The following is a 112630-nucleotide window of genomic DNA, read 5'->3' as shown; positions in this document are numbered from 1 at the left end:
CCCGCAACATTAACACGAACGGTATCGGCATCGCTTAAGGCGATTTTCGCGGTAATCGCGGCATCCAGCAATTCGCGCTGAACGCGATTGTCGCTACGATCGGCAATTCCCGCCTGCTCACGAATATAGTCCGCCAGCAGATGGTCAAAGTCGTCGCCGCCGAGCGCAGAATCACCGCCCGTCGCCAGCACTTCAAACACCCCGCGGCTCAGGCGTAAAATAGAGATATCGAAGGTACCGCCGCCGAGATCGTAAACAGCAATAACGCCTTCTTTGCCTGAGTCCAGACCGTAGGCAATCGCCGCCGCCGTCGGTTCGTTGAGCAGGCGCAGTACATGCAGGCCTGCCAGCCGCGCGGCGTCTTTCGTCCCCTGACGTTGGGCATCATCGAAATAGGCGGGAACGGTAATCACCACGCCATCCAGCTCGCCGGAGAGCGATTCGCTAGCCCGCGCGGCCAGCGCTTTGAGAATATCAGCCGATACGCGTACCGGATTGAGCAATCCAGCCGCCGTGTCAATCATCGGCAGCCCATTAACGCTTGCCTTAAACCGGTAAGGCAGATGCGGATAGCGCGCCTGGATATCCGCCAGCGAGCGTCCCATCATGCGTTTCACAGAGCTGATAGTGTTGGCCGTATCCTGCGCGGCATTGTCGCGCGCAGCGTAACCGACCGTATGGCCCTGCTGCTGATAGTGAACCACTGAAGGCAACAGGTGGCGCCCTTCGTGGTCAGGCAGAGTTTCCGCCTGGCCGCTGCGAACCGTCGCAACCAGAGAGTTGGTAGTGCCTAAGTCGATGCCCGCCGCCAGACGACGCTGATGCGGCGCGGCGCTCAGACCAGGCTCACTAATTTGTAATAAGGCCATGTTAGATTCCAGTTAAAAATCGAGCAGCTTTTCTTCGAGTTGTTCTGCGCTGCTTCGCAGTTTATCGAGAAACCGCAGTTTGCGCACCGTATCCGCCGCCGCGTCCCACGCGGCGTTGTCCAACTGTTCCACCATTTGCTGAAGACGAGCATCAAACATCTTTTGTACGCGTTTGATGAAGCTTTCCAGCCGCACGTCGTCTTTTGATTGCTCGATATCGTCCAGCTCTTCGCGAAGCGTGAGTTGTTCCATCAGAAACGCGGTGTCGCGTACCGTATGCTGCTCACTGGCCAGATCGAACCCGTGTAAGGAAAGCAGATACTCCGCGCGCGTCAAAGGATGACGCAGCGTTTGCCAGGCCTGGTTGATCGTGGCGGATTGCTGGACGGCGGCAAGCTGCTGCGCCTGAGTGCCGTTGGCAAATTTGTCAGGGTGATACTGGCGTTGCAGATCCTGAAAACGAAGGCTCAGCGCCTGGGTGTCAATCTGATAACGGGCTGGTAAGCCAAAGAGGGTGAAGTAATCCATAACATTCTCAGGGATAGCCTGTCAGAACAAACCCCACACGCAGGCGACCACGGTGGGGTTATACCTTCTTACTTCGCGCCGCAGATGCGTTGTCTGCGCGGGTTCCCCCAGTCACTTACTTAAATAAGCGCCTGGGGATTCACTCGCTTGCCGCTTTTCTGCAGCACGAATGCTCGGTATAACAGCGGAACACGGTTACACGTGGAAGCTTTCGCCGCAACCACACTCATCTTTCACATTCGGGTTGGAGAATTTAAACCCTTCGTTCAGACCTTCTTTTACGAAGTCCAGCTGTGTACCGTCCAGAAATTGCAGGCTCTTGCCGTCAACCACTACCTTAACGCCTTTGTCTTCAAACACGGTGTCTTCCGCCGTTGGCTCGTCAACAAATTCCAGTACATAAGCCATACCTGAGCAGCCGGAGGTTCTCACGCCCAGACGCAGACCAAACCCTTTACCACGGTTGGCCAGGAAGGTATTAACTCGCGCTGCTGCACTGTCGCTAAGTGTAATCGACATAACAAAACCTCAATGTTAACGTTCTATTTTATTTCGCTTCGCGTTTGCTTTTGTAATCCGCAATAGCGGCTTTAATCGCGTCTTCCGCCAGAATAGAGCAGTGAATTTTCACCGGCGGCAGCTCCAGTTCGTCTGCAATGTCGGTGTTTTTAATCGCCTGCGCTTCGTCCAGGGATTTCCCTTTCACCCACTCCGTTACCAGAGAACTGGAGGCGATAGCGGAACCGCAGCCGTAAGTCTTGAAGCGCGCGTCTTCAATGATACCTTCATCGTTAACTTTAATCTGCAACTTCATGACGTCGCCGCAAGCCGGAGCGCCAACCATGCCGCTTCCCACGTTATCGTCGTTGTTGTCAAACGACCCTACGTTACGCGGGTTCTCATAGTGATCGATTACTTTTTCGCTGTAAGCCATTATAAATTCTCCTGATTCCGATACCGATTAATGATGTGCCCATTCGATGCTGTTCAGATCCACACCCTGCTTGTACATTTCCCACAGTGGAGAAAGGTCACGCAGACGGCCAATGGATTTACGAACCAGATCAATGGTGTAGTCGATCTCTTCTTCAGTGGTAAAACGACCTAAAGAGAAACGGATAGAGCTATGCGCCAGCTCGTCATTCATGCCCAACGCGCGCAGCACGTAGGACGGTTCCAGACTGGCGGAGGTACAGGCGGAACCGGAAGAAACCGCCAGGTCTTTCAGCGCCATAATCAGCGACTCGCCTTCAACGTAGTTAAAGCTCACGTTGAGAATGTTTGGCGCGCCCTGCTCAAGGTCGCCGTTCAGGTAAACTTCTTCAATATCTTTGATGCCGTTCCATAGACGGTTACGCAGACCGCGCAGACGGGCCATTTCGGTCTCCATCTCTTCTTTCGCGATACGGTAAGCTTCGCCCATGCCGACGATCTGGTGGACAGGCAGAGTACCAGAGCGCATACCGCGCTCGTGCCCGCCGCCATGCATCTGCGCTTCAATGCGAATACGCGGCTTACGACGCACATACAGCGCGCCAATGCCTTTCGGACCATAAATTTTATGACCAGAGAAGGACATCAGATCCACTTTCAGTTGGCTCAGGTCGATAGGCAGTTTGCCCACGCTCTGGGTGGCGTCAACGTGGTAGATGATACCGCGCGCGCGGCACATTTCGCCGATGGTCGCGATATCCTGCACCACGCCGATTTCGTTGTTCACGTGCATGATGGAAACCAGAATGGTGTCGTCACGCATCGCTGCTTCGAGCTCGTTGAGATCGATGATGCCGTTGCGCTGGGGCGCAAGGTAGGTCACTTCAAACCCTTCGCGCTCAAGCTGACGGCAGGTGTCCAGCACCGCTTTGTGCTCGGTCTTGCTGGTGATGATGTGCTTGCCTTTTTTCTGATAAAAGTTGGCAGCGCCTTTGATCGCCAGGTTATCAGACTCCGTCGCCCCTGAGGTAAAGACGATTTCACGCGGGTCGGCACCGACCAGCTCAGCAATCTGGTTGCGGGCGATATCGACGGCTTCTTCAGCCTGCCAGCCGAAACGGTGTGAACGAGACGCCGGGTTCCCAAAGGTTCCGTCCAGGGTCAGAAACTGCATCATTTTCTCGGCAACACGCGGGTCCACCGGCGTGGTTGCGGAGTAGTCGAGATAAATCGGTAATTTCATTGCTCTTAAACTCCGTACATCACTCAATGCAAGGAATCAGGCAACCGGCTGGATGTACGACCGTGTTGACGGGACGTCCGCGTCCCGGCCTGATTCTGAATTCTTTTTTACGCTTCATCCTTCAGACGACCGCGGCATTCACCGCATGAGGCCGCCAGAAGAGATGGCGTAATATTTTAATTAAGCGCGTAATTTAACGTCGATAGCGTCCTGCGCACGACCACTGGCGCGCGGCGCGTCATGCGTGTGCTGGCGACCAGACACATCCAGAACTTCCTGGTTATTCACCAGCTCGCCTAAGGTAATATTGTTGAGAAAACCGGTCAGGCGATCGCTTAAATCACGCCACAGCGCATGGGTCAGGCATTTATCGCCGCCCTGGCAGCCGCCTTTGCCCTGGCAACGGGTCGCGTCAACGGATTCATCAACCGCGCTGATCACTTCGCCGACCGCGATACTGCCAGCATCTTTACCCAGCAGATAACCGCCGCCCGGCCCGCGTACGCTGGAAACCAGACCGTTTTTACGTAAACGGGAAAATAGCTGTTCCAGATAAGAAAGGGAAATCCCCTGACGTTCAGAAATATCAGCCAACGGTACCGGGCCCGCTTCGGAGTTGAGCGCAACGTCTAACATTGCGGTCACGGCATAACGCCCTTTAGATGTCAGTCTCATGTCTTACTTAACCTCAAACTCGCCCCTGCCCGGGGTTTTTTATTGTAAAATGGGGGTATTGCATAGCAGGGACAAGTCTGACATTCCCGAGTAATTTGGTCAACTATTTACTTGAGTAAATTAGTCAGGTATTTAGCGTTCCGTGCGGTATTGACGCGGTTACTTGCCTTTATTCTGCTGCTCAATAGACGCCAGAATCCCACGCAGAATATTCAACTCCTGGCTTTCCGGGCGGGCGCGGGTAAACAGACGGCGCAATTTATTCATCACCTGCCCCGGATGGTTTTCGCGAATAAAGCCAGTGGAGAGCAACGTCTGCTCCAGATGGCCGTAGAAACGTTCAAGATCGTCCACCAGCGGATACGGCGTCTCTTCATGATCTGCCGCGTCGCCGTTTTCCTGCGTTGCCAGCCAGGCCATACGGACTTCATACGCGATGACCTGTACCGCCATCGCCAGATTCAACGAGCTATACTCCGGGTTAGCGGCAATCGCGACGTGATAATGGCATTTTTGCAATTCATCGTTAGTCAGCCCGACACGCTCACGACCAAAAACCAGCGCAACCGGCGTATTTGCCGCTTCCGCCACGCTTTTTAAGCCGCACTCGCGCGGATCAAGCATCGGCCACGGCAGAGTGCGGGAGCGGGCGCTGGTGCCGACCACCAGGCTACAGCCAGCCAACGCTTCATCCAGCGTATCGACGATCTGCGCATTACCGATCACATCGCTGGCGCCTGCCGCCAGGGCGATGGCCTGGGAGTCCGGTTTCACCAACGGGTTTACCAGCCACAGGTTGGTTAAGCCCATGGTTTTCATAGCGCGAGCCACAGAGCCCATATTGCCGGTGTGGGAGGTTTCCACCAGCACAATTCGAATGTTTTGCAGCATTGTCTTTCTTCAGCTAAAGATTATTCTGACATCTTACCATAAAACCAAGACAGATTCCGATCTCGCTGCTATACTCTGCGCCGTTTTCCCGTTCTTTAACATCCAGTGAGAGAGACCGATGCATCCGATGCTGACCATCGCCGTGCGCGCAGCGCGCAAGGCGGGTAATGTAATTGCCAAAAACTATGAAACTCCGGACGCTGTAGAAGCGAGCCAAAAAGGCAGTAACGATTTTGTGACCAATGTAGATAAGGCCGCTGAAGCGGTAATTATCGACACCATTCGCAAATCTTACCCGCAACACACTATTATCACCGAAGAAAGCGGTGAGCACGTTGGCACAGATCAGGATGTTCAATGGGTTATCGATCCGCTGGATGGCACCACCAACTTCATCAAACGTCTGCCACACTTCTCTGTTTCCATTGCTGTACGCATTAAAGGCCGTACTGAAGTGGCTGTCGTTTACGATCCGATGCGTAACGAACTGTTCACCGCCACCCGCGGTCAGGGTGCGCAGCTGAACGGCTACCGTCTGCGCGGCAGTACCGCGCGCGATCTGGACGGCACTATCCTCGCTACCGGCTTCCCGTTCAAAGCCAAACAATACGCGACCACCTACATTAATATTATCGGCAAGCTGTTCACCGAATGCGCCGATTTCCGCCGCACCGGTTCCGCCGCGCTGGATCTGGCCTATGTGGCTGCAGGTCGTGTCGATGGTTTCTTTGAAATTGGCCTTCGTCCGTGGGATTTCGCCGCGGGCGAACTGCTGGTTCGTGAAGCGGGCGGTATCGTCAGCGATTTCACCGGCGGCCATAACTACATGATGACCGGTAATATCGTGGCGGGGAATCCGCGCGTCGTTAAAGCCATGCTGGCGAATATGCGCGACGAACTGAGCGATGCGCTGAAGCGCTAAGTCTCTTCGGCGGATGGGGCCACTCATCCGCCGTGCCTTTTCAGGCGTTTTTCCTAAACACAACCTGATTGCTTTACTTGCCTGCATGTTTTTGTACGATCGCTCCCTGCTCCGCTATTGGCATAAAGCGGCAAGGAAGCGAACATGACCCTTCAACATACCCGACGCATCGTCAAATCCCTTTTTATTCTGTTTATCATTGTGGTCTGTATTTACCTGCTACCCCGCGTAGCGATCAATGCCTTTTATTACCCGGACAATAAAGTCTATGGGCCAACCCCTGCCGAAGCTGAATCCATTACCTTTACCGCCAAAGATGGTACGCATCTGCACGGCTGGTTTATTCCTTCTGCTTTCGGCAGGCCGGAAAACGCCGTCGCGACGGTGATTCATGTCCATGGCAACGCCGGAAATATGTCGGCGCACTGGCCGTTAGTCAGTTGGCTGCCAGAACGCAACGTAAACCTGTTTATGTTTGATTACCGTGGTTTTGGCGAATCGGAGGGCACCCCATCACAAGAGGGGCTACTGGACGATACGAAAAGCGCGATAGATTATGTGCGGCATCGCGACGACATTAACCCCGAGCGCCTGGTACTGCTGGGGCAGAGCCTGGGCGGCAATAATGTACTGGCCGCCGTAGGACACTGCGCAGGCTGCGCTAATATGCGCTACGCCGACCAGGCGGGCATACGTGCGATTATCCTCGACTCAACGTTTTTATCCTATTCCTCCATCGCCAACCAGATGATCCCGGGCAGCGGCTATTTGCTTGATGACCGCTATAGCGCGGATCGTAATATCGCCAGCGTCAGCCCCATTCCGGTATTGATTCTTCATGGCACGGCAGACCATGTTATTCCCTGGCAGGACAGTGAGAAATTGTATGCCCTCGCCCGGGAGCCCAAACAAAAAATCTTCATTCCTGACGGCGATCACATTGATGCTTTTTCCGGACGTTATGCAAACCTTTACCGTGATGCAATGATTAAATTTATTCAGACCGCGCTATCCGCTAAATAGCGCGACGCTGTATATATGCATATTTTATGATTAAGAATATATTTATTATACCGATAGTAAAAACCATTTTTTCCCGTTAGCGAAGGCGGTGGATTAGCGCTAGCGTAACAGTAATATTCAACTGATTTTTATAACAATTTATTTTCATTTGTTTTTCCTGAATATTACTGTGGAGTATGTGATGGCTATCAAAATTACGCCTGACGAGTTTAGTCTGCTTATCCAGCGATTAAACAAAAAATGGCGCGTGTTTGCCCCGTCCGCAGAGTTTCGCGGCGGACGTTTTTCCGACACTGACAACATTATTTATCAACGGATTAGCGGCTGGCGCGATCTCATCTGGCACGAGAAATCGCACATGTCGCCGAATACCATTATTGCCCCTATCACCGAAACGCTCTTTTATTTCGATAAAGACACCATTCAAATTGCCGAGACAGACACTTCCCCGATAATCATCTTTGCCCGCGCCTGCGACATTAACGCCATGTCGCGGCTGGATTATATGTATTTATCAAATGGGAATAATTCCGATTACAGTTATCAACTGCTACGGGAGCATATTCGTTTCGTCCTTATTGAGTGTGAAGAAAGCTTCGAAAATTGTTTCTGCGTCTCAATGGGTACCAATAAAACTGACTGTTATAGCGCCGCCATGCGTTTTAGCGATGAGGGCGCGCTTGTCAGCATCCGCGATCCCTTTATCGAGGCGGCGATACAAGGGCTGGGGCAGGAGGCTGACTATACCCCCTCTTTCGTCAGCGAAAACCGGGAAACCGTCGTCACGCCGGACAGCGTTTGCCACGATCCGCAAAAAATTCGCGACATTCTCACCCGCCATCCGCTATGGGACGCCTACGACAGCCGCTGCATCAGTTGTGGCCGCTGCACTACCGGGTGCCCAACCTGTACCTGCTATAGCGTCTTTGACGTCGCCTATGATGAAAATCAGCAGCGCGGCGAACGCCGCCGCCAGTGGGCAAGCTGCATGGTGCCGGGCTTTAGCGACATGGCCGGCGGTCATGGTTTTCGCGAAAAACCCGGCGAGCGTCTGCGCTACCGCGCCCTGCATAAGGTCAATGACTACAAAGCGCGCAACGGCATTGAACATATGTGCGTCGGCTGCGGCCGCTGCGACGATCGCTGCCCGCAATACATCAAATTTTCTTTGATTATCAACAAAATGACTGCTGCCGTTCGGCAGGCGCTGGCAGAGGAGGCATAACGCATGTCACATTGTTCCTGTCATGATAAACCGCAGCACAGTTTGCTGCCTGCGGCGTACCGCATCCTCAGTATTACTCGCCACACGCCGCTGGAGTGGAATTTCCGCGTGGCCGTCGATTTTCCCGCGCACTGGGGGCAATTTGTTGAGGTGTCGCTGCCGCGCGTCGGCGAAGCGCCCATCTCCGTTTCCGACTACGGCGACGGCTGGATAGATCTGCTGATTCGTAATGTCGGAAAAGTGACCAGCGCCCTCTTTACGCTGAAAGAAGGCGACAACGTGTGGCTACGCGGCTGCTATGGCAATGGCTATCCGGTCGATACGCTGCGCCATAAACCCTTACTGGTTGTCGCAGGCGGCACGGGCGTCGCGCCGGTGAAAGGCTTAATGCGCTATTTCGTTGAGAATCCCCAGGAAATTGGTCAGCTGGATATGATTCTCGGCTATAAAAATCGCGATTGCGTGCTGTACAAAGAAGAAATGGCGACGTGGCACGGCAAACATAATCTGGTGCTCACGCTGGATGAAGGCGAGGCTGATGACCGTTACCAGATTGGTCGGGTGACCGATCGGCTTGCCGACATGACGCTTAGCGATATCGACACCATGCAGGCCATCGTCGTTGGGCCGCCAATAATGATTACCTTTACCGTAAAAATGCTGCTGCAAAAAGGGCTCAAGCCGGAGCAAATCTGGGTGGACTACGAACGCCGGATGGCCTGCTCCGTCGGGAAGTGCGGCCACTGCCGTATGGGCGAAGTGTATGTCTGCACCGACGGCCCGATATTTAACTACGCCGTCGCGCAACGTTTTGCCGATTAAGGAGAACATCATGAGCATTGATATTGATATCATTAAAGCCCGTGCGAAAAACGAATATCGCCTGTCAAAAGTGCGCGGCGAAGCCATGATCAGCGTCCGCATTCCCGGCGGTATTTTGCCCGCGCATTTGCTGACGGTGGCGCGTGACATCGCCGAAACCTGGGGCAACGGACAAATTCACCTCACTACCCGCCAGAAGCTGGCGATGCCGGGTATCCGTTACGAAGATATCGACAACGTGAACGCCGCGCTGGAACCGTTTCTTCGCGAGATTGAAATAGAACTGTGCGACGTCCAGGTTGAGGATACCAAAGCGGGCTATCTCGCTATTGGCGGGCGAAATATTGTCGCCTGTCAGGGGAACCGCATTTGCCAGAAAGCCAACACTGACACGACCGGTCTGTCCCGTCGTCTTGAAAAACTGGTCTATCCCAGCCCTTATCATCTCAAAACGGTCATCGTTGGCTGCCCGAATGATTGCGCGAAGGCGTCAATGGCCGATCTGGGAATTATTGGCGTGGCGAAAATGCGCTTCACTGCCGATCGCTGTATCGGTTGCGGCGCCTGCGTGAAGGCCTGTAGTCACCACGCGGTAGGCTGCCTGGCGCTGAAGAACGGCAAAGCGGTCAAAGAAGAGTCCGCCTGTATCGGCTGCGGCGAGTGCGTGCTGGCCTGCCCGACGCTGGCCTGGCAACGTAAGCCGGATCAGCTCTGGCAAGTCCGTCTGGGCGGACGCACCAGTAAAAAGACGCCGCGCGTCGGCAAGCTCTTCCTCAACTGGGTGACTGAAGATGTGATAAAGCAGGTGATCGTTAACCTGTATGAATTTGAAAAAGAGATGCTCGGCGGAAAACCGATCTATCTACATATGGGCCATCTGATCGACAAAGGCGGCTACCTGCGTTTTAAAGAACGGGTACTGCGCGGCGTTCAGCTCAATCCGGAAGCGATGGTCGCCGAACGCATTTACTGGGCCGAAGACGAATCCGTCGCGCGGATGCATCTCAAACCCGCCGGGCACTAATCAACCACGCCATGGCCGCAGCCCGCCCACAGGCTGCGGCACGCTAAACCACATGACCAGCGCCGCGACAAGCAGTATGACCCCTCCGGCCAGCGCCAGCGTTGACCAGCCTACCTGCCGCCATAACGCCGGCGCTTTGTTTCCACTGAGTTTCACCGCCAGAGCACGAAAAGTGTGTACCAGCAGCGCCAGCGAGGTAATCGTTAGCGAGGTTCCCGCCGCCATCGCCAGTACCGACGCCATTCCCCAGCTAAAAACGCCAATCACTTTACTGAATAACAGCACCATTATCGCGCCGGAACAGGGCCGCATCCCCATAGACAGTACGATCATGAGTCGCGCGCGCCAGTCATCGCCGCTATGCAATTGTTCCTGCGTCGGTAGATGCTGATGTCCGCAGCCGCATTTTTCATGGTGAACATGGCGCGGCGTAAAAGCGATAAAGACAGGTTTACGTAGCAGCGCGCGTAACCTTTTTATGGCCCGCCAGCACAGCAAGATGCCCAGCCCGCCAACTAACGCATAGCTCCCCTTTTCCAGCCAGAAGCCGCTCAGATGGAGCTGCCTGGCCGGAAGTTGCAATACGGTCAGCACGCCCACCACCAACCCGATAGCCACAAGCCCCTGCAATAACGCGGCGGCGAGGGTTAACACGATACTCGATTTCAGCTTCGAAGGATGCGTCGCCAGCCATGTCGCGATCACCACTTTACCGTGTCCCGGCCCCAGCGCATGAAGCACGCCATACATAAAACTCAGCAGAAGCAACGATCCGCCCGCCCGCTCAGGATGCGTCGCCACCGCGTTAAGCAGCGCGCTCAACTGCTGATTTACGTCCCGCTGCCAAAGAGCGCTTTTCAACATCACCTGCGGCCAGGCCTGCCATATCCACAGACCGCCAACCAGCATCAGCAGCAGGAATAACGCCAATGGCCACAGCGAGAGCCAGCGCCGCCCCGGAGCGCGTTGAGAAAAAATTACTGACATTGCAAGGTCACCGTTTGGGCAAACTGTTTACCTAAATCCATATCCTCCGGCGGCGCGTCCTCTTTATCCAGCGACTGGGCGAAACGTAGTGTCTCTTCGCCGGGCGCAGGAGTATAAACCTGAATCTGACACTTTTCGCGCAGCGGTTCCGGCATCGTGATATCGCTGTCCTGGTCATAATGCATATCAACATAATAAGAGGGATCAAACGTTGAAAAGGTATAAGTCTGACCGCTTAACGGCTGCGGTTCAGCCAGCGGCAGCGTAAAGGTCAATACCGCCTGATGCGCGTCACGCGTCATACCGTATTCTGTCGGCCTGTTTTTAAACTTCACTTTCGCGCCATTGCGCCACACTTCTGTAAAGTAGTGCTGCCCAAGTACGTTAGCCATCACTTCCGCCGCCAACTTTTTCCATATTTCTGACCCCGGCGCCGCGTTTCCGGCGTCATACAGCAGATCTGCGGACGTCAGCGCGTCCATTGTCCAGCGCATTTTTAACGCCACAAATTGCTCATTTTCACTGACCACCTGCGTTTGCAGACGGATGAAGCTGTGCGGATGCGCCGCCGCCACGAAAGATAAAACGGCGAGAAATAGTGTTAAGGCGCTGCGTTTCACTGACTTCATCTGTTCCTCGCGATAAAAATTCTGTGACGCTCCTCAGCATTCCAGGCCTAAAAGCACGCTTATCACGTTTTTCACACGCAAACTTTAGCTATCCTTACCAGACAAACTAACGGGAGACCTGACAGATGATGCCGACAATTGCCCCACCATCTGTACTTTCCGCTCCCCAGCGCCGCTGTCAGGTATTGCTGACGCTTTTCCAGCCGGAGCCAATTGCCACGGTGGAAATCTTCAGCGCGCTTAATGGCGTTGATGATGATACTGCCCGTGAGGATATCACTGAGACAAGCCTGGAGATCCAGCGCTATCATCGCCTTGCCATCACAACATGCCAGAACGGTTGCTATCGGATCGAAGGTACAGCACTCGATCAGCGCCTTTGCCTTTTACACTGGCTCAGGCGCGGCCTGCGTTTATGCCCGACCTTCGTCACGCAACAGTTTACCCCGGCCTTAAAAAACGCGCTAAAGCAGCGCGGTATCGCGCGTCCGCTGTATGACGATATTAATCTGCACGCGCTCATCAATCTGTGCGCCCGCCGGTTGCAAAAACCATTTGAACATCGCGACGTGCAGTTCCTGCGTCTCTTTTTACAGTATTGTCTGCTACAACACCATGCCGGCATCACCCCGGAATTCAACCCTGTGCAGCAGATTTGGGCGCAGTCGTGCGCGGAATATCCACTCGCCCAGGAAATTGGTCGTCACTGGCAGCGCCACGTGATGCAGGCCGCACCGCTCAATGAAGCGCTGTTTATGGCGTTACTGTTTTCAATGATTCGCCTCCCCGACCCGATTCGCGACACGCATCAACGGGCGCAGCAACTGCGGCTGGAGGTGGCGCGGCTGGTGCTGCGCTTTCGAGAAAAAGGGAACGTACGCTTCAGCGACGAACAAGGGCTTAACGATCAGTTGTATGTCCATCTCGCCCAGGCGCTGAACCGAAGTTTATTCACGATTGGCATCGATAATACGCTTCCGGAAGAGTTCAACCGTCTTTATCCGCGTCTGGTTCGCACCACACGTGAGGCGCTCGCCGGGTTTGAAGCCGAATATGGTATCCACTTTTCCGAGGAAGAGACGGGGCTGGTGGCAGTGATTTTCGGCGCCTGGCTAATGCAGGATAACGATTTGCATGAAAGACAGATCGTATTGTTAGCGGATAAAAATGATGCGCTGGAGACGCATATTGAGCAGCAACTGCGTGAACTGACCCTGTTGCCGCTGAATATCAGACGGGTATCGCTCCAGGCGTTTCAAAAAGAGGGATGCCCGCGCGGCGTAGCGCTGATTGTTACCCCTTACGCCACGCCGCTACCGCTCTTCTCACCGCCATTAATTCATGCGGATCGCACCCTCACAGCGCACCAACAGCAGCAGATCCGCAAGATCCTGGAATCATGACGCGGCAACCACTTTGGGCCGAAGGAAGATAGCGGGCAATGCCACCAGCGCCATAATCCAGAACACGCCGCCGCCCAGATGTTGATACAGAAAACCGGCAAATACCGTCATAATCGCGATACTGCCGCCCATCGCCACAGCGGAATAGACGGCCTGCAAACGAATCACCTCGCTTCCCTGACGCGCAGCGATATAGCGCATGGCGGCCAGATGGCAAACGGTAAACGTGCCACAGTGCAGGATTTGTATCACAATCAGCCACGGCAGCGCCGTACTCCAGCCCATCAGTCCCCAGCGTACCACGCCGCACACAGCAGAAAGCAACAGCAAGTCGCGGGCGCTAAACCGGCGGAATAGCTTTTTACTCAGGGCAAAAATGATCACTTCCGCCACCACGCCCAACGACCATAAATAGCCGACCGCCGATGCTGAATAGCCAGCCCCCTGCCAGTAGATGGCGCTAAAACCGTAGTAGGCGGCGTGCGCCCCTTGCAGCAAGCAGACGCAGGCGAGAAAACGCCAACTTTGTGCCACCAGCGTACGCCAGGCGGGCCAGCCTGCGCTCTCCTGCTGACGGCTTTCCCCTTGCGGCGGCACGCTGGGACGTAACAACATACCCAGCAACATTGAGGCGACGCCGAGCGTCAATAGCGCCAGAATCGCCTGGTAATCGTATAAACTCACCAGCTTACCGGTCAGCGCCGACCCTATCACGAAGGCGATGGACCCCCATAGCCGCACCCGACCATAGTCCAGGGTAATTTGCTTTTGCCAGGTATTGGCCAGCGCATCGGTCAGCGGCACCAGTGGTGAAAAGAAGAGGTTAAACCCAACCATCACCACCATTAGCCACGCGACATGCGTTCCTGCCCAAAATGCCAGCGCAAATACCAGCGTCAGCAATGCCAGTACGCGCAGCGCGGAGATCAACCGCGAAGGATCGCTTACGCGAGGCGCAATGAGCAGACTGCCGAGAAAACGCGCGACCAGACCCACGCCCAGCAGAAGACCGATGGTTTCCGGCGTTAGCCCAAGACCTTTGAGCCAGACGCTCCAGAAGGGCAGAAAAATACCGTAACTAAAGAAGTAGGTGAAATAACTGAGCGCCAGCCAGCGCGTGGAATGCAATGCCATGATTCCCTCCCGTTTGGAGGCGATAGTCTGGCGGTAAACGGTTGCGCTGGCAAGGGTAACATAAGATTAACAAGCGGAGGGAGAAGTTCAAACGGCAACGCCGCCGGATAATGGCTTTCGGCGACGTCACGTTATGGCGCATAAGTAATGCCCGACAGACGCAGCGCCATCGGGCCATTTACACAACACAAACGCTTACGCGTAAACCGGGAAACGTGCGCAGATATCCAGCACTTTCGCTTTCACGCGTTCAATGGTGGCTTCATCATTGATGTTGTCCAGCACGTCACACATCCAGCCAGCCAGCTCTTTCACTTCCGCTTCTTTGAAGCCGCGACGAGTGACCGCCGGAGAACCGATACGGATACCGGAAGTCACGAACGGGCTCTTAGGATCGTTCGGCACGCTGTTTTTGTTCACGGTGATGTTAGCACGGCCCAGCGCGGCGTCAGCTTCTTTACCGGTCAGGTTTTTATCCACCAGGTCCAGCAGGAACAGGTGGTTCTCAGTGCCGCCAGACACCACTTTGTAGCCGCGGTTCAGGAACACTTCTACCATCGCTTTGGCGTTTTTCGCCACCTGCTGCTGGTAAACTTTGAACTCCGGCTCCATCGCTTCTTTCAGTGCTACCGCTTTACCCGCGATCACGTGCATCAGCGGGCCGCCCTGCGCGCTTGGGAAGACGGCGGAGTTCAGTTTTTTGTACAGCTCTTCGTCGCCGCCTTTCGCCAGGATCAGGCCGCCGCGCGGACCCGCCAGGGTTTTGTGGGTGGTGGTGGTGACAACGTGAGCGTGCGGAACCGGGTTCGGGTAAACGCCTGCGGCAATCAGGCCCGCTACGTGCGCCATGTCGACAAACAGGTATGCGCCGATGCTGTCAGCGATTTCACGCATTTTTGCCCAGTCAACCACGCCGGAGTAGGCAGAGAAGCCACCGATAATCATCTTCGGCTTGTGCTCTTTGGCCAGCTTCGCCATCTCGTCATAGTCAATTTTACCGGACTCATCGATACCGTAAGGTACGATGTTGTACAGTTTACCGGAGAAGTTAACCGGGGAGCCGTGAGTCAGGTGGCCGCCCTGCGCCAGGTTCATACCCAGAACGGTGTCGCCCGGCTGCAGCAGCGCGGTGTAAACAGCGAAGTTAGCCTGAGAACCGGAGTGCGGCTGCACGTTAGCGTAGTCGGCGCCGAACAATTCTTTCGCGCGGTCGATAGCCAGTTGCTCAACGACATCAACGTATTCGCAACCGCCGTAGTAGCGCTTGCCCGGATATCCTTCAGCGTATTTGTTGGTCAGCTGAGACCCCTGCGCCTGCATCACGCGCGGGCTGGTGTAGTTTTCGGAGGCGATCAGTTCGATGTGCTCTTCCTGACGTACTTTTTCCTGCTCCATAGCCTGCCACAATTCGGCATCATAATCGGCAATGTTCATTTCACGCTTTAACATCCGCATCTCCTGACTCAGCTAACAATAAAATTTGTGCCTGAAAAGGCAGTCCGTGGGACTTCGGCCAACAGTATAACCGAATCATTCTTCGATAACAGGTCTTGACAAAGGTTTTTACGCAAACGATTACCTGTGCGTCAGATAAGGGTTTCCTGAACGAGAGCCTGACGAATTTCAACGGATTTCTTTTCAGCTTTGTGATGCAGATTTTTCACGTTGTTACCTCCATAACGTAAAGCAGAGAAGATCCATTTACAATGCAAGGGTATTTTTATAAGATGCATTTGATATACATCATTAGATTTTCACATAAAGGAAGCACGTATGCTTGACGCACAAACCATCGCTACAGTAAAGGCCACCATTCCCCTGCTGGTTGAAACAGGACCGAAACTGACCGCCCACTTCTACGACCGTATGTTTACGCATAATCCGGAGCTCAAAGAAATCTTCAATATGAGCAACCAGCGTAACGGCGATCAGCGCGAAGCCCTGTTTAATGCTATCGCGGCCTACGCCAGCAATATCGAAAATTTACCGGCGTTGCTGCCGGCGGTAGAAAAAATCGCGCAGAAGCACACCAGCTTCCAGATTAAGCCCGAGCAGTACAACATCGTCGGGACGCATCTGCTGGCGACGCTGGACGAAATGTTCAACCCAGGCCAGGAGGTGCTGGACGCGTGGGGCAAAGCCTATGGCGTACTGGCTAACGTCTTTATCTATCGGGAAGCCGAGATTTATCACGAGAACGCCAGCAAAGACGGCGGCTGGGAAGGCACGCGCCCCTTCCGCATCGTTGCGAAAACCCCGCGTAGCGCACTGATCACCAGCTTTGAGTTTGAACCGGTCGACGGCGGTACGGTGGCGGAATACCGTCCCGGGCAGTATCTGGGTGTCTGGCTGAAGCCGGAAGGTTTTGCGCATCAGGAGATCCGCCAATATTCACTGACCCGTAAACCCGATGGCAAAGGGTACCGTATTGCCGTGAAGCGTGAAGACGGCGGCCAGGTATCAAACTGGTTACACCATCACGCCAGCGTGGGCGATGTGGTGCATCTGGCTGCGCCGGCAGGTGACTTCTTTATGAATGTCGCCGCTGATACCCCCGTTTCGCTGATTTCCGCTGGCGTCGGCCAGACGCCGATGTTGGCGATGCTCGATACGCTGGCGAAAGAACAGCATACCGCGCAGGTGAACTGGTTCCACGCGGCGGAAAACGGCGACGTTCATGCATTTGCCGACGAAGTGAGCGAGCTGGGCCGTACACTGCCGCGTTTCACTGCCCATACCTGGTACCGCGAACCGACCGAGGCCGATCGCGCCCAACGCGTCTTCGACAGCGAAGGGCTGATGGATTTAAGCAAACTGGAAGCCGCGATCAGCGATCCGGCAATGCAGTTCTATCTTTGCGGCCCGGTAGGCTTTATGCAGTTTGCCGCAAAACAACTGGTTTCCCTTGGCGTGAATAACGAAAACATTCATTACGAATGTTTCGGCCCGCATAAAGTGCTGTAATTGCAAGAAATCCTCTGAAAAAACGGGCGTTATCGTTAAGGCGAACGCCCGTTTTCCTCCCCGTTCCCCTGCTTATTGCGCTGCTTTTTATGCCTTTCTTTTACAAAAAAGGGGAATAAAAAAAGTCTGTGCAAATCGTGTTATTATTAACGTTTGACTTAGCTCGTTAGGGCATCTTTTTATGCAGCAACCTGTTGTACGCATTGGAGAGTGGCTGGTTACACCTTCTGTTAATCAGATCAGTCGTCAGGGACGCCAGATTACTCTTGAACCACGGCTGATCGATCTTCTGATGTATTTTGCGCATCACCCGGATGAAGTGTTAAGCCGGGATAACATTATTGATCATGTCTGGATGCGCACCATCGTGACCAACCATGTTGTCACCCAAAGCATTTCTGAACTACGCAAATCATTAAGAGATGGCGGAGACAGCAATGCTGAATACATCGTTACCGTACCTAAACGCGGCTATAAGCTGACGGCGCCGGTTATCTGGTGCGAAGAAAATAGCGATGAGATCGATAATTCATCAACGTCGCCGCCGCCGATCGCAGCGACGAATGCAGAACCGACAGAGGGGGTTACTGCCGCTACGCCTGTGCCGCCCGCCTCTTTGCAAACGCCGACTAAAAAGGCGAAAAAGCCGCGTATCGCCGCTTTCTGGACGTGGGTGATGTTCCTGCTCTCGCTGGCGACGCTGGTGGTGTTTATCGTGATGTCGGTGGTAGATCATAATGCCGCGGTAACAAAAACGCGGTTATTACTTAACCCACGAGATATAGATGTTCGTTTTGAAGGCGGCAATTCCTGTAATAACTGGGTCTCGCAGGAGTCCTACGCCATCGGTCTGGGCGGCTTAATCACCGACCTGCTGAACACCTACTCAACCTTTATGGTGCACGATAAAACTAATTACCGGGTCAATGAGCCAAGCAGCTCCGGTAAGACGTTAACCATTCAGTTTGTCAATCAGCGCCACTATCGGGCGCAGCAGTGCTTTATGTCTGTGGTGCTCATTGATAACGCCGATGGTTCAACCATGCTGGATAAGCGTTATTTCGTCACCAATACTAACCAGTTGTCCATCCAGGATGATCTGTTTAATAGCCTGTCTTTCGTTTTAACACAGCCCTGGCCTGATCGTATGCGAGAACAACTGGCCCTGTTCAGAACGCCGCAAAATACCGCGCTGATGCGTTTTTATGAGGCGCGCCAGCTTATTCTGAGCGGCGATGCGCAGGCGCTAGGTAAAGCCAGCGATATTCTGAATGGCATTATTAAGGAAACGCCTGATTTCAACTATGCCTATGAATATAAAGTGCTGGTAGATGTATTACGGCAATCACAACAGCCGTTTGATAAAGAACAAGTGGCTGCGCTGAACGAAGAGTTTAAAAAAATAGATCAAATTCCGGGCGTTGAGAAAACGTCTGTTTATTATAAAATCAAGACCGTCGATCTGTTAGGCAAAGGTGATATCGATGCAGCGTATGAGGAAATCAATAAAAGCATCGAACTTGAAATGTCGTGGTTTAACTATGTCCTGTTGGGGAAAGTTTACGAAATGAAAGGTGAGAATCGTCTGGCCGCTGATGCCTATCTGACCGCCTTTAATTTACGTCCAGGTGAAAACACGCTGTACTGGATCGAGAACGGCGTATTTCAGACATCCGTTCAGAAAATTGTCCCTTATCTGAATAGTTTTCTGGCAGAAGATTAAATTTAACGCTGAACCATGACAAATAAAAGCGAAAAGATATTAAATTTTTCGCTTTTATTTTGTGAAAAACATGTTGCCAAAAATAAATTATGTTAATTTTGGCAACATATTCACTGCAAAGAAATGTAAATATAACTCTTTGTAATTAAACGATGTTTATCCTTTCATGATATTTTTCATGATATTTATATGTTAATTCAAAAAAATCAATCTATCAGTTTTTTCATGTTTGTGTTTATTTCACTTTTTCTTTAGGACTTATCTCAACCCATTCGTTAATCTTGTCGACAGTTGAACGGGCACGCAGCATATATGAAGCATAAGCCCGGTTCTTAAAAATACAGCTCAGGAGAAATGAACATGAGTTCTGTCAAAAAGATCGGGCTATTTGCCTGTACTGGCGTCGTTGCCGGTAATATGATGGGGAGCGGGATTGCATTATTACCCGCCAACCTTGCCAGTATTGGTGGCATTGCCATCTGGGGCTGGGTAATTTCTATTATTGGGGCAATGTCGCTGGCTTATGTTTATGCGAGGCTGGCAACCAAAAACCCTCAACAGGGTGGCCCTATCGCTTATGCTGGAGAAATATCTCCGGCGTTTGGTTTCCAGACCGGCGTTCTTTATTATCACGCAAACTGGATTGGTAACTTAGCCATCGGTATTACCGCTGTTTCTTATCTTTCTACGTTCTTCCCGGCATTAAATAATCCAATACCGGCAGGTATTGCCTGTATTGCTATCGTCTGGCTGTTCACCTTTATTAATATGCTGGGCGGGGCCTGGGTCAGCCGCTTGACAACGATTGGCCTATTCCTGGTGCTGATCCCGGTAGTCTTGACCGCAGTCGCCGGCTGGCATTGGTTCGATATCGCGACCTATCACGCGAACTGGAACACGTCCACGACAACCGACTCTCACGCCATTGTTAAAAGTATTCTGCTCTGCCTGTGGGCGTTCGTTGGCGTTGAGTCTGCCGCCGTCAGCACCGGCATGGTGAAAAACCCGAAACGCACCGTACCGCTGGCAACCATGCTGGGTACCGCGCTGGCAGGCATCATCTACATCGCTGCGACTCAGGTTATCGCCGGGATGTTCCCAGCTTCCGTTATGGCCTCTTCCGGCGCGCCGTTCGCTATCAGTACCTCCACGATTCTGGGTGGCTGGGCTGCGCCGCTGGTTTCCGCCTTTACCGCTTTCGCCTGCCTGACGTCTCTGGGCTCCTGGATGATGCTGGTCGGTCAGGCTGGGGTTCGCGCCGCCAACGACGGCAACTTCCCGAAAATTTACGGTGAAATGGATAAAAACGGTATTCCGAAAAAAGGTCTGCTGTTGGCTGCGGTGAAAATGACGGCGCTGATGATTCTGATCACCATTATGAACTCCAGCGGCGGTAAAGCGTCCGACCTGTTCGGCGAACTGACCGGGATTGCCGTACTGCTTACCATGCTGCCGTACTTCTACTCCTGTGTTGACCTGATTCGCTTCGAAGGGTTCAACATCCGTAACTCGGTAAGCCTGATTTGTTCTGTACTGGGCTGCGCATTTTGCTTCATCGCACTGATGGGCGCCAGCTCCTTCGAACTCTCCGGCACCTTTATCGTCAGTCTGATCATCCTGATGTTCTACGGTCGCAAAATGCACCAGCGCCAGAACAACGACAGCGACAACAATACGGCTGAAGCGCTTTAACCGCTAACTCCTTTTTCTCAAAGCCCCTTTCGTCACCTGCTATAGCGTAGCGGGAGGGGCCCACTTTACCAGGAACAAGACTATGAACGTTATTGCTATCATGAACCACATGGGCGTCTACTTTAAAGAAGAGCCTATTCGTGAACTGCATCGTGCACTGGAAGGTTTAAATTTCCGTATCGTCTATCCAAACGACCGAGAAGACCTGCTGAAGCTGATTGAAAATAACTCCCGCCTTTGCGGCGTCATTTTCGACTGGGATAAATATAACCTTGAGCTTTGCGAAGAGATTAGCAAGCTGAACGAGTATATGCCGCTGTACGCCTTCGCCAACAGCTACTCTACGCTGGACGTCAGCCTCAACGATCTGAGAATGCAGGTTCGCTTCTTTGAATATGCTTTAGGCGCCGCAGCCGATATCGCGGCGAAAATTCGCCAGAATACCGATGAATACATCGACAATATTCTGCCGCCGCTGACAAAAGCACTGTTCAAATATGTGCGCGAAGGGAAATATACTTTCTGTACGCCTGGCCACATGGGCGGGACCGCTTTCCAGAAAAGCCCCGTCGGCAGCATCTTTTATGATTTCTTCGGCCCGAACACGATGAAATCCGATATTTCGATTTCCGTTTCCGAACTGGGTTCGCTGCTGGACCACTCCGGCCCGCATAAAGAAGCAGAAGAGTATATCGCCCGCGTCTTTAACGCCGAACGTAGCTACATGGTGACGAACGGCACCTCTACGGCGAACAAAATCGTCGGTATGTACTCCGCGCCGGCAGGCAGCACGGTACTGATTGACCGTAACTGCCATAAATCGCTGACCCATCTGATGATGATGAGCGACATTACGCCGATTTATTTCCGCCCAACCCGTAACGCCTACGGTATTCTTGGCGGTATTCCGCAAAGCGAGTTCCAGCACGCCACTATCGCTAAACGGGTAAAAGAGACGCCTAACGCAACCTGGCCGGTCCATGCTGTTATTACTAACTCAACCTATGACGGTTTGTTGTATAACACTGACTACATCAAGAAAACTCTGGATGTGAAGTCCATTCATTTTGACTCCGCCTGGGTGCCTTATACCAATTTCTCCCCTATTTATCAGGGTAAATGCGGTATGAGCGGCGACCGTGTAGAAGGCAAAATCATTTATGAAACCCAGTCCACGCATAAACTGCTGGCGGCGTTTTCACAGGCATCCATGATTCATGTTAAAGGCGACATTAACGAAGAAACCTTTAACGAAGCCTACATGATGCATACCACCACTTCTCCGCACTACGGTATCGTAGCGTCTACTGAAACCGCAGCGGCGATGATGAAAGGTAATGCAGGTAAACGCCTGATTAACGGCTCTATTGAACGTGCGATTAAATTCCGTAAAGAAATTAAACGCCTGAAAAGCGAATCCGACGGCTGGTTCTTTGACGTATGGCAGCCGGAACATATCGATGGGGCTGAGTGCTGGCCGCTGCGTTCAGATAGCGCATGGCATGGCTTCAAAAATATCGATAACGAACACATGTACCTCGACCCGATCAAAGTCACTATCCTGACGCCGGGGATGAAGAAAGACGGTACGATGGATGAATTCGGTATTCCGGCAAGTCTGGTCGCCAAATATCTCGATGAACGCGGCATCATCGTAGAAAAAACCGGTCCATACAATCTGCTGTTCCTGTTCAGCATTGGTATCGACAAAACCAAAGCTCTGAGCCTGCTGCGCGCGCTCACTGAATTTAAACGCGCCTTTGACCTGAACCTGCGCGTCAAAAACATTCTGCCGGCACTGTACCGCGAAGCGCCTGAGTTTTATGAAAATATGCGCATCCAGGAACTGGCGCAGAATATTCATAAACTGGTCGAACATCATAATCTGCCGGACTTAATGTACCGTGCGTTTGAAGTGCTGCCAAAAATGGTGATGACGCCGTATACTGCGTTCCAGAAAGAGCTGCATGGCGAAACGGAAGAGGTGTATCTTGAAGAGATGGTTGGACGCGTCAACGCCAACATGATCCTTCCTTACCCTCCGGGAGTGCCGCTGGTGATGCCTGGTGAAATGATCACCGAGGAAAGCCGTCCGGTACTGGAATTCCTGCAAATGCTGTGCGAAATCGGCGCTCACTATCCGGGCTTCGAAACCGATATCCACGGCGCCTATCGTCAGGCAGACGGACGTTACACCGTTAAGGTGCTGAAAGAAAATACGAAATAAGTACCAAAGGGAAGTGGCAAGCCACTTCCCTTTTTTCACGCAGCAAGGAGACGTTATGAAAACACCCTCACAACCGCGCGCGATTTTTTACATCGTGGCGATTCAAATTTGGGAATACTTCAGCTTTTACGGCATGCGTGCCTTACTCATCCTTTATCTTACCCACCAGCTTGGTTTTAATGACAGCCACGCGATCAACCTCTTCAGCGCCTACGCCTCTTTAGTTTACGTTACCCCTATTCTTGGCGGCTGGCTTGCCGACCGCCTGCTTGGCAACCGCGTGGCGGTTATCACCGGCGCCTTATTGATGACGCTGGGTCATGTGGTATTGGGCTTAGAATCTGATTCAACGCTGAGTTTATATGCGGCGCTGGCCATTATTATCTGCGGCTACGGCTTGTTTAAATCCAATATTAGCTGTCTGCTGGGCGAACTTTACGCCCCTGATGACAACCGCCGCGACGGGGGATTCTCGCTGCTCTACGCCGCCGGAAATATAGGATCGATAGCCGCGCCGATCGCCTGTGGTCTGGCGGCGCAGTGGTATGGCTGGCATGTCGGCTTTGCGCTGGCGGGCGTGGGAATGTTCATCGGCCTGCTCATCTTTTTAAGCGGTCATCGCCACTTTCAGCAGACGCGCGGTGTTAATCGCCCCGCGCTGCGGGCGGTTAAATTCACCCTTCCAACCTGGGGTTGGCTGGTATTAATGCTGTGTATCGCGCCGGTATTCTTCACTCTCCTGCTGGAAAATAACTGGTCTGGCTATGTGCTGGCCATTGTCTGCGTCTTCGCGGCGCAACTCATCGCCCGTATTATGGTTAAATTTCCCGAACACCGTCGCGCCTTGTGGCAAATCGTTCTGTTAATGATCACCGGCACTCTCTTCTGGGTTCTGGCGCAGCAGGGCGGAAGTTCGATCAGTTTATTCATCGACCGTTTTGTCAACCGCCACTGGCTAAACATGACCGTCCCCACCGCATTGTTCCAGTCGGTCAATGCGATTGCGGTGATGGCGGCGGGCGTGGTGCTGGCGTGGCTGAGCAGCCCGAAAGAGCGCGCCCGCTCGGTGCTGCGCGTCTGGCTTAAATTTGCCGTGGGGCTGGTATTAATGGGCGGCGGTTTTATGCTGCTGGCGCTAAACGCGCATCAGGCCCGGTTAGACGGGCAGGCATCAATGGGAATGATGATCGCAGGGCTGGCGCTGATGGGCTTTGCGGAGCTGTTTATTGATCCGGTCGCGATGGCGCAAATTACCCGCCTCAACCTGCCTGGCGTCACCGGCGTACTGACCGGTATTTATATGCTGGCGACCGGCGCGGTCGCTAACTGGCTGGCTGGCGTCGTCGCGCAACAAACCACGGAATCGCAAATTAGTGATACGGCGGTAGCCGCCTACGGACACTTTTTCTCGCAAATGGGCGAGTGGACGCTAAGTTGCGTGGCGCTGATCGTCGCCATTGTCGGCCTGAGATGGATTTGCACCCGGACTACGTCGGCGCTACCGCAGGGCGATTAAACGGTGGTTCGCTGCCCACAAGGAGGAGACGGGCAGCGAATCGGCACATCAGATAGCCGCGTCGTCTTCTTCGCCAGTACGGATACGAATAACGCGGGCGACATCAAAGACAAAGATCTTACCGTCGCCGATTTTCCCCGTCTGCGCGGTACGAATGATGGTGTCAACACAGGTATCCACGATGTCGTCAGGCACAACGATTTCAATTTTTACCTTCGGCAGAAAATCCACCATATATTCCGCGCCGCGATACAGCTCGGTGTGGCCTTTTTGACGGCCAAAGCCTTTGACTTCAGTGACCGTCATGCCGGTAATACCCACCTCGGCCAGCGCTTCACGGACATCGTCCAGCTTGAAGGGTTTAATAATCGCATCAATCTTTTTCATGCTATTCCTTGAAAAGGTCGCCTGTGTTTTGATCGGTTAAACGTAACATATTTCGCGCTACTTTACGGCATGAAAACTACTCTTTGAAATCATTCGCATCCAGTTCGTGACGGGAGAGTAGTTTATAGAATTCCGTGCGGTTGCGCCCCGCCATCCTTGCCGCGTGCGTCACGTTACCTTTGGTAATTTGCAGTAACTTGCGCAGATAGTTCAGTTCAAATTGGTTTCGCGCTTCGGCAAAGGTGGGCAGCGCGGTGTTTTCGCCTTCCAGCGCCTGCTCGACCAACGCATCGCTGATCACCGGCGAAGAGGTTAACGCCACACATTGTTCAATGACGTTGACCAGTTGGCGCACGTTGCCCGGCCAGCTTGCCGTCATCAGCCGTTTCATTGCATCAGTAGAAAAGGCGCGAACAAACGGTTTATGCCGCTGTGCCGACTGTCTGAGCAGATGATTAGCCAACAGCGGAATATCCTCGGTACGCTCCGCCAGCGCCGGAATTTTCAGGCTCACGACATTCAGCCGGTAGTACAAATCTTCACGAAATTCGCCCCGCGCCATCGCCTTCGGCAGATCGCGGTGCGTCGCGGAAATAATTCGCACGTCGATATCAATATCGCGATTGCTGCCCAACGGCCTGACTTTGCGCTCTTGTAACACCCGCAGCAGCTTCACCTGTAACGGCGCGGGCATATCGCCAATTTCATCCAAAAATAGCGTGCCGCCTTCCGCCGCCTGGAACAACCCTTCACGATTGCTCACTGCGCCGGTAAAGGCGCCGCGCGCATGACCGAATAATTCGGACTCCAGCAACTGTTCCGGCAACGCGCCGCAGTTGATGGCGACAAACGGCTTGTTATTGCGCGGGCTGGCATTATGAATCGCCTGTGCGAAAATCTCTTTCCCGGTGCCGCTTTGTCCGTTAATCAATACGCTGACATCCGACTGCGCGACCATGCGCGCCTGTTCAAGCAGTCGCAGCATCAGCGGGCTACGGGTAACGATAGCGTTGCGCCAGCTATCGTCCGTCGCGGGAGCGGACTGCTCCAGCGCTTCATCTATCGCTTTATATAACGCGTCTCTGTCGAGAGGCTTCGTCAAAAAGCTGAATACGCCCTTCTGGGTAGCGGCCACCGCATCCGGAATGGAACCATGCGCCGTCAGAATGATAACCGGCATTCCCGGCTGTACTTTCTGAATTTCTGTGAACAGTTGCATACCATCCATTTCATCCATGCGCAGGTCGCTTATTACCAGATCCACTTTTTCCCGATGCAGTACCCGCAGTCCTTCCTGACCGCTCTCTGCGGTCACGACACTGTATCCTTCACTGGTAAGGCGCATACCGAGCAATTTCAGTAATCCGGGATCGTCATCGACCAGCAACAGGTGCGCCGGTTTACGGCTTATCATGGCGTTACCTCATCTTGTGACGGCGACGGCGCCGCGCCATCTTCAGACGTCGCGGGTTTGTCATTGGTATGCGGCGTATCGGCGTTGTAATTCCCTGCCGGTTTTCGTGTCGAAAGCTGGCGCTCAATATCGGTTAAACTCTCCAGCTTACGGGTGGTAAGATCGAGCTGCGTTTGCAAGGCCTGTTGCTGCTGGCGCAGCGCATCCAGCTCACTATCTGACGTTTGCTGGAGTTTGCTATAACGCTGACGTTCGGCAGAAAGCGCTAATTGCAGCGCCTGACCGTCATGCCAGATTTGGTAGACGGGCCGTACCTGAGCCGGTATTTGCCCGCTTAACGCCTCCAGACGGGTCACTATGGCGCGCCGCTCCGGCGGCGTAATTTTTGCATCCGCCAGTAAGATCCCGCGCCTGAAGGCATTCTGCCAGTTATCATCCGTCAACGCGCGCGCCTCTGCGCGCGACTGAACCGGCATCAGACGATCGGCGCAGTCAATCGTGCGTAGCCAGTACAGCGGATTCGTCTCCACCGCCTGCCCGCGTAGCGACCAGATATCCGCGCACGCCGTCGGGAGATAATCCGCCAGTTGATAATGGGGGAGCGTGTCCTGCGCTGCGCTACCGGGCAGTTGCTGTGAAGCATGGGGAACACATGCGGTCAGCGCCAGACACGATATGCCCACCGGTATTCCCCACCGCAAAAGGCATCGTTTAATAGTTTGGACTAAAACGTGTGACATACGCACCAGGCTTAAATTCATATTAGTGTTTGTCAGATGCAGGCAGCGGCAGCGAGATGCGAAAACAGACTTCCTGCGCTTTGTCATCCACCAGTTGGATCTCTCCCTGCATTCGACGAATACAATCTCTGGCGATACTCAGCCCTAACCCACTGCCTTTTACCGCCCCTTTTCGCTGGTGGCTTCCCTGGAAAAAAGGCTCAAAAATCATTTCTCTTTCGGTTTGCGGAATCGACTCGCCGCTATTAACCACATCGATATAAACCGTGGAGCCCTGAGAACGACTACGGATACAAATGTTACCGGATTCAGCGCCATAGTGCACCGCGTTGGAATAGAGATTATCCAGCACGCTCATCAGCAACATGGACTCTGCTATGCAGCGTTCGGCCTCCAGGTCGACATCGGTATGCATCATTTTAGCGCGGGCAGGCAAACTGTGGGCGGAAACCACCATATCCACAAGCGGCGCGATATCGACCGCTTCCAGCTCTGTGGCACTGTCTACCAGTTTCCGGTTGTAATCAAGCAATTGCTCAATCAATTTTTGTAAATTACGACTGCTGTCATCCAGAATATCGACCACCTCTTTTTGCTCCGGCGTCAGCGGCCCAACCACCTGATCGGCCAGCAGCTCTGTCCCCTCGCGCATACTGGCCAGCGGAGTTTTCAGCTCATGGGACAGGTGACGTAGAAACTGATGGCGCTGGGATTCCAGCCACGCCAGACGCTCACTCAGCCAAATAATGCGCTGCCCCACCGATCGTAATTCACGCGGACCGGTAAAGGTGACGGTATTCCCCAAAGAACGGCCTTCGCCCAGGCGATTAATCATCCGTTCAATTCCTTTCACCGGCCCGATAATCATGCGGGTAAAAAGTAGCACCATCGCCAGGCTCACCAGAAATAGCACCAGCGCCTGCCAGCCGAAAAATTGTCCGCGCTCGGCGATTTCTTGTTGTAACTGCTGCCCGCGCGAGTAAACCACAGTACGCGTCGCCTGCACCATTTCCGTATTCGCGTTGGCAAAGGCCTCCAGACGCGCGGCCGCTGCCGCTTCCGGGCCGCTATCTTTACACTGCAATTGCGCCAGCGCGTTTAAATCCTGGCGTAACGCCTGATACAACTTATCATCCGGCAAGACGCCGGCATGGGCGTCCAGCATATCGCTATAGCGCTTACGCTGGCTTTGATACACTTTTGCCAGCGTCGGATCGTCAAGCACGCAATACTGTCGGTAGCTTCGCTCCATCTCCAGCGCGACGTTGGTCATCGCCTCGCTGCGCCGGGCGTCAATAAGCGTGCTGCGGTTAGTCACCGCAGCCTGATCGCTTAACGCGTTAAGGCTTTGCCACGCCTGCCAGGCCAGAACCAGCAACGGCAGCAGGATCAGCAAAAAGGCCAGCATGACCAATTGTCGTAAAGAACGGGGGAAAACAGACCAGCGCTTCAACGTGTCGCTCACATAAAAGAAGAATAAAAAAGATGCTAACCGAGGGAAGCGCCAGATACAACAAAGCCGGGCTAAACCCGGCTTTGTTATGGAATAAGGCGGTGCCTAACTCGACGTTTCGCCCGGAGGTTGATAAAGCTACGCTATTATCAGAAGTTGGACGGCAGGCACCTTGTTGTGCGTCATTCGAAGTTTATGTAGCGCGTCCCTAAGGGGCTGACATAAGAAGGTGAATGAGCCACTGGTTACCATTATGCAGTAATTGTGCCAACATTCAAAAGAATTTGTTAACACAATGATAGATATGGAAAATATCGTTATTCATGCTAAAAATGGCTCTGCCTGTTTTTTGCCCTTTCTGTCGCCAATCAGCAACACCTGCAACACCTAAAAACAAAATCATTTTAAATCAAATGGTTAAATGTCTCTTTTTGGCGACAACCTATCCCCACTCATGTCGGGATTTCCCGACACTTTAATCTTGCGGCATAAGCACTAGTTTATTGCCGGATGGCGGCGTAAACGCCTTATCCGGCCTACCGCTTGACGTTCAAGACGGTAGCTACAACCACGCTTCCCCGTGGGCCTGATAAGCGCCGTCTACAAAAAAGCCCCTCGTGAAGAGGGGCTTAATGGCTATAGGGCTAATTAACCAAGCTGCTTACGCGCATTACGGAAGATACGCATCCACGGGCTATCCTCGCCCCAGTTTTCCGGGTGCCAGGAGTTGGCGACGGTGCGGAATACGCGTTCCGGATGCGGCATCATAATCGTCACCCGACCGTTTTCGGTCGTCACCGCCGTGATGCCATTCGGCGAACCGTTCGGGTTAGCCGGATAGGTTTCAGTCACCTGACCAAAGTTATCAACGTAGCGCAGGGCGACCAGGCCTTTGCTCTCAAGCGCGGCAAGATGCGCATCGTCACGCACCTCAACGCGCCCTTCCCCATGGGAAACCGCAATCGGCATCTGTGAGCCTACCATTCCTTGCAGCAGCAGCGATGGGCTTTGCGTCACTTCCACCAGACTAAAGCGGGCTTCGAAGCGGTCAGAATGGTTACGTACAAAACGCGGCCACAGTTCGCTGCCCGGGATCAGCTCGCGCAGATTCGACATCATCTGGCAACCGTTGCACACGCCCAGCGCCAGCGTCTGCGGACGATGGAAGAAGGTTTCGAATTCGTCGCGCACCCGATGGTTAAACAGAATGGATTTCGCCCAGCCTTCGCCCGCCCCCAGCACGTCGCCGTAGGAAAAGCCGCCGCAAGCCACCAGCGCGTGGAAGTTACCCAGACCGATACGACCGCCCAGCAGGTCGCTCATATGGACGTCAATCGCGTCAAAGCCCGCACGATGGAACGCCGCCGCCATCTCCACGTGAGAGTTCACCCCCTGCTCGCGCAGTACAGCGACTTTCGGTCGTGCGCCTGTCGCAATGTACGGCGCGGCGATATCTTCATTAATATCAAACGACAGCTTCACGTTGAGGCCCGGATCGGCATCATTCGCTTTCGCCTCGTGTTCCTGGTCGGCACATTGCGGATTATCGCGCAGACGCTGCATCTGCCAGGTGGTTTCCGCCCACCAGACACGCAGCGTAGTACGGCTTTCGCTGAATACCGTCTGGTCATTAGCGGTAATCACAAAGCGATCGCCAGCCAGGGCCTGACCAAGGTAGTGGACGCAGTCAGCAAGGCCGTACTGCGCCAACAGCGTTTCGACCGCGTCTCTGTCTTCAGCGCGTACCTGAATCACGCCGCCCAGCTCCTCGTTGAACAGTGCGGCCAGATGGTCATCGCCCAGCGCAGCGATATCGACCTGCACGCCGCAGTGGCCGGCAAAGGCCATCTCGGCCAGCGTCACCAGCAGACCGCCGTCGGAACGGTCGTGCCAGGCCAGTAATTTACGCGCAGCGACCAGCGCCTGCATGGCGTCATAGAAGCCTTTCAGTTGCGCGACGTCACGCACGTCCGCGGGTTTGTCGCCAAGCTGACGATAGACCTGCGCCAGCGCCGTTGCGCCCAGCGCGTTGTGGCCCTTGCCAAGATCGATCAGCAGCAAGGCGTTATCTTCCGTTGACAGCTGCGGCGTAAGGGTGTGACGCACGTCTTCCACGCGGGCAAACGCGGAAATCACCAGCGACAGCGGCGAGGTCATTTCGCACTGTTCGTTGCCTTCCTGCCAGCGGGTTTTCATCGACATCGAATCTTTGCCCACCGGAATCGTCAGGCCAAGCTGCGGACAGAGTTCCTCTCCCACCGCTTTAACCGCGTCATACAAACCGGCATCTTCGCCAGGATGACCGGCTGCCGCCATCCAGTTAGCGGAAAGCTTGATGCGCTTGATATCGCCAATCTGCGTCGCGGCAATGTTAGTCAACGCTTCACCGACGGCCAGACGGGCGGAAGCGGCAAAGTCCAGCAGCGCCACCGGCGCGCGCTCGCCAATCGACATCGCTTCGCCGTAGTAGCTGTCGAGGCTGGCGGTAGTGACCGCGCAGTCAGCCACCGGAACCTGCCACGGGCCAACCATCTGGTCACGCGCCACCATACCGGTGACGGTACGGTCGCCAATAGTGACAAGGAAGGTTTTTTCCGCCACGGTCGGCAGATGCAGAACACGATTTACCGCGTCGGCAATAGTGATATCCGCGCGGTTCAGCACATCGCCTTTCGCCTTCAATGTTTGCACATCGCGGGTCATTTTCGGCGTTTTGCCCAGCAGGACATCCAGCGGCAGGTCGATCGGCTGATTGTCGAAATGGTTATCATGCAACGAGAGATGCTGTTCTTCGGTAGCGTCGCCAATGACCGCATACGGCGCGCGTTCGCGCTTACACAGTTCGTCGAACAGCGGCAACTGGTCAGCCGCGACCGCCAGCACATAGCGCTCCTGGGATTCGTTACACCAGATTTCCAGCGGGCTCATGCCTGGCTCGTCGCTAAGAATGTCGCGCAGTTCGAACTTCCCGCCGCGCCCGCCGTCGCTCACCAGCTCCGGCATCGCATTGGAGAGACCGCCCGCGCCCACATCATGGATAAACAAGATTGGGTTGGCGTCGCCCAACTGCCAGCAGCGGTCGATCACCTCCTGGCAGCGGCGTTCCATTTCCGGGTTATCGCGCTGAACAGAGGCAAAATCGAGATCCGCATCAGACTGGCCGGAAGCCATTGAAGAAGCCGCCCCGCCGCCGAGGCCGATATTCATCGCCGGGCCGCCAAGGACGATCAGCTTCGCGCCCACGACGATCTCGCCTTTCTGCACGTGATCGGCGCGAATATTACCGATCCCGCCCGCCAGCATGATCGGCTTATGGTAGCCGCGCAGCTCTTCGCCGTTGTGGCTGTTCACCTTCTCTTCGTAGGTACGGAAGTAACCGGTCAGCGCCGGGCGACCAAATTCGTTGTTAAACGCCGCGCCGCCCAGCGGACCTTCGGTCATGATATCCAGCGCTGTGACAATACGTTCCGGCTTGCCAAAATCCTCTTCCCACGGCTGTTCAAAGCCCGGAATACGCAGGTTGGAAACAGAGAAGCCCACCAACCCGGCTTTTGGTTTCGCGCCACGCCCGGTGGCGCCTTCATCACGAATTTCGCCGCCGGAACCGGTCGCCGCCCCCGGCCACGGAGAGATGGCGGTTGGGTGGTTATGCGTTTCGACCTTCATCAGAATGTGCGCGGGCTCCTGATGAAAATCGTAACGGCCAGTATTGTGGTCGGCGAAGTAGCGCCCCACCGCAGATCCTTCCATCACCGCGGCATTGTCTTTATAGGCAGAGAGCACATAGTCCGGCGTGGTTTCGAAGGTGTTTTTAATCATTTTAAACAGCGACTTCGGCTGCGGTTTACCGTCGATAATCCAGTCGGCGTTAAAAATCTTGTGGCGGCAGTGCTCGGAGTTCGCCTGGGCGAACATGTACAATTCGATATCGTTCGGGTTGCGCCCCAGTTTGGTAAACGCCTCCTGCAAATAGTCGATTTCATCTTCCGCCAGCGCCAGACCAAGACGCAGGTTGGCGTCAATTAACGCCTGACGGCCTTCTCCCAGCAGATCGACACTGGAAACCGGCGCAGGCTGATGGTGGATAAACAGTTTTTCCGCATCGGTTAAAGAAGAGAACACCGTCTCCATCATACGGTCGTGCAGCTCTGCGGCCACTTGTCGCCACTGTTCCGCCGTCAACGTCGAAGCCTCGATATAGTACGCTACGCCGCGCTCCAGCCGATCAACCTGTTGCAGGCCGCAGTTGTGGGCGATATCCGTTGCTTTTGAAGACCAGGGGGAGATGGTACCAGGACGCGGTGTGACCAACAGGAGTTTACCCGCCGGCGTATGGCTGCTAAGCGCCGGGCCGTATTGCAACAGACGGGTAAGCTGCGCCTGCTCGCTATCATTTAACGGGGCGTTCAGGTCAGCAAAATGGACATACTCAGCGTATATATTGTGGACCTGGAGGTTGGCAGCCTGAAAGCGCGCCAGCAGTTTATTGATACGGAATGCAGACAGTGCAGGCGAACCACGCAGAATTTCCATCATAAGTCTCTCGTCTTCTAAGCTTCGGTGTGCGCAAGGGGGGAAACGGCCGTCATTATAAAGAATCTGACGCGTCGACGAAACCGTTTGCGTAGAAATAAAATCACCGCTTTTTCTTGTCATACGGTGCGGCTATCGTTGCGAATAAGTTGCCAACTGGCGCATTGTTACGCAAAATGCCGCTCATTAATGACTTATCTATTGCAGCAAAACATCTTTTTCAGCCCGAGGCAACGCACGATCCAGAGAATTAACTAATTGAAAAAATTAAAGATTAATTATCTGTTCATCGGCATATTGACGCTGCTGCTGGCAGCAGCCCTTTGGCCCTCAATCCCCTGGTTCGGTAAAACCGAAAACCATATCGCCGCGATTCAAGCCCGGGGGGTACTGCGCGTCAGTACGATCGACTCGCCATTAACCTATTCCGTTATCAACGGTAAAAAATATGGTCTGGACTATGAACTGGCGCAGCAGTTCGCCAACTATCTCGGTGTGAAGCTGAAAGTGACGGTGCGCCAGAATATCAGCCAGTTGTTTGACGATCTGGATAACGGCAATGCCGACCTGCTCGCGGCTGGGCTGGTCTACGACAGCGCACGCGTTAAAAACTATCAGCCTGGCCCCATGTATTATTCAGTTTCGCAACAGCTCGTCTACCGGGTCGGACAATATCGCCCACGTTCGCTGGCGACCGTTAACGAGAATCAGCTTACCATTGCGCCAGGGCACGTCGTGGTCAATGATTTACAGCGTTTAAAAGAGACAAAGTTTCCCGACCTGAGCTGGAAGGTGGATGATAAAAAAGGCTCGACGACGCTGCTGGAAGAGGTCATCAGCGGCAAACTGGATTACACCATTGCCGATTCAGTGGCGATCAGTCTGTTTCAGCGCGTCCATCCCGAACTGGCCGTGGCGCTGGATGTCACGGATGAACAGCCCGTGACCTGGTTTAGCCGACTGGACGACGATAATACGCTCTCCGCCGCGCTGCTCGATTTTTTCAATTCGATCAATGAAGACGGTTCTCTGGCGCGGATCGAAGAGAAATATCTGGGACATGGCGATGATTTCGACTACGTTGATACCCGCTCTTTCCTGCGAGCGGTGGATAACGTCCTGCCGGAGCTGGAACCGTTATTTAAAAAATATGCCAAACAGATAGACTGGCGCCTGCTGGCGGCGATTTCTTATCAGGAATCGCACTGGGACCCACTGGCGACCTCGCCAACCGGCGTGCGCGGCCTGATGATGCTGACTAAAAATACTGCCCAAAGTCTGGGGCTGACCGACCGTACCGATGCGGAGCAAAGCATCAGCGGCGGCGCTCGCTATCTTGAAGATATGATGGCTAAAGTTCCCGAAACCGTTCCGGAAGACGAGCGTATCTGGTTTGCCTTAGCCGCCTACAATATGGGTTATGCGCACATGCTCGATGCCAGATCGCTGACGGTAAAAACCAAAGGCAATCCGGATAGCTGGACCGATGTGAAGCAGCGTTTGCCGCTATTAAGCCAAAAACCGTATTACAGTAAGCTAACCTACGGTTACGCGCGTGGACATGAGGCTTATGCTTATGTGGAAAATATCCGTAAATACCAGATAAGTTTAGTGGGGTATTTGCAGGAAAAAGAAAAGCAGGAAGCGGAAGCCATGAAACTGGCGCAGGATTACCCGGCGGTGTCGCCGGAGGAGCTGAATAAAGCGCCCTTCCCCCTCCTGTCGTTTTTATCGCAGTCATCAGGCTACCTGACGCATTCGCCGTCTTTACTGTTTACGCCGCAGAAGAAAGAAGAAAAATAGCGCGATGGTCTTATCGGATGGCGACGCGCAACGTCTTATCCGGCATTGCGCTATACTGCCGGCCCCGCGCTTTCCGCACGGTCGGCTTTCTTCAGGGCTTTAATTTCCTGACGACGCATACGGAAAAAATCACTGAGCAGCGTCGCGCATTCATCGCGCAGCACCCCTTCAATAATGTCAACCCGGTGATTCATTCCCGGATGGTGCAGCACATCAATTAACGATCCGGCCGCGCCGGTTTTTGCATCGCGCGCGCCAAAGACAACGCGTCCAATGCGGCTATGCACCATAGCGCCTGCGCACATCACACAGGGTTCCAGCGTGACATACAGCGTGGTATCCAGTAACCGGTAATTCTGCAATACCAGACCGCCCTGACGCAGCGCCATTATTTCAGCATGCGCAGTAGGATCGTGGCGGCCAATGGGTCGGTTCCAGCCTTCGCCAATGACGCGATGGTTATGCACCAATACCGCGCCAACCGGAACCTCGCGTTCGTCCCAGGCGCGTTTCGCCAGCGTCAGCGCGTGGCGCATCCAGTATTCGTGATCTAATTCGACATCAGACAAAGAGGTAACTCCGGTAATGAAAGCGGGCGGCATTATACACAGACGCTATGCGTTTCACTATTCGAGCTGCTGCAACTCGCCGTGCGGCGTCACCCGCCAGCGATGCTGGCAAAAATAAAGCAGCGGGTTATCCTGTTTGCTGTCGCTGTAGCCGCTATAAAGACGCAGCGGCGTACCGATTTTACGTTCCAGTTGCGCGACTTTTTCATGGCCCAGACAGCGCACGGTTAATACCCAGCCGCCATACCGTCGCGCCATCTGACTGGCGATGAGGTTAACGCGCGGCAGCCACGGCGTATCAAAATAGACTTGCTCTACCAATGATTGCGGAGAACCGGTAATAAGCCAGATATCCGCGTCAGAGCTCAATAGATAGGTGGTCAGACGCTCCTGTACAACCGGAAACGCCGTGACGTTAGCGCGAAACCAACGGACAAAATTCGCCTGATGCGCCTGCAAACGCGTTTCGCTATGGCCAAAAGTACAGCCCCACAACAACAGACTCATCGGCCAGCGGGCCGCACGCCCTTTTACCAGTAAACCGATACCGATAATGGGCAACAGCGGCAGTACGAGCAGCGCATTTAGCGGCTGACGGCGCAGCAAATAACGCAGAAAACTGCCGAACATATCCTGTTGATGTAACGTTCCATCCAAATCAAAAAAGACGACACGACGCTCGTGGCTGACCAAACCTTACTCCTCTGGATCATTGAACCCCAGCAGCCAGGTAAAAATAAACCCGGCAATTACCGCTATTAAATAGCCTAACAGATAGAACAGGACTTTTCCGGCAACAATTGTTAATGCCAGCGGCAAACCGGAAATACCAAAGGTAATTACCGTCGCCACTTTCCAGTAGCTGATCAACGCCCCGCCTACCGCGCCGCCGAGGCAAGCGCCAATAAATGGCTTACCCAATGGCAGCGTGACGCCAAAAATCAGCGGCTCGCCAATCCCCAGCAGTCCGACCGGAAGCGCGCCTTTAATCACTTTTTTGAGTCGCGCATTGCGGGTTTTCATCAGTACGGCAATGGCCGCGCCTATCTGACCAACGCCCGCCATCGCCAGGATGGGAAACAACGCGTTATAGCCGTGCGCTTGCACCAGCTCCACATGAATAGGCACCAGCCCCTGATGCAGCCCGGTCAGTACCAACGGCAGGAAGGTTCCGGCTAACACCGCGCCCACCAGAAAACCGCCGCTTACGATTGCCCAGGACGCGCCGTGAGCGATAGCGTCTGAAATCCAGCCGCCAAGCGGTTGCAGAGCGACAATCGCTACCGCGCCGGTGATAACAGTCGTCAATAAAGGGTTAAGAATTAACTCCAGCGACCCCGGCAGCAGCTTACGGAACTGGCGCTCAATCCAGCACATTAACGCTACCACCAGCAGGACGGCGATGACGCCGCCCCGTCCCGGCTGAAGCGCCTCGCCAAAGAGCGTAATCTGCGCCAGTTGCGGGCTGGAAAGGATCCCCGCCATCACGCCGCCTAACGCCTGCGATCCGCCAAAGACTTTCGCGGTATTGACGCCAACCAGAATGTTCATGATAGCGAACACCGCGCTACCAAATATCCCCATCAGGCCCAGCAGGTTAGGATAGTGGACAGCAATATCGCCGACGATATCCGGACGTTTAAGAATGTTGATAATGCCGGTAATCAAGCCGGATGCGATAAAGGCGGGGATAAGCGGTATAAAAACATTCGCCAGCTTACGCAACGCATCGCTCATCGGCGCTTTATACTTCGCTTTCGCCTCGGATTTGGTACGCGCCATAGCATCGTCCGGCTTTACACCACCTGCGGCAATCTGCACGCGCATCGCATCAACCACCTGTGCAGCCTTCCCCGGCCCAACGATCAGCTGATGTTGCTCCCCTTGCTTTACGTATCCACTGACGCCAGGCAACGCTTTTAAGCGCGGAATATCCAGTTGGCTGTCGTCCTGTACCTCCACCCTGACTCGCGTCATACAGTTTTCCAGGCGCAGAATATTTTGCTCTCCGCCGATACCACGTAAAATGTCGCTGGCGAACGCTGCCGTCTTATCCATACACACCTCTTTAGTGTTCTAACGCCGCCCTTAAAAAGCCCTGATGAGCAGCGAGTTTTTCCCTGGCGGCTGCAGCATCCAGCCCCGTAAGCGCCATCAAAATGGCGGGCTTAACCTCAAAATCGGTCTGTTTCAGCAACGTTTCCGCCTCTTCACGACCTATCCCGGTCGCTTCAACGACCATCCGACACGCGCGATCGACCAGTTTGACGTTGGTGGCTTTCATATCCACCATCAGGTTTTGATAGACCTTGCCGAACTTCACCATCGCGCCGGTAGAAATCATATTGAGCACCATTTTCTGTGCGGTGCCGGATTTCAGCCGCGTGGAGCCAGTAAGCGCTTCCGGCCCGACAACGGGCGAAATAGCGATATTAGCCTCCCGCGCAATAGGCGAATCTGGATTACAGGAGACGGCAACAGTGGTACAACCGGACTGTCGCGCATAGCGCAGGCCGCCAATCACATAGGGTGTACGACCCGACGCCGCGAGCCCCACGACCAGATCCTGTTCTTGCAGATTTAGCGCGACAAGATCGTCTTCGCCTGCCTGTTGGCTGTCTTCCGCGCCTTCGACCGCCTTCAGCAACGCGCCCGGCCCACCGGCAATCAGCCCGACGACCAGACCGTGCGGAACGCCAAACGTCGGGGGGCATTCTGAGGCATCCAGTACGCCAAGCCGACCACTGGTGCCCGCGCCCATATAGATGATACGTCCGCCAGACTTCAGCGCCGCCGCCGCGGCATCCACCGCACGCGCAACGTCAGGCAGAGTGGCTTTTACTGCTTCCGCTACCAGCGTATCCTGTTCATTAAAACGCTTAACTAATTCAGGGGTAGGCAACGCATCCAGATCCATCGTTTGCGGGTTACGGGTTTCAGACACTAAGGTACCAAGATTCATTTTTGTCCCTCTGGAATTTTTAATTCATAATAAGCGTACATGATGGAATAGAATATTCCCCCAGGCGAGTGAAATTTCGTTTTGTCGTCGCCATCACGTTTCGCAGGAGCTGCCCATGAACTGTTTGATTCGTATTCGCCAGCGTTATCCGGATCTCGCGCAAAGCGACAGGAAACTGGCGGATTATCTGCTCGCGCAACCGGATACGGCGCGGCATCTGAGCTCGCAGCAACTGGCGGCCGAAGCGGGCGTCAGCCAATCCAGCGTAGTCAAATTCGCGCAAAAACTGGGGTTTAAAGGGTTTCCTGCATTGAAACTGGCTATCAGCGAAGCGTTGGCCAGCAATCCTAATCCGCATTCCGTTCCCGTTCATAACCAGATTCGCGGCGACGATCCGATGCGTCTGGTCGGGGAAAAATTAATTAAAGAGAATGTGGCGGCGATGCACGCCACGCTGGACGTTAACAGTGAAGAAAAGCTGTTAGAAAGCGTCACGATGCTGCGCCACGCCCGCCGTATTGTGATCACCGGGATTGGCGCCTCTGGGCTGGTGGCGCAAAATTTTGCCTGGAAGCTACTGAAGATTGGCATTAACGCGGTGGTTGAGCGCGATATGCACGCCCTGCTGGCGACGGTGCAGGCGCTGGCGCCGGAGGATCTGCTGCTGGCGATCTCTTATTCCGGGGAACGGCGCGAGCTGAACCTGGCGGCGGACGAAACATTACGCGCAGGCGCGAAAATCCTGGCCATTACTGGTTTTTCTCCCAACGCCTTGCAGCAGCGCGCCACCCGCTGTCTGTATACGATTGCCGAAGAGCAAGCGACGCGCAGCGCCGCTATCTCCTCGACACATGCGCAAATGATGTTGACCGACTTACTGTTTATGGCGCTGGTACAACAGGATTTAGAGCGGGCGCCGGAGCGTATTCGCCATAGCGAGGCGCTGGTAAAAAAACTGGTTTGAAAATGGCTCTTCCGCCTCATGCAGAAGAGCCATCAAGTTTATTGCGCTTCTTTAGCGTGAATCAATTGCGTCAGGAGTGTGTTAACCGGTACGGCAATATTGTTCTGAGCGCCGATTCGCGCAATCGCACCATTTAAATAGTCGATTTCAGTCAGTCGGCCTTTATGTAAATCCTGATGCATAGAAGGATAGTGGTGGCCGCTCTCACGCGGATCGAACACTTTCTTCACCGTATTCATCACCATTTGCTCAGTCAACGGAATATTCTGGCTGGCAGCAACTAACACAAACTCATCAACTACCGCTTGCGCTAAATCTAAAGCACCAGGCCGCTGACCAAATCCGCCGACATTACAATCCAGTAGCGCGCAATAGGTGTTCATTACGCTATTAAAGGCTGCTTTCTTCCAGATCGATAATAATACGTCAGGGCTTATTTCAGCATTCAATCCCGCGCTATTAAGGGTGGCAATGACCTTAGCCTCTTGAGCCGAATCCTGGCTGGCAATCGGCTGCAGTTCAATCGTTCCGGTACCGGTGGCCATAATATGCCCAGCCCCCTCCAGTTCGCTGGACCATAACGTCACACCCGCATAGATTTTCTGCCGATCGACATATTTCTCCAGCGTTTCGATATTTCCCAGGCCGTTAGATAAAATCATCACGACCTTCGCGGCTGGCAGTAATGGCTTGATACGCTGTAACATGCTATCCAGCTGCATGGCTTTGGTAAACAGAATAACCAGCTCAAACTCCCCCTGGAATTCATCAGCCAACATAGCAGGGATGGGGTGATACTTCTGAGTCGTTTCCGTTTCGACAAACAACCCCTTGCTACGAATAGCATCGACATGCTCCTGCCAGCTATCGATAAGCGTCACGTCGTGCCCGGCCTCCAGCAGCATATAGCCAAAACGACATCCCATAGCGCCTGCACCTGCGATTGCAATTTTCATTTTTATTTCCTTATTATCTGATTAATGAATTTTGGCTAAAACCGTTGCGACATATTTCTTCGTTATCAGGGTCAACACGACTCCAATAAGCAATAGCACCGTTGTCAAAATAAATACTGTATTGTAGCTTCCGGTATATTTTGCAATAGCGGATGTGACGTAAGGAGCAATAACCGCACCGACGGCAAAACCAAAATACATAAAGCCGTAGTTTAGTCCCTGGTTACGCATACCAAAATTCTGGCTGGTCAAGCCAGGGAAGATAACTAATATACCGGCATAAGCAAAGCCCACGCCCAGAGCGCTGAAATAGAATACCGAAGTATTACCGTTGAAGAACAACAGCAGCAGCATACAGACGCAGGTAAAAAGATAAACGATAACCAGAGTATTGTAGCCGCCTAATTTATCGGTTAACCCTCCCCAGAACAGGCGACCAATTGAGTTAAATATCGATACCAGGCTAACGACTAATGCACCGGACAGTAAACCGTACTGCGTCATACCAATTTGCGCAGAGCTTGAGCTAATTACCATCCCAGAGAACACGCCCAGCGCCAGAATCATAAACAACAGCCAGAAGCGCAGATCTTTCAGCATGTGCCGATAGTTTTTATCCATTGGCGATGCTTTAATTCCTCCGCTATCTTTTGCTGGCGCGCTACGAATAAAGAACTGGACGATAAAAATAACCACCAGATAAACAATACCCAGATATAACAACGCCCGACTAACATCGTGAGTTTGCGCCATAAAATATTCGGCCAGGCGGGTGCAAAGTAGCGTCCCGACGCCAACACCCGCCAGTACGATACCGCTGGCCAGACCGCGACGGTCGGGGAAAAATTTCAGAATATTATTAAGATTACCCGTAAAAGCCAGGCCCGATCCCAACCCGGCAATGACGCCGTAGGTTAAAAACAGCATGGGCAAATTATCCACAAACCCGGACAAGATAAAACCTAAAGAAAACAGGATACCGCCGATAACTATCGCCTGCTTTCCTTTACCATTGTCGATCATTCTCCCGCCCCAAATCATCGGTAAAGGAATGATCCCCATGTTGATAGAGAATGCTAACGCCAGCGTAGCCGGATCCCAGTGATATTGCGCCATGAGTGGTGTTTTGAAATAGCTAAATGCGTAGACGCCCCCGAGCACAAAATTGATGCACACGTGAGCGGCAAGCATTCCCCAGCGGTTGATTGATGCCGACATAATTTTCCCTTTTTAAAAATGCACTGATCACAGTTTAAAAAAAGCAAAATAGGCAAACAATTTGGTATTTTTTATAATCGTTATAACAAAACCCAATCGATTGGCATTAAATTTTAATGAATATCAAACAACTACATTCCTTCCTGATATTGTGTGATGAATTACATTATGGTCGGGCAGCCAGTCGCCTGTTTATCACTCAGCCATCATTAAGTCAGCAAATCAAACAACTTGAGTCATCACTTAAAACAATATTATTTAAGCGAAAAGGTAGAGGAATTAAATTAACAAAAGCAGGCATTATTTTGCAACGACACGCTAACAAAATAATGCTGGATTTAAAAAATGCGGAAAATGAACTTCTTCCCTACCAGGATCAACAGCGCGATACTATTTCAATCGGGGTGTCAGGCAGCTACCTGGTCCTGCCCGCTTTTCGCAGCTTTATGGCACACCATCCGGCAATATCCTTAAATGTTAAAGAGTTTTCAACTGAGCAAACCATTAAAAAGCTGACGGATAGCGCCGTTGATATTGGCATTGTTTATCGAACAGCGCTCCCTGCCCAGCTAAGCTCGACCATGCTGTTTGAAGATGAAATTATCGCTGCAATCCCACTTTCTCATCCTCTGGCGACACGCGAACGTCTGCAGCTAAAAGATTTAAACGACCAGCCCATTATCGTGCTTAATGACTCTCTGCTATTAAGAGGGATCATCACCACAGAATTTAATAACCGCAAAGTCGTTCCTAACGTCATCTGCGAACTGGATAACCACTACTCATGCCTTGAGTATGCCGAAGCGCAGATTGGCATCGCATTTATTACCCGCTCGCTAACCCATTTATCGACACCCAAAAATGTTCGCCTGGTTTCACTGGGCATCCCCGCATTCTTTATTCCTGTCATGCTGGTGCACAGTAATGATCTTTCACTGGATAACGCAACCATCTGCCTGCTCAAGCAGATCAAAAATTTTTACACTGTAGATAACAAATCAGCGCCAGAAAAGAGCTGGCCCGAGCAGAAAATAGGCGTATAATGCCCGCCCGATTTGTGTTGTTTCTGAGAATTTCCTGATGGCGCTGTTAATCACCAAAAAATGTATCAATTGCGATATGTGCGAGCCGGAGTGCCCGAATGAGGCGATTTCAATGGGCGACAGCATTTATGAGATTAACAGCGACAAATGCACTGAGTGTGTAGGCCATTACGAAACGCCGACCTGTCAGAAAGTCTGCCCAATCCCCAATACGATTTTGCAGGATCCCGCCCATGTCGAAACCGAAGAACAGTTGTGGGATAAGTTTGTTCTGATGCATCACGCAGATAAACTGTAAGCGGGTTAACGCACTTCCAACGCAACAATGCCTGATGGCGCTATGCTTATCAGGCCGACAATATATCGGCCTGTAGGTCAGATAACGTGTTTACGCCGCCATCCGGCAAATCTAACTTTCCAGAATGACCGTAGCGCAGGCGTAATGGCGTTCATCGGCCAACGTAACATGCATGTGCGCCACACCGAGTTTTTCCGCCAGCGTTAACGCCTCGCCCCACAGCCGCAAACGTGGTTTTCCCAGCTCATCGTTAAACACTTCGAACTGATTAAACGCCAGACCGTTGCGGATGCCGGTGCCAAAAGCTTTCGCTGCCGCCTCTTTGACCGCAAAACGCTTGGCGAGAAAACGCACCGGCTGCTGATGCGTCTCCCAGATAGCCCACTCGTTGTCACTGAGCACACGTCTTGCCAGACGTTCGCCGGAACGGGAGATCACTGCCTCAATGCGGGCAATCTCTACAATATCCGTTCCCAGGCCGAGAATCGCCATTAGCCGCGCGCTTCCAGCATCAAACGTTTCATTTCAGCCACCGCCTCTTTCAGCCCCGTCATCACTGCCCGACCAATAATGGCATGACCGATATTGAGCTCGTGCATTTCCGGCAGTGCGGCAATAGCTTTGACGTTATGGTAGGTCAGGCCATGACCCGCATTTACTTTTAGCCCCAGACGGGCCGCCAGGGTCGCGGCACTGGCAATACGCGCCAGCTCTTTTGCCTGTTCCGCATCGGTTTCTGCGTTGGCGTAGCAGCCGGTATGGATTTCGATAAACGGCGCGCCGACTTCCGCCGCCGCGTTGATTTGCGCTTCATCGGCATCGATAAAGAGCGAAACCTGGATGCCAGCCGCCGCCAGGCGCGCACAGGCATCACGCATTTTATCGCGCTGTCCGGCCACATCCAGACCGCCTTCGGTGGTGACTTCCTGGCGTTTTTCCGGCACCAAACAACAGAAATGCGGCCTGGTTTCTACGGCGATCGCCAGCATCTCTTCGGTCACCGCCATCTCCAGATTCATACGCGTATGCAGCGTCTGACGCAGAATGCGCACATCGCGATCGGTAATGTGGCGACGATCTTCGCGCAGGTGTACGGTAATGCCGTCCGCGCCTGCCTGTTCAGCAATAAACGCCGCCTGTACCGGATCCGGATAGTCGGTGCCGCGCGCATTACGTAACGTGGCAATGTGGTCAATATTGACGCCTAACAGTAATTCAGCCATGACAATCCTCGTTAATCTTTCTTCGTTTTTACTGTGCGTTTGGGCATAAATTGCCGGAACAGCTCCCGGCTTTTTAACGGTTTTCCCCCAAGATACGGCTTTAATGCCATACGGGTAAAGCGTTTAGCGGCACGCAGGGTATCTACATCCGGAAATTCCCGCGCCTCCAGCGCTTTCAGGTGCCGTCCGGTAAAAGTGTTGTTATCGATGACGACGCTGGCGAAAAAGCCTTTTTCTTCGCGGTAACGGTAGGTCATGGTGTCATCCACCCGTTCGCCGCTGCCTGCACAGTGGGTGAAATTGACGCCATACCCCAGATGTCCCAGCAACGCCAGTTCGAAACGTCGCAACGCTGGTTCAGGCGAGCCGGTGGTTCCCGCCAGCGCCTGAATACAGTTCAGATAATCAAAAAAGAGTTCGGAGAAGCGCGTTTCATATTCCAGTACGCGAGAGAGGAGTTCGTTGATATACAGGCCGCTATAGAGCGTAATACCGCTTAACGGCAGCGCCAGAGAAACTGCCTCGGCGCTGCGCAGGGTTTTCACCTCGCCGCGTCCGCTGTAGCGTAGCAATAACGGCGTAAAAGGCTGTAACGCGCCTTTCAGATTGGAACGTTTAGATCGCGCGCCTTTGGCGACAAGGCGCACGCGCCCCGATTCTTCCGTGAAGACGTCCAGCATCAGGCTGGTTTCGCTCCAGGGGCGACTGTGCAGGACAAATGCGCGCTGCCACCCTTCCACGCTGTGTTAACTCACAGATCGTCTACGTAACCGAGACTGCGCAGAGCGCGTTCGTCATCGGCCCAGCCGGATTTCACTTTCACCCACAGTTCCAGGTGTACCGGCGCTTCAAACATCTCCTGCATGTCTTTACGCGCTTCAATACCAATGGTTTTGATTTTGGCGCCTTTGTTGCCAATCACCATCTTCTTCTGCCCTTCGCGCTCGACGAGGATCAGCCCGTTGATATCATAGCCGCCGCGTTCGTTGGTAACAAAACGTTCAATCTCAACGGTAACGGAATACGGCAGCTCGGCGCCGAGAAAACGCATCAGCTTTTCACGAATGATTTCAGACGCCATAAAGCGCTGAGAGCGATCGGTGATGTAATCTTCCGGGAAGTGATGAATCGCTTCCGGTAAATGTTTACGCACGATACCGGCAATGGTATCGACGTTCATACCCGTTTCAGCAGAGATGGGTACGATATCAAGAAAGTTCATCTGGCTTGCCAGGAACTGGAGGTGCGGCAGCAAATCGGCTTTTTCCTGCACGTTATCCACCTTGTTAACGGCGAGAATAACCGGCGCTTTGCCATCGCGCAGTTTGTTCAGGACCATTTCGTCGTCCGGCGTCCAACGGGTGCCTTCCACAACGAAAATCACCAGCTCAACGTCGCCAATCGAACTGCTCGCCGCCTTATTCATCAAACGGTTAATGGCGCGCTTTTCTTCCATATGCAGTCCCGGGGTATCGACATAAATTGCCTGATACGGGCCTTCGGTATGAATACCGACAATGCGGTGGCGCGTGGTCTGCGCTTTACGGGAAGTGATCGAAATCTTCTGCCCAAGCAGTTTGTTCAGCAAGGTGGATTTGCCAACGTTCGGACGTCCGACGATGGCAATAAATCCGCAGTAAGTTTTGTCAGTGCTCATTCCAACTCCAGTTTTTTCAGCGCCTGTTCGGCGGCAGCCTGCTCCGCCTTACGACGGCTGGAACCCGTGCCAACCACCGGTTCGCTCAGGCCGCTGACCTGGCAGTGGATAGTAAATTCCTGATCGTGCGCCTCGCCGCGTACCTGCACAACCAGGTAAGATGGCAGCGGCAGATGGCGACCCTGCAAATACTCCTGCAAGCGCGTTTTAGGATCTTTTTGTTTATCGCCCGGGCTTATCTCATCCAGACGGGTTTTATACCAGTTAAGGATTAACTGCTCGACGGTCTGGATATTGCTATCGAGAAATACTCCGCCGATTAACGCTTCCACGGTGTCCGCCAGAATGGACTCCCGACGAAATCCGCCGCTTTTTAATTCGCCCGGCCCTAAACGCAGGCACTCGCCTAAATCAAATTCACGGGCTAATTCCGCCAGCGTATTACCACGTACCAACGTGGCGCGCATACGGCTCATATCTCCCTCATCCACCCGTGGAAAACGGTGATAAAGCGCGTTAGCGATAACGAAGCTCAGGATTGAATCGCCTAAAAACTCCAGGCGTTCGTTATGTTTACTGCTGGCGCTGCGGTGAGTTAATGCCTGCTGCAACAGCTCCTGATGATTAAAAGTGTAGCCCAGCTTCCGTTGAAGCCGATTAATTACGATGGGGTTCATGCGATACCAATAAATGAATGCGTCAACAATCCAGCACACGAAACAGACCTGATACACGTCATCTGTCCTGCCGCATCGCTGCAGCGGAAAGAAGGTTGTCTATAACCAACGCTGTTTCGTGTGCCGTGGCGACCAAACGGCGCCAACCTAAAACTTCGGGGGAATATTCTATACACAACGACAGGGGATGTCGTTAGTCTGAGGGAATTTATCCAGGAAATAATTCACGCTGCCGCTAAAAAGACGGCAGCGTGAACGATCATTTCGTCACAGTTAGTGAATACCGCCGATACGACTCAGGCGTACACCTGTCGGCCACTCCCCTTCCTGCTTGTCAAAGCTCATCCAGATAGCGACCGCTTTACCGACCAGATTCGCTTCCGGAACAAATCCCCAGTAACGGCTATCCGCGCTGTTATCGCGGTTGTCGCCCATCATGAAATATTGTCCAGGCGGTACAACCCAGGTCGCCAGCGGTTGTCCTGGCTGTTGGTAATACATGCCCAACTGATCCTGAGCTATCGGCACCATCAGGATGCGGTGGGTCACATCGCCTAACGTCTCTTTACGTTCGGTCAGGCGAATGCCGTTTTCTTTTGTCTCGTTTAGCGGAACCTCAAAGAAACCGCTGGTCGCTTCTCCGCCGTTACGGCGGGCAAAGGTCTGTACAAAATCGCTCGGCTCAACGTTAGAGTAGGTAACCGGCAGCGCATTTTCGCACGCCTGACCGGAGCTACAGCCAGGCTGAATCGTCACCTCTTTCGCAACTGGATCATAAGTGATTTTATCGCCCGGCAAACCGACGGCGCGTTTGATGTAATCTAACTTAGGATCTTCCGGATATTTAAATACCACAATATCCCCGCGCTTTGGATGACCGGTTTCAATCAGGGTTTTCTGGTAGATCGGATCTTTAATGCCGTAGGCAAATTTTTCCACCAGAATAAAATCGCCGATAAGCAGTGTCGGCATCATTGAGCCTGACGGGATCTGAAAGGGTTCATAAAGAAATGAACGAACGATCAGAACGATCGCCAGAACCGGGAAAACCGACGCCCCGGTCTCCAGCCAGCCCGGCTTAGGCGCCACTTTATTGAGCGTAGCGTTATCCAGCGCATCTCCCGACGCCGTTTGCGCGGCAGCCTGGCGCGCCCGACGTTTTGGCGCGAAAACAAACTTATCAACGCACCATAAAATGCCCGTCACCAGTGTGGCTATCACCAGAATCAGGGCAAACATGTTCGCCATGCCAACTCCTTAGGGATTATTTATTGTCTTTACCGACATGCAGAATGGCGAGGAACGCTTCCTGAGGCAGCTCGACGTTACCGATCTGCTTCATGCGTTTCTTACCTTCTTTCTGTTTCTGCAGCAGTTTTTTCTTACGACTGATATCACCGCCGTAGCACTTCGCCAGCACGTTTTTACGTAACTGTTTTACCGTCGAACGGGCAATAATATGCGTACCAATCGCCGCCTGAATCGCGATATCAAACTGCTGGCGTGGGATCAAATCTTTCATCTTCTCCACCAGCTCGCGACCACGGCTTTGCGAGTTATCACGGTGCGTGATCAGCGCCAGCGCATCGACACGCTCGTTGTTGATTAACACATCAACACGCACCATATCGGAAGCCTGGAAGCGCTTGAAGTTATAATCCAGAGACGCATAGCCGCGCGACGTTGATTTCAGACGGTCAAAGAAGTCGAGCACCACTTCCGCCATCGGGATTTCATAGGTCAACGCGACCTGGTTACCGTGATACACCATGTTAGTTTGTACGCCGCGTTTCTCAATACACAGCGTAATAACGTTACCTAAATAGGCTTGTGGTAACAGCATATGACATTCGGCGATAGGCTCGCGCAGTTCATAAATGTTATTCAACGGCGGCAGCTTGGAGGGGCTATCAACATAGATAGTCTCTTTCGCCGTTGTTTCTACTTCATACACCACGGTCGGCGCAGTGGTGATCAGATCCAGATCGTATTCGCGTTCCAGACGCTCCTGAATGATCTCCATGTGCAACAGGCCGAGGAAGCCGCAGCGGAAACCAAAGCCCAGCGCCGAGGAGCTTTCCGGTTCATAAAACAGTGAGGCATCGTTCAGGCTCAGCTTGCCGAGCGCGTCGCGGAAACTTTCATAATCGTCGGAGCTGACCGGGAACAGACCTGCATAGACCTGCGGTTTCACCTTCTTAAAGCCTGGCAACGCTTTTTCCGCTGGGTTACGCGCTGAGGTTAAGGTATCGCCAACCGGCGCGCCGAGGATATCTTTAATGGCGCAGACCAGCCAGCCTACTTCGCCGCACTTCAGCTCGGTACGATCAACCTGTTTCGGCGTGAAAATCCCCAGGCGGTCAGCGTTGTAGGTCTGCCCGGTGCTCATCACTTTAATTTTGTCGCCTTTACGCATGGTGCCGTTTTTAATACGCACCAGCGATACCACGCCCAGGTAGTTATCGAACCAGGAGTCAATAATCAGCGCCTGCAGCGGGCCGTCCGGATCGCCTTGCGGCGGCGGGATATCGCGCACCAGGCGTTCCAGAACATCCGTCACGCCGACACCCGTTTTGGCGGAGCAGCGTACCGCGTCCGTCGCATCGATGCCGACAATGTCTTCGATTTCTTCCGCCACACGTTCCGGATCGGCAGCCGGCAGGTCAATCTTGTTAAGCACCGGCACCACTTCAAGATCCATTTCCATCGCGGTGTAGCAGTTCGCCAACGTTTGCGCTTCTACACCCTGGCCGGCATCCACCACCAGCAGCGCGCCCTCGCAGGCGGCTAACGAACGGGAAACTTCATAGGAAAAGTCAACGTGTCCCGGCGTGTCGATAAAGTTCAGTTGATAAGTTTCACCGTCAGACGCTTTAAAATCCAGCGTCACACTCTGGGCTTTAATAGTAATACCGCGCTCACGCTCAAGATCCATCGAATCAAGTACCTGAGCTTCCATTTCACGGTCAGACAGGCCACCGCAGATTTGGATAATACGGTCAGACAGCGTCGATTTACCGTGGTCAATGTGAGCAATGATGGAGAAATTTCTTATGTTCTTCATAAATATGAATTTTTCAACTCGCTATGCTGATAAATTTTTCTTGATGGACACAGCGGTGGACATTCCACAATAACTACCCCATCAACGACTGGCGTGCATATTACACTGTAGCTTTGCAATCGTCAGCATACGATCTGCTGATCAACATACGATGTTACATCACAATAGTGACCCATACGACCTATAAACACGGTTACAGTCAGTACTGACTAAACTGCAGGCAGCCTACCAAAGCACGCTTCTGCAAACAATGCGACTGCGGTAACCCATTCCACCGGATTGTCTTCAAACGCACCAAGACGTGTATCAATAACTACGCCTGAACAATTATTTGTTTTTTCTGGTACAAAACTTTTTAAAAAATCAGCAATAGTGAATTGACATATAGCCCCAATGGGGCTATAGTTGGACTCATGAGGTAGCGGAAAGGCCGCAGCCCGAATCCCGAAAGGAAGAATAATGAGCACTAACGAAATGACCCAGGCCGAATTAGCAAAAATCAACGCTGAAATCGCTAAGCTGATTGCCGAGACATCGAAACTCAACAGGGAATCAGCCTGGTATCCAATCGTCGTTGCTACTGGCCTTATTGGTGCTGTAGCAACTATCACAACGGTACTGCTCAAACTGATTTAACAATTAAGCCCCGGCAGGGGCTTTTTTTACAGGTGATACATGCGACTGATCAAAGACTACACGCCACCTACGCCGGAAGACCTGAACCAGCTAAAAGATAAGCTGGGTTATACCGGCGCACAGATGGCAGACCTTGCTGGCGTGGCAAGTAACAGCCAGTGGCGTAAATACACCGGCGGTGAGTCGCCCCGCGCAATGTCGCCTCACATCTTATTTTTTATAGCAGCACAGCTTGCTTTAGGCGATAAGGAATTAGCTTCCGTTCTGGAAAAAATGCAAGAAATTGGAGCTTCGTTCGAGAGTATATAGTGTTTTAGAATGGTGCCACTCAGCGGATTAGAGTTATAAGGAGATTAAAATGTGGGATGTATTCAAATATTACACTTTCATTTTGTGCGGAAAGAAAGACGCCAGGGTTGCAAGAGTTCTATTCAATACATGCCTAATCTCCAAGCGTAAGAGACTAAACATACTTCGTAAAGCTGGGTTGGTAGTTAACTATAAAACGACAATTGTAGAACCGTTTTATTTTGAGCAAGGGAATGTTAATCTGGCAGGAAGGGTTTTTATAAATGCAAATTGTGTTTTCCTGGATGCAGGAAAGATAAGTATTGGTAACAATACAGCAATCGGTCCTAATGTTGTGCTGACAACAGTTACACACCCTATCCATCCAGAAAAACGACCTAAGGAAACTATCTGCGCACCTATACATATCGGAGATAACGTATGGATAGGAGCTAACTCAACGATATTACCCGGTGTGTCTATCGGTGACAATAGTGTTATTGCCGCTAACAGTATGGTGAATACAAATGTACCGCCTGACACACTTTATGCGGGTTCCCCTGCAACGTTAAAAAAACATTTAGTATAAGAACATATTATAAATATTTTGAGGCAAATCATGGTTGATAAGATTATTTTCACTGTTACACCTATTTTTTCTATTCCGCCACGCAGCGCAGCAGCCGTAGAAACCTGGATGTATCAGGTAGCTCAGCGAACAAGTATACCAAACAGGATCGCTTGTATTAAGAATGATGGTTATAGCGATTTTTTAATGGTAAATGACCATTGTTCTGTTCATCGTATAGGTTTCAGCAGACTCTATAAGCGCCTCTTTCAGAAGTGGACTCGTCTGGACCCGCTACCTTACTCACAGCGCATTCTGAATATCGCAAAAGACTTTAACGTTACAGATGATAGTGTAATCATCGTGCATAACAGCATAAAGCTGTACCGCCAGATCCGCAAAAGAGCCCCAAAGGCAAAAATGGTTATGCATATGCACAATGCTTTCGAACCTGATGGGTTAGATCAAAACGTTAAAATGATCGTCCCAAGCATGTTTTTGAAGAAGCATTATCAGGCGTACCTGCCGAATGCTGATATAGCTATCGTCCCTAATGGTATTGACCTGGAGGCCTATCAGAAAAACGCTGTACCGCTGCAAAAGTCTGACCTGGGAATAACTCCAGAGAAAAAAACGATTTTCTTTGCTGGCCGTATATCACCGGATAAGGGAGTGACTTTGCTTTTACAGGCATTCGAACAACTCCTCAAGGAACGCAACGATATAGAGTTAGTTGTCGTTGGTGACTATATGAGTAAAAGTAAAGGTGAAAAAGCAGCCTATCAGCGTGAAGTGCGGGAATTAGCAGAACGGCTAAAACCACACTGTCGTATGGTTGGAGGTGTAACGCCAGAAGAGATATACAACTACTATTCATTAGCAGATCTGGTTGTTATTCCCTCTCAATTCCAGGAACCGTTCTGCATGGTTGCAATTGAAGCGATGGGGGCAGGAAAACCTGTACTGGTCAGTACACGCGGCGGGATGACTGAATTCGTAAAAGAGGGGGATACCGGCTTCCATTTGCAGGAGCCAATGACCCCGGAGACTATTGCCAGGGACATTAATAAAGCGCTGGCATCCCCCGATTTAAACGATATTTCCTTACGTGGACAACGTTGTGTGGAAGAGAAATTTCCGTGGGAAAAAGTAACCCGGCGGTTTGAGGAAGTGGTTAATAACTGGTTTAAATAATTAATGCGCCACTGGTTAAAAATCAGTGGCGCGTTTTTTATCAGACTGGCTGTTCCGGCCAGTCAGGATTTAAGGTATCCACCCGGTTTACCAGCACCCTGTATTTTCTCCATGCCAGAAGAGAAGCTTTTTCTTTATCGGTTGCTTCGTCCAGATCCACTGCATCCTGTAACGGCGCGATTTTTTCAGACGCTATTTGCAGGAGTCTGCTTTTGGTTTCTTCCGCCTGACGAAGCTGCGCTGCTTTTTCAGCCGCTTCGTCTTTTACCCACGCCTTACCATCCCATTTCTGGTATTCACCGTCTGGTGAAACTGATGTGACATTTTCGGGCAACGGGCCGGGTTCGGAGATATAAACCTGATTGCCGGTTGTTGTGTCGTAAACCGTCTCGCCGCGGTGATCCTCCTGCAGACTCCATGTTTGGGTTTCAGCGTCAAATACAGCAATATGACTGGAGGGAATATCAGGAGGGGCGATATCAGTACAGTTTGCCGGTAATCCAGTGCGCGGCGGGATATATGCATCACCTGCGCCAATAAATTCGTTTGTATCTGAACGAAGATTAAAAATTTTAATTGTCTGCGGGGTGTCGCTCATTTTAAACGTCATTTTTTACTCCGGATAAATATTCTGTATTCAGGTAATGGCTGTGGGGATAAGTACCGGGGGAAACTGTATGGCTATGCGCACCAATATAAATATCATCAACCTGATGACGGGGACTGATGCAGGTGTTACCTGATTTTTTGCAATACGTTCTGTAATCACCAAAACCGATATATTCCGCTCTGGCGTTCGGACAAAGCGCCTTTGACGGACAGTATGCCGTTGTGCTGAATACAGCATTCTGGCGGGCGCTGGCGTATTGCCAGTTAATTTCCGTGGCGCAGTTAATAAAACTATCCCACGCCAGCCTCATTTGCCGGGCGACACTATCCGGTGATACCTTACCACACCCGGCCCCCATCGCAGGGAACACAACCGATTTGATTTTCCGGCCTTCCCCGGCGCTTTTATTGTGCTGAAAAATTGCCAGTAACGCTGCCCGTGTTGCGTTATAAACCGCATCGGTGCCGTCGATTATCAGCGGAACGCGCATCGTCGGGGCATGAACCAGCCACGGATGCTGACTGTTACCCGTTTCAATAACAAAGGCGGTGCCGACGGGCTGCTCTCCCAGGTATTCACTGATGATATTTTGCTGTACCCGTTCCTGTAATTGCGGCCCGAAATATGCCGTAATAGCAGCATCCACACCACCATCCATAAGACCAAAATTGTTGGCCGCACTGACCATGCAGTCAAATTCCGGTATGGTTTCAAACGGTCCGGGGATAATTTCCACATTTTCGGTATTCTGAAAAGAATGTTCAAAAGCCGCGGCCATTGCTGGAACAGGTGCCGAAAGAATTAATTTAATCATGCCAGCCTCACTATGTAGTTAAATGCAATATTTTTAACCGTGGTTTCCGCATTACCGTCTGCGTCCACAATAACGACGTGTCCGTGTGGACCTATATACATCGTGTGCTCGTGTCCTCCGATATAAACTGTATGCGCATGGTCGCCAGCGGCCTGTGTCCACGCACCACCTCCAGGTTGAAATGAGGTGTGACTGGAGTCTCCATAGAACGAGTTGATATAACCGCCGAACTGGTGAGTATGGTTGCCCGTTGTATTGGTCGATTTCGTGCCGTAATCAAAGGATGAGGTAGTTTTTGTTCCTAAGTCGGTATCCTGCGCTCTGGCGCTGTGACTGTGCGATTTGTTGCCGTCCATTTCTTGCGACAGTACAGCACGTCCACTGATGGGCTTACCCTTTATTGTCCAGCCTCGCATGTCAGGGATAATGCCGGACGGATACGCTATAGCCAGTAACGGGTAAGCAGATTTATCGAAGGACTGCCCCTGCATCAGAGCGTAACCTGCCGGAGTAGCATCAGATGGCCATGCAATCGCCGCCCCTACTGGATGCGAATCCGGAGGTGGGTTTAGTGTGGTGTAAAGCATTGCCCATTCGGACCACTCAGCATCGGCGGTATCTCGATGGCTGCGAATATATGCGGGCGCTGGCGCACCATTTGTCCCGCTCCAGCCAATGAGAATTTCCCCATCACCGGTTCCGGTCAGACGCAAAATATTCCCGTATTGCGTCGGATAGCCATTGTTGTAAACCTCGCCCATTATCAGGCCGCTATCGCTGCCTCTTGTCGCACCAGTCAGTGCCGGAAGCGCACCGCGTGATGCCAGTCTGTTCGCTGCAACAGCCGTACCGTTGGCAGGAAGCGCTCCGATATTTTGTACAAACAGCGGCTTATTCGGGATATCCGCACCACACTGGCTTTTAGCCATGTAGTTTTCATCACTTTCGGTTTTGCTGTAGACCTCAAGACTGGACCGACCTTTGGCCTTATCCGGTACGTCGGACAGGTTCTGGTCCTTCTGCAAATACCGTGATCCCAAATAAATCTCCAGGGGATTAAGCACAGAAAAATAGGTTTTTGTATTATCCAGAACGCATAAGACAGGAATATCTTTAATAATATCATTGGCCGATAACTCTGCTTTATTCCCCTTGTATAGTGGGAATATGCCAAGCACACGTCCTCCCATCGTCAGTTGCAGAGTGCTGGCTCCAGTATTGTTTAGCGCCGGAATAACCACAAGTGGAGTGCGCAATGTCCAGTCAACTCCACCATTGACGAAATAAGTTGCTGGTAACTCCAGCGTCAGATTATTTTCTGTACCTCCGGCCACACCAGCGACATAGTGCCCACTCTGGAGCTCTTCAATTTGTACAAACTGATTTTCAGATCCTCGCGTCGCAAAATTCGCTATAACGTCATTCAGTGACCATCCCTTCGCTGTTGTACCTTCCTGACCGCGAATAACCGTCAGCATGTCATTATTAACTGCTGTCAGATGGCATACCTCAAAAACTGTTTCTTTTGCGTCTGTCAGTGTAATTTTGGCGTAAGTTTTAAGAGGGTTTGAGCTGTTCGCATAATCGCTGGTAAGCAAATTAGCAAACATCGCTCCCGCACCAGGCATCACCTGAATGGTCGTCTGGCTGGCGGTAATATCAGCCGCCAGTGAGGAGACGACATTATTTCCGAATCCAATAATCATTGCTCAACCACCGTTACCGAATAGGTATAAATAAAAGGGAGTTTCACCAGCGACTGGTCAATTGCATCTTTAAGAAAGTGTCCGACACCATCGCCATAGTCAGGAATGGAGACAAAAAAAATGCCCTTATCGGGCATTACACTAATATCAAAAGTGGACTGTACAGGTGGGTCTATTCCGTTAGCTCCATGTATAAAGCGTGCAAGCCGTCGTTTGAACCAGTTGATACAGAAGTGCGAACCATCGCCTTTATAAAAATTCCATGTCAGTATCCGTTTAAAATAGTCGTCCGGAACATATGACGCTGAGCCGGGAACATAATTTCTCAGTTTTGCATACGCGACATTATTGTACTCAATAGTGTTATACGCCCCACGAGCAATGGCATCCTCGGAGATTTGAAGCAAGGGGCGTGATTCCCCATAAATACCCGCCGCAATCCAGTCCAGCAACTCACCGGTAATCGCCGGGGAGGTCCAGCAAGGTAAATTCAGGTTGTTAAAGTAATCAAGATACCCCTGTGCCAGTTTGTTATAAGCATCAAAAAAGGCAACTATATCCGGATCGTCATTATATTGCGTATAGGGGTAGGCCGGAATAATGCTTTCAAGAAGAGCTGCCATATTGCTTAACCTGAATTTGTGAAGATGAAGTGGAAAAATAGGCGTAAGTATCACCATAAACCAGGCTGGAGTCGGTTGCAGGTGGGACAATTTTTCCGTTTATTCCAACCTGAATATCAATCATTGATACAAGGTTTGAAGATACAAGCCCCTTAACCTGATTAAGAAAAATATCCCGAATCAGGAAAATGTTTATTGGTTCACCCGTTGCAATTCCGTTAATGTAATCAGCAATGCTTTGCTGCACTGCTTTTTCAATCCCGGTTGGATCGATATAGCTGGTTGAGGCTGTATTCCAGGTGATTAAAAGCGTAACGTTTTGTGATGATGGCACTACAAACGGCACGTGATACGTATCCGGATACACAATGATCGGTATCGTTTTTTTATCCACCGCAGCGCCTGATGGATTCACTACATCATTCGTCAGTACGGAGATATCTGGCACGGCTTTATAGATAGCGTAAGCCACTTCATAAGGATCGCCGCCACCAGCAATCGCTACCCATGCCCCCAGCGATGCCTGTCGGTATGAGATCAGATTCTCCTGTACACCATAAACATTTTTCAGTTCAATCCGGTAACAGTCAGGCGTTCCCTGTACACCGTACATACCCGCCTGGAATACCTGGGCACGGTATGAAGAAAAAGTCTGTTCCTGCGCGCCGGGTAATCCAGCGGTAAGGTTGGTGCAGGTCAGGTTGTATGTATTCGGTACTGAGGTTTTTATCTGATTTACAGTTCCCGCAGGTACTGCCCAGGAGCCCCCGGTTGTTGCCAGGCAATAGACAGGCTCCGTTTGTCCACTTTCCGGGATCATCGTGTCACGCTGAACGGTATAGGTGTAGGTTCCATCCCCGACCATAAAACCTTTCGGTATAGCAAACCCGGGCGGGCCACTGAACACCACATAAACCGATGTATTGGTACCCTGCCCTTTCTGAACGCCGTACATATCACCCAGTTGCGCCAGCAGGTGTACATTTGCCGAATACGGGCTGCATGAGTTAATCAGGTCAACCCGCGCCTGATCACATACCACAAGCGCACCGACGCTCGTACTGACCATATCTTCAATCAGCGATCCTGGTAGATTTGTGGTTATCCCCGGGGACAGCGCTGTTGCAGTATCAATAACCAGTTGCCGGAGTTCATCCGTCGTTTTAGGAACAGGGCCGGCAATATCATAACTAATGGGTAAATCACTCATACATACACCTGAGCCACTATTTTAGAGCCTGAGTTAGTAATCGCCGAAATGTTGTAAACAGGGGGATCAACATCCGCCAGCGCAATCTGTAGAGAGGAAAAATATTTGCTGAACTGTTGCTGGAGCCGGTTAACATAAAAAGTCGGCAGTATCTGCTGAATAACTGAGCCGTTAGCCGGTATACCGTGGTTAGCAAAAAACGGGGACTCCTGCGGAGACAGCTTCAGATTCTGCACCAGCGTTGTGAGATACACAGAATCGTTAAACCCGTTTTCGTCAGTCGTGACCGTTACCCACTTCCCGTCTTTATCTCGTCCGTATGTCCTCATTCGGTAATACTCCCGTTGAATTGTGACGTTGGCCCTCCGGTATCCTGTCCGTCATTACCATTGCTGTGCCTGTGGCTGTTAACCCACTGAACCAGCTTTTCCCAGCCCTCCAGCATGATTTTCGGGCTGGTGCTGGCCGCACTGTCAGTCAGTGTTCCACTCTGCCCTGTCAGCGACCAGGTACCAGCGGTGAGCGTCAGAACTGTACTGCCCACCGTCACTTCGAATTTTTCAGGTGTGGCAATCGTGATACTTTCCGGTGTGAGCAGAAACGTAGTGTTGCTTTTCGCATCACGAATGGTTACCCCCTCCGGTCCGTACAGCGTCAGTACCTGACCATCGACGTTCTCCCACTCCGTGTTACTGATGGGTAAAAACACCAGCGCACTGAGATTTGCGGGGGGCGTCAGATCAGCCGTTCCCCCTCCGAGGCCGCTGGCACCGCCCAGGTAGGTATCCGCCGGGATGACTATCCCCTTATCTCCTTTTTGCATCGGGTATCTGATGTACTGGGGGCCGAATAGCGGAATGGTCAACTGAGGTAACGTGTAAGGAATGTCCCGCAGCAAAAAGGTAACAGTGACCATTTTCCCGGACTGACTGACGACCTCTGCGGGTAAAATCTTTCCGGCCATCTGCATAGCGGCGGCTATTTTCTGGTCGGCGAAATTATTCATATTGCCGCCAAAATTGAGTTTTTTATTTATACTCATGTTGCAGCAATCCCCCCTGTTGGATGCGCCTCGATAACAGTTACCCAACTGTTTGCGTCCGGTTGCCTGCTGTTACCCACCAGACGGACCGAAGACACCAGAAAATCCCCCGTAAAAGCCGAGTCATCACGAAACTGTGAGTATGACGATGCCTGGATCATCGGCCTTAATTTCTTCGGCATCCGGATATAATCGCCCACCTGAATATCGCTGCGCATAACGCAGGGAATGGATACCGTACCAAACTGGATCCATGTCGGCTGACCAACAAGATCGGTAAATTCAATTTGCACGGGATTTTTACTTCTGTAAGAGGCGCTTTTTTTGGAATCTTTATCCTGGTGGTTAGCAAAATCGTTATCGAATACGCGGATCTCCCTGCCGTTCACCATCGCTATTTCAACACCAGAATAATTACTGTCCTTAATGATGCTTTTACTCAGCGAGTTAAGTCTGGTCGCAAGCTCCTGGAGACTGCCGCAAAACATATTGCTGTCATAATTATTCACCAGACGATCGCTGATACTGACTGAGAACCGATAGTCACCCAGCGTCTGAAAGCATTGCGTCAGCGCGACAGAAAGCTTAACCCCTTTGTTCCACGGCACCGTTAAATTTACGGGTGCCAGCGGTAGTGGGTTAACGTCAGACACAGGGCCGGCGGTCACAATAAGATCCAGCCGTAACTCGGTCCCTTGCCAGTTCCCCAGCACCTGCCAGATGGTCCCTTCCAGCACCAGTCCACGCTGTTCCGGTTTCGCCAGCGGCAACCCTTTTGACATTCCCACCCACATTTTTATGGTCATGCCAAACATATCCTGTCTGGCCTGTTGCATTTCCTGCGGACTGATGCCCCAGACAGTGATGCAGCTCTGCCCTTTGGGAGTGGATTCACCAAAACGGAGAAGGTCGAATTCAACCATCAGGCACCCCGGGTTAAATACCCCGTTTTTCATGCTACTGTACTGTCTGTACAGCGTACCGGGGTTGACCTTAGCATCCGGAGCATTAAAAATCTGAATGTCGTAGAAACGCATCAGTTAAATACCTCAATCTGACCGTCAGAAACACGCCATACCATTCTGGTTTTGCTGAATGCCCCCACCAGTAAATTAATATCGTAATTCTTTGGGGAACCAATAACCGGAATTGTCAGTTGCCGACGGCCTGAGTTATCCGTGATATTGAGGTACCAGCGCTGGGCGGCAATATTCCATTTCGTCTGGCAGTTATAAACTTCACCATCGAGAACGGGAGTAAAGACCATGCTTTTCTGTTCGTTACCGGAGAAGGGATAATACGCCATGCTCATAAATTAAATGCCCCGCTCAGTTTTCCGATTAAGCCAATAACCGCACCCGATACACTACTGCCGAGTGAGGTATTACCAATCGCCGAGATGGTACTGGTCCAGGCGCTTTCTGTTGCCTTGTCCCCGTTATCAATCTTGCCCAGATAACTGTTTATCGCCTCTTCAGCCCCGGTTTCAGAAAGCAGTGGTTGCTCAAAATCCCATAACCATTGCCGCTGCGGTAAGGCATCATTCGATCCGGTAACATCACGCACCGTTCTCAGTATGCAGTTGCTGTAAATAATACCTGGCGTTGCCACAATAAACGTTCCGCCAAGACTGGCGTGTGCCTGCAATACGGCCTGTAACGAACTCAGCGTGACCAGCTTTGTCATGGCGCCAGTGTTTTCATTTACCGGCGCATCCATCAGCATTGGAATGCGCAGCGGCTGCGAGAGAAGCGCGTTGGCTGCCACCGCCTGATTTGCAAACGGATAACGACCAATGTCGTAATCAACCATTGTCCCACCGGGCGCCGCTCGCCAGTGGCAGAAATACTTATCCAGATCCGTCAGTTCAATAGCGCCCCCCATCAGACCTGAAACGTAGCTGGCGCTCTGGGTCAGGGCGACTATCGGCAACATGCCGCCGGGTATACTCTGCGCCACACCATCACAGAGAATAACCGGGGAGATTTCAAAACCGAGCTTGTAGAGCTCGCGGGTAAATGACATTAACCGAACCCTCCAAGTTGCGTACTGGATACAACTGCATTACCGCCGGTATTGTTATAAACAACAAGTCCCTGAGCATGACCACGCTTCTGGTTATCCAGAATTTGTTGCAGTATCTGGTCAGTTTTCCCCGAACTCTGTTGTACTGGTTGTACGACAGGGTTACTTGTGCTGGTACCGGGCAATTCAGAACCATACTGGGCAAGATATTGTCCCCGCACGCTGTCGGACGGATTTATATCCTGCAAAGATTTTTTCTGCGATTCCTGAAAATGACCTCCGGCATTATTGATAATCTGTATAACCTTCCCTTCACTTAACCGGGAGCCGGCACCTTCTTTTACTGACATGGCAGTAATTAATTTCGCGAGCGTCCGGGTATCATTTAAATTCAGCTTTTCGAATTCGCTGCGGCCAGTCGCATTCACAACATGTCCGATATATGCTTTCGTATTGTTCTCGTTAGATGGAGCCCATTTACTGATAATATCGTGGATATTGTTGATGCCCTTTGTGCCGTATATTTGCAGTTGTTTTGCAGCAGCGAGAACGCCTTCATCCAGGCTGGGGAACACAGCAAATTTCCCGCTTCTGGTATTGGCGGTTTCATAACCTGCGGCATAACGTAAATTCGCAGGATTATTGAACCTGTCAGCAATGGTTCGCCCCTTAGCATGAACATCAGCCTGTTTCCCGTCGACCGGCTTAACATCTCCTGATGCAAAGAATTTTTTTACCCCTTTCAGCCACGACCACACTCGCGGATCATCATCCCCACCCGGGGTGTAAGTCTCACTGGTAACGGGATCGGTGCGCTTCTCGTCGCTGAGTATCGATGACCGGGATTTAATGTCATCCGCCGTGATGTCGGATTTACCACTTATCCAGTCAATGACTTTGCCAATAACCCGACCAAGCCGCTCCACACCGGATATGAAAGCTTCAACATCTTTCTGGAATTCGGGGGAAGCCAGATAGTTACCAAACCGGCGTATACCATCTGAAAGGCCATCAATCCATTTTCCCAGTTCCGGCGATTTAAGGACCGTTTCAATCGCACCGGAAAAGGCATCCGAAAGTTTTCCCAGCTCCGGTGCCAGCGGTGCCAGTCCCCGGATAAACGTATTCCCGATACTGACCTTACTGCGGTCGAGCTGAATGTTGAAATCCTGCCACTGGCGAAGCTGCTGGTCCGTCAACTGAAGGCGGCGGGTGTCCTGCTGTGCCTGTTTCGCCATCGCATCGATTTCTTCATCGCTCATTTTTTTGAAGCGGTTCAGATCGTCAAGGGTGAAATAGTTCGTCAGCCCGTAGGCTTCAGCCCCCTGCTGCGTGCTGCCGTTACGCACAAAAATATCACGCGCCGCTTTTATCATTTCAGGTAAAAGCTCAGCAGGATCCCTGTCCGGGTTATCGACTCCCATTGCCCGGAACTGCCAGCGTTTACTCAAATCAAGCTGCGCATCACGTATGGCGCCCAGAGTTCCGACAGGATTACCCAGCGCTTTCTGAAAATCGACAGCAGTCGAATTAAGTCCACCTGCCGTCGTCCCCAGCCCCATCGCAGTAAACCGTTGTGCGGAGGCATTGCCGGCCAGGTGGTTAAGCCCCCACAGACCGCCCGCACCAGCCAGCCCGGAAAAAAGCCCCAGAACGGTTCCCCATGAAAGCAGGCTGGTTGTGGCATCTTTAATATGACCTGCCAGCGATTTCGCATCCTTGCTGGCTTTATTCAGGAAATTGCGCGCACCGCCGGACTTCTTGTTAAACTCCGTCTGGGTTTTTGTGGCCTTCTCCAGATTACCGTTGAGTCGATCGAGGCCGTCATTAACAGATGCTAACGCCGCAACGCCATCAGCGAACGCTTTTGTAATCCCCTCCGTACCCTCCCGGACACGTTCGGTCTCCTTTGCGGCCTCGCCGAGTCCGTGAACCGCCCCCCGCCATTGTTCAGGTAATTCGCCGAGTGCTTTCTGGTATTCATTGAATTTTTCCAGGAACGACTGAAATTTCTCGTCCTGAACATCAATTTCGACAATGGATTTAGCCGCCATTGAAATACCCCTTGCGTCTTATTTCCTCCAGAATGAACCGCTGCCGGAAATGGAGCGGGCTTTTATATTCGCCGCAGCCCAGTTCACGGCAGAGGTGACTGAAGCCTTCGCATGAGGCCCATGTCAGGAGGGTATGTGTGAGGGTTCCGGCAGGGCTTCCGGGGTCGGGGTATCGGTAGCCGTTTTCGACGTCGGTAAAGAATCGCGATACGCCATAGCGCTCAATGACACAAGTTGCCCACTGTACATATCGAGCGCTCTCCCCACCGTCGGTGCGATCAGGTTCGCTTTCTGAATGGCAGAGCTCACCATAAAAAAAACGACCTCGCCCTCAACTTCCCGGTACTCATCATCGGTGATAATTTCCTGCCTGAATGCAGCCTCCAGCGAAGACGTTTTCCAGGTTCCGTTATCGTTCCAGATGACCGTTGTCAGACGCTGTATCTCATCGACAATATTCGGCGTTCCTGGCTGAAGATCTCCTGCCTCCTGCCGCGCTTTGATGATTTTTCGCAGCATCATCGCCGCCACGCGGGGCGCACCTACCGAACCCACCAGGGAGAAAAAATTATTGAACAGATTCCCCAGCAGTACGCAATTTTCCTCAACGACTTCATACGGAAACGGCACAATGTGCAGATACACCAGTGAGCCGTCATCGCGGGTGATGGTGCTGACAAAATTCAGTTTTCGGTCAATTTTCACGGCCATTAGCCCCACATTTTATCGTTGGTGATCAGATAACCGGAAATCGTCACGACATATCCGGCATCCATACCGTTGATGGTCAGTTCATTAAAATTCACCAGATATGCATTCAGGACCGTGTAGTTTCCGAAGGTGCTGGCATCCGGCGTGATAACGACCTCTCCCAGCGACGTATCAGAAGCGAAACGGTTCTGATAGCTCGCCGCCAGCCCCTGCGTTCGCAGTAAATGCATCGTGATCGTTACCTGCTGATAAGGTACTTGGCTCCCCACGGTTCCGGTCAGTGTGGGGATAATGTCCGTTGCAGCCGAATCCGGCCGCATACTGATCGCATCCTTACCCAGAAATGACGCGGTGACATTCAGCGTCGGAATATCCGTGACAGTCACCGCACCCCTGACACGGTTAAGAAAGCCCTGCGGTACTAATGGATTTGGCATTTATTACGCCCCCACAAAGTTGGTTACGTTGAGATTAAACGTGATGGACTCAAAACCACGACGCGGGGTGACAACCGCACTCAGGCCGTTATATTTTCCATCGGCGTAATCGGACTGATTCAGGCTGGTATAGTCAGCGAACGGTACTGCGTTGATGACCGCGTTCCCGGCATAAGAGCCTTTTTCATATTCCGCGTTGAACGATTCCTGCGTGAGCTGCGTATCAATTACCTGACCGAGGATTAGCCCGTAACTGATACCGAAACGGAGAGTTTTCAAAGCGCGTCGTTGCAGGCGACCAATTCCCTGCTGATCGTAATAAAGCGGGTTAACAGTAGTGTTAGAACCGTTAATCACTTCATTCGCCAGATCCAGCTCAAGGTTGATTGCACACCATGCCACCGAGTACCAGTAGTTAAACGGCATACCGTCAAGCATGTGACCGGCCACCAGCATTTTATTGCTCAGGCCACCTTCTGCCGCCGTGCCGATATAGTTGATATGGTTATCCTGCAGGGTTTTCAGCAACGTACCATTACCTGCCGGCGGATACTCCGTTACGCCATACATAAAGCGGTACGCCATCGGCGGGACCATGTTTGATGACCCCGGATCGTTTGCCAGTGAGGACTGGAACGGTGCCGCCATCGAGAACTCAGTTGCGCCAATTGACGGCGCCTCAACCCCGGCAAAGACATTCGGATATTTGCCGGATACCCATTCCTGGTACGTCGCAATCGTGGTAGTGACGAAAAATTTCACCAGCGCGCCGGGTGAAGTGTAATTGTTCGCTAGCGTTTTAAAGGTCGGTTCGGCGTCCCATTCCCTCGGCACAAGATAAGAGAAAAATTTCTGGTATGTGTTTCCCAGAGAAGTATCTTCATCAATGAACGTACTAAGGGCCGCAACCGCAGATTTTACATTCATCTCACCCAGCTCAAGGACATAAACCGCCCGGCTGGTCCCCTGTGCCCAGTATGTGGTGTTCATCTGCTGGAGTTCTCCGGCGGCAACAGACGTTACGGTACCTGTAACCGTTGCTGTACCGGGATCACTGTTCAGGGGATAAGTAAACGTTTTTTCGCCTGTCACCGACGCTGTATATGCCCCGTTATAAGCAGCAGGCGCAGCACCAGAAATCACAACAGGGATCGTTTCATCAATGGACCAGCCATGATTTTCTGAAAGAGTCACCGTGACGGTATTCGCGGCCCACGCAAGCGAAGAAATAGCTTTTGCTGGCGCAACGATATTTTTTAGATCGTCTTTGGACGTCAGCAACTGATAACTCCCCGCCGCCAGCGTGGTTCCCCCCGTTGATACCAGAGCGCCTGACTTTAACAACTGGGAGGGTTTCGGCGGACTGGTCACCGACACATTGATATTTACTATTGCCATTTGGATTATTTCTCCACATAAATGGACGGAATTGCAGACGTGATCAGCCTGCGGGCGACGTTCCTCATCCGCTGCTGGTAGTAATTAACTTTGAATTTGACCTTTTTCCGCATGGCGATAATGTTGAGCTCGTTCTGCGTGACGCGCTCATCCTGTATCACAGGAATATTCATTACGCCCATTTCGGCTTTATCGCTGAGCGTGTAGTCCTGCACATAGCGCAAAAAATCCTCAACGGCAGCATTACGCAGCCCTGTCACGGTGAGTGTCACGTCCTCAGAAACCAGTTGATACTGGTTCTGCTTCTCGTCGAGACAGAAGGCTCCGGCCACAGGGAGCGGTTCTCCGCATTTCACTGTAGCGTAGGGCGGCGCAAGGTTTTGCACGGAAAGCATTGCCGGATACATCGGCATGAAATGACTCAGAGAGAGCCAGATCGGTAATGAGTTGGAGACCACCACATCCGCAAGATCGATATCGTCGGCAGAATTAATAATCTGCGACATCATATGCGGATAAATGGCATGTCCGGTATAATGGTAAATGTTCGCTGGTTCGTTCAGCCCGGAACGGCGCGAGAAAGCAAACTGAATGCTGTAAAACTCCCCGATATAAAGCACCTCAGAACCAATATCATTAAACGGATCAATATCGGCCTGCGCGGTGAAGGTCACCACATTTTTATCGTAGAGCTGTTCTTCATCCTGGATAGATTCAGTAGTCAGGTGCAGATAGCCTTTTACCTCCTTTGTATCCGGTTCAGTATCAGGATCATCCGCAAGAACTGACGCCTTCACCCAGAAAACAAAGCCATCAAGGGGAAGCACTTTCCGGACATATTTAGTAAACGTAACAGATGCCGAACGGCTGATATCATCCAGCCCCTGCACCAGCGACGCATTGAGTTCCGTTTTAGCCTGAGAGAGTTCATTGAGGGAAGGCATTCAGCACCCCACTTACCCAGGCGCGCATTGACGCCTGAAACATACCGGTATCGATAAAAGAGGGCCGCGGTTCCCCTTTCCTGTTTTTAAAACGCTTGCTAATCCCTTCCAGTGCGCGGGCAGTAGGCACACCTTCTGTGCCGTTCATCTCCTCGTTATCAAGGAAAGCGACAAAAAGGTGATGCACCTGTGACATGGATTCCGCGAAGGGATCCGCAGGAAGCGGCGCGCCTGCGAGCATATTTTCGAGACCGGCGGCAAGGTCATTACTCATCATCTGTGCAATTTCCTCGCCGTGGCGGTCAAAGAACGTCTGCATGATCCGGTATTTCCCTTCAAGAATTTCGGCCACATCGCCAGTAGTCATATTCTCGTTTTCATAGGGAATATCCATCACGCCCAGGTGCAGTTTCACGTCAGCCCCCACAAATCGCCGTACTGCTGCGCAATTGCCAGATACCACCGACCATACGGGTCTTTGAGTTGTTGCAGATCTGCAAGAGAGAGGTTTTTCAGTGCATCACTGACAACCCGCGTCTGACTGGTTGATTCGTCGGAAGAGGCGCTGATAACGCCAGCAGTAAAATTGTTGATACCCAGTTTTTCGCGTACCGGACCGAAAGCGACTTCAGGACCGAAGTTAAGCAGAAAGGAGGCCGCGAGGTTATAAACAGCCTGCGAATACAGAACCGGGCTGATACAGGCGATCTGCCGGTTCACCCAGTCCAGGGACATTGACCAGGAGAGACTAACGGCCGGATCGTCATCGGCTAACGCGTCGGCATTAACTCCCATCGTATTACGGATAAACAGGATAAATCCGGCCAGTTCAGGCATGACACACCCCGCTTATTTTTTCTTTTTAGTTCCCGTGTTAACCGCCAGTGTTTCATCAACAAACGCTGTTTCGTCACGGTCATCGGTGGCGTTCAGTCGCTGCTCTGCACTGACTTCCAGCTCACCGAGATAGCCGTTTTCCTGCTCAGTGAGTGCGTTATTTGTTGCCAGTACGGAAGCCTGACGGCGATCGTGCGCTGCACGGTTCAGGTGACCATCGTTATCCCGCATGGCCTTTTCGATAACCTTCGACGACACCGGCTTATCAATGCTGTAACACAACCCGATATAAATACGGTTCTGGTCGATTTTTGTCGCATCAATCAGACCATAATCGGCGTGCTGCTGAATAATAAGGTCGATTTCGGCGCGGGTACCGTCAATGACAACGGCCTGAGAGCCTGCATTAATCGGGTGATAAACAAGACGTCCCGTCTCCGGCTTGCGCCAGGCGAAATCGTGGCGCTGTTTAGTGGTGTTGGCGATGTACAGTTTCATGTTTACTCCTGGGTAAAAAATCCCCGCGCACCCTCCGGCACGCAGGGAAATCAGCGAGGGAAAATTAATCGCTGTACTTCATCGAAATGATAGTCAGCGCTTCAGGGCGAAGTACCCAGCCAGAGGTGGAACGCAGTTCGGAAAGCACATCGATCGCCCCGCCCGCAATCGGGGTGGGAATTTCACGCGGTGCCGCCATGTCGCACAGCATCAGTGATGTGGCTTCCAGTGACGGACTCAGTCTGGCGAATTCGTTGGTGTTGATTTTCGCGTTAACCTCAGGGCGCTCGACCTCCGGCATGGCGATGACGATCGCATCCGTTCCGTTTGCCCCGGCACCAATCAGCGTATCGTCATAACCCCATTCAATTTCACAATCAGCATCATCCCCAACACCATTAACGGTGCCTTTCACCGTGGAAGTACCACCGCCCGGACGCTGGTAACTGGTCAACTGAACGATCTGCTGCATTTCCATGGTACCCAGCGTGCGCTGAGGACCGAGGATAACCATGCGTGACGCCCGGCCCATTTGCATAGTTCGGGTGCGGATCGCCTGAATCTGCGCCAGCAGGAATACCGCCATTTCGCCATGATCGTAAGTAAGTACGGTAGTGTTCCCGCGGCTGTCTGCCGGCAGGCTGATAGTGGTCGCACCGTTGGTGTTCAGTACCCCCTCACCGCCCGCCGGGTTCATTCCATAGAGCAGCGCGTTACGCATTTGCTGAAAAATCGCCTGCCGGGTACCGAGTCGCTGGGCTTCCGGAAGCGCAATCCCCCAGTTTCCCGCTGCGGCCATATCGTGATGATCGTAAATGGCGCGGGCACGGAACATATATGTCGGCGTGCTGACCATTCGCGCCTCCAGTGCCACAGAGGGTAACTGGTTGGCGTTACCTGACTGGCTTGAGGTGACCTGAGTGCGAATATCCAGGCGTTTCATATAAACGTACTGGTCGCCGTCTGCCAGGCGAACCAGCGGGTTACCGCTTGCCATGACAGAAAACGCACCGGATGCCTGCTGATACGACAGGATCATTTCCGGCATGATGTACGACGGATTTACAATTTGATAAGCGGGTGTAATAGCTGGCATTTCTTAGCCTCTCCTGATTACAGCAGAATTACCGCAGCGTTTCCGCTGTCGTTCCAGGTAGCAAAACCCGTTGCCGAATCGTAAGAAACGGTTTTGCTGTTACCCATCTGCATTTCGATGATTTTTACCGGAAGGGCAACGTCTTGCACTTTTGCCGCGCCTACCGTTCCCTGAGTGGTTGCATTGCCCGCAGGCACTGAAACCGGGGTAAAGGTGAATGTGGTTGCCGTAGGAACACTGAGCACCTGAACAATGCCGTTATATGCAGCAGGAGCCGCGCCTGTAATATCCACATAAACGCCCACTTTCAGGCCGTGCGCGCTGGCAGTCGTCGCGGTCGCAAATCCCGCTAAATTTGCGGTAGGCGCAGTCCAGGTAATAGCGGTTGTAGCCACATCTGCCGCCGCAGTGCTGAACACATCCAGACAATCCTCCGCAAAATTCCACACCAGCGGCTGATTAACAGAAATCCCCGCGCTGGCCAGAGAGATCACGGCATCAGAGGCTTTGACCGGAACACGCATTCCTGAGCCCAGGCGATAAAACGACACGCTCATATTGCTGAGGAGAAGCGGTACCGGGGATTGCGGCGTGGTCAGGCCGTTGTGTGCCTGGTTGAACACGGAAAAGCCCACCAGTTGTGAAAGGCTGGCTGCGCGTTTGATAATGCTGCCACGTGGTGCAGAAGAGGCGCCCGGTACAAGTTCGTTAACCGGCAGTCCGCCCCACAAAGGTTTTATTTCATCACTGGCAAGGGTACCGGATGCCAGCGCATAACGTGCCGCCGGATCGTCCAGCGCCACGCCCTGGATAAGACCATCAGATTTCGCGTAGAACGTGCCACGCGCGTTAGTGGTCTGCATTGGATTAACTGACAATGCACTCGCCATGTTTATTGTTCTCCGGTTGATTACTGTTTGATGCCAGCGACTTTGCGGCTGACGGCCTGGAACGGTGCCCATGTCGCGGACGGATCGCCGATAAAGGTACTGATACGGCGTCCGGTGGCGTCGGTGCGGATGACTTCACGTAACCCGGCGCCGGGCTCCAGACTGGATGCCGCTGATGCCTGCGCATCGGCATAGATTTTTTTCTCCGCAATACTCAGGAGCTGGCTGTCTGCGATGGCATGCAGATCCACTTCTTTATAGTCTGAAGAATATTTTTGCAGGCGAGTCATGATGCGACGGCGGTATGGCATAGCGCGTTCTCCCGCCATCGGCTGCGGCGCGCGCTCACCAAATGAAGCAAACACGCTGTCGGCCTTACACTGGGTATCAGCGATTTCATTGCGCTCTTCATCACTGAGTTCCTGCGGCACACGACTTTTCATTTCTTCCATGTCTGCGCGGATTTTTTCCAGTTCGGCATCCGCTTTGGCTTTTTCTTCTGCCTCCGCGTCCGCTTTGGCCTTTGCTTCGGCGTCAGCCTTCGCCTTTTCTTCCTCTTCCTTGAGTCGGGCGGCATCTTCATCAGCTTTCGCCTTTTCTGCTGCTTCAGCATCTGCTTTTGCTTTTTCCTCGGCGTCGGCCTTTGCGCGGGCTTCGCGAGCGTCCAGCGCCTGGTTAATGAGTGCTAATACTTTTTCTTCATCCATTTTCTGGACCTCGTTCAAAAGTGTGTCGGATTTAACTCCCGTCGGTTCCCCCAGCTTGTCCCAGACGCCCTGCTCACAAATAGCCAGGTGGTCCAGTAAAACAGGGTTCCCCTCCAGCAGCAGCGGCTCGCCGTCGACGTTGATCAGAACGTCATCGCCGCCCGTCACCGTGGGGGATGTACTCAGTTGCCGCGTTGAAAGAATCGTGGCGGCGTCAGTGTCGTAGATGCGGGCCATTCCCCACACCTCATCACCCTGGATCCAGGCAAATGCAATCGTACCGATAGTCCTCGCGGCGTACTCCTCGCTGTTCAGCGTGTTTTTCTCCGGGTGCAGCCAGATCACCGGCAGGCCAGAGCACCGGGCGAGGAAATCATCAGTGAGGTAATTCTCGGGAGAACGGTAAGCGTATTGCCTGAACTTAGAACGCCAGGTAACACCCGTTCCGGTGATACGCAGCGCCCACAGGTACATATTTCTGAAAAACTGCGGGGATGTGAGTTGCCCGTCGGCAATAAGCCCGGCAACGTCCTTTTCATTGAGTGGTTCGGCATCAAGCATTGCCACCATGCCGGGATGCAACGGCTCCGGCAGTTCATCCGGAGAAAACCAGCCACAGGCCTGATTTTCATCGTTCAGTACCGCGTCGAATTGCTCAGCATCATCTGCGAGGTAGGTAATATAGCCATCAATCAGGGTATGAGGCGTCAGCGGTGCGGAATAATCAAACCCGCATTCTTCCAGCACTTCACGCTTTGCCGCGGCTTCAGGCGTCTCCCCCTCTTCGAGTTTTCCGCCCGGTACCGCCCACGAACCATCATCCCCACGCTTAACCAGAAATATTTTCCCGCCAGACTTAAACAGGATCCCGGCAGCGTAGGTGTTCACTTATCCTCCGTTTCTGAAGCCTTCAAAATTTGCTGTTCGGCGACCGACTGACATATTCCCCTCAGTAAATTTTCGCCATTTCTCGGTTTTCATTTCATCCGGCAGACTGCGCACGTTGTAGATATATGTCAGGTAACAACGACAAAATACCTCTTCGCCCGGTTGAGTGATTTCATCGAGATAGCCAGCCGGCCCCGCCTTCATAAATCCTTTCTTCAACGCCCAGTTACCGCGTATCGCATAGGTTTTCAGGTCGCGGTCTTTGTGTGGTTCCCGATAGTCATAATGGGGCTGGCGCCAGTGGCTGTGCCACACCGCCGCAATCGCCCTGCCATCGGTCGCAATGATGTTATCGATATTGGCAATCAGCTTATGTGTCTGGTCCACCATCACGCGGCGCCGTTCAAAATCAATCTGCCGCGCTGATTTGGCGATATGCTGGCTTGTGGCAACCACGCCAGAACGCGATGAAGCGGATAAACCGGGACTTATCGATGTAATGGGAGGAATGCTGGTTGCCCAGCCACTGAAACGCTGAATTGTCCGGTCAACAGCCTGTGTACGGTTCAGCTTTATCAGGTCGGCAGAAGCCATAATCCGCCTGTCCAGCTCTGCCCGCAGTTTTGGTTCAAGATAATTCAGTGTGAAACGGCTGACGCCAGGATGACGCTTAAGCGCCCTCTCCCGGCCAACTTCCAGATCGTAAGCAGCAGTCAGACGCCGGGACACATATCTGTAAAAATCATCGCCGCCGATTTTATCCTCAGTGGCATTACGCAGGCGCTCAGTCCACATAATCAGACTTTCTTCACTGCTGTAACCATGTTCCAGAAAGAATTTAATCGCGTCACGCAGCTCTTTCAGAAAGGAGTTCATCAAAATTCCCCTCACCAGGCGGTGTTACATCCGGCGGATTTTGTTCAAGCTGCTCGTAATCCAGTTCCAGACGATCCGCAAACAGGTTTTCGTTCATATTGGCGTTCTCACAGGCCCATTTAATGAGTGTCGCCCTGTTTTGCGGGTCTTTGGTGAGTTGTGGCAACAGCACAGTCAACATCTCAGTAATCGCCTTAAAGCGTGTTTCATCGACTTTAACTTTTTCGCTTTCAGGCTCTTTCAGCGATGACGGCCAGACGTAATCAAAGTTGTTCACCCAGGAACTGAAAGCCGCCTCCCAACTGATGCTTTTGTATTCCGGCAAATCGTTTTTCAGCGCCTCGAAAAACTCAGGCGACCACGCCCGGTACTGAACGATGCGAACGAAAAAATCATACAGCGGCTGTAAATCTTTGCGCACATCGTCGATATACTGGGCGACCGCTTTTGCGTCCTCTGTTCCTTCGCCAAATCCGCGCGTAAACGTCTCGCTGTTGAGCAGAATCGCGGGCATGTCTGCCGCCGTCGCAATATTCGCCAGAATGTGATTACGGGCGGTATCAAGCGGTTTTTCCAGGTTCTGCATGTCGAGAGATTCAATTTTGTCGTGTTCCCCCACCTGCAATACATCACCATTGCCACCGCGTTTCAGCATCCAGCGCTTAATGCCGGACATTTTCTGCATCATGTTATTGACGATAGAGCTGGTCTGTTTGATGAACGCCACCAGCAGTCCGGCTTTAATCGTCACCATGTCGTCAGCGCGCATGGACTGAATAAATGATTTCAGCGGATACAGCGCGCGCTGATAAACGCTGCGCCCGGCAAAGCCGAATGATGATGGCGTGTAGGCTAGATAAATCGGATCCTCGTTCATCATCACACAGCACCGGCTATGGTGATATGGCTTACTGGCGACTGTTACATTCCCGACCTTTTGAAAGTCAGCGGAATTTGGATCCTGATTCATCACAATTGAGCCAGCAGTATTCATCGGGTCCAGCACGTTAAAAGTGATGGACTTTTTATACAGCGACTCAAACTCAGCAGCTTCGTTCGTTGGCTCTCCGTCGACAAGCATCACCACAGCGCCAACACCGTAAATTCGGGACTGGCGCGCTGTATTGGCAATGATGCGATCGGCTTTAATCGCTTTCCACTCGCGCTCGAAAGCTTCACGCAGGCGCCTTTCAGGTCCACGAGTAACATGTACAGTTCGCGGTTCCGACATCGCCAGTTTTATCGGGCGGTCGACCATCTTTCCGCCCAGCGGATGAAACAAATAAATCAGCTTGCAGAGCTCATAACCCGCCTGCGCGCCGGGTTCAATGCTCCCGCCCTCCAGAATCTTGCTGAGGACGCCAGCATTGCTGCCCATGCAAATATCGTCGTCGTCCTGCATCAGAACCCCTCTCCGTTACCAAGACCAAGCGCGACACCGTAGTTAAAGCAGTCAAACAGATCGTCGTCCTGGTTTTCTTCACCAATGATGAACTGGAGTACCTGCGTCAGAAGATGGTTTTTCTTCGACTGTTTGTACTCAACGATTTTGTCAAAGGCGTATTTAGAAATGCGTACCTTCCCGGACGCCACATAACCAGAAATGTTGATGGCGCGGGATTCTTTGGGAAGTGACGTTAACTCACTGTCGACAGGGTGGACGTTCCAGCCCTCGTTAGCGCCCTGCTGTAACAGGGTGATGCCGGTTGCCTTATCCTCAATAAACAGGCCTGTGGTCCCCATACGGGCGCGGCAGATTTCGCTAAGGTGTTTAGCTTTACCTTCCCACTGCGGCACAACGTCTTTCAGGAAATACCCGTCAATCTGGATAATGTCCCAGTCCAGAATGATAAGGTGTGGCGACGGCAGGTTATCCAGCGCAAACCAGATACACGCGGATCCGTCGTTCTGGAGTTTTCCCTTTTGCGCACAGTCAACGACACCATAAACCGTATCGCAGGAAAACGGATAATCAACAGGCGCGCCGTTCTCCAGCAACCAGTCGAGCTTGAAAAAGTTCTGCCCGCGCCAGTCCACGAATTCAGCGTTGTATTCCTGCTGAACCACCAGCGGAGGGCGACCGTCGATAATTCGGGCCAGCGCCGCCGGATTAATTGTCGGATTAGCCGCAGTCGGCGCATGATGTTCCTCCCAGCCCATCGATTTATCATTACAGGCCTGATAGAAAAAATTCTCGTCATCAACGCCTTTCGGCGTACCGGCCATCACCGCATCGCCGTCAAAGTCGAGCAGCGTCGGCTCAATGGCCTGTTCCCAGATATCCCTCATGCCCTTTTTGACGAGACTGCCCTCATCAATAATGACTTTGTGATATTTTCGGGAGCGCCCGGCATCGGGATTATCCAGCGTCCAGAACTCAACCAGACCGCCGCCAATCAGTTCAATAATCGAATCGGTCTTACTGGAACTAATCGTGATCGGCTTTAACAGGTCACGGATGGTCTTGAACGACGGCAGCAGGATTTTATAGGACGGCGCAAACCAGCCTACGCGCATCTGCCGCGCCGCCCAGTTACCGCCCGCCTGTTCAAGCATGGTGGTTTTACCGAAGCGGCGACCGGCGCGGATAACTTTTCGCTTAGCCGGAGAACGATAAATTTTCTTTTGCCCTGCATGGAACGGCAGGAACTCTATAACGTGTTCAGTCGCCATCAGGGGAATTCACCAGTTTAATGACCACTGTCGGCTCGTCGTCTTTGCCCTTGCCTTTACGCTTAAGCTCAACTTCCTGTTCCAGACGTTCGGCTTCGGCGGTGCGTTTTCGGATTTCCAGATCCAGCAGCCGTTGCGCCAGTTCGGATTCAGCCAGCCCCAGGCGCCGCATAATCGCTTCAAACATTTTTTCGCGACTGATGGTCGATATCTCGATACCGCCCTTCACCAGTTTCGTACCGGAATAAGCAAGGCGGGCTATCGGGGACAGTTTGGTGGTATCAGCGAAATGAGGTCGTCCTACACCATCACCATTACATCGGGGACAATCAGGGTTAGGCTCGCGGTTGTGGTTGTAGCCATATCCGCCAGCATCGTCCGGCTCTTTCCCTTTTTTGGCTTTTGCCTCCGCTTCCCTCTCTTCGAACTCGATAACATCACGCCATTGGTAGTTATGACCAAAGCCCCAGCAGTAACGACAACATCCACGGCGATATTGTGAGATTTCGTTAGCGTCGAACGTAGCGAGCTGCCACATCTTTTCGAGCACTTCATCTGCACTCGCCAAAGTGCGCACCAGTGAATCTCTTTGCTGCTGCGCAATTGCCTGCGCAACGTGAGGTAATGTTAGGAGTTGCCTGCCGTAGCTTGCGTCACTGTAACCAGCGCGCTCTGCTGCGGCTGTTGCGTTCTGGTCTATGAGGTATTCAGCGACAAAGCGTTTTTGTTGGGGAGTGAGTTCACTATTAAGAAGTTTTTCTGCGCTTTTTTTTGCCTGCGCAGTGCGCATTTTTTTCTGCGCATTTTTTTGCGCACTTTGCGCAGTCGGTTTCTTGATGTAACGGCGGGCTGTAGCGTAATTCAGTCCCTGCGCTTCACACCAGTCTTTTGGGGATATACCGGATTTAGCATGCTCGGCGAGGAACTGGTGTTGCAGTGCTCCCCAGTCCGGTTTTGCCATAATTCTGCACCTGAGGTTAAAACCATTACGATGGGGCTCCCCATGGTGATGGCAATAAAAAACCCGCCGTAGCGGGTTAAATATCACTTAGCAAAATAGATGTCTTTAGCTAACGTTCCCTAAAATATGACCTTCGACTTCGTCAATTTTTACTCTTAGCATCGCATTTTGTAGTGCGCCCATTGTTCCTTGATCGCTCCGAACTTTGACATTCTCAAGATGCAAAAAGTTGTTTGGGTATTCGAAGTCTGGCTTATCACTTGTATAGCCGTTCGTTCCTTTATTTTCGAAATACTGTGATAAAGCCACTCCTGCAGAACCAATAGCTTTTAGATTTTCAGAAACAAACCCATAGTATTTTCTTCCTGCAATTAGAGAACCAGAAATCACATTTCCTTTCACAAACAGCGTGATGCCGATTCCGCAGTTAGTTCGGTTGACAATGTCATTAAGAAACACCAAGTCTTCGTCTTTAACTTTCAGAGCCAACACGTGCTGTAGTTCTACTTCTTCACTCATGGTACCTCCTTTTGATGTTAGTCTTTAGGATACCAAATGATGAATTTGTAGATAGCGATATTAATTACCAACGGTCATGGTTTCGTATGTTCGCTCGCAGGTACTTCCGGCGACATAACGCTCATCAGCCTCTTTTGCGAACTTTCCCGCCAGATCGTCAGCTTCGCCAAGCAACTGGGCGAGCAGTATTCCGGTCTCGGCTTTTGCCTGGCTTGCTGCGGCAAGAGCGGAAAGCCTGCCGGTTTCACTTCCTGCGAGCTGCCGTTGTACTGCTGCGAGCTGCTGTTGCAGCCCACCGCGAGCACGCTCAGCAGCATCAGCATCGGCCTGTATTTTTGCCAGTTCTTCATCAGCTCTTTTCCGTTCTTCATCTGCGGCGTGCTGGCGACGCTGTTCTTTCGCTCGTTCGGTTACTTCACGCTGCAATGCAGCGGTCGCATCGGTAAGGTCTCGTTGCGCCCACTGGTATTTCCAGGATGTATCCGCTTTCTGATAACCTCGTGAATAACACCAGTACGCACCAGCACATAACAAAAAAGCCACCAGCAGTATTTCTGCTAATGGCTTCCAGAATTTTTTAAGCAATACAGGTAACAGATTCATACCAGCACCGATTTTGCTTTCTCAAAGCGCTCCCGCCGATCACCGATGCCGATCTGCCCTCCGTTGATTATCTGTGTAACGCGTACCATGTCGCCGGAATATTTCAGACACCCTTTAGTCGCGAAGAACCACGCTGCACTACGGGCAGCATACGTATCCTGTGCCAGTAGATCCGGATGGGCAACGAGCTCAGTTTTGATCCCGTTACCGCAATCACGGTAGTTGTTCAGACCTGTGATCTGAATAAGTCCACGCCCGCGGTAGTTCCAGCCGTCGCCAGGCCCGTTGTTACCCATTCGCTTGCTGTATACCAGATTAGCTATTGCACGCTGTCGCTCGAGCGGAAGCGCCTTCTCACAGGCTTTTCGCCCAAGAGTACTGGCCTGATCTGGAGTGATTCTCCCGGCGCGGATGAATCCGGTCAGCCCGGCAATACTGTAGTTGAAGCTCTCCACCAGCCTTGTAAAACCAGCGCTTTCATGTCCCGCCTGAGCAATGAACATGGCCTGATCCAGTGGAGCAGTAATACCGAATTCGCTCATTGCCGCCGTAATATGTGGATACCAGCGCGCGGCCAGTTCGGCGCTGATACCAGCCGCCTGCTGAAATTGAGACTCGTTCATGATTAAACCTTGTTATTATCCCCACCGATACGACCACTGATAAACTTCATTGCAAAGCCGCGGATCGCATCCACGCCGATAAGGCCGACGCCGCCACCAATCGCAACCGACAGGGACTTGGGCCAGCCGAAATATTCCAGCGCAGATGAGAAGGTCAACGTCAGGGCACCACATAGCAGAATTTCGAGTGTTTTTTTCTTCCAGCCACCACTACCGCCAAAGTACGCAATACGCAGGCCAGCCATAAATAACGACATCAGAACAGCGCCCAGCGGCGTATCTCCTCGCCACCAGCTCTGGAACAGTTCCAGCCAGCCCTGCCAGGAATGGGGATCGTTGTGCATTTTCATAAGCCTCACCTCCGATAGCTCGGATGGCGCAGTGTGTGATGAAAGGGGCAGGCTTCACGGGCTGGATTTATCAACCAAGCACGTAGCGGATGATGCCCGGTGCCTGAAAAAGAAAAAGGCCGCCGAAGCGACCTAATGAAATTGGTAATGTGGATACTGCCAAGTTAAATCCGTTAAAGCCTATTAAGAGATTCAGCCTGTACTTCTTGAAGTACCGCTGCCGGCGAATCAGCCTGCACGATTCCCGAGAAGACACAATCTGGATCATTAATCATGTGCCTGGACTTCGCTCTCTTTGCCTCATTCCGGTCCGAAAACTCCTCGGAAACATTTAAATGCTTACCCGACGACATCCCTTTCGGCTTGTATTGAAAAACGTAATAGAACCCCATATCGCCCCCCCTGTGATTTGACACCAAGGGAATATACCACCAAAAAAAACAAAAACCCCGCCGAGGCGAGGTTCTTAATTCTTGTAACGTCACAGGCATAATAACCCATCGTTGGAATCAGATTAGCCATTTTCCGTTAATTTTGCAATAGCTAAATTATTTTGGTCATCGAGTCACGTTTCCCAGAACCTTTTCTGCATACGATTCCTCAATATGGCAATGCTCCACCAGCCGATCGAAAAACAGTTTATAGTTGTACCGCCATACCATTTCCGTTACTCCTAGTGCTTTAAAAATCTCGGTATCTTTGAGACGTGGGTAGCCTCTTCCCTTGCATCTTGGGCATTTTTTATAAACCGGCACGCCCTGCAACTCAGATTTTTTCTTATCGAGAATTTCTCCGCGTCCCCGGCAACGACATTCATTTTTCACATGGCCTTTGCCATCACACGCCTTACACACTACGCGCACCTGCTCACGAACTGATTTCCACACCTCCCAGTCGGACGGAGAAATACCTTTCGTATCTTTTACCCATTTTGGTGGCTTACCATCCGGGTAAGTAACCTTGTTCGTGAAAACCTCAGCATCAATTAATTTAGCACCATGACAGCTACTGCACGTCACCAGGCTGGCCGCACTGAGGGAATAATCGCGAAATACATAACGCGCCATAGTGTCGAGAAATTTTGAACGCTTACCCTCTTCCATTTTCCGTAATGCCCCATGCCGTTCTGCACGCTGCTCTGCTAATTGCCTGATGTAGGCGATGATATTTTCAGAAGATAAAACCCCGGCTTTTGCCAGATACAATTCAATACCCACTGCGGCTTTTGCAGTAAGTAGCCCGAGAGATGCCATTACGTCAGTAATAGTCAGCGTATCAGACGTTATTCCGCATGGTACTGCGCCGGGCATCATGGATTTAGGTGAAAAATATTTCGGTAAGGACTCAAGATTCATTTCGATGCTCCCGTTTTGCTTCAATGCGGACGTAATTACGAAGAATGCGATATGCCACAGGAAAAGATCCCCGGTATCGATAAATTCGGAGACGCAACCAGCGCATGCGGAGTACCTCGATCAGTTCTGGTTTCATGCCGCCTCCAGCTTTTTTAGCGCACGCTGATCCGCCAGTGCCGCGAGCCTGATTTCCTTCAGCTCCTCGACCGTCCAGCGGTGCGGGGTGTTATTGTTCTCGAGTGCCAGCACCGCCGCCTCACCGTAACGCTCAACCAGCGCGGCACGATATGCTTCGATGTTCCCTGATTTGTAGACGTTGCAGACATCACACTGAAGATGGATGTTGAGGCGAGTGAAGCGCAGATGTCCGGCGGCGGCCGTACTTCTGTAATGGCCTGCATGCCATGCGAACGCCGTCTTCGTTCCACAGGAGATGCAACCGAGTCCTTCTGCCAGTTCGGTTTCGCGGCAAATGTCATTTACGGCGCGCTGCGTCAAGTCAATCCAGTGCTTCAGCGGCTTAACCGCGGCTTTCCGCTGGCGCCAGGCGGCGCGTTCTTTTTTCTCAGCGGCGCGCTGAAGGGATTGCGCCTTACGTTGCGCGGCTTCGCGAGCTTTTCTGGTCTGTTCTTTGCCGACGGCGCTGGCGCACTGGTACGAGCAAACGATCTGCCCCTCGCGTATCGGGTGAAACCACTGGCGGCATTCTTTGTTTGCGCACTTACGGCGCGGTAATTTAGCCATGTTCACCCCCAGACCTTTTGGCGTAAGGATTTTGGCGTCCGCACCCGGTGTGCATATTCAGGTAATTTCGCGCTGACAGTCCAGGTAATGAAGTCAGGGTTCAGGCTCTTTTCTGTCCTTATGCCCCGCTTCTGATAATCCGATATCAGAGTGTCGGCCTGCTCGGTTGTACAGTCGTGATGATGGAACCAGGAGTATTTCATCGCCATCACCCCGCAAAGCTCATGAGCTGGGCGGCGGCGTTCTCGGCCTCGCGCTGAGTACGGAATGTACGTGATAAAATCCAGCGCCAGAGAACATCAAGCGCGGATTTATACAACTGCTGAAATTCGACCTCATCCATGCTGGAAAAAGCGATGCTGCGGGGATGTTTGCGAAGGGTGCCGTCCGGTAACTGGATGGCGTCATAGTGGCCAGCCTCAACCGTCACCCATGCGCGGTATGCATCGAAAGATTTACAGAGGCTAATTCCGTTTGTTACCCGGCGGTTTGCAATCTGTTCCAGATACTGTTCAGCCGCATCCAGTAATGCGCTCTCATTCCCGCCATATGCAGCGAGAAACTTTGCATAACCGTTTACCAGTTTGCGTTCATTGGCAGAAATGGTGCCGCCGGTGGGTTCCCAGTATTCAAACCCAAGATTAAGCAACGCGAAAAAGCGGCGATGGAATGCAGGATTCCTAACCTGACGGAACTCAGCCACCAGCACGGCACCGAGTTTAATTTTTGACTGCAGAATTTCGCTGGTCTCCGGCGTAGCGGGGATCAGAATTCCAGATGACTGCTTGATGAGTTGTAATTCGTGCGCCATGGTATTCTCCGTGGCGCATAATTGTCAGGTTACTGGTTGTTCAGGCCAGTGCGATAATTATGATTGCGTGCTTATTGTTAAGTCAATTATTAGAGCCCATCTCTCTGACAACTTCCATAATGGTATCCTTAGACCAGTACAAATCATCTCTTGATAGCTTTCGGTTTGTTACAGAACCGTTTTGGGTTGATAGGATATAGCGATCACCTGATGCAAGTCTAAAAGACAAAAGTTCTATTCCCTTAGCATCAGTTATAGTCACCCGCAAATTATCAGCAAGATCTGATAGGACTCCCTCTGCCACGTAACCCCCCTGAGCGACACACGGACGCGGTTAAAAATTGTCGGCAGCAGCATCAAAGGGATACGCAAATTGCGATATTCTGAAAAATGCGCGCCAGCATTAAGCGCAATGTTAATAAAACCAGTCGTCAGCGCTTTCCCACGTTTCCTGCAGAATGCTCTGTATACGTTTTTTATCGCCATCAGCAGCACCGACGATACTCAGACCATCCTGACTACCTCGACGGATGGTTAAGTTGCAGTTTTCATACTGATTCTGGAGACGGGTAATTAATTCTTTTTCAAGTGCAGGAACGGCACCTTCCGGAAGCTGTTTTGTCCGGCTAATAACAAGCTCAATTCTCATAATTCCCTCTACATTTAACTACTGTATATAAACACAGTATACCTGTTAGAAAGAATATTCAAGAGGTGAATAGCACTTTTTGCAAAAGCTAGCATGTTGTTTCATATCAGATTTTAGGCGGAAAAACCCGCCCGTTGCCGAGGAATCCCCAGCAATGGGCGGGTTGAATTGATGGGATTTTATTAATTCCTACTCCTGAACAACCTCAGACGGTAGCCCAATCATCTCGTTCAGCGCTTCCCGGCGAATAGCAGGAGGCAGGGGAACAACCGCATCTTCAGCAGGTAACAGTTCTTTGGCTTCAGGCCACTGTTCCAGCAGTCGCTTAACCGTTCTGGCTTTATCCAGTGCGGCGGTGACGCTCTGGCGGATGTCTGTTTCGTCGCTTTTTATTTCCCTGTAAAGCGTATCGAAGCTGTAGAACTCGGTAACGAGTGGGTCATCTGCCAGTAAGGTGTATTCATAGGTGGTTATTTTTTGGATATGGTCTGGTGAACCCGGCTCATTGTGCCGGTAATTGCCGTTGAAGCATGCAGTAACACGCGAACCCGCCAGATTCAGATAAATATCGCTGTCATATCTGACAAACGTATAGTTTGTCCTCAGTTCTTCGGGCAGTTTCGCAATAAGCGCTGCAATTTTCTTTTCGGTTTTTAATACCTCAGATTCTGCTTCCGGTCCGCCAATTGCCGCCAGCCTTACACGTTCCGCCCAGTCTGCCCGGGCAGCACGCAGGGCTTTCTTCCGTTGCGGAATACCAGCTTTTGCCAGTGCATTATCCACGATTTTCTCTTTAATGGATTTATTCAGTGTCTGGTTCATATTTTTCACCTTGTATAATTCAGGTTGTACGAATCCCGCCGCGTGAGCGGTGTTTAAAATCGTTTTTACGGTTAATTAATTATTCAACAGGCGATCTTTATTCCTTAATACATTTAAACTCTTCCAGCGTGACTTTCTCTTCGCGTGATTTTCCGGCTTCAGTTCTGCCGGTCAGCATTTTTTCACACTCGGCTTTATTCATTTTTTTGTCAGAAAAACGAACCCAGTTTGTCGGGGAATTACCCGGCTTTTTGACGATGGCGGTTATTTTGTACATGGCCCGGTCTCCTTTTTCTGTGCTGCCGGATTAATCCACAGGCATTCTGTGCGCTGTACTGAACCCGCCCGGCCATTAGCAGACGTGGTTCTTGTAATACATTTCCAGTCTGATAAAGCATCGTTATAAAGTTTGCTGTCGTAGCCACAGACAATAACCATGCCGCTTAACTGTCTGAGGCAATCCAGCAGGGTGATGTGTTCCGCATCAGTCATTTCGAAGCGGTAGGCGCTGTTTTTTGCTACTTCGACACGCGTATCGTGTATGTAAGGCGGATCAACAAAATGCAGCGTTGAAGGTGTATCGTGGTCTTTCATGCATGTTACAGCGTCGCGGTTCTCGACAAGTACCCCAGTAAAACGGCTGGCCACCGCCGCCAGGTTATCAGGCTGACGTGCCCAGATAGCCTGAGCAGTCGCGCTGTTACGCCGGGTATCGAGGCGGAAACCAGTTTTGCCCTTTGTGGCACCTGCGCTGCCGAAGCCCATCGTTGCCCGAACAACCAGACGGCGGGCCCGTTCTACCGGGTCTTCGCTATGTCCATAAGCATGGGTAAATTCCTCGCGTGAATACGGTGTAAGGGCGCACGCAGCGATAAGTGCCTGACTGCTTTCAGGGTTACGAAGCACGCGGAACAGATTTACCACATCGCCATCAAGGTCGTTATAGACTTCCGCTTCTGATGGCTCTTTTTTCAGTAACACTGATGCGCCGCCGCCGAATGGTTCCACGTAGCAGCGGTGTGCCGGAAAACGGCTAATAATCCAGGATGCCAGCCGGAATTTACCGCCGTGATAACGGATCGCCGGATGTTTGATAGCAAAGCTCATTGTCCTGCCTCCTCAAAAATGACTTCACCATCCAGACCACCGACCTGATACAGGATCGAACCATCCTCCCGGTACTGAATCGGAGAAGCGCTCCAGTCCTCACCGTTTGGTTGGTTATCATCACCAAACTGTGCAAAACCACCGGCAACCCTGCGAGCTTCGTAAATCTTGCCTTCAGTCCACCAGCCTTCTGTATCTTTGAGGCATTTGATAAAAAATGGATTGCTCATGCTGCACCGCCTTTGCGAAGTTGGGCGGCGAACTCGCAAACTGTTACACCGCCTTCTTCTGTGTAATCTGCTGACGAGATATGCAGACCATGAACAATGCTGCCGTCGTCTCGTTGAATGTTGCCAACCCACAGCAGTCCGTCAGTAAAATCACCGTACCCGGATTCATGACCGTCACCACATTGTGAACAAATTAACTCAATGTCCGATGGCTCAAGGAAAATTTGTTGAGGGACAAGCACGTAACCATCAGGGATTGCACTTTCCCGCACCTCAGCCAGAAAAGCGTCAGTGGCTGGGGTCTCCATTGCATCCAGTGCGCGGACACGGTGGTTTCTCTCAAGTACTGCTGCGTCAGGCTGGAGGATGTCGTTAAGTGCAGACTTCAGTGCCGCATTCTCCGCAGCCAGCGCATTACGTTCTGCAAGCTGATTCATGGTTAATCCATCAGTTATTCCACGCTCTTTCATTTGGTTGCTCCTGTTAAATCAGACCGGCGTCTTTGCGTTGTTTGTATTTCGCCATTAACATCTCGGCTGGCGTTGGACCGCGATCCCGCGACGGCGCGGATAAAGCGCGACGAACAGGCGGTATGGGTTTACCTGCAAGAGCTCGCTTTTCCCAGTCATGCAGGATGTCGCCAGCGGCCCGGATAAGTTCCTTTTCACTTAATTGCCCCTCAGTTCCACGGCGGCGCAGCTCCAGGCAGACGTGGTAATACAGCGGATTTTTATCTCTCCAGGGGAACTGCTCACTGGTCGGATAACGGAAAACCAGCTTTCTCCAACGCCAGTATTCGTCCATGATGTCGTCAACACTGACCCCTAGTGCTCCACTCCCCTCACGGCACCACGAAATAAACTGACCTGGCGACGGCCAGAACGGAGACTGGCTGGAACGGGCTTTCTGCATTCCGGCGGATAGCTGCTTGCGGGTGCGGATGCCATTTTCTGAAAATGCCGCTATCCATTGCTGCTTAGCTACTCGCTCGTCAGCATCGGAGCGGAGATTGGTTTGCGTCGCGGCCGGGAAAATCTGCTTCAGTTGCATGAACAGCGCGTCAACAAGGCGCTCAGCGTCTGAATTCACAACCCGGCCATGCTCAGGGTTACCCCTGGCTATGCTTGCCATCGCTGCGCCATCCCGATTGTTTATTGCGCGGTAGAGTTCAGGTTTCATAGGAAATCCCTCCATGCATCCGGGCTGTTCCAGTGGATACTTTCCTGATCGGTATCTCTGCTGCGCTTCGCCTGTCCGTCAGGTTCGAACAGACCCTGCCAGCCATTCGCAATACTGCGGTTAATAATTTCTTCAGGTGTGTATCCGTTCAGCCTGCAGCGGTCGAGCAGGTTGATAGCCTGCGTCACGGTCTGCTGAGACTTGATCGGCTTTTTCAGGTCACGGCGGTATTCAACCCATGAAGACCAGGTGATCGAAGACAGCCAGTCAGGCAACTGAACACTTGATGCATCGAACGAAACCGCCCGGGGGGGTTTAGGGGGTTTATTACTATTGTCTTTACTGTCTTTTGTAATAGTGTCTTTTGTGTTTACCTGATTTGGGTAATAGCCGTTACCTGATTCGGGTAAACTTTTCTTACCTGATTCAGGTAAATTTACCTTTTTCAGGTAAGGTTTTTTTTCTGTACCTTTTACAGGTAAAGATGACCATTCGCTGACCGTTTTATTAATCCCGATAACACGACCGGTTTGAGTTAATATCCCCCGCTTAACCAGGGCGCTTTTTGCAGCTGAGCACTTATGAGGGAGAATGCCGGTCAGCTTCGAGATCTGCTCGTTACTGACCCAGTCAGATTTCTTATTGAAGCCGTATGTTTTGCGCATGACAGCCATGAACACCAAAAGCTGATGCTGCGACAAACCTGCATGCATTACAGCCTCAAGGATCTCATTGGCGATGCGCGTAAACCCATCATCGAGATCTGCCACGCGCGGCTCCTTATGTGCCACGTCAGGCACAGGAAAATTGATTACTTCGGCAGTGTTTGCCATAATTACTCCTGTGAATTGATCCAGTTAATTCCACCAGAAAGCCGTTGGTGACCCCTCACCGCGGCTTTCGCCTTTTTGGTTGCTGCCATTTTCAGTCCCACCCCAGCGCATCCGGCCTGGCTCGTTCAGCCTTTAGCCCGGCATCAGCGAGAATCTCTACGGCTGTGAGATAGTTTCTGGATACCAGTACCGCTTCCGGTGGCGCGGCCTGAATCCCAAGAAAAGCCAGCTCTTTCGCCATGTTGCAGAAATATCCCTCAGCTTTACGCCTGCTGACTGTCGACTCGCTGATGCCCATATGCTCGGCGTATGATTTCTGCCCTACTGATGCAAGCCGGTTGAGCAGGACGCTCTCTATCTCAATCGGGTTGATTTCTGGTGGGTCTAACTTTCGTGCAATTGCGTTCTCCATGGGTAAATATCCTCTATGGTTATTTGGCTGATGCCTCTTGGCTTGGTAAGCCATCGGTTGGGTTTGGGTATGCTGCTGGGTCAATCTCGTGAGGAGTGACTTTCCATTCAAGAATTTCACATAACGGCAGGATGCGACGGGGAGGAATTACTCCTTTTCTCAGCCACTTGCCTACAGCTTGAGACGAGATACCAAAATGTTCGCCGATGCTCATTTGAGTCATGTGGTTACTGATTTTGATTTTTAATTGGTTGTCCATTTGGCTCTCCAGTTCTACGAGTTGGTAGCTGGAGATTATCACGTAAAACTTTAGGTTCCAACAAAAATCAATCTAATAGTTCCAATGAATAAAGAAACTGAAGGTTGTAAAATGTGAATATGAACAAAAATCTTCATCCCATTTTCGCCAAGCGTATCCAGCAAGTTCTGGATGAGAACGGCTGGTCTATGGCTGACCTCTCACGGCGCGTAATGCTTTCTCACACATCTGTGAGAAAGTGGGCCTCTGGCACGTCTGTAGCCAGCGGAGAGCGCTTGAAAAGGTTATCGGCGGTGACCGGAAGGCCTGAATATTGGTTCTTCATGGAGCCAGGGGATGAAAGTGAAGGCGAAAGGGCTGAACCTAAACCCAGAGTCCTTGATGAAAAAGAAGAAACATTGCTTTCTCTTTTCAATCAACTCCCGGAAGCAGAGAAACTGCGTGTTATCCTCCATACAAAAGCAGTCCTCCAAGAGATGGATCTGCTGAAGAACAACGTTTTTGATCTAATTAACGACCTCAAAAAATAGAACCAAAGAACTCATCCATACAGGTAGCACCTCTTTAGGTGCTATTTTTATGCCCCAAGATAGAACCTTTAGTTGCACTTTTTGCTTTACAAATCGAACCTTTGGTTTTATTGTTAGTTTCATCGACAACAAGCGCATCGTTGTCAGGTGTAAAACGTTCCGCTGGCCGGCGATAAGGCAAACGAGGGTGAGAATGATTGATTTCGCACGTAAACCAGCTCGACAGCAGGCCGTCCCGCTCAACCGGATTGAGGTTTTAATCCGCCGCCTCTGCTACCTGCTGGCGCAGAAAGGAGATCCGGATGCTTAAACAATGCGGTTACTGCCGCAAATCCATTGATGAAGGCAAAGAAGTAAAAAACACCCTTCTCTATCGCAACGGCTCGCAACTGGCGCGCAAAGAAAAGGAATATTGTTCCAGGCAGTGCGCTGAATACGACCAGATGGCGCACGAAAGTTAAATAGTAGTTCCGAAATATGAAATGAAAAATTCGCCATTAATTTGGCGTGGCTTCATACACCCTGAATTTAAGACTGGAGAAATTATGGAAATCGTAAAAATCGAAATGAACCTGAAAGCAGTTAATAAGAGCATTGCTTTATTCAATTGCGAAAAGAAAGTCTCAGGCGTTATTCACTCAAATTCAACTGGCGAAACTACTGTGATTCTCGACGGTGGATATGTACTCGGAAAGTTCGACTGTCCTCATTGTGCTGTAGAAGCCATTTCGCTGCTCACAGTCAAGGTAAGTGATGGAGAACAAGCAGGGTTTGGTAATTACCGAAGTTACAAGCTTGATTACTCAGAAAAATTTTATCAGACCATCCATTAAGAAAACGCCCACCGAAGCGGGCGTGCCCTGTCCGGTCCAACCGACCAAAGCGTACCGGACATAACAACCTGATATATCGGGGTGCTGTTAAGGCACCTCCATTCTACACGAATCGAGGATAAAGTAATGAGTGGAACTAATCCTGTATTTTTAGTCCGCAGAGCAAAAAAGCAATCCGGTAATAAAGATGCGGTGCTCTGGTGCAGCGATGATTTTGAGGCTGCAAATGCAACGCTGGATTATTTGTTGATTAAAACCGGCGCAAAGCTGAAAGATTATTTTAAAGCTGTTGCCACTAATTTCCCTGTCGTTAACGAGTTGCCCCCAGAAGGCGAACTGAGCCTCACTTTCTGCGATTACTATCAACTCGCTAAAGACAATATGACCTGGACGCAAATCCCCGGCGTCACCCTGCCATCATCTGAAGCCGCCGCCGCGGCGCGCCAGCATATCGTCGACGGTGTTGATACCGAAACAGGCGAAGTGCTGGAAGACCATACCGAAAATTTTGGTAACGAAAGCAACAGCCCTGCCCAGGCAACAGCTCCAGCCCCCGAGCTGACTGTTGTCGCAACTATGCCTCTCCGTCACCGCGTTCTTGCTCAGTACATAGGTGAAGGTGAGTATCTTTATCACGTCGACGCCTCCCAGAAAAAAGAAATTCTGCGTCTCGAAATGGACACCGATAATTCATATGTCCAGAACCTGCTGCTTGCCGCCGAGAATGTTGAAGCGTTCAAGAAAGCCATTGAACATGACATTCACAAAATAGTGAATGCCGTTAAAAAAGTATTCCCTGTCGATGGAAAAACTCCTGAACTGGCGACTGTTATCCAGTTCCTTAAAACATGGTTCGAGACGGAGCATATCGATCGCGGTTTGCTCGTTAAGGAGTGGGCGAAAGGCAACCGTGTATCGGCTATTCAACGCACTGAAAGCGGCGCCAACGCTGGCGGTGGCAATAAGACTGACCGTAACCCTGATTACGAACACACTCTCGATACTCTGGACGTAGAGATTGCAATGGCCACTTTGCCTATGGACTTTAATATCTATGAGCTACCTGGCAGCGTTTACCGTCGCGCAAAAGAAATCGTAAAGAAAAAGGAAAGTCCGTTCAAAGAATGGTCCGCAGCACTTCGCGCAACGCACGGTATCCTGGATTATTCCCGCGCCGCTATTTTCGCGCTGATCCGAAGCGCACACCCTGAGTTTTATCACTACCCCGGACGCCTTCAGGGGTATATCAACGCCAACTTAACGGAGACTGATCACGAGAACCCCACCGAGGAAGCTCTCACGGCTGCCCGACACACTCCGGAAAAAGACGCGGTAGAAGAAGCCAACCGACAGCTTGCCGCCGCGCGCGGTGAATATGTGGAAGGCATCAGCGACCCGAACGACCCAAAATGGGTGAAAACCGGGACAAGCCAGCCGACCACCGAACCTGAACTGGTTAAAAATGTTGGCAACGGTATTTTCGACGTGTCCGCTTTAATGCAGAACTCATCAACTCATGGCACAGAAACGAATCCGGAGACCACCAGCAATGTGCAGGTTCAAAAAGCTGACAGTGATGAAAAACAGGCTGGTGATGCGGTGCAGGCAGGCGAAGGCGATCTGGGTACTGGTAAAGAAGCAGTTACCGTAGAGAACCAGAATCAGGCTGAGACGCACCAGAACAACGATTCTGTGAGCCAATCTGAACCTGAGGCGCAACAAAACGTACCGGAATCGCAACAAGAAGAGCCAGAAGCAGCCTGGCCGGAATACTTCGAGCCGGGCCGCTATGAAGGTGTACCAAACGAGGTTTACCACGCCGCCAACGGGATCAGCTCAACTCAGGTGAAAGATGCTCGCGTGTCGCTGATGTACTTTAACGCGCGTCACGTAGAGAAGACTATCGTCAAAGAGCGCTCTCCAGTGCTTGATATGGGCAACCTGGTACATGCTCTGGCTCTACAGCCGGAAAACCTCGAAGCGGAGTTCAGCGTAGAGCCGGAGATCCCTGAGGGTGCTTTCACCACCACCGCCACCCTGCGCGAGTTCATCGACGCGCACAACGCCAGCCTGCCAGCGCTGCTGAGTGCTGACGATATCAAAGCGCTGCTGGAAGAGTACAACGCCACCCTGCCGTCGCAGATGCCGCTTGGAGCTTCGGTAGATGAAACCTATGCATCGTATGAGCAGCTTCCCGAAGAATTCCAGCGCATTGAAAACGGCACCAAACATACAGCCACGGCGATGAAAGCCTGCATCAAAGAGTACAACGCCACCCTGCCCGCGCCGGTTAAAACCAGCGGCAGCCGTGACGCGCTGTTGGAGCAACTGGCAATAATCAACCCTGACCTGGTCGCTCAGGAAGCGCAAAAATCGTCGCCGTTGAAAGTCTCTGGCACGAAGGCCGATCTGATTCAGGCCGTGAAATCAGTCAACCCGGCAGCGGTATTCGCCGACGAATTGCTGGATGCGTGGCGGGAGAACACCGAAGGGAAAGTGCTGGTCACCCGCCAACAGCTCAGCACCGCGCTGAACATTCAGAAAGCCCTGCTGGAGCACCCGACCGCCGGCAAATTGCTGACTCACCCAAGCCGCGCTGTCGAGGTGAGCTATTTTGGGATTGATGAGGAAACCGGGTTGGAAGTTCGGGTACGCCCTGACCTTGAGCTCGATATGGGCGGCCTGCGCATTGGCGCCGACCTGAAAACTATCAGCATGTGGAACATCAAGCAGGAAGGCCTGCGTGCGAAGTTGCACCGTGAAATCATCGATCGGGACTATCACCTGAGCGCGGCCATGTACTGCGAAACTGCGGCGCTGGACCAGTTTTTCTGGATTTTCGTCAACAAAGACGAGAACTACCACTGGGTCGCCATCATTGAGGCGTCTACCGAGTTGCTGGAACTTGGCATGCTGGAATACCGCAAAACAATGCGAGCGATAGCAAACGGCTTCGACACTGGTGAATGGCCAGCGCCTATCACAGAAGACTACACCGACGAACTGAACGATTTTGATGTGCGCCGCCTTGAAGCGTTGCGCGTACAGGCATAAGGGGAAAATCATGGAAAACACAAATATTGTTACCACTGAGCAGCAGGCACCAAACACCATTTCTGCCAGTAACGCAATTTTTAACGTTCAGGCACTGGGTCAGTTAACAGCTTTCGCTAACCTGATGGCAGACTCACAGGTGACGGTACCGGCACACCTTGCAGGGAAACCAGCCGACTGTATGGCTATCGTCATGCAGGCTATGCAATGGGGCATGAACCCTTACGCTGTGGCGCAGAAAACACACCTGGTTAACGGTGTTCTTGGTTACGAGGCACAACTGGTCAACGCAGTAATCGCAAGCTCCAGTGCCATTCATGGCCGTTTTCATTACCGCTATGGGGGTGACTGGGAGCGCTGCACCAGGACACAGGAAATCACACGCGATAAAAACGGTAAAAATGGGAAGTACACCGTCACTGAGCGCGTTCGTGGCTGGACGGATGAGGACGAGATCGGCCTGTTCGTTCAGGTTGGTGCCATTCTGCGAGGTGAATCTGAAATCACCTGGGGAGAACCTCTTTACCTCTCCGGCGTTGTTACCCGCAATTCTCCGCTATGGGTTTCAAACCCTAAACAGCAAATTGCTTATCTGGGCGTTAAATATTGGGCTCGCCTGTACTGCCCGGAAGTGATCCTCGGCGTGTACAGCCCTGATGAGGTTGAGCAACGAGAAGAACGCGAGATTAACCCTGCTCCAGTCCAGCGCATGAGCGTACAGGAAATCACCAGCGAGGTTAGCACCAGGACCAGCGCGCAGGAGTCGGCAGCTAACGTTGATGCTGTTGCCGACGATCTTCGCGAACGCATTGATACAGCAAGTTCCGTTGATCAGGCAAAAGCAATCCGTGCGGATATCGAATCACAGAAAGCGTTGCTGGGTACTGCGCTGTTCACCGAATTAAAAAACAAAGCAGTGAAGCGCTATTACCAGGTCGATGCACAGAACAAAGTCGAGGCAGTGATCAACTCAATTCCAAACCCTGGCGAACCGGAAGCCGCAGAGATGTTTGCTAAAGCTGAAAGCACGCTTGGCGCTGCTAAACGTCATCTTGGCGACGAACTGCACGATAAGTACCGCGTCACCCTGGACGATATGAAACCGGAATACATCGGCTAATTGCATCGGGAGGGGTTACGCCCTCCCGCCTGAGGAGGTTTTATGCGCCTTATAAATCGCAGTAAGCAATCGCCATTGGGCCGTCGCGCATGTGATGTTGCACTGGCGGCGCATCATGAAAAGTTCGGCGATTACGGCAGACAAAAGCACGTTACCAATTACACCGTTGTAGTGGATGGCGTAAAGGTGCCTGTTGAAGTAGTTAACCGGGCCACCAGCTACGTAGCCACCGCAATGATCGGCGTCCGGAAACTTAGAAATCTGCCAGCACAGGCAAACTGAATATTAGCGATGGCCCGCTGCGGGGCCACTGGAGAAAACGATGAGCAAAAAAATTAGAGACTTTGAATTGATGAGCACCCGCGAAATTTGCTGCCAGCTCAGGATTTCTTCCAGGACGCTGGAGCGTTACCGTAAGCGACCAAGCGACAACAACCCATTCCCGGAGCCTGACTGTTCATATATGGGTGGCTCCAACAAATGGCTTAAAACCAAAGTCAATGAGTGGCAGGTCAGGGAAATGTCACGACCAACACGCCGTCCAATGTCGCATCTGAATCTGCCCCGTGACAACAAAGGTCGACTCATCCGGTCTGACGTGGCGTGAACTCCAGAACATCGGGCTCGATGATGCTCATCAGTCGGGCCCACCATTTACTATAAGCTTCTCTCATTTCTTCGATATAGGTGTATTTGTCGTACACCGACCACACTCCAGGCAGTTTGTGCCCGAGCATCATCTCAGCAATATGTGGTTCAGTCAGCTCGGAGAAATTCGTTCGCGCAGTTCTGCGTAGATCATGGATCGTAAAGTGCGGAACCTGCTCGTTATAAGCCTTCAGCATGAACTTAACAAGGTTGCTGCTGATGCTCATATGAAAGCCTTCGCTCATCGGCTTGTCTGCATATTTTGAGAAAACAAAACGGCCCGGCGCCAACTCAATGGCTCGTTGTATCAGCGGGAGCATTTCAGGGATGATCGGGCGGATTATCGGCTTCTTACTTTTCCGTCCCGTTTTATGATTTTCCCACGGCACGGTCCAGACGCCTTCCTCAAAATCGAAATGAGAAACTTCAGCCTGACGGAGTTCACCGACCCTGCACGCCCATATCAGAGACAATTTATAAAGGATCTTGTTTCGCTCAATAAGGCGGGAATCCTCAATAGCTCGCCAGACAATCGCAATTTCTTTGCGATCCAGTGTTCTCTCCCCCATTTTCTTCTGAATACCAAAATCACGACCGGACATTTCAGAAAGTGGGTTAACCTCAAGCAACTGGCGCTTCACTGCCCATGAGTAGCACTGCCGACCATTACTAATTACTCGCCGGGTGATCTCAGTGTATCCCTGCGCCAGTCGGTCCAGAACTGTAAGCCAGTTGTGCAGCGTCAACTGATGCGCTGGATACTTACCCAGCTTAGGGAATACATGCAGCTCAAACGAACGCAGTATTTGATCGGATGTTTCTTTCTGAACGCATACCATCGCATGCCATTCTCTGAAAAGTTCCTCGAATGTGTACTGGCTGTTGATTTTAGCTTTATCGAGGCCTTGCCTGATCCGCGGATTTTCTCCACGGGAAAGAATGGCGGCCCACTTAGTTACCTCTTCGCGCGCGGCCTTCAACCCGAATTCAGGGTAACTGCCGATCGTCATCTTGTCCTGCTTACCCAGGAAACGGAATCGGTAGAAAAAAGTGACGGCGCCCTTTTTGGAAATGCGCACCCACAGACCGTCCCGGTCTGCCTTCTCTTCAACTTTATCGCGTTCGCGCCCGAGGCACGACTTTAGATAACTATCTGAAATAGCCATGATTTATCCCTGCATGTGTCCATCAGAACGGAAGATTCTGTGTCCATCATAGGATATGGACGCACTGGTGGACACAAAAACCATGACTCATGATGTCGTAGGTTGACTGTACATGCAACCAGTATCATTTTTGTGAGCGCTTATTTTGCAGGGATCTTGAGAGGATTTTGTCGTAGGTTTGCGGAGGGTGGCGGGGTATCAATTATCGATGTGAGCAATGATCGAAAAGTTACGTATGTTCTTCATAGAGATAAATTATTATGCCTTACGCCTGGTTGACCAGACTTTAGAGGTCGCTGTTCTGAGCTTAACGTCTGTTTTAACTGAAACGCCGCATTCTACACTACAACGCTAAGGCGAGGAAATGTTCATAGTGTAAGGAGAGCGGGAACTGGAAAACGCCTCGCTTTTTTCCTGTAAAACACCGCAACGCAGGAAAAGCGCATGTTTATCGGGACAACAACCCAACGCGGCAGGTGTACCGTTGGGCAAAACGTTTACTGGCGCGTTTCGATTGAGGTAGTTTCGACGCGAACAAGGTCCGGCGGGAGGGCAACGTTTAAAATCACCGGCTGCCAGGCGTCGCGCTCCGCCAGTTTTCGGGAATAGCCGCGGGCAACCATAAAACCGCCCACGCCGCCCAGCACGGCCCCGCTTAATGCGGCAAGGTCAGATCCAAACAGCATCTGAAAAAGCGCCGCACAAAGAAATAGCCCCGCTAAAGGCGACATATAGACCAGCAACGCCGAACCTAAAAGGCTTTTTTCGGCGATGCCCAACTCGACTTTCTGCCCCGGCGCCAGTGGCTCCGCGCTTGGCACAACAAGGGTATGCGTGGTTTGCGGCCCTAATTTATTCAGCACGCGACTGCCGCATCCCGCACGGGAGGCGCAGTTACTGCATGACGCTTTAACGTCGCAGCTCACCACCGCCTGACCATTCTGCCAGGAGACAACGGTTGCCCACTCTTTAATCATTGTACTGCCCTGAATTTGATACTGTCGGCAATGCGCTTCGCCGTTTGCGGCGGAAGCTCGCCGACAATGGTGATTTCCGCGTTGTCGCGAACGCTGCTATAAACCGTTCGGCGCCCGGTACGCAGCATCTGATCGCTGCTGTTTTGCGTCGCCCGGTTCACATTGACGGAAAAGCTAAACAGACCGTCAGAATAAAGCCGCGATTCGATAGGCAGGTTATCCATCGTCGGCAACGGACGACGGCTGCTGGAAACTTCGCTAAAGCCTTGCGGCACCCAGGATGGACTCCAGTTAAATTTCGTTTTTTCGCCACCGGGAACAGAAAGCAGCGGCGGCAGATTCGCCTTCGCCAGCGCCTGCATGTTGCTGCCGATATCCTGACTCACCGTGAACGCAATAACGCGGAACTGCTCCAGCGTCTCGCCATCGCGATCCAGCAGATCAACGCGCATCGGCAGTTTGGTGTCCATGTCCATCCAGACGATATAGCTGTAACGCGTACCATCGCGCGCCACAACGCGGATAACTTCGCACAATCTGTCTGCGATACGGGTGCGTCCGACGGAAATAAAGTCGTAGTAAGGCGCCAGACGCTTGAAATCGGTGTAAATCAGGGAAGGCAGAGAATCGACAATATAATCACCGTTCAGGGTGAACGGCTCAAGGCCCGGTTCAAAATAACTGATTTCATTACCACGCTGTACGACCTCCCGGCGGGGACCGTCCAACTGTAGCAATTGCGCAAGCGGGCGACTATCCAGGCGTGCGTGTCGATAACGCAGAGATTCAACGCCTTGTTTCGTGATGCTGACGAATGACAGCTCGTAATTCAGTGACTGACTGGCGATGTTCATCTGCTGCAATAACGCCCCGGACGCAGGGTCGGCCGAGGCGTTTACTGAGAAGAACAGGCTAGCCGCCACAAGGGACATGGCAAACCAAAGTTGCTTCATTACTGCGATTGCGTTCCTAAAGTTTGGATTCCTGGCACCTGTACCGCGGCTTGCTGGGTTTGCGCCTGCTCAAACTGAAGCTGTTCGGAGTGCAGTCGGCGCTGCAGTTCATAGTCCTGCAACATGGCATTAATGCGACGACGCTGCTCCTGTACCTGCTGTTGCTGACTGCCGACAGGCGCTGCTTCAGAAGGCACTCCCAGACTTACCGGGCTGGCTTTCCCCATCATAGGCAGGGTATTGAAAACCGGCGTTTCAGGTTGTTGGGATGTTTCAGATTGCCCATTATAGTGCTGGACACCGACGATAACTGCAAGTGAAACGCACGCCGCCACGCCCATTTGGGTAAGCTGCGCCGCCCACGGACGCACTTTTTTCCAGAACGGCATTTTCTGCCATTGCTGCGGAGCGGGTTGGGCCTCAGGGATTAATGGCGACACCTGACGTACTGGCTCGTTTTCAATAGCGGCCATCACGCGAGCGGATATATCGAAATGGAGAACGTCAGGCGTATCCCCCCGCATTGAATCGCGGATCAGGTGATAACTCTCCCAGGTTTTCTGCATTTCCGGGTCGTGCGTAAGCGCTTTGAGCAGCTCACTATCCAACGTTTCGCCATCCATCAAAGCGGAAAGTTTTTCTTTCTGCATGCCTAATACCTTTTCCAGTATCCCGCTATCGTCAACGCCTGATAAGCGGTTGAACTTTATTATCAATAGCTTCCCGCGCCCGGAAGATACGTGAACGCACCGTCCCCACCGGACAATCCATGATAGCCGCTATCTCTTCATAGCTCAGGCCATCCAGCTCCCGTAAGGTGATTGCCATACGTAAATCTTCCGGGAGGGACTCAATAGTTCGGAAAACTATCTGTCTCAGTTCTTCTGACAACATTAAGTTCTCAGGGTTCGAAATTTCTTTCAGCGCGCCGCCGCTTTCAAAGTTTTCTGCTTCAATCGCGTCTACATCACTGGAAGGCGGACGACGCCCCTGCGCAACCAGGTAGTTCTTCGCGGTATTGACCGCAATACGATACAACCAGGTATAAAAAGCGCTATCCCCCCGGAAAGAATCCAGCGCGCGATAGGCCTTAATAAATGATTCCTGTACGACATCGGGAACGTCGCCCGATGGCACATAGCGGGAAACCAGACTCGCCACTTTATGCTGGTAGCGCACTACCAGTAAGTTAAAGGCTTTCTGATCTCCCTTCTGGACCCGTTCAACCAGGACCTGGTCCGTTAACTGCTCGCTCATCCGAGGTAATGTCTCCCCAAACCAAATTTCCACGCGCTTTCGAAACGCCACTCCATAAGCCGCACTATGAGCAAGCAACAGGTTAGAGTGTCTATGTTTCGTAAAGTTCCGTTACGCATTTGTTTTTGTTTGTCATGTTGTAGACAGGTCTTATCTTCCATTATAAGTCTACAGATGCTGAACAACGCACTATCTGTACAGAAATGCCCATTTCGTCGTTTGCAGAGTAACCTAACAGCATCTTTATTTCACTACAAAATCTGACGCTAACACCCTGCCCTATAAAATATTTTTTGCCGTTTATCTCTCGCCGTATTTTTATTTTATGTTTAATAAGTACAACACCTTTGAAATCATCACGTGCTTTTTAGCGCCATATAGTGCTAATCTGCCGCAACCATGTTTAGTAAATTAAACAAGAACCATGATGACAACTCCTGAACTGTCCTGTGATGTGTTAATTATCGGCAGCGGCGCGGCCGGACTCTCGCTGGCGCTGCGTCTGGCTGAAAAACATAAGATTATCGTCCTGAGTAAAGGGCCGGTGAGCGAGGGCTCCACGTTTTATGCGCAGGGCGGTATTGCCGCCGTGTTTGATGAAACCGACAGTATTGCGTCACATGTCGAAGATACGCTGATTGCCGGCGCCGGAATTTGCGATCGCCACGCGGTGGAGTTTGTCGCCAGCAACGCTCGTACCTGCGTGCAGTGGCTTATCGATCAGGGCGTCCTGTTTGATACGCATGTCCAGCCAAACGGCAAGGAGAGCTATCATCTCACGCGTGAAGGCGGCCATAGCCATCGCCGTATCCTTCATGCCGCTGACGCTACCGGAAAGGAAGTCGAAACCACGTTGGTCAGTCGGGCGCAAAATCATCCTAATATTCAGGTGCTGGAACGCAGCAACGCCGTTGATTTAATTATCTCCGATAAAATGGGTCTGCCGGGGCCTCGCCGGGTCGTCGGCGCCTGGATCTGGAATCGCAATAAAGAGTGGGTTGAAACCTGTCATGCGAAGTCGGTGGTGCTGGCGACCGGCGGCGCCTCAAAGGTGTATCAATATACCACTAACCCGGATATTTCCTCCGGCGACGGTATCGCGATGGCCTGGCGCGCAGGCTGTCGGGTCGCTAATCTGGAATTTAACCAGTTTCATCCCACCGCCCTTTATCACCCGCAGGCGCGTAATTTTCTCCTTACCGAAGCGCTGCGCGGCGAAGGCGCATACCTTAAACGTCCGGACGGTTCACGGTTTATGCCGGACGTTGACGAACGCGGGGAACTGGCGCCGCGCGATATTGTCGCCCGCGCCATTGACCATGAGATGAAACGACTCGGCGCAGACTGTATGTTTCTCGATATCAGCCACAAGCCTGACGATTTTGTCCGCCAGCACTTCCCGATGATCTATGCGAAACTGCTCGATTTGGGGATGGATTTAACCAAAGAACTGATTCCCATTGTTCCTGCCGCGCACTATACCTGCGGCGGCGTGGTCGTCGATGATTATGGTCGTACCGATGTAGACGGCTTATATGCCATTGGCGAAGTCAGTTACACCGGCCTGCACGGCGCTAACCGTATGGCGTCCAACTCGTTGCTGGAATGCTTAGTGTACGGCTGGTCCGCAGCAATGGATATCGACAGGCGAATGCCTTCTGTCCACAGCGTTGACGCCCTTCCCGCCTGGGATGAAAGCCGCGTGGAGAACGCCGATGAGCGGGTGGTGATTCAGCATAACTGGCATGAACTGCGCCTGCTGATGTGGGACTATGTGGGAATTGTGCGCACGACGAAACGGCTGGAGCGCGCCCTACGGCGTATTACTATGTTGCAACAAGAGATTGACGAGTATTACGCCAACTTTCGCGTCTCGAATAATTTACTGGAGCTGCGCAATCTGGTGCAAGTGGCCGAACTGATTGTGCGTTGCGCGATGATGCGTAAAGAGAGCCGGGGGCTGCACTTTACGCTGGATTATCCGCAACAACTGGCTGAATCAGGCCCATCGATCCTTTCGCCGTTAACGCCTCACATAAACAGATAAAATGCCTGGGTCAGCGCCGTATAACTTTCAGAATAATGCTGGTCTGACCCGCGAATGACTAATCTGTCGCTAAAGCACTCCCCGGCTTGTGGGGAGAATGCGAGCAAAACCCGGTGCGGCAAGCACGCTTCGTTTTCCGCAACGTCAGTACGTAGCCGCAAATGCCATCCCATGTTGAGCGCTTGCTGCGTAAAAGCGTTACCTATTTGTTCCGGCAAGACTACGCAAAAAAAGCCATCTTCGGTAATACAATCCGCCGCAATAGCCAATAACGTCTGGTGATCCAGCGTAGCGGTGTAACGCGCCTGCTCCCGCTGCGGCGTGGCGCATTCCACACCGGGTTCGTAATAAGGCGGGTTGCTGATAATAAGATCAAAGCGTACCGTCTGGCGAGGCGCCCAACTCTGAATATCGTCAGTATGCACCGTTATTCGATGCGGCCAGGGAGAGTGAGCCACGTTTTCCTGCGCTTGCATGGCAGCCCCGGCATCCAGTTCCACGGCGTCAATAGGCACATTGTCATCCGTCCGCTGCGCCAGCATTAACGCCAGCAGACCGCTTCCAGTACCGATATCCAGAATTCGCTTTACATCCGCGACCGGCGCCCACGCCCCGAGTAAAATACCGTCAGTTCCCACTTTCATCGCACACCGATCGTGTGCGACAAAAAACTGTTTAAACGTAAATCCATTACGACGAAGAACGGAGCCAGACTGAGACATGTAAAAACAACCTTGCAAAAAAACGGCGACAGCGCCGAGTGAAAACAATACCTGAGAAGGGATATCCATACAAACAGATGAAGATTGCGGCCGTAACGTCTATAATCAGCGCCCCACACAGAGGTAGAACATGACTGTAACGACTTTTTCCGAACTTGAACTCGACGAAAGCCTGCTGGATGCCCTCCAGGATAAAGGTTTCACTCGCCCGACCGCCATTCAGGCTGCCGCCATTCCGCCTGCGCTCGATGGCCGTGATGTACTCGGTTCTGCGCCGACAGGCACCGGTAAAACGGCGGCATATCTGCTGCCGGCGTTGCAGCACCTGCTCGACTTTCCGCGTAAAAAATCGGGGCCGCCGCGCATTCTGATCCTGACGCCAACCCGCGAACTGGCAATGCAGGTTGCCGATCACGCTCGTGAACTGGCTAAGCATACTCATCTGGATATCGCCACGATTACCGGCGGCGTGGCCTATATGAACCATGCTGAAGTGTTTAGCGAAAACCAGGATATCGTGGTCGCCACAACGGGCCGTCTGCTGCAATATATAAAAGAAGAGAACTTTGACTGCCGGGCGGTTGAAACACTGATCCTTGACGAAGCTGACCGGATGCTCGACATGGGCTTCGCTCAGGACATTGAACATATCGCCGGTGAGACCCGCTGGCGTAAACAGACGATGCTGTTCTCCGCCACGCTGGAAGGCGATGCGATTAAAGATTTTGCCGAGCGCCTGCTGGAAGACCCGGTTGAGGTTTCCGCCAATCCGTCAACCCGCGAGCGTAAGAAAATTCACCAGTGGTACTACCGTGCCGACAATTTCGAACATAAAGTTGCGCTGTTGAAGCACCTGCTAAAACAAGACGATGCAACCCGTTCTATCGTGTTTGTACGTAAACGTGAACGCGTCCATGAACTGGCTGAAACGCTGCGTCTGGCAGGGATCAACAATTGCTATCTTGAAGGTGAGATGGCGCAGATCAAACGTAACGAAGGTATTAAGCGTCTCACCGACGGTCGCGTTAACGTGCTGGTCGCGACCGACGTCGCGGCACGCGGGATTGATATTCCTGACGTCAGCCACGTCATTAACTTCGACATGCCGCGCAGTGGCGATACCTATCTGCATCGTATTGGTCGTACAGGCCGTGCGGGTCGCAAAGGCACTGCAATCTCGCTGGTAGAAGCCCACGACCATCTGTTGCTGCTGAAAATCGGTCGCTACATCGAAGAGCCGCTAAAAGCGCGCGTCATTGATGAGCTTCGCCCGACCACGCGTGCGCCCAGCGAAAAGCTGACCGGCAAACCGTCGAAAAAAGTGCTGGCGAAACGCGCCGAGAAGAAAAAAGAGAAAGAAAAAGAGAAGCCGCGCGTGAAGAAACGTCACCGCGATACAAAAAATATCGGTAAGCGCCGCAAGCCAAGCGGTACGAAAATGCAGGAGCAATCCAGCGAAGAGTGATGATAATGCCGGGTTCGTTAACCCGGCATTTTTTTATCTTCCACGGTAAAACACGCCTCCATACACTGCATAAATATCTGCATTGCCGGGCTGAGCGCTTTCCCGGCATGATGGGCGCACAGCGCCATGATCGATAGCGACGGCGCGCCAAACGGCAGCTCTTTCAACTGACCGGTACTAAGTTCTCGTTCAACGGTAAAACGTGGTAAAAAGCTGATGCCCAGGTTAGCAGCCACACACTGTTTAATGCTTTCAATACTCCACAGTTCAATGGTGTTTTCCAGCGTAATCCGCCTCTGCCGTAGCGTACTTTCAAACAGCTGGCGGAAGACACATTGCGGTTCATTGATGATGAAGCTACAGGGGATATGCTGATCTGGCTGCGTAAAATCAGCATCCTGTAGCAGTGGAGAGGCCACCAGCGCCAGCGACTGCTCCCCCAGTTGCTGCATCGTGAGCGCGTCATCATTGCCTACGCGATAAAAAACGCCCAGATCGACCTCGTCATTCAGCAACGCATCACGTATCACATAGCAATTCAGCGATTGTAGCGACAATCTGACATTCGGCGCTCGCAGCTTAAAGCGTTGTAAAACCTGCGGCATTTTGTACGCCAGTAAGGTTTCACCTGTCGCCACGCGCAGCTCTCCGCCGGGTTCCGCATCCTGTCTTGCGGCTTCACGAATCAACTCCATCACACGCGTCAGTTCATGGATATGCGGCATCAGCTTTTTCCCCTCATTGGTCAGGCACATTCGGCGCCCTATTTTCTCGAACAGTTGCAGGGAAAACTCACGTTCAAGCTGTTGAATATGAAAAGTTACCGTCGACTGAGTGCAGCACAGCTTTTGCGAAGCCCGCAGAAACGAGCCCTCTTCCACTACCGTTTTCAGCGTAATAAACCGACGCAGATCCATGACCACCAACCTATCGAAAATCTCGAATTCAGAATTAAAAAACATTCATTTTTTTAAATATTTCATATCGGGTACTGTCTGCTAAAACAGAGGAGATGACAAGTGACACCGATGCTTTTAAGCGCTTTCTGGACTTATACATTAATCACCGCCCTTACCCCCGGCCCTAACAATATTCTCGCGCTTAGCGCAGCAACTGCACATGGTTTTCGGCAGAGTATTCGTGTACTGGCAGGTATGAGTCTGGGATTTTTGGTCGTCATGCTGCTGTGCGCCGGGATCGCGTTTTCCCTTGCGGTTATCGATCCGGCAATCATTCATTTGCTCAGTTGGGTGGGGGCTGCGTATATCCTGTGGCTGGCGTGGAAAATTGCCACCAGTCCAGCGGCGGATGAGAAGGTCAGACCAAAACCGGTTGGCTTTTGGGTAAGCTTTGGCCTGCAGTTTGTGAACGTCAAAATTATTCTGTACGGCATTACCGCTCTGTCTACATTTGTTTTACCGCAAACGCAGGCGCTGAACTGGGTCATCGGCGTCAGTATATTGCTGGCATTGATCGGCACGTTCGGTAATGTGTGTTGGGCGCTGGCGGGACATCTGTTTCAGCGGGCGTTTCGCCATTATGGTCGCCAGTTAAATATCATTCTGGCGTTACTGCTGGTGTACTGCGCGGTGCGGATTTTTTACTGACCCAAATAAAACAAAAGCGGAAAAGGCCCGGCCTCTTCCGCTTGTTATTACCGGATAAGCCTTACAGGCTTTCGGTAAAGGTACGAGCGATAACGTCGCGCTGCTGTTCCGGCGTCAGGGAGTTAAAACGCACCGCATAACCAGAAACACGAATAGTCAGCTGCGGGTATTTTTCCGGATGCTTAACCGCATCTTCCAGAGTTTCGCGACGCAGAACGTTAACGTTCAGATGCTGACCGCCTTCAACGCGTACTTCCGGTTTAACTTCCATCGGAATTTCACGGTATTCAATCTCGCCCAGTTTGCTGACAGCCACAACTTCATCTTCAGCAAAGCCGGATTTTGCAACGATGCAGCGCGCTTCGCCTTTTTCGCTGTCCAGCAGCCAGAAGGAATTCAGCAGGTCGTCGTTAGCGGCTTTAGTAATCTGGATACCTGTAATCATGTGATGCCTCCCCAGGCAAAATTATTTGATTTCGGTCGGCCTAATCCCGGCCAATTGGTAAAACCATTGTTGCTTGAGTGTATATATACCCTTCGATCACCCTTCATTCTTTGATTTAAATCAATAAAAACCACACCATAAAAAGGGTAATGAAGGGAATTTATTGTTTTACATCAACTTACACCATTCAGACCTATAAACTTTTTACATAAATTTTCAACTATCTTTTGTAGGTAACCGTTTTTGTAGCACGCAGGATTTTGCACTGCAGAAAGAAGCAGTTAAGCTAAGGGAACTGGAAATTCGCAGGAGAGCGAGATGGCGACTGAGTTAACCTGGCACGATGTGCTGGCTGATGAGAAACAGCAACCTTACTTTATCAATACGCTTCACACTGTTGCTGGCGAGCGTCAGTCGGGTATCACGGTCTACCCGCCGCAAAAAGATGTGTTTAATGCCTTTCGCTTCACGGAACTGGGCGACGTTAAGGTGGTGATCCTGGGACAAGATCCTTACCACGGCCCCGGCCAGGCACATGGTCTGGCGTTTTCCGTGCGTCCTGGGATCGCTCCCCCGCCGTCATTAGTGAATATGTACAAAGAGCTGGAAGCCTCCATTCCCGGCTTTGTTCGCCCCGCGCACGGTTATCTGGAAAGCTGGGCGCGCCAGGGCGTACTGTTACTGAATACGGTGCTCACGGTACGGGCAGGCCAGGCGCACTCTCATGCCAGCCTGGGGTGGGAAACCTTTACGGATAAAGTGATAAGCCTGATTAACCAACACCGCGAAGGGGTCGTCTTCCTGCTGTGGGGCTCGCACGCCCAGAAGAAAGGCGCGATTATTGATCCACAGCGCCACCATATTCTGAAAGCTCCGCATCCCTCGCCACTCTCTGCGCACCGCGGATTTTTTGGCTGTAACCATTTTGCGCTAACGAACCAATGGCTGGAACAACACGGCGAGAAAACTATCGACTGGACGCCAGTATTACCGGCTGAGAGTGAATAACGTTGGCGACTCGCCGTTTTATCGCCCGGATAACGGCGCGAAAGCGCCTTGTCTGACCGGGCGGTAGGAAGTACATAATCGGCCCGGTGCGCGTTGCGCCACCGGGCTGCAGCCCTTACGCTTTATTCTGTCGCCACCACTCGGCGAGCAGCACGCCTGTCGCAACCGACACATTCAGGCTTTCCACGTTCCCGGTGCCGTTAATTTTCACGCACAGATCGTCGGGTTCGCGCGCCGCTTCCGGCAGGTAGTCATATTCACGGCCTAAGACCAGCACCATCTTTTCCGGCAGGGTCGTACTAAAGAGCGCCTGACCGCGTTCGCTGGACGTCGTCACCACGGTGTACCCCGCCTGACGAAAGTCATCCAGTACGTCAACAATGCTTTCACCAGTGATTGGCTGGACATGCTCCGCCCCGCCTTCCGCGGTACGAATCGCCGCGCCGGACTCCAGCAACGCCGCATCCTGTACCACCACGCCTTTCACGCCGAAGTGCGCGCAGCTACGCATCATGCCGCCCAGATTATGCGGGTTAGCGACATCTTCCAACGCCAGCACGCAGTCTTGATCCGCCGCCTGCTTTACCCATTGCGTAACGGTCGTACCGTTACGCTTTTTAATCAGGAAACACACGCCACCGTGGTGCTCAGTCCCGGAAGCTTTTGCCAGTTCGGCTTCATCCACCACATGGTAGGCTTTACGATTCGCCGCCATCCAGCGCAGCGCCTCTTTAAAACGCGGCGTTACGCTTTGGATAAACCATGCGCGCACGATGGCGTCAGGACGGCTCTGGAATAACGCCTGGCAGGCGTTTTCACCGTAGACGCGTGTCTCTTCCGCACGCTGGCGACGCAAAACTTCAGGGTCGATAAAACTTTTACCGCTAATACCACCATGATCGACTTTCTCAGGAGTTTCATCGCCTGGCGCGCGGGACACGGTGCGCCACGGCGAAGTTTCATGTTTACGGTCACGGCTCTGATTATTTCGCTCATCACGGGCGGGGCGACGTCCACCGTCAGTGCGAGACTTTGCTGGGCGGCCTCCCCCTTTCCCGGTACGCGGGTTATGGGTGCGTTTATCAGAGTCATCATCACTACGGACATACATCACTTTGACTTTGCCGCTTTTGTTTTTTAATTCATCGTTCATGCTTTTCTCCACCAGCGCTGCGCGAAGCGCGAAGATTACCCGATGTGCATCCGGTTAGCCATGATTTCGTTTAAAAGCTTGCGACTATTGTACTCATTGAATAAAACACATTGTTGTTTAGCACAGACTCCTCGATAATATGTAACATTATAGAAACATCCCGCGCGTAGCGGGACGTCTTCCGACGTATTCAGAGGTTAGCTATGAACACCGTTTGTACCCATTGTCAGGCCATTAACCGCATCCCCGACGATCGGCTTCAGGACGCGGCAAAATGTGGACGCTGCGGTCATGAGTTGTTTGACGGAGAAGTCATTAATGCGACCGGCGAAACGCTGGACAAACTGTTGAAGGACGATCTTCCAGTGGTGATCGACTTTTGGGCACCCTGGTGCGGCCCTTGCCGTAACTTTGCGCCAATCTTCGAGGATGTCGCAGAAGAGCGCAGCGGTAAAGTCCGTTTCGTCAAAGTGAATACCGAGGCGGAACGGGAACTCAGCGCCCGTTTCGGTATTCGCAGCATCCCGACGATTATGATTTTTAAACATGGACAGGTGGTCGATATGCTTAATGGCGCAGTGCCTAAAGCGCCTTTCGACAGCTGGCTGAACGAAGCGCTGTAAACGCCACGGGGCGCATCTTGTGCCCCGTTTTCACCTCTGCCACAATAGCGTTTTTCTCCGCAAACGCTTTCTATGACCAATAACGCTGTCCTTCAGTTACGCGCCGAACGGCTTGCGCGCGCTACTCGCCCTTTTCTTGCCAGAGGCAATCGGGTTCGCCGCTGTCAACGCTGCCTGCTGCCGCTAAAATCTTGCCTGTGTGATACGTTAACGCCTTCTCAGGCGAAAAGCCGTTTTTGTCTGGTCATGTTTGACACTGAACCGATGAAACCCAGCAATACCGGCCGACTGATAGCCGATATTTTGCCGGATACCGCGGCGTTTCAGTGGTCGCGTACCGAGCCGCCGCAGGCGTTGCTGGAGCTGGTACAGCATCCGGATTATCAGCCGATAGTGGTCTTTCCTGCGTCCTACGCCGGCGAAGCGCGCGAGGTCATTTCCACCCCGCCCGCCGGGAAACCGCCGCTGTTTATCATGCTGGACGGCACCTGGCCCGAAGCACGTAAAATGTTTCGTAAAAGCCCTTATCTGGATCATCTGCCGGTCATTTCCGTCGATTTATCGCGTCTTTCAGCTTATCGTCTGCGTGAAATCCATGCCGAAGGGCAATATTGTACCGCCGAAGTCGCGATAGCGTTGTTAGATCTGGCGGGAGATACCGAGGCGGCAACCAGTTTAGGTGAACATTTTACCCGTTTTAAAACGCGCTATCTGGCAGGAAAAACGCAACACCCGGGAAACGTCACAGCATAAAATAGCGAAAGCGTTTAAAATTATCCGGTCACTTCTGTGTAAGGGAAACCGGTATGAGCCAGCAAGGACTGGAAGCGCTACTGCGACCAAAATCGATCGCGGTGATTGGCGCATCAATGAAGCCCTACCGCGCGGGTTATCTGATGATGCGTAACTTGTTGGCGGGCGGATTCAATGGCCCCGTCCTTCCCGTGACGCCCGCCTGGAAAGCCGTTTTAGGCGTCATGGCCTGGTCGGATATCGCCAGTCTTCCTTTTACTCCCGATCTGGCTATTTTATGCACTAACGCCAGCCGTAACCTGGCGTTACTGGACGCGCTTGGCGCGAAAGGGTGTAAAACATGCATTATCCTTTCTGCTCCCACGTCGCAACATGAAGAACTTCTTGCCTGTGCCCGGCATTATAAAATGCGTCTGCTGGGTCCAAACAGTCTTGGGCTCCTCGCGCCGTGGCAAGGGCTGAATGCCAGCTTTTCTCCCGTCCCGATTAAACAGGGCAAGCTCGCTTTTATTTCCCAGTCTGCCGCTGTTTCCAATACTATTCTTGACTGGGCACAACAGCGTGAAATGGGCTTCTCCTACTTTATCGCGTTGGGCGATAGCCTGGATATTGATGTCGATGAACTACTGGACTATCTGGCGCGCGACAGCAAGACCAGCGCGATTTTGCTCTACCTGGAACAGTTAAGCGACGCCCGCCGTTTTGTTTCCGCCGCCCGTAGCGCTTCACGTAACAAACCGATTCTGGTGATTAAAAGCGGCCGAAGCCCGGCAGCCCAGCGTTTACTTAATACCAGCGCGGGAATGGACCCTGCGTGGGATGCGGCCATCCAGCGCGCAGGCCTGCTGCGAGTCCAGGATACGCACGAGCTTTTTTCCGCCGTCGAAACACTGAGCCATATGCGTCCGCTACGCGGCGACAGACTGATGATTATCAGCAATGGCGCCGCGCCTGCCGCGCTGGCGTTAGATGAGTTGTGGTCGCGTAACGGCAAGCTGGCGACGTTGAGCGAAGAGACCTGCCTGCAATTACGGCAGGCGCTTCCCGCGCACATTGATATTGCCAATCCGCTGGATCTGTGTGATGACGCCAGCAGCGAACATTACGTCAAAACGCTGGATATCCTGCTCGCCAGTCAGGATTTTGACGCGCTTATGGTTATCCACTCTCCCAGCGCTGCCGCGCCGGGTACGGAAAGCGCCCATGCTCTGATCGAGACGATTAAACGCCACCCCAGAGGCAAGTTTGTTACGCTGCTGACAAACTGGTGCGGCGAGTTCTCGTCTCAGGAAGCAAGACGGCTATTCAGCGAAGCCGGCTTACCAACCTACCGCACGCCGGAAGGCACGATTACCGCGTTTATGCATATGGTGGAATACCGGCGTAACCAGAAGCAACTGCGGGAAACGCCAGCGCTGCCGAGTAACCTGACGTCCAATACCGCTGAGGCGCATAATCTGTTACAGCGGGCGATTGCGGAAGGCGCCACCTCACTGGATACCCATGAAGTACAGCCGATTTTACACGCCTATGGGCTGCACACGCTCCCAACCTGGATTGCCAGCGACAGCGCTGAAGCGGTGCATATCGCCGAACAGATAGGCTATCCGGTAGCTCTCAAGCTACGCTCGCCCGACATTCCGCATAAATCTGAAGTTCAGGGGGTCATGCTTTACCTGCGAACCGCAAGCGAGGTACAACAGGCCGCGAACGCCATTTTCGATCGTGTAAAGATGGCCTGGCCGCAGGCGCGGATTCACGGTTTGCTGGTACAAAGCATGGCTAACCGCGCCGGCGCGCAGGAGCTTCGTGTGGTGGTCGAGCACGATCCGGTATTTGGTCCTTTGATTATGTTGGGTGAAGGCGGCGTAGAGTGGCGTCCGGAAGAGCAGGCGGTCGTCGCGCTGCCGCCGCTCAACATGAATCTGGCGCGCTATCTGGTGATTCAGGGCATTAAACAGCGGAAAATTCGCGCCCGTAGCGCGCTGCGTCCGCTGGATATTGTCGGTTTAAGCCAGTTGCTGGTCCAGGTTTCAAACCTGATTGTCGATTGCCCGGAAATTCAGCGTCTGGATATCCATCCGTTGCTGGCTTCCGCCAGTGAGTTTACCGCGCTGGATGTGACGCTGGATATTGCCCCGTTTGATGGCGATAACGAAAGTCGACTTGCGGTACGCCCCTATCCCCACCAGCTTGAAGAGTGGGTGGAGATGAAAAATGGCGATCGCTGCCTGTTCCGTCCTATCCTGCCGGAAGATGAGCCCCAACTGCGACAATTCATCGCACAGGTCACCAAAGAGGATCTTTACTACCGTTATTTCAGCGAGATCAACGAATTCACCCATGAAGATTTAGCCAACATGACGCAGATCGACTACGATCGAGAAATGGCCTTTGTGGCCGTGAGGCGGATGGACAACGCTGAAGAGATCCTCGGCGTAACGCGCGCGATCTCCGATCCTGACAACGTAGATGCCGAGTTTGCCGTATTGGTGCGTTCAGATCTCAAAGGGTTGGGTTTAGGACGCCGTTTAATGGAGAAATTGATTGCCTATACTCGCGATCACGGATTGAAGCGGCTGAACGGTATTACGATGCCGAACAATCGCGGCATGGTCGCGCTGGCCAGAAAACTGGGATTTCAGGTCGATATTCAGCTCGACGAGGGCATCGTGGGATTGACGCTGAATCTGGCCAAATGTGATGAATCGTGAGTAATGTACTGGAAATGTTGACCACTTTAACGGGTACTGATGTTATTATTGCTCGCTTATGTCGTCTGCATAGCACAGAGGACCCTTCAATGAACAGAGAAGAAATGCACTGTGATGTTGTCAAAATTTAAGCGTAATAAACATCAACAACACCTTGCCCAACTCCCTAAGATTTCTCAGTCAGTTGATGATGTAGATTTCTTTTATACTCCTGCTACTTTTCGGGAGACACTGCTGGAGAAAATCGCCAGCGCGACGCAGCGTATTTGTATCGTTGCCCTGTATCTGGAACAGGACGATGGGGGTAAAGGTATACTCGACGCGCTCTATGCGGCTAAACGGCAGCGTCCTGAACTGGACGTGAGGGTGCTGGTCGACTGGCATCGCGCGCAACGCGGGCGCATTGGCGCAGCAGCCTCGAATACCAATGCAGACTGGTATTGCCAACTGGCGCAGGAAAACCCCGGCATTGATGTCCCGGTTTACGGCGTACCGATTAATACGCGAGAAGCGCTTGGCGTACTGCATTTTAAAGGCTTTATCATTGATGATAGCGTCCTGTACAGCGGCGCCAGCCTGAACGATGTCTATCTCCATCAGCATGACAAATATCGCTACGATCGCTACCAGCTGATTCGCAATCGGCAAATGGCAGACATCATGTTTGACTGGGTGACGCAGAATCTGATGAATGGCCGTGGTGTGAATCGTCTGGATAATACCCAGCGTCCGAAAAGCCCGGAGATTAAAAACGATATCCGCTTATACCGTCAGGAGCTGCGTGATGCGTCATATCATTTTCAGGGTGACGCTAATGACGAGCAGCTCTCCGTTACGCCGCTGGTCGGGCTTGGCAAATCCAGTCTGCTGAACAAAACCATTTTCCATCTCATGCCCTGTGCGGAGCATAAGCTCACCATTTGTACCCCTTACTTCAATCTACCAGCGGTACTGGTGCGGAATATTATTCAGCTACTGCGCGACGGAAAGAAAGTCGAAATCATTGTTGGCGATAAAACCGCGAATGATTTTTACATTCCGGAAGATGAACCGTTCAAGATCATTGGCGCGTTACCCTATCTCTATGAGATTAACCTGCGCCGCTTCCTGAGCCGTTTACAGTATTACGTCAATACCGATCAGCTTGTGGTGCGTCTGTGGAAAGATGACGACAATACCTATCATTTGAAAGGGATGTGGGTAGATGATAAATGGATGCTACTCACCGGCAACAATCTGAATCCTCGCGCCTGGCGTCTGGATCTGGAAAACGCCATTCTGATCCACGATCCTAAGCAGGAGCTTGCCCCTCAGCGGGAAAAAGAGCTGGAACTTATCCGAACGCACACAACCATCGTAAAACATTATCGTGACCTGCAGAGCATTGCCGACTATCCGATAAAAGTGCGTAAATTGATTCGCCGCCTGCGCCGGATCCGCATCGACAGATTAATTAGCCGTATCCTGTAATCGAAGCCCCGTCCTGTACGGGGTTTTCTCTTAGGAGTGAACTGGTGCGCGTGTTGATTCCTTTTACGGTGTTGTTTCTCTCCGGGTGCAGCCATCTGGCTAACGACCACTGGAGCGGTCAGGATAAAGCCCAACATTTTATGGCATCAGCGATGCTATCGGCAGCCGGTAATGAGTATGCGCGTCACCAGGGAGTAAGCCCTGACCGCAGCGCAGCGATAGGGCTGATGTTTTCTTTGAGTCTCGGAGCCTCAAAAGAACTCTGGGACAGCCGCCCGGAAGGCAGCGGCTGGAGCTGGAAAGATTTTGTCTGGGATGTCGCTGGCGCGACAACCGGTTACGCTATCTGGCAAATGGCGCGATACTAAAGGCGTAAGCCCTTTCCTTTACGGTGCAACATCAACGAAACCAGGAAAGCCAGAACGGCCATCGCGGTAACATACCAGAAGAACGAACTCTCCATACCGACAGATTTTAGCGACAGCGCGACATATTCCGCAGAGCCGCCAAATAACGCGTTTGCTACCGCGTAAGATAAACCGACGCCCAGGGCGCGAACCTGCGCCGGAAACATCTCCGCTTTCAGGATCCCGCTAATTGAGGTATAGAAACTCACGATCAATAGCGCGCACATCACTAAAGCAAATGCGGCATAAGGCGACGTCACATTCTGCAACGCGGAGAGAATTGGAACAGTGAAAAGCGTCGCGAGCGCGCCAAAACATAGCATAGAGGTGCGCCTGCCAATCTTATCGGATAACGCGCCGAATAACGGCTGCACCAACATGAAAACACACAGCGCGACCGTCATAATGCCGCTGGCGACATTGGCATGCATACCTGCTGTATTTACCAGATATTTCTGCATATAGGTGGTGAAGGTATAAAAGCACAGCGAGCCTGCCGCGGTGAAACCAAGCACCATCAAAAAGGCTTTGCGATTACGCCACAAACCTTTCAACGAACCGGCTTCTTTTAACGCGCGAGTCTCATGCTTCGAGGTTTCATCCAGCTGGCGACGTAGCCATAACGCCACAACCGCCAGCACGGCGCCCAGCGCAAAGGGAATACGCCATCCCCAGGCACGAAGCTCAGCATCCTCCAGAACCTGCTGCAAAACCACAACGACCAGCAATGCCAGTAGTTGGCCACCGATAAGCGTAACGTACTGAAACGAGGCGAAAAATCCCTTACGACCTTCAAGCGCAACTTCACTCATATATGTCGCGCTGGTCCCATACTCTCCCCCTACCGAGAGCCCCTGAAATAACCTTGCAATAAGTAGCAGCGCCGGTGCCCAGGTACCGATGGTATCGTAACCGGGTAAACAGGCAATCACCAGCGACCCCATGCACATCATGCACACCGAAATCAACATTGAGGCTTTGCGCCCGCGTCGATCGGCAATGCGTCCAAACAGCCAACCACCGATAGGTCGCATTAAAAAACCGGCGGCAAAGACACCTGCCGTTTGCAAAAGCTGAGTGGTGGTATTACCAGAGGGAAAGAAGATATGTGCAAAATAGAGCGAGCAGAAAGAGTAGACGTAGAAATCAAACCATTCCACTAAGTTTCCGGAAGATGCTCCCACGATAGCCCATATGCGTCGCCGCATTTCCGGAGCCTCAGCGTTGTTTTTATCTATACGTTGAATAATTTCTGCCATACTGTTCTCCTTGTTGCCAGGCTTAATCGGCCTTTTATTTTGGAGATTCAGATTACGCGAGACAAAAAAGTAAATAAAGTGTTAATTATTTGTTTGCTAATTTTTATCCCCACTGTGCCTGATGCTGGCGTTTCCGTTTAAGATAGTCTTCGTCCTGACGAATTTTATCCCACCAACCTTTGAAAACCGTTGCCGCCGCGGCCTTAATAGGATCATTACCCCGTGTATTCAGGCTACCGTCTTCTGCATACTTTTTACCGCCTTTATAGTTAGCGTATCGCCTGGCGCGGGTATATCCCATCTGAATAAATTTACGCGCCATGTCCATACCAACGAAATCATCCTGCTGCCGGTAAGCTTCGAACAACTGGTAGATCTGCTCTGCGGATTTCATCGCCGATGCTTCATCTTTATAGCGCCAGAAAGGAAGAATTTCGCTTTTGTAGGGTTCAACCAGTAACACCCCCTGCTCGCCTCGTCCAACCTGATACAATTCAGGCTGCTGGCGGAAGTCGATGCTGGAAAAGTCCTGCTGGTAGTTAAAAGGTTTGATAGCCAATGAAAATCCTCACTGCTTATATAAGCACGTGTAAAGGATAGTTCATCGTTAACGATTGGGTGGGTTGTGCTCTTATCGGTTCTACAAGAGCACCAGCTTCGTAGGCGGGATAATTCCTGTAGGCCGGATAAGGCGGAGCCGCCATCCGGCGGTGCAGGTTGCCTGATGGCGCTGCGCTTATCAGGCCTACGGTTTTACAGTTACCACACACGCAAAAAAGCCCGTCCGAGCAGGATGGGCTTCTTCACTTGTCTGATGCCTGGCAGTTTATGGCGGGCGTCCTGCCC

General features: G+C 52.1%; 123 protein-coding genes and 1 pseudogene (1 of these 124 cut by a window edge). 37 read left to right on the top strand and 87 right to left on the bottom strand.

Annotation, left to right across the window (positions count from 1 at the left end; all coding sequences use genetic code 11):
- From hscA to trmJ, 7 genes are all read right to left on the bottom strand, one after another.
- A protein-coding gene (gene hscA, locus ACLD11_RS04575; protein WP_183058977.1) for a Fe-S protein assembly chaperone HscA crosses the window boundary here: on the bottom strand, positions 1-869 show its start. 982 nt of this gene lie to the left of the window's left edge; 869 of the gene's 1851 nt are visible here — the first part of the coding sequence; its start codon is at positions 867-869; its stop codon lies off the left edge, out of view.
- Between the two features lie 12 nt (positions 870-881).
- Positions 882-1397, bottom strand: a complete 516-nt coding sequence (hscB, locus tag ACLD11_RS04570; protein ID WP_000384398.1) for a co-chaperone HscB — start codon at positions 1395-1397, stop codon at positions 882-884.
- A gap of 195 nt (positions 1398-1592) precedes the next feature.
- Positions 1593-1916 (bottom strand): iron-sulfur cluster assembly protein IscA, encoded by a 324-nt coding sequence (gene iscA / locus ACLD11_RS04565; RefSeq protein ID WP_000028952.1) that lies wholly within the window; start codon positions 1914-1916, stop codon positions 1593-1595.
- A 28-nt stretch (positions 1917-1944) separates the two neighbouring features.
- Complete coding sequence (gene iscU, locus ACLD11_RS04560; RefSeq protein ID WP_000331704.1) at positions 1945-2331, bottom strand: Fe-S cluster assembly scaffold IscU; 387 nt, start codon at positions 2329-2331, stop codon at positions 1945-1947.
- Positions 2332-2358: 27 nt separating this feature from the next.
- The gene (iscS, locus tag ACLD11_RS04555) at positions 2359-3573 is read right to left on the bottom strand and encodes a cysteine desulfurase (protein ID WP_000775263.1); all 1215 of its coding nucleotides are present in this window, start codon (positions 3571-3573) and stop codon (positions 2359-2361) included.
- Between the two features lie 180 nt (positions 3574-3753).
- On the bottom strand, positions 3754-4248 hold the full coding sequence (iscR, locus tag ACLD11_RS04550) for a Fe-S cluster assembly transcriptional regulator IscR (RefSeq protein WP_001241346.1): 495 nt from the start codon (positions 4246-4248) through the stop codon (positions 3754-3756).
- Positions 4249-4407: 159 nt separating this feature from the next.
- Positions 4408-5139, bottom strand: a complete 732-nt coding sequence (gene trmJ / locus ACLD11_RS04545) for a tRNA (cytosine(32)/uridine(32)-2'-O)-methyltransferase TrmJ (protein ID WP_000940032.1) — start codon at positions 5137-5139, stop codon at positions 4408-4410.
- A gap of 118 nt (positions 5140-5257) precedes the next feature.
- Here trmJ and suhB point away from each other — a divergent pair, with 118 nt between their 5' ends.
- The 5 genes from suhB to asrC all read left to right on the top strand — a co-directional run bounded on the left by suhB (position 5258) and on the right by asrC (position 10155).
- Positions 5258-6061, top strand: coding sequence for an inositol-1-monophosphatase (suhB, locus tag ACLD11_RS04540; RefSeq protein ID WP_000553473.1), 804 nt, complete (start codon positions 5258-5260; stop codon positions 6059-6061).
- A 144-nt stretch (positions 6062-6205) separates the two neighbouring features.
- Complete coding sequence (locus tag ACLD11_RS04535) at positions 6206-7084, top strand: alpha/beta hydrolase (protein WP_411014597.1); 879 nt, start codon at positions 6206-6208, stop codon at positions 7082-7084.
- 181 nt (positions 7085-7265) lie between these two features.
- Positions 7266-8309, top strand: coding sequence for an anaerobic sulfite reductase subunit AsrA (asrA, locus tag ACLD11_RS04530; RefSeq protein ID WP_411011408.1), 1044 nt, complete (start codon positions 7266-7268; stop codon positions 8307-8309).
- 3 nt (positions 8310-8312) lie between these two features.
- A complete protein-coding gene (gene asrB, locus ACLD11_RS04525) occupies positions 8313-9131 on the top strand; it encodes an anaerobic sulfite reductase subunit AsrB (RefSeq protein WP_000017585.1) in 819 nt (272 codons plus the stop codon).
- A 10-nt stretch (positions 9132-9141) separates the two neighbouring features.
- The gene (gene asrC, locus ACLD11_RS04520) at positions 9142-10155 is read left to right on the top strand and encodes a sulfite reductase subunit C (protein ID WP_000020685.1); all 1014 of its coding nucleotides are present in this window, start codon (positions 9142-9144) and stop codon (positions 10153-10155) included.
- Here asrC and ACLD11_RS04515 read toward each other — a convergent pair whose 3' ends face one another.
- Both ACLD11_RS04515 and ACLD11_RS04510 read right to left on the bottom strand, forming a co-directional pair.
- A complete protein-coding gene (locus ACLD11_RS04515; protein ID WP_000111006.1) occupies positions 10156-11142 on the bottom strand; it encodes a nickel/cobalt transporter in 987 nt (328 codons plus the stop codon).
- A complete protein-coding gene (locus ACLD11_RS04510; protein WP_183058982.1) occupies positions 11133-11771 on the bottom strand; it encodes a DUF1007 family protein in 639 nt (212 codons plus the stop codon). The genes ACLD11_RS04515 and ACLD11_RS04510 overlap by 10 nt, the downstream gene beginning before the upstream one ends.
- A 125-nt stretch (positions 11772-11896) precedes the next feature.
- On the opposite strand from ACLD11_RS04510, the gene csiE reads away from it, so the two are divergent.
- Positions 11897-13174, top strand: coding sequence for a stationary phase inducible protein CsiE (csiE, locus tag ACLD11_RS04505; protein WP_183058983.1), 1278 nt, complete (start codon positions 11897-11899; stop codon positions 13172-13174).
- On the opposite strand, the gene ACLD11_RS04500 is transcribed toward csiE, so the two are convergent.
- Both ACLD11_RS04500 and glyA read right to left on the bottom strand, forming a co-directional pair.
- Positions 13169-14308 carry a 3-phenylpropionate MFS transporter gene (locus ACLD11_RS04500; RefSeq protein ID WP_001173729.1) on the bottom strand — a complete coding sequence of 380 codons (1140 nt, stop codon included), beginning with the start codon at positions 14306-14308 and terminating at the stop codon, positions 13169-13171. The genes csiE and ACLD11_RS04500 overlap by 6 nt on opposite strands.
- A gap of 195 nt (positions 14309-14503) precedes the next feature.
- Positions 14504-15757 (bottom strand): serine hydroxymethyltransferase, encoded by a 1254-nt coding sequence (gene glyA / locus ACLD11_RS04495; protein ID WP_000919178.1) that lies wholly within the window; start codon positions 15755-15757, stop codon positions 14504-14506.
- Between the two features lie 324 nt (positions 15758-16081).
- Between glyA and hmpA the strand changes: the two genes are divergently transcribed.
- From hmpA to dtpD, 5 genes are all read left to right on the top strand, one after another.
- Positions 16082-17272 carry an NO-inducible flavohemoprotein gene (gene hmpA, locus ACLD11_RS04490; protein WP_411014596.1) on the top strand — a complete coding sequence of 397 codons (1191 nt, stop codon included), beginning with the start codon at positions 16082-16084 and terminating at the stop codon, positions 17270-17272.
- Positions 17273-17453: 181 nt separating this feature from the next.
- Positions 17454-18995 carry a lysine decarboxylation/transport transcriptional activator CadC gene (gene cadC / locus ACLD11_RS04485; RefSeq protein WP_023208715.1) on the top strand — a complete coding sequence of 514 codons (1542 nt, stop codon included), beginning with the start codon at positions 17454-17456 and terminating at the stop codon, positions 18993-18995.
- A 360-nt stretch (positions 18996-19355) separates the two neighbouring features.
- Positions 19356-20687: a cadaverine/lysine antiporter gene (cadB, locus tag ACLD11_RS04480; RefSeq protein WP_000100008.1), complete on the top strand. Its 1332-nt coding sequence runs from the start codon at positions 19356-19358 to the stop codon at positions 20685-20687.
- An 82-nt stretch (positions 20688-20769) separates the two neighbouring features.
- Complete coding sequence (gene cadA, locus ACLD11_RS04475; protein ID WP_001100652.1) at positions 20770-22914, top strand: lysine decarboxylase CadA; 2145 nt, start codon at positions 20770-20772, stop codon at positions 22912-22914.
- Positions 22915-22969: 55 nt separating this feature from the next.
- Complete coding sequence (gene dtpD / locus ACLD11_RS04470) at positions 22970-24430, top strand: dipeptide permease DtpD (RefSeq protein ID WP_411014595.1); 1461 nt, start codon at positions 22970-22972, stop codon at positions 24428-24430.
- A 48-nt stretch (positions 24431-24478) separates the two neighbouring features.
- Here dtpD and glnB read toward each other — a convergent pair whose 3' ends face one another.
- The 5 genes from glnB to purL all read right to left on the bottom strand — a co-directional run bounded on the left by glnB (position 24479) and on the right by purL (position 32960).
- A complete protein-coding gene (gene glnB, locus ACLD11_RS04465; RefSeq protein WP_000717694.1) occupies positions 24479-24817 on the bottom strand; it encodes a nitrogen regulatory protein P-II in 339 nt (112 codons plus the stop codon).
- Between the two features lie 76 nt (positions 24818-24893).
- The gene (gene glrR, locus ACLD11_RS04460) at positions 24894-26228 is read right to left on the bottom strand and encodes a two-component system response regulator QseF/GlrR (protein WP_411014625.1); all 1335 of its coding nucleotides are present in this window, start codon (positions 26226-26228) and stop codon (positions 24894-24896) included.
- Positions 26228-26992, bottom strand: coding sequence for a two-component system QseEF-associated lipoprotein QseG (gene qseG, locus ACLD11_RS04455; protein ID WP_411014594.1), 765 nt, complete (start codon positions 26990-26992; stop codon positions 26228-26230). The genes glrR and qseG overlap by 1 nt, the downstream gene beginning before the upstream one ends.
- Position 26993: 1 nt before the next feature.
- On the bottom strand, positions 26994-28424 hold the full coding sequence (gene qseE / locus ACLD11_RS04450; protein WP_411014593.1) for a two component system sensor histidine kinase QseE/GlrK: 1431 nt from the start codon (positions 28422-28424) through the stop codon (positions 26994-26996).
- Between the two features lie 648 nt (positions 28425-29072).
- A complete protein-coding gene (gene purL / locus ACLD11_RS04445) occupies positions 29073-32960 on the bottom strand; it encodes a phosphoribosylformylglycinamidine synthase (RefSeq protein WP_411014592.1) in 3888 nt (1295 codons plus the stop codon).
- 24 nt (positions 32961-32984) lie between these two features.
- Between purL and ACLD11_RS04440 the strand changes: the two genes are divergently transcribed.
- Together ACLD11_RS04440 and mltF are read left to right on the top strand one after the other, a co-directional pair.
- A complete protein-coding gene (locus tag ACLD11_RS04440; protein ID WP_001667158.1) occupies positions 32985-33215 on the top strand; it encodes a hypothetical protein in 231 nt (76 codons plus the stop codon).
- Complete coding sequence (gene mltF, locus ACLD11_RS04435) at positions 33216-34760, top strand: membrane-bound lytic murein transglycosylase MltF (RefSeq protein ID WP_000734250.1); 1545 nt, start codon at positions 33216-33218, stop codon at positions 34758-34760. It abuts the gene before it with no gap.
- 50 nt (positions 34761-34810) lie between these two features.
- Here the strand turns inward: mltF and tadA are convergent, their stop codons facing one another.
- From tadA to murQ, 4 genes are read right to left on the bottom strand one after another with little or no spacing between them, the layout of a single operon-like run.
- Positions 34811-35362: a tRNA adenosine(34) deaminase TadA gene (gene tadA / locus ACLD11_RS04430; protein WP_001619519.1), complete on the bottom strand. Its 552-nt coding sequence runs from the start codon at positions 35360-35362 to the stop codon at positions 34811-34813.
- A 24-nt stretch (positions 35363-35386) separates the two neighbouring features.
- Complete coding sequence (gene yfhb, locus ACLD11_RS04425) at positions 35387-36022, bottom strand: phosphatidylglycerophosphatase C (protein ID WP_411014591.1); 636 nt, start codon at positions 36020-36022, stop codon at positions 35387-35389.
- A gap of 3 nt (positions 36023-36025) precedes the next feature.
- Positions 36026-37387: a PTS transporter subunit EIIC gene (locus ACLD11_RS04420; protein ID WP_411014590.1), complete on the bottom strand. Its 1362-nt coding sequence runs from the start codon at positions 37385-37387 to the stop codon at positions 36026-36028.
- 10 nt (positions 37388-37397) lie between these two features.
- Positions 37398-38291 carry an N-acetylmuramic acid 6-phosphate etherase gene (murQ, locus tag ACLD11_RS04415; protein ID WP_001048531.1) on the bottom strand — a complete coding sequence of 298 codons (894 nt, stop codon included), beginning with the start codon at positions 38289-38291 and terminating at the stop codon, positions 37398-37400.
- A gap of 115 nt (positions 38292-38406) precedes the next feature.
- Here murQ and ACLD11_RS04410 point away from each other — a divergent pair, with 115 nt between their 5' ends.
- The gene (locus tag ACLD11_RS04410; RefSeq protein WP_000995694.1) at positions 38407-39255 is read left to right on the top strand and encodes a MurR/RpiR family transcriptional regulator; all 849 of its coding nucleotides are present in this window, start codon (positions 38407-38409) and stop codon (positions 39253-39255) included.
- Between the two features lie 38 nt (positions 39256-39293).
- Here ACLD11_RS04410 and ACLD11_RS04405 read toward each other — a convergent pair whose 3' ends face one another.
- Together ACLD11_RS04405 and ACLD11_RS04400 are read right to left on the bottom strand one after the other, a co-directional pair.
- Positions 39294-40211, bottom strand: coding sequence for an oxidoreductase (locus ACLD11_RS04405; protein WP_411014589.1), 918 nt, complete (start codon positions 40209-40211; stop codon positions 39294-39296).
- A gap of 21 nt (positions 40212-40232) precedes the next feature.
- Entirely contained in the window at positions 40233-41429 is a 1197-nt protein-coding gene (locus ACLD11_RS04400; protein WP_001276368.1) for an OFA family MFS transporter, read from the bottom strand.
- Positions 41430-41545: 116 nt separating this feature from the next.
- Here ACLD11_RS04400 and ACLD11_RS04395 point away from each other — a divergent pair, with 116 nt between their 5' ends.
- Positions 41546-42472 (top strand): LysR family transcriptional regulator, encoded by a 927-nt coding sequence (locus ACLD11_RS04395; protein ID WP_076934886.1) that lies wholly within the window; start codon positions 41546-41548, stop codon positions 42470-42472.
- A 37-nt stretch (positions 42473-42509) separates the two neighbouring features.
- On the top strand, positions 42510-42770 hold the full coding sequence (locus ACLD11_RS04390; RefSeq protein WP_001196291.1) for a YfhL family 4Fe-4S dicluster ferredoxin: 261 nt from the start codon (positions 42510-42512) through the stop codon (positions 42768-42770).
- A 111-nt stretch (positions 42771-42881) separates the two neighbouring features.
- On the opposite strand, the gene acpS is transcribed toward ACLD11_RS04390, so the two are convergent.
- The 7 genes from acpS to lepA form a co-directional block, all read right to left on the bottom strand.
- A complete protein-coding gene (gene acpS, locus ACLD11_RS04385) occupies positions 42882-43262 on the bottom strand; it encodes a holo-ACP synthase (RefSeq protein WP_000986043.1) in 381 nt (126 codons plus the stop codon).
- Positions 43262-43993, bottom strand: a complete 732-nt coding sequence (gene pdxJ / locus ACLD11_RS04380; protein ID WP_000818964.1) for a pyridoxine 5'-phosphate synthase — start codon at positions 43991-43993, stop codon at positions 43262-43264. Before pdxJ ends, acpS begins: the two co-directional genes overlap by 1 nt.
- An 11-nt stretch (positions 43994-44004) precedes the next feature.
- Positions 44005-44733, bottom strand: coding sequence for a DNA repair protein RecO (recO, locus tag ACLD11_RS04375; protein WP_000399380.1), 729 nt, complete (start codon positions 44731-44733; stop codon positions 44005-44007).
- An 11-nt stretch (positions 44734-44744) separates the two neighbouring features.
- Entirely contained in the window at positions 44745-45650 is a 906-nt protein-coding gene (gene era / locus ACLD11_RS04370; protein WP_000102230.1) for a GTPase Era, read from the bottom strand.
- Positions 45647-46327 carry a ribonuclease III gene (rnc, locus tag ACLD11_RS04365; RefSeq protein WP_001068341.1) on the bottom strand — a complete coding sequence of 227 codons (681 nt, stop codon included), beginning with the start codon at positions 46325-46327 and terminating at the stop codon, positions 45647-45649. The genes era and rnc overlap by 4 nt, the downstream gene beginning before the upstream one ends.
- A gap of 273 nt (positions 46328-46600) precedes the next feature.
- Positions 46601-47575 carry a signal peptidase I gene (lepB, locus tag ACLD11_RS04360; protein ID WP_000002559.1) on the bottom strand — a complete coding sequence of 325 codons (975 nt, stop codon included), beginning with the start codon at positions 47573-47575 and terminating at the stop codon, positions 46601-46603.
- Between the two features lie 16 nt (positions 47576-47591).
- The gene (gene lepA / locus ACLD11_RS04355) at positions 47592-49391 is read right to left on the bottom strand and encodes a translation elongation factor 4 (protein ID WP_000790154.1); all 1800 of its coding nucleotides are present in this window, start codon (positions 49389-49391) and stop codon (positions 47592-47594) included.
- Positions 49392-49850: 459 nt separating this feature from the next.
- Here lepA and ACLD11_RS04350 point away from each other — a divergent pair, with 459 nt between their 5' ends.
- Genes ACLD11_RS04350 through ACLD11_RS04335 form a run of 4 tightly spaced genes read left to right on the top strand, consistent with a single transcriptional unit; the run spans position 49851 to position 52077 of the window.
- On the top strand, positions 49851-50027 hold the full coding sequence (locus ACLD11_RS04350) for a hypothetical protein (protein WP_023239910.1): 177 nt from the start codon (positions 49851-49853) through the stop codon (positions 50025-50027).
- 39 nt (positions 50028-50066) lie between these two features.
- Positions 50067-50336 carry a hypothetical protein gene (locus tag ACLD11_RS04345; RefSeq protein WP_046593561.1) on the top strand — a complete coding sequence of 90 codons (270 nt, stop codon included), beginning with the start codon at positions 50067-50069 and terminating at the stop codon, positions 50334-50336.
- 49 nt (positions 50337-50385) lie between these two features.
- Positions 50386-50904: a DapH/DapD/GlmU-related protein gene (locus ACLD11_RS04340; RefSeq protein ID WP_411014588.1), complete on the top strand. Its 519-nt coding sequence runs from the start codon at positions 50386-50388 to the stop codon at positions 50902-50904.
- 30 nt (positions 50905-50934) lie between these two features.
- Positions 50935-52077, top strand: coding sequence for a lipopolysaccharide N-acetylglucosaminyltransferase (locus tag ACLD11_RS04335; RefSeq protein WP_411014587.1), 1143 nt, complete (start codon positions 50935-50937; stop codon positions 52075-52077).
- 40 nt (positions 52078-52117) lie between these two features.
- Here the strand turns inward: ACLD11_RS04335 and ACLD11_RS04330 are convergent, their stop codons facing one another.
- From ACLD11_RS04330 to ACLD11_RS04105, 46 genes and pseudogenes are all read right to left on the bottom strand, one after another.
- Entirely contained in the window at positions 52118-52687 is a 570-nt protein-coding gene (locus ACLD11_RS04330) for a tail fiber assembly protein (RefSeq protein ID WP_411014586.1), read from the bottom strand.
- Positions 52677-53501, bottom strand: coding sequence for a macro domain-containing protein (locus ACLD11_RS04325; RefSeq protein ID WP_411014585.1), 825 nt, complete (start codon positions 53499-53501; stop codon positions 52677-52679). The genes ACLD11_RS04330 and ACLD11_RS04325 overlap by 11 nt, the downstream gene beginning before the upstream one ends.
- Positions 53498-54370, bottom strand: a pseudogene (locus ACLD11_RS04320) (phage tail protein); the annotation flags it as partial. The pseudogene ACLD11_RS04320 and the gene ACLD11_RS04325, both read right to left, overlap by 4 nt.
- A gap of 833 nt (positions 54371-55203) precedes the next feature.
- A complete protein-coding gene (locus tag ACLD11_RS04315; RefSeq protein WP_000729406.1) occupies positions 55204-55830 on the bottom strand; it encodes a hypothetical protein in 627 nt (208 codons plus the stop codon).
- Positions 55814-57040 (bottom strand): baseplate J/gp47 family protein, encoded by a 1227-nt coding sequence (locus ACLD11_RS04310; RefSeq protein WP_046891338.1) that lies wholly within the window; start codon positions 57038-57040, stop codon positions 55814-55816. Before ACLD11_RS04310 ends, ACLD11_RS04315 begins: the two co-directional genes overlap by 17 nt.
- Complete coding sequence (locus ACLD11_RS04305) at positions 57037-57369, bottom strand: hypothetical protein (protein WP_001261467.1); 333 nt, start codon at positions 57367-57369, stop codon at positions 57037-57039. Before ACLD11_RS04305 ends, ACLD11_RS04310 begins: the two co-directional genes overlap by 4 nt.
- Complete coding sequence (locus ACLD11_RS04300) at positions 57366-58082, bottom strand: hypothetical protein (protein WP_000026342.1); 717 nt, start codon at positions 58080-58082, stop codon at positions 57366-57368. The genes ACLD11_RS04305 and ACLD11_RS04300 overlap by 4 nt, the downstream gene beginning before the upstream one ends.
- Complete coding sequence (locus tag ACLD11_RS04295; protein WP_411014584.1) at positions 58079-59119, bottom strand: hypothetical protein; 1041 nt, start codon at positions 59117-59119, stop codon at positions 58079-58081. Before ACLD11_RS04295 ends, ACLD11_RS04300 begins: the two co-directional genes overlap by 4 nt.
- A complete protein-coding gene (locus tag ACLD11_RS04290) occupies positions 59119-59394 on the bottom strand; it encodes a hypothetical protein (protein WP_000061271.1) in 276 nt (91 codons plus the stop codon). Before ACLD11_RS04290 ends, ACLD11_RS04295 begins: the two co-directional genes overlap by 1 nt.
- A complete protein-coding gene (locus ACLD11_RS04285) occupies positions 59391-60107 on the bottom strand; it encodes a hypothetical protein (protein WP_046891341.1) in 717 nt (238 codons plus the stop codon). Before ACLD11_RS04285 ends, ACLD11_RS04290 begins: the two co-directional genes overlap by 4 nt.
- A complete protein-coding gene (locus ACLD11_RS04280) occupies positions 60107-62161 on the bottom strand; it encodes a hypothetical protein (RefSeq protein ID WP_023181120.1) in 2055 nt (684 codons plus the stop codon). Before ACLD11_RS04280 ends, ACLD11_RS04285 begins: the two co-directional genes overlap by 1 nt.
- A gap of 123 nt (positions 62162-62284) precedes the next feature.
- Positions 62285-62872 (bottom strand): hypothetical protein, encoded by a 588-nt coding sequence (locus tag ACLD11_RS04275; protein WP_411014583.1) that lies wholly within the window; start codon positions 62870-62872, stop codon positions 62285-62287.
- Complete coding sequence (locus ACLD11_RS04270) at positions 62872-63309, bottom strand: hypothetical protein (RefSeq protein WP_411014582.1); 438 nt, start codon at positions 63307-63309, stop codon at positions 62872-62874. Before ACLD11_RS04270 ends, ACLD11_RS04275 begins: the two co-directional genes overlap by 1 nt.
- A 3-nt stretch (positions 63310-63312) precedes the next feature.
- Positions 63313-64707: a hypothetical protein gene (locus ACLD11_RS04265; RefSeq protein ID WP_411014581.1), complete on the bottom strand. Its 1395-nt coding sequence runs from the start codon at positions 64705-64707 to the stop codon at positions 63313-63315.
- Positions 64708-64712: 5 nt separating this feature from the next.
- Entirely contained in the window at positions 64713-65651 is a 939-nt protein-coding gene (locus ACLD11_RS04260; protein WP_411014580.1) for a hypothetical protein, read from the bottom strand.
- A complete protein-coding gene (locus tag ACLD11_RS04255; RefSeq protein WP_223197016.1) occupies positions 65635-66066 on the bottom strand; it encodes a hypothetical protein in 432 nt (143 codons plus the stop codon). Before ACLD11_RS04255 ends, ACLD11_RS04260 begins: the two co-directional genes overlap by 17 nt.
- Positions 66063-66488 carry a hypothetical protein gene (locus ACLD11_RS04250; protein ID WP_001114360.1) on the bottom strand — a complete coding sequence of 142 codons (426 nt, stop codon included), beginning with the start codon at positions 66486-66488 and terminating at the stop codon, positions 66063-66065. Before ACLD11_RS04250 ends, ACLD11_RS04255 begins: the two co-directional genes overlap by 4 nt.
- 12 nt (positions 66489-66500) lie before the next feature.
- Positions 66501-66986 (bottom strand): hypothetical protein, encoded by a 486-nt coding sequence (locus ACLD11_RS04245; protein ID WP_001643824.1) that lies wholly within the window; start codon positions 66984-66986, stop codon positions 66501-66503.
- A 64-nt stretch (positions 66987-67050) separates the two neighbouring features.
- On the bottom strand, positions 67051-68082 hold the full coding sequence (locus tag ACLD11_RS04240) for a major capsid family protein (RefSeq protein WP_001110972.1): 1032 nt from the start codon (positions 68080-68082) through the stop codon (positions 67051-67053).
- A 17-nt stretch (positions 68083-68099) separates the two neighbouring features.
- Positions 68100-68972, bottom strand: coding sequence for a hypothetical protein (locus ACLD11_RS04235; RefSeq protein WP_023181116.1), 873 nt, complete (start codon positions 68970-68972; stop codon positions 68100-68102).
- A gap of 20 nt (positions 68973-68992) precedes the next feature.
- Positions 68993-70567, bottom strand: coding sequence for an NUDIX hydrolase (locus ACLD11_RS04230; protein ID WP_015406012.1), 1575 nt, complete (start codon positions 70565-70567; stop codon positions 68993-68995).
- A complete protein-coding gene (locus tag ACLD11_RS04225) occupies positions 70568-71443 on the bottom strand; it encodes a hypothetical protein (RefSeq protein WP_411014579.1) in 876 nt (291 codons plus the stop codon). It lies immediately after the preceding gene.
- Positions 71415-72845: an anti-CBASS protein Acb1 family protein gene (locus ACLD11_RS04220; protein WP_079965612.1), complete on the bottom strand. Its 1431-nt coding sequence runs from the start codon at positions 72843-72845 to the stop codon at positions 71415-71417. Before ACLD11_RS04220 ends, ACLD11_RS04225 begins: the two co-directional genes overlap by 29 nt.
- The gene (locus ACLD11_RS04215; RefSeq protein ID WP_010835733.1) at positions 72845-74116 is read right to left on the bottom strand and encodes a hypothetical protein; all 1272 of its coding nucleotides are present in this window, start codon (positions 74114-74116) and stop codon (positions 72845-72847) included. Before ACLD11_RS04215 ends, ACLD11_RS04220 begins: the two co-directional genes overlap by 1 nt.
- A complete protein-coding gene (locus tag ACLD11_RS04210; RefSeq protein WP_010835732.1) occupies positions 74106-75077 on the bottom strand; it encodes a terminase small subunit in 972 nt (323 codons plus the stop codon). Before ACLD11_RS04210 ends, ACLD11_RS04215 begins: the two co-directional genes overlap by 11 nt.
- A 105-nt stretch (positions 75078-75182) precedes the next feature.
- A complete protein-coding gene (locus ACLD11_RS04205; protein WP_411014578.1) occupies positions 75183-75596 on the bottom strand; it encodes a gas vesicle protein in 414 nt (137 codons plus the stop codon).
- A gap of 60 nt (positions 75597-75656) precedes the next feature.
- On the bottom strand, positions 75657-76199 hold the full coding sequence (locus tag ACLD11_RS04200) for a DUF2514 family protein (RefSeq protein ID WP_411014577.1): 543 nt from the start codon (positions 76197-76199) through the stop codon (positions 75657-75659).
- On the bottom strand, positions 76196-76822 hold the full coding sequence (locus ACLD11_RS04195; RefSeq protein WP_411014576.1) for a glycoside hydrolase family 19 protein: 627 nt from the start codon (positions 76820-76822) through the stop codon (positions 76196-76198). The genes ACLD11_RS04200 and ACLD11_RS04195 overlap by 4 nt, the downstream gene beginning before the upstream one ends.
- A gap of 2 nt (positions 76823-76824) precedes the next feature.
- Positions 76825-77166: a phage holin, lambda family gene (locus ACLD11_RS04190; protein ID WP_162096904.1), complete on the bottom strand. Its 342-nt coding sequence runs from the start codon at positions 77164-77166 to the stop codon at positions 76825-76827.
- Between the two features lie 179 nt (positions 77167-77345).
- Positions 77346-77663, bottom strand: a complete 318-nt coding sequence (locus ACLD11_RS04185; RefSeq protein WP_010989004.1) for a hypothetical protein — start codon at positions 77661-77663, stop codon at positions 77346-77348.
- A 66-nt stretch (positions 77664-77729) separates the two neighbouring features.
- A complete protein-coding gene (locus ACLD11_RS04180) occupies positions 77730-78527 on the bottom strand; it encodes an antitermination protein (protein ID WP_079820393.1) in 798 nt (265 codons plus the stop codon).
- The gene (locus ACLD11_RS04175) at positions 78517-78663 is read right to left on the bottom strand and encodes a YlcG family protein (RefSeq protein WP_094894936.1); all 147 of its coding nucleotides are present in this window, start codon (positions 78661-78663) and stop codon (positions 78517-78519) included. The genes ACLD11_RS04180 and ACLD11_RS04175 overlap by 11 nt, the downstream gene beginning before the upstream one ends.
- Positions 78660-79271: a recombination protein NinG gene (locus ACLD11_RS04170; RefSeq protein WP_411014575.1), complete on the bottom strand. Its 612-nt coding sequence runs from the start codon at positions 79269-79271 to the stop codon at positions 78660-78662. Before ACLD11_RS04170 ends, ACLD11_RS04175 begins: the two co-directional genes overlap by 4 nt.
- Before the next feature lie 2 nt (positions 79272-79273).
- A complete protein-coding gene (locus tag ACLD11_RS04165) occupies positions 79274-79480 on the bottom strand; it encodes a hypothetical protein (RefSeq protein ID WP_001241016.1) in 207 nt (68 codons plus the stop codon).
- Entirely contained in the window at positions 79480-80082 is a 603-nt protein-coding gene (locus ACLD11_RS04160; protein WP_000929805.1) for a DUF1367 family protein, read from the bottom strand. The genes ACLD11_RS04165 and ACLD11_RS04160 overlap by 1 nt, the downstream gene beginning before the upstream one ends.
- Before the next feature lie 82 nt (positions 80083-80164).
- Positions 80165-80386, bottom strand: a complete 222-nt coding sequence (locus ACLD11_RS04155; RefSeq protein WP_000807548.1) for a hypothetical protein — start codon at positions 80384-80386, stop codon at positions 80165-80167.
- A 111-nt stretch (positions 80387-80497) separates the two neighbouring features.
- On the bottom strand, positions 80498-80731 hold the full coding sequence (locus tag ACLD11_RS04150; RefSeq protein ID WP_001217669.1) for a DinI family protein: 234 nt from the start codon (positions 80729-80731) through the stop codon (positions 80498-80500).
- Positions 80732-80920: 189 nt separating this feature from the next.
- Entirely contained in the window at positions 80921-81553 is a 633-nt protein-coding gene (locus ACLD11_RS04145; RefSeq protein WP_411014574.1) for an Nmad5 family putative nucleotide modification protein, read from the bottom strand.
- Positions 81554-81650: 97 nt separating this feature from the next.
- Positions 81651-81830, bottom strand: coding sequence for a DUF1187 family protein (locus ACLD11_RS04140; RefSeq protein WP_094882248.1), 180 nt, complete (start codon positions 81828-81830; stop codon positions 81651-81653).
- A complete protein-coding gene (locus ACLD11_RS04135; protein WP_000006438.1) occupies positions 81818-82660 on the bottom strand; it encodes a DNA adenine methylase in 843 nt (280 codons plus the stop codon). Before ACLD11_RS04135 ends, ACLD11_RS04140 begins: the two co-directional genes overlap by 13 nt.
- Positions 82657-82890 carry a hypothetical protein gene (locus ACLD11_RS04130; protein WP_000070065.1) on the bottom strand — a complete coding sequence of 78 codons (234 nt, stop codon included), beginning with the start codon at positions 82888-82890 and terminating at the stop codon, positions 82657-82659. Before ACLD11_RS04130 ends, ACLD11_RS04135 begins: the two co-directional genes overlap by 4 nt.
- Positions 82887-83360, bottom strand: coding sequence for a hypothetical protein (locus ACLD11_RS04125; RefSeq protein WP_411014573.1), 474 nt, complete (start codon positions 83358-83360; stop codon positions 82887-82889). The genes ACLD11_RS04130 and ACLD11_RS04125 overlap by 4 nt, the downstream gene beginning before the upstream one ends.
- Before the next feature lie 13 nt (positions 83361-83373).
- Positions 83374-84069 (bottom strand): replication protein P, encoded by a 696-nt coding sequence (locus ACLD11_RS04120; RefSeq protein WP_411014572.1) that lies wholly within the window; start codon positions 84067-84069, stop codon positions 83374-83376.
- Entirely contained in the window at positions 84066-84902 is an 837-nt protein-coding gene (locus tag ACLD11_RS04115) for a replication protein (protein ID WP_411014571.1), read from the bottom strand. The genes ACLD11_RS04120 and ACLD11_RS04115 overlap by 4 nt, the downstream gene beginning before the upstream one ends.
- A gap of 91 nt (positions 84903-84993) precedes the next feature.
- A complete protein-coding gene (locus ACLD11_RS04110) occupies positions 84994-85368 on the bottom strand; it encodes a CII family transcriptional regulator (RefSeq protein ID WP_001574095.1) in 375 nt (124 codons plus the stop codon).
- On the bottom strand, positions 85334-85573 hold the full coding sequence (locus tag ACLD11_RS04105; RefSeq protein ID WP_000370145.1) for a helix-turn-helix domain-containing protein: 240 nt from the start codon (positions 85571-85573) through the stop codon (positions 85334-85336). The genes ACLD11_RS04110 and ACLD11_RS04105 overlap by 35 nt, the downstream gene beginning before the upstream one ends.
- Positions 85574-85692: 119 nt before the next feature.
- Between ACLD11_RS04105 and ACLD11_RS04100 the strand changes: the two genes are divergently transcribed.
- The 8 genes from ACLD11_RS04100 to xis all read left to right on the top strand — a co-directional run bounded on the left by ACLD11_RS04100 (position 85693) and on the right by xis (position 91717).
- The gene (locus ACLD11_RS04100; protein WP_001038966.1) at positions 85693-86103 is read left to right on the top strand and encodes a helix-turn-helix domain-containing protein; all 411 of its coding nucleotides are present in this window, start codon (positions 85693-85695) and stop codon (positions 86101-86103) included.
- Between the two features lie 49 nt (positions 86104-86152).
- Positions 86153-86413, top strand: a complete 261-nt coding sequence (locus ACLD11_RS04095) for a hypothetical protein (RefSeq protein ID WP_077910937.1) — start codon at positions 86153-86155, stop codon at positions 86411-86413.
- Positions 86406-86564, top strand: a complete 159-nt coding sequence (locus tag ACLD11_RS04090; RefSeq protein WP_000917563.1) for a YdaE family protein — start codon at positions 86406-86408, stop codon at positions 86562-86564. The genes ACLD11_RS04095 and ACLD11_RS04090 overlap by 8 nt, the downstream gene beginning before the upstream one ends.
- A gap of 21 nt (positions 86565-86585) precedes the next feature.
- Positions 86586-86936, top strand: a complete 351-nt coding sequence (locus ACLD11_RS04085) for a hypothetical protein (RefSeq protein ID WP_023239959.1) — start codon at positions 86586-86588, stop codon at positions 86934-86936.
- A 126-nt stretch (positions 86937-87062) separates the two neighbouring features.
- On the top strand, positions 87063-89990 hold the full coding sequence (locus ACLD11_RS04080; protein ID WP_411014570.1) for a RecE family exodeoxyribonuclease: 2928 nt from the start codon (positions 87063-87065) through the stop codon (positions 89988-89990).
- Complete coding sequence (locus ACLD11_RS04075; protein ID WP_001539618.1) at positions 89953-91110, top strand: RecT family recombinase; 1158 nt, start codon at positions 89953-89955, stop codon at positions 91108-91110. Before ACLD11_RS04080 ends, ACLD11_RS04075 begins: the two co-directional genes overlap by 38 nt.
- 42 nt (positions 91111-91152) lie before the next feature.
- A complete protein-coding gene (locus tag ACLD11_RS04070) occupies positions 91153-91392 on the top strand; it encodes a DUF4060 family protein (RefSeq protein ID WP_001237031.1) in 240 nt (79 codons plus the stop codon).
- Positions 91393-91432: 40 nt separating this feature from the next.
- Positions 91433-91717: an excisionase Xis gene (gene xis, locus ACLD11_RS04065; protein WP_001670787.1), complete on the top strand. Its 285-nt coding sequence runs from the start codon at positions 91433-91435 to the stop codon at positions 91715-91717.
- On the opposite strand, the gene ACLD11_RS04060 is transcribed toward xis, so the two are convergent.
- The 6 genes from ACLD11_RS04060 to rseD form a co-directional block, all read right to left on the bottom strand.
- A complete protein-coding gene (locus ACLD11_RS04060) occupies positions 91695-92924 on the bottom strand; it encodes a tyrosine-type recombinase/integrase (RefSeq protein WP_094894942.1) in 1230 nt (409 codons plus the stop codon). The genes xis and ACLD11_RS04060 overlap by 23 nt on opposite strands.
- A gap of 497 nt (positions 92925-93421) precedes the next feature.
- Positions 93422-93901, bottom strand: coding sequence for a SoxR-reducing system protein RseC (gene rseC / locus ACLD11_RS04055; RefSeq protein WP_183058991.1), 480 nt, complete (start codon positions 93899-93901; stop codon positions 93422-93424).
- Positions 93898-94854: a sigma-E factor regulatory protein RseB gene (gene rseB / locus ACLD11_RS04050; protein ID WP_000812021.1), complete on the bottom strand. Its 957-nt coding sequence runs from the start codon at positions 94852-94854 to the stop codon at positions 93898-93900. Before rseB ends, rseC begins: the two co-directional genes overlap by 4 nt.
- Complete coding sequence (gene rseA / locus ACLD11_RS04045; protein ID WP_001168374.1) at positions 94854-95504, bottom strand: anti-sigma-E factor RseA; 651 nt, start codon at positions 95502-95504, stop codon at positions 94854-94856. Before rseA ends, rseB begins: the two co-directional genes overlap by 1 nt.
- A gap of 31 nt (positions 95505-95535) precedes the next feature.
- Entirely contained in the window at positions 95536-96111 is a 576-nt protein-coding gene (gene rpoE, locus ACLD11_RS04040; protein ID WP_000003307.1) for an RNA polymerase sigma factor RpoE, read from the bottom strand.
- Positions 96108-96272, bottom strand: a complete 165-nt coding sequence (gene rseD, locus ACLD11_RS04035) for a rpoE leader peptide RseD (RefSeq protein ID WP_014344135.1) — start codon at positions 96270-96272, stop codon at positions 96108-96110. The genes rpoE and rseD overlap by 4 nt, the downstream gene beginning before the upstream one ends.
- A gap of 263 nt (positions 96273-96535) precedes the next feature.
- Here rseD and nadB point away from each other — a divergent pair, with 263 nt between their 5' ends.
- Positions 96536-98158 (top strand): L-aspartate oxidase, encoded by a 1623-nt coding sequence (nadB, locus tag ACLD11_RS04030; protein ID WP_411014569.1) that lies wholly within the window; start codon positions 96536-96538, stop codon positions 98156-98158.
- Here nadB and trmN read toward each other — a convergent pair.
- Entirely contained in the window at positions 98143-98880 is a 738-nt protein-coding gene (trmN, locus tag ACLD11_RS04025; protein ID WP_411014568.1) for a tRNA(1)(Val) (adenine(37)-N(6))-methyltransferase TrmN, read from the bottom strand. The genes nadB and trmN overlap by 16 nt on opposite strands.
- A gap of 130 nt (positions 98881-99010) precedes the next feature.
- Between trmN and srmB the strand changes: the two genes are divergently transcribed.
- Positions 99011-100345 carry an ATP-dependent RNA helicase SrmB gene (gene srmB / locus ACLD11_RS04020; protein ID WP_000219174.1) on the top strand — a complete coding sequence of 445 codons (1335 nt, stop codon included), beginning with the start codon at positions 99011-99013 and terminating at the stop codon, positions 100343-100345.
- Between the two features lie 17 nt (positions 100346-100362).
- Here srmB and ACLD11_RS04015 read toward each other — a convergent pair whose 3' ends face one another.
- On the bottom strand, positions 100363-101262 hold the full coding sequence (locus ACLD11_RS04015) for a LysR family transcriptional regulator (protein ID WP_411014567.1): 900 nt from the start codon (positions 101260-101262) through the stop codon (positions 100363-100365).
- A gap of 102 nt (positions 101263-101364) precedes the next feature.
- Here ACLD11_RS04015 and eamB point away from each other — a divergent pair, with 102 nt between their 5' ends.
- Positions 101365-101952, top strand: a complete 588-nt coding sequence (gene eamB, locus ACLD11_RS04010; protein ID WP_000188410.1) for a cysteine/O-acetylserine transporter — start codon at positions 101365-101367, stop codon at positions 101950-101952.
- Between the two features lie 61 nt (positions 101953-102013).
- Here the strand turns inward: eamB and grcA are convergent, their stop codons facing one another.
- Positions 102014-102397, bottom strand: coding sequence for an autonomous glycyl radical cofactor GrcA (grcA, locus tag ACLD11_RS04005; protein ID WP_000627811.1), 384 nt, complete (start codon positions 102395-102397; stop codon positions 102014-102016).
- A 318-nt stretch (positions 102398-102715) separates the two neighbouring features.
- Between grcA and ung the strand changes: the two genes are divergently transcribed.
- Positions 102716-103405, top strand: coding sequence for a uracil-DNA glycosylase (gene ung / locus ACLD11_RS04000; RefSeq protein WP_000179978.1), 690 nt, complete (start codon positions 102716-102718; stop codon positions 103403-103405).
- A gap of 115 nt (positions 103406-103520) precedes the next feature.
- On the opposite strand, the gene ACLD11_RS03995 is transcribed toward ung, so the two are convergent.
- Positions 103521-104558, bottom strand: coding sequence for a tRNA/rRNA methyltransferase (locus tag ACLD11_RS03995; RefSeq protein ID WP_079944019.1), 1038 nt, complete (start codon positions 104556-104558; stop codon positions 103521-103523).
- A 203-nt stretch (positions 104559-104761) separates the two neighbouring features.
- On the opposite strand from ACLD11_RS03995, the gene trxC reads away from it, so the two are divergent.
- The 5 genes from trxC to ACLD11_RS03970 all read left to right on the top strand — a co-directional run bounded on the left by trxC (position 104762) and on the right by ACLD11_RS03970 (position 110486).
- On the top strand, positions 104762-105181 hold the full coding sequence (trxC, locus tag ACLD11_RS03990; RefSeq protein WP_001098732.1) for a thioredoxin TrxC: 420 nt from the start codon (positions 104762-104764) through the stop codon (positions 105179-105181).
- Between the two features lie 72 nt (positions 105182-105253).
- The gene (tapT, locus tag ACLD11_RS03985; RefSeq protein WP_000183642.1) at positions 105254-105934 is read left to right on the top strand and encodes a tRNA-uridine aminocarboxypropyltransferase; all 681 of its coding nucleotides are present in this window, start codon (positions 105254-105256) and stop codon (positions 105932-105934) included.
- A gap of 53 nt (positions 105935-105987) precedes the next feature.
- On the top strand, positions 105988-108648 hold the full coding sequence (pat, locus tag ACLD11_RS03980; protein WP_411014566.1) for a protein lysine acetyltransferase: 2661 nt from the start codon (positions 105988-105990) through the stop codon (positions 108646-108648).
- A gap of 114 nt (positions 108649-108762) precedes the next feature.
- On the top strand, positions 108763-110118 hold the full coding sequence (gene pssA, locus ACLD11_RS03975; protein WP_411012267.1) for a CDP-diacylglycerol--serine O-phosphatidyltransferase: 1356 nt from the start codon (positions 108763-108765) through the stop codon (positions 110116-110118).
- Between the two features lie 44 nt (positions 110119-110162).
- Positions 110163-110486, top strand: a complete 324-nt coding sequence (locus tag ACLD11_RS03970) for a YfiM family lipoprotein (protein WP_001264473.1) — start codon at positions 110163-110165, stop codon at positions 110484-110486.
- Here ACLD11_RS03970 and ACLD11_RS03965 read toward each other — a convergent pair.
- Both ACLD11_RS03965 and ACLD11_RS03960 read right to left on the bottom strand, forming a co-directional pair.
- Positions 110483-111784, bottom strand: a complete 1302-nt coding sequence (locus ACLD11_RS03965) for an MFS transporter (RefSeq protein ID WP_183049962.1) — start codon at positions 111782-111784, stop codon at positions 110483-110485. The genes ACLD11_RS03970 and ACLD11_RS03965 overlap by 4 nt on opposite strands.
- 103 nt (positions 111785-111887) lie before the next feature.
- Entirely contained in the window at positions 111888-112343 is a 456-nt protein-coding gene (locus ACLD11_RS03960; protein WP_411014565.1) for a DUF4385 domain-containing protein, read from the bottom strand.
- Between the last annotated feature and the right edge of the window lie 287 nt (positions 112344-112630).

Source organism: Salmonella sp. 741265116_PST, from assembly GCF_046567715.1.
GTDB classification, from domain to species: Bacteria; Pseudomonadota; Gammaproteobacteria; order Enterobacterales; family Enterobacteriaceae; genus Salmonella; species Salmonella enterica.
This window is presented reverse-complemented; position numbering and strand designations above follow the sequence as displayed.

Bases quoted from the DNA above. Each gene is read 5' to 3' on its own strand.
- ACLD11_RS04295 (WP_411014584.1), bottom strand. From the start codon at position 59,119: ATGCGTTTCTACGACATTCAGATTTTTAATGCTCCGGATGCTAAGGTC.
- ACLD11_RS04190 (WP_162096904.1), bottom strand. From the start codon at position 77,166: ATGCACAACGATCCCCATTCCTGGCAGGGCTGGCTGGAACTGTTCCAG.
- ACLD11_RS04210 (WP_010835732.1), bottom strand. From the start codon at position 75,077: ATGGCAAAACCGGACTGGGGAGCACTGCAACACCAGTTCCTCGCCGAG.
- pdxJ (WP_000818964.1), bottom strand. From the start codon at position 43,993: ATGGCTGAATTACTGTTAGGCGTCAATATTGACCACATTGCCACGTTA.
- ACLD11_RS04125 (WP_411014573.1), bottom strand. From the start codon at position 83,360: ATGAAAGAGCGTGGAATAACTGATGGATTAACCATGAATCAGCTTGCA.
- lepB (WP_000002559.1), bottom strand. From the start codon at position 47,575: ATGGCGAACATGTTTGCCCTGATTCTGGTGATAGCCACACTGGTGACG.
- ACLD11_RS04060 (WP_094894942.1), bottom strand. From the start codon at position 92,924: ATGGCTATTTCAGATAGTTATCTAAAGTCGTGCCTCGGGCGCGAACGC.
- ACLD11_RS04150 (WP_001217669.1), bottom strand. From the start codon at position 80,731: ATGAGAATTGAGCTTGTTATTAGCCGGACAAAACAGCTTCCGGAAGGT.
- glyA (WP_000919178.1), bottom strand. From the start codon at position 15,757: ATGTTAAAGCGTGAAATGAACATTGCCGATTATGATGCCGAATTGTGG.
- ACLD11_RS04340 (WP_411014588.1), top strand. From the start codon at position 50,386: ATGTGGGATGTATTCAAATATTACACTTTCATTTTGTGCGGAAAGAAA.
- ACLD11_RS04325 (WP_411014585.1), bottom strand. From the start codon at position 53,501: ATGATTAAATTAATTCTTTCGGCACCTGTTCCAGCAATGGCCGCGGCT.
- ACLD11_RS04245 (WP_001643824.1), bottom strand. From the start codon at position 66,986: ATGAAACTGTACATCGCCAACACCACTAAACAGCGCCACGATTTCGCC.
- asrA (WP_411011408.1), top strand. From the start codon at position 7,266: ATGGCTATCAAAATTACGCCTGACGAGTTTAGTCTGCTTATCCAGCGA.
- ACLD11_RS04175 (WP_094894936.1), bottom strand. From the start codon at position 78,663: ATGAAACCAGAACTGATCGAGGTACTCCGCATGCGCTGGTTGCGTCTC.
- ACLD11_RS04135 (WP_000006438.1), bottom strand. From the start codon at position 82,660: ATGAGCTTTGCTATCAAACATCCGGCGATCCGTTATCACGGCGGTAAA.
- xis (WP_001670787.1), top strand. From the start codon at position 91,433: ATGAGCAAAAAAATTAGAGACTTTGAATTGATGAGCACCCGCGAAATT.
- ACLD11_RS04270 (WP_411014582.1), bottom strand. From the start codon at position 63,309: ATGCCAAATCCATTAGTACCGCAGGGCTTTCTTAACCGTGTCAGGGGT.
- ACLD11_RS04170 (WP_411014575.1), bottom strand. From the start codon at position 79,271: ATGGCTAAATTACCGCGCCGTAAGTGCGCAAACAAAGAATGCCGCCAG.
- murQ (WP_001048531.1), bottom strand. From the start codon at position 38,291: ATGAATCTTGGTACCTTAGTGTCTGAAACCCGTAACCCGCAAACGATG.
- ACLD11_RS04140 (WP_094882248.1), bottom strand. From the start codon at position 81,830: ATGTACAAAATAACCGCCATCGTCAAAAAGCCGGGTAATTCCCCGACA.
- ACLD11_RS04165 (WP_001241016.1), bottom strand. From the start codon at position 79,480: ATGGCGATGAAATACTCCTGGTTCCATCATCACGACTGTACAACCGAG.
- ACLD11_RS04330 (WP_411014586.1), bottom strand. From the start codon at position 52,687: ATGACGTTTAAAATGAGCGACACCCCGCAGACAATTAAAATTTTTAAT.
- ACLD11_RS04110 (WP_001574095.1), bottom strand. From the start codon at position 85,368: ATGGCTTACCAAGCCAAGAGGCATCAGCCAAATAACCATAGAGGATAT.
- rpoE (WP_000003307.1), bottom strand. From the start codon at position 96,111: ATGAGCGAGCAGTTAACGGACCAGGTCCTGGTTGAACGGGTCCAGAAG.
- ACLD11_RS04080 (WP_411014570.1), top strand. From the start codon at position 87,063: ATGAGTGGAACTAATCCTGTATTTTTAGTCCGCAGAGCAAAAAAGCAA.
- ACLD11_RS04535 (WP_411014597.1), top strand. From the start codon at position 6,206: ATGACCCTTCAACATACCCGACGCATCGTCAAATCCCTTTTTATTCTG.
- pat (WP_411014566.1), top strand. From the start codon at position 105,988: ATGAGCCAGCAAGGACTGGAAGCGCTACTGCGACCAAAATCGATCGCG.
- pssA (WP_411012267.1), top strand. From the start codon at position 108,763: ATGTTGTCAAAATTTAAGCGTAATAAACATCAACAACACCTTGCCCAA.
- cadC (WP_023208715.1), top strand. From the start codon at position 17,454: ATGCAGCAACCTGTTGTACGCATTGGAGAGTGGCTGGTTACACCTTCT.
- cadB (WP_000100008.1), top strand. From the start codon at position 19,356: ATGAGTTCTGTCAAAAAGATCGGGCTATTTGCCTGTACTGGCGTCGTT.
- ACLD11_RS03965 (WP_183049962.1), bottom strand. From the start codon at position 111,784: ATGGCAGAAATTATTCAACGTATAGATAAAAACAACGCTGAGGCTCCG.
- trxC (WP_001098732.1), top strand. From the start codon at position 104,762: ATGAACACCGTTTGTACCCATTGTCAGGCCATTAACCGCATCCCCGAC.
- ACLD11_RS04205 (WP_411014578.1), bottom strand. From the start codon at position 75,596: ATGAGTGAAGAAGTAGAACTACAGCACGTGTTGGCTCTGAAAGTTAAA.
- ung (WP_000179978.1), top strand. From the start codon at position 102,716: ATGGCGACTGAGTTAACCTGGCACGATGTGCTGGCTGATGAGAAACAG.
- rseA (WP_001168374.1), bottom strand. From the start codon at position 95,504: ATGCAGAAAGAAAAACTTTCCGCTTTGATGGATGGCGAAACGTTGGAT.
- tadA (WP_001619519.1), bottom strand. From the start codon at position 35,362: ATGCCGCCCGCTTTCATTACCGGAGTTACCTCTTTGTCTGATGTCGAA.
- iscA (WP_000028952.1), bottom strand. From the start codon at position 1,916: ATGTCGATTACACTTAGCGACAGTGCAGCAGCGCGAGTTAATACCTTC.
- ACLD11_RS04015 (WP_411014567.1), bottom strand. From the start codon at position 101,262: ATGGATCTGCGTCGGTTTATTACGCTGAAAACGGTAGTGGAAGAGGGC.
- ACLD11_RS04335 (WP_411014587.1), top strand. From the start codon at position 50,935: ATGGTTGATAAGATTATTTTCACTGTTACACCTATTTTTTCTATTCCG.
- iscS (WP_000775263.1), bottom strand. From the start codon at position 3,573: ATGAAATTACCGATTTATCTCGACTACTCCGCAACCACGCCGGTGGAC.
- cadA (WP_001100652.1), top strand. From the start codon at position 20,770: ATGAACGTTATTGCTATCATGAACCACATGGGCGTCTACTTTAAAGAA.
- ACLD11_RS04120 (WP_411014572.1), bottom strand. From the start codon at position 84,069: ATGAAACCTGAACTCTACCGCGCAATAAACAATCGGGATGGCGCAGCG.
- ACLD11_RS04345 (WP_046593561.1), top strand. From the start codon at position 50,067: ATGCGACTGATCAAAGACTACACGCCACCTACGCCGGAAGACCTGAAC.
- ACLD11_RS04195 (WP_411014576.1), bottom strand. From the start codon at position 76,822: ATGAACGAGTCTCAATTTCAGCAGGCGGCTGGTATCAGCGCCGAACTG.
- hscB (WP_000384398.1), bottom strand. From the start codon at position 1,397: ATGGATTACTTCACCCTCTTTGGCTTACCAGCCCGTTATCAGATTGAC.
- ACLD11_RS04250 (WP_001114360.1), bottom strand. From the start codon at position 66,488: ATGCCTGAACTGGCCGGATTTATCCTGTTTATCCGTAATACGATGGGA.
- ACLD11_RS04275 (WP_411014583.1), bottom strand. From the start codon at position 62,872: ATGGCCGTGAAAATTGACCGAAAACTGAATTTTGTCAGCACCATCACC.
- ACLD11_RS04310 (WP_046891338.1), bottom strand. From the start codon at position 57,040: ATGAGTGATTTACCCATTAGTTATGATATTGCCGGCCCTGTTCCTAAA.
- ACLD11_RS04500 (WP_001173729.1), bottom strand. From the start codon at position 14,308: ATGGCATTGCATTCCACGCGCTGGCTGGCGCTCAGTTATTTCACCTAC.
- qseG (WP_411014594.1), bottom strand. From the start codon at position 26,992: ATGAATTTAAGCCTGGTGCGTATGTCACACGTTTTAGTCCAAACTATT.
- ACLD11_RS04115 (WP_411014571.1), bottom strand. From the start codon at position 84,902: ATGGCAAACACTGCCGAAGTAATCAATTTTCCTGTGCCTGACGTGGCA.
- ACLD11_RS04185 (WP_010989004.1), bottom strand. From the start codon at position 77,663: ATGCCTGTGACGTTACAAGAATTAAGAACCTCGCCTCGGCGGGGTTTT.
- ACLD11_RS04225 (WP_411014579.1), bottom strand. From the start codon at position 71,443: ATGAACTCCTTTCTGAAAGAGCTGCGTGACGCGATTAAATTCTTTCTG.
- ACLD11_RS04085 (WP_023239959.1), top strand. From the start codon at position 86,586: ATGAAAAATTCGCCATTAATTTGGCGTGGCTTCATACACCCTGAATTT.
- ACLD11_RS04215 (WP_010835733.1), bottom strand. From the start codon at position 74,116: ATGGCGACTGAACACGTTATAGAGTTCCTGCCGTTCCATGCAGGGCAA.
- nadB (WP_411014569.1), top strand. From the start codon at position 96,536: ATGATGACAACTCCTGAACTGTCCTGTGATGTGTTAATTATCGGCAGC.
- ACLD11_RS04315 (WP_000729406.1), bottom strand. From the start codon at position 55,830: ATGGCAGCTCTTCTTGAAAGCATTATTCCGGCCTACCCCTATACGCAA.
- ACLD11_RS04290 (WP_000061271.1), bottom strand. From the start codon at position 59,394: ATGAGCATGGCGTATTATCCCTTCTCCGGTAACGAACAGAAAAGCATG.
- ACLD11_RS04305 (WP_001261467.1), bottom strand. From the start codon at position 57,369: ATGAGGACATACGGACGAGATAAAGACGGGAAGTGGGTAACGGTCACG.
- iscR (WP_001241346.1), bottom strand. From the start codon at position 4,248: ATGAGACTGACATCTAAAGGGCGTTATGCCGTGACCGCAATGTTAGAC.
- ACLD11_RS04405 (WP_411014589.1), bottom strand. From the start codon at position 40,211: ATGAAAATTGCAATCGCAGGTGCAGGCGCTATGGGATGTCGTTTTGGC.
- asrB (WP_000017585.1), top strand. From the start codon at position 8,313: ATGTCACATTGTTCCTGTCATGATAAACCGCAGCACAGTTTGCTGCCT.
- ACLD11_RS04200 (WP_411014577.1), bottom strand. From the start codon at position 76,199: ATGAATCTGTTACCTGTATTGCTTAAAAAATTCTGGAAGCCATTAGCA.
- ACLD11_RS04160 (WP_000929805.1), bottom strand. From the start codon at position 80,082: ATGGCGCACGAATTACAACTCATCAAGCAGTCATCTGGAATTCTGATC.
- grcA (WP_000627811.1), bottom strand. From the start codon at position 102,397: ATGATTACAGGTATCCAGATTACTAAAGCCGCTAACGACGACCTGCTG.
- ACLD11_RS04105 (WP_000370145.1), bottom strand. From the start codon at position 85,573: ATGGACAACCAATTAAAAATCAAAATCAGTAACCACATGACTCAAATG.
- asrC (WP_000020685.1), top strand. From the start codon at position 9,142: ATGAGCATTGATATTGATATCATTAAAGCCCGTGCGAAAAACGAATAT.
- ACLD11_RS04420 (WP_411014590.1), bottom strand. From the start codon at position 37,387: ATGGATAAGACGGCAGCGTTCGCCAGCGACATTTTACGTGGTATCGGC.
- trmN (WP_411014568.1), bottom strand. From the start codon at position 98,880: ATGTCTCAGTCTGGCTCCGTTCTTCGTCGTAATGGATTTACGTTTAAA.
- ACLD11_RS04075 (WP_001539618.1), top strand. From the start codon at position 89,953: ATGTGCGCCGCCTTGAAGCGTTGCGCGTACAGGCATAAGGGGAAAATC.
- ACLD11_RS04260 (WP_411014580.1), bottom strand. From the start codon at position 65,651: ATGCCTTCCCTCAATGAACTCTCTCAGGCTAAAACGGAACTCAATGCG.
- era (WP_000102230.1), bottom strand. From the start codon at position 45,650: ATGAGCACTGACAAAACTTACTGCGGATTTATTGCCATCGTCGGACGT.
- ACLD11_RS04180 (WP_079820393.1), bottom strand. From the start codon at position 78,527: ATGAATCTTGAGTCCTTACCGAAATATTTTTCACCTAAATCCATGATG.
- suhB (WP_000553473.1), top strand. From the start codon at position 5,258: ATGCATCCGATGCTGACCATCGCCGTGCGCGCAGCGCGCAAGGCGGGT.
- ACLD11_RS04515 (WP_000111006.1), bottom strand. From the start codon at position 11,142: ATGTCAGTAATTTTTTCTCAACGCGCTCCGGGGCGGCGCTGGCTCTCG.
- ACLD11_RS04090 (WP_000917563.1), top strand. From the start codon at position 86,406: ATGCTTAAACAATGCGGTTACTGCCGCAAATCCATTGATGAAGGCAAA.
- csiE (WP_183058983.1), top strand. From the start codon at position 11,897: ATGATGCCGACAATTGCCCCACCATCTGTACTTTCCGCTCCCCAGCGC.
- ACLD11_RS03995 (WP_079944019.1), bottom strand. From the start codon at position 104,558: ATGAACGATGAATTAAAAAACAAAAGCGGCAAAGTCAAAGTGATGTAT.
- tapT (WP_000183642.1), top strand. From the start codon at position 105,254: ATGACCAATAACGCTGTCCTTCAGTTACGCGCCGAACGGCTTGCGCGC.
- ACLD11_RS04390 (WP_001196291.1), top strand. From the start codon at position 42,510: ATGGCGCTGTTAATCACCAAAAAATGTATCAATTGCGATATGTGCGAG.
- ACLD11_RS04350 (WP_023239910.1), top strand. From the start codon at position 49,851: ATGAGCACTAACGAAATGACCCAGGCCGAATTAGCAAAAATCAACGCT.
- glnB (WP_000717694.1), bottom strand. From the start codon at position 24,817: ATGAAAAAGATTGATGCGATTATTAAACCCTTCAAGCTGGACGATGTC.
- lepA (WP_000790154.1), bottom strand. From the start codon at position 49,391: ATGAAGAACATAAGAAATTTCTCCATCATTGCTCACATTGACCACGGT.
- ACLD11_RS04300 (WP_000026342.1), bottom strand. From the start codon at position 58,082: ATGAGTATAAATAAAAAACTCAATTTTGGCGGCAATATGAATAATTTC.
- ACLD11_RS04145 (WP_411014574.1), bottom strand. From the start codon at position 81,553: ATGAACCAGACACTGAATAAATCCATTAAAGAGAAAATCGTGGATAAT.
- ACLD11_RS04100 (WP_001038966.1), top strand. From the start codon at position 85,693: ATGAACAAAAATCTTCATCCCATTTTCGCCAAGCGTATCCAGCAAGTT.
- ACLD11_RS04240 (WP_001110972.1), bottom strand. From the start codon at position 68,082: ATGCCAGCTATTACACCCGCTTATCAAATTGTAAATCCGTCGTACATC.
- acpS (WP_000986043.1), bottom strand. From the start codon at position 43,262: ATGGCGATTCTCGGCCTGGGAACGGATATTGTAGAGATTGCCCGCATT.
- hmpA (WP_411014596.1), top strand. From the start codon at position 16,082: ATGCTTGACGCACAAACCATCGCTACAGTAAAGGCCACCATTCCCCTG.
- ACLD11_RS04235 (WP_023181116.1), bottom strand. From the start codon at position 68,972: ATGGCGAGTGCATTGTCAGTTAATCCAATGCAGACCACTAACGCGCGT.
- purL (WP_411014592.1), bottom strand. From the start codon at position 32,960: ATGATGGAAATTCTGCGTGGTTCGCCTGCACTGTCTGCATTCCGTATC.
- iscU (WP_000331704.1), bottom strand. From the start codon at position 2,331: ATGGCTTACAGCGAAAAAGTAATCGATCACTATGAGAACCCGCGTAAC.
- ACLD11_RS04070 (WP_001237031.1), top strand. From the start codon at position 91,153: ATGCGCCTTATAAATCGCAGTAAGCAATCGCCATTGGGCCGTCGCGCA.
- ACLD11_RS04510 (WP_183058982.1), bottom strand. From the start codon at position 11,771: ATGAAGTCAGTGAAACGCAGCGCCTTAACACTATTTCTCGCCGTTTTA.
- rseC (WP_183058991.1), bottom strand. From the start codon at position 93,901: ATGATTAAAGAGTGGGCAACCGTTGTCTCCTGGCAGAATGGTCAGGCG.
- srmB (WP_000219174.1), top strand. From the start codon at position 99,011: ATGACTGTAACGACTTTTTCCGAACTTGAACTCGACGAAAGCCTGCTG.
- rseD (WP_014344135.1), bottom strand. From the start codon at position 96,272: ATGGAAGATAAGACCTGTCTACAACATGACAAACAAAAACAAATGCGT.
- ACLD11_RS04410 (WP_000995694.1), top strand. From the start codon at position 38,407: ATGAACTGTTTGATTCGTATTCGCCAGCGTTATCCGGATCTCGCGCAA.
- ACLD11_RS04280 (WP_023181120.1), bottom strand. From the start codon at position 62,161: ATGGCGGCTAAATCCATTGTCGAAATTGATGTTCAGGACGAGAAATTT.
- ACLD11_RS04400 (WP_001276368.1), bottom strand. From the start codon at position 41,429: ATGTCGGCATCAATCAACCGCTGGGGAATGCTTGCCGCTCACGTGTGC.
- rnc (WP_001068341.1), bottom strand. From the start codon at position 46,327: ATGAACCCCATCGTAATTAATCGGCTTCAACGGAAGCTGGGCTACACT.
- ACLD11_RS04130 (WP_000070065.1), bottom strand. From the start codon at position 82,890: ATGAGCAATCCATTTTTTATCAAATGCCTCAAAGATACAGAAGGCTGG.
- ACLD11_RS04285 (WP_046891341.1), bottom strand. From the start codon at position 60,107: ATGTCATTTACCCGCGAGCTCTACAAGCTCGGTTTTGAAATCTCCCCG.
- ACLD11_RS04220 (WP_079965612.1), bottom strand. From the start codon at position 72,845: ATGCAGGACGACGACGATATTTGCATGGGCAGCAATGCTGGCGTCCTC.
- ACLD11_RS04265 (WP_411014581.1), bottom strand. From the start codon at position 64,707: ATGGCAATAGTAAATATCAATGTGTCGGTGACCAGTCCGCCGAAACCC.
- ACLD11_RS04395 (WP_076934886.1), top strand. From the start codon at position 41,546: ATGAATATCAAACAACTACATTCCTTCCTGATATTGTGTGATGAATTA.
- trmJ (WP_000940032.1), bottom strand. From the start codon at position 5,139: ATGCTGCAAAACATTCGAATTGTGCTGGTGGAAACCTCCCACACCGGC.
- dtpD (WP_411014595.1), top strand. From the start codon at position 22,970: ATGAAAACACCCTCACAACCGCGCGCGATTTTTTACATCGTGGCGATT.
- rseB (WP_000812021.1), bottom strand. From the start codon at position 94,854: ATGAAGCAACTTTGGTTTGCCATGTCCCTTGTGGCGGCTAGCCTGTTC.
- ACLD11_RS04095 (WP_077910937.1), top strand. From the start codon at position 86,153: ATGCCCCAAGATAGAACCTTTAGTTGCACTTTTTGCTTTACAAATCGA.